The 115343-nt window shown below is 70.5% G+C and carries 98 protein-coding genes and 4 pseudogenes (1 of these 102 running past the window's edge); 44 read left to right on the forward strand and 58 right to left on the reverse strand.

All coding sequences use genetic code 11. The annotated features are described in order from the left end of the window. Positions 1-10: 10 nt before the first annotated feature. The 9 genes from AB0O15_RS16450 to iolC are packed head-to-tail and all read right to left on the reverse strand — an operon-like array spanning position 11 to position 9924. The gene (locus AB0O15_RS16450; protein WP_364319067.1) at positions 11-826 is read right to left on the reverse strand and encodes an ATP-binding cassette domain-containing protein; all 816 of its coding nucleotides are present in this window, start codon (positions 824-826) and stop codon (positions 11-13) included. A 3-nt stretch (positions 827-829) separates the two neighbouring features. Then, a complete protein-coding gene (locus tag AB0O15_RS16455) occupies positions 830-1894 on the reverse strand; it encodes an ABC transporter permease (RefSeq protein ID WP_364319069.1) in 1065 nt (354 codons plus the stop codon). A 58-nt stretch (positions 1895-1952) separates the two neighbouring features. Beyond that, positions 1953-2933, reverse strand: a complete 981-nt coding sequence (locus AB0O15_RS16460) for a sugar ABC transporter substrate-binding protein (protein ID WP_364319071.1) — start codon at positions 2931-2933, stop codon at positions 1953-1955. Between the two features lie 23 nt (positions 2934-2956). Continuing rightward, a complete protein-coding gene (locus AB0O15_RS16465; protein WP_364319072.1) occupies positions 2957-3871 on the reverse strand; it encodes a TIM barrel protein in 915 nt (304 codons plus the stop codon). Continuing rightward, a complete protein-coding gene (locus AB0O15_RS16470; RefSeq protein WP_364319073.1) occupies positions 3871-5355 on the reverse strand; it encodes a CoA-acylating methylmalonate-semialdehyde dehydrogenase in 1485 nt (494 codons plus the stop codon). The genes AB0O15_RS16465 and AB0O15_RS16470 overlap by 1 nt, the downstream gene beginning before the upstream one ends. A gap of 16 nt (positions 5356-5371) precedes the next feature. Next, the gene (gene iolD / locus AB0O15_RS16475; protein ID WP_364319074.1) at positions 5372-7222 is read right to left on the reverse strand and encodes a 3D-(3,5/4)-trihydroxycyclohexane-1,2-dione acylhydrolase (decyclizing); all 1851 of its coding nucleotides are present in this window, start codon (positions 7220-7222) and stop codon (positions 5372-5374) included. Then, entirely contained in the window at positions 7219-8097 is an 879-nt protein-coding gene (gene iolB, locus AB0O15_RS16480; RefSeq protein ID WP_364319076.1) for a 5-deoxy-glucuronate isomerase, read from the reverse strand. Before iolB ends, iolD begins: the two co-directional genes overlap by 4 nt. An 11-nt stretch (positions 8098-8108) precedes the next feature. Continuing rightward, positions 8109-8978, reverse strand: a complete 870-nt coding sequence (locus tag AB0O15_RS16485) for an aldolase (RefSeq protein ID WP_364319078.1) — start codon at positions 8976-8978, stop codon at positions 8109-8111. Then, the gene (gene iolC, locus AB0O15_RS16490; RefSeq protein ID WP_364319080.1) at positions 8971-9924 is read right to left on the reverse strand and encodes a 5-dehydro-2-deoxygluconokinase; all 954 of its coding nucleotides are present in this window, start codon (positions 9922-9924) and stop codon (positions 8971-8973) included. The genes AB0O15_RS16485 and iolC overlap by 8 nt, the downstream gene beginning before the upstream one ends. Positions 9925-10065: 141 nt before the next feature. On the opposite strand from iolC, the gene AB0O15_RS16495 reads away from it, so the two are divergent. From AB0O15_RS16495 to AB0O15_RS16515, 5 genes are all read left to right on the forward strand, one after another. Beyond that, positions 10066-10818 carry a GntR family transcriptional regulator gene (locus tag AB0O15_RS16495; protein WP_364319082.1) on the forward strand — a complete coding sequence of 251 codons (753 nt, stop codon included), beginning with the start codon at positions 10066-10068 and terminating at the stop codon, positions 10816-10818. A 79-nt stretch (positions 10819-10897) separates the two neighbouring features. Next, positions 10898-12136 (forward strand): DUF1800 domain-containing protein, encoded by a 1239-nt coding sequence (locus AB0O15_RS16500; RefSeq protein ID WP_364319084.1) that lies wholly within the window; start codon positions 10898-10900, stop codon positions 12134-12136. A gap of 20 nt (positions 12137-12156) precedes the next feature. After that, positions 12157-13347 (forward strand): DUF1501 domain-containing protein, encoded by a 1191-nt coding sequence (locus AB0O15_RS16505; protein ID WP_364319086.1) that lies wholly within the window; start codon positions 12157-12159, stop codon positions 13345-13347. 65 nt (positions 13348-13412) lie between these two features. Next, positions 13413-14183, forward strand: coding sequence for a class III extradiol ring-cleavage dioxygenase (locus tag AB0O15_RS16510; protein ID WP_364319088.1), 771 nt, complete (start codon positions 13413-13415; stop codon positions 14181-14183). 85 nt (positions 14184-14268) lie between these two features. Next, positions 14269-15267 (forward strand): TerC family protein, encoded by a 999-nt coding sequence (locus tag AB0O15_RS16515; protein ID WP_364319090.1) that lies wholly within the window; start codon positions 14269-14271, stop codon positions 15265-15267. A gap of 71 nt (positions 15268-15338) precedes the next feature. Here the strand turns inward: AB0O15_RS16515 and AB0O15_RS16520 are convergent, their stop codons facing one another. The 4 genes from AB0O15_RS16520 to AB0O15_RS16535 all read right to left on the reverse strand — a co-directional run bounded on the left by AB0O15_RS16520 (position 15339) and on the right by AB0O15_RS16535 (position 20979). Further along, entirely contained in the window at positions 15339-15578 is a 240-nt protein-coding gene (locus AB0O15_RS16520) for a hypothetical protein (RefSeq protein ID WP_364319092.1), read from the reverse strand. Positions 15579-15760: 182 nt separating this feature from the next. Further along, a complete protein-coding gene (locus tag AB0O15_RS16525; protein ID WP_364319094.1) occupies positions 15761-17692 on the reverse strand; it encodes a M4 family metallopeptidase in 1932 nt (643 codons plus the stop codon). A gap of 69 nt (positions 17693-17761) precedes the next feature. Then, positions 17762-20515: an AAA family ATPase gene (locus AB0O15_RS16530; RefSeq protein WP_364319095.1), complete on the reverse strand. Its 2754-nt coding sequence runs from the start codon at positions 20513-20515 to the stop codon at positions 17762-17764. A gap of 47 nt (positions 20516-20562) precedes the next feature. Then, positions 20563-20979, reverse strand: a complete 417-nt coding sequence (locus AB0O15_RS16535) for a hypothetical protein (RefSeq protein ID WP_364319097.1) — start codon at positions 20977-20979, stop codon at positions 20563-20565. A gap of 605 nt (positions 20980-21584) precedes the next feature. On the opposite strand from AB0O15_RS16535, the gene AB0O15_RS16540 reads away from it, so the two are divergent. After that, on the forward strand, positions 21585-22580 hold the full coding sequence (locus tag AB0O15_RS16540) for a hypothetical protein (RefSeq protein WP_364319099.1): 996 nt from the start codon (positions 21585-21587) through the stop codon (positions 22578-22580). A 228-nt stretch (positions 22581-22808) separates the two neighbouring features. Continuing rightward, entirely contained in the window at positions 22809-24395 is a 1587-nt protein-coding gene (locus tag AB0O15_RS16545; protein WP_364319101.1) for a GGDEF domain-containing protein, read from the forward strand. A 101-nt stretch (positions 24396-24496) separates the two neighbouring features. Here the strand turns inward: AB0O15_RS16545 and AB0O15_RS16550 are convergent, their stop codons facing one another. Then, positions 24497-25498, reverse strand: coding sequence for a LacI family DNA-binding transcriptional regulator (locus AB0O15_RS16550; RefSeq protein WP_364319103.1), 1002 nt, complete (start codon positions 25496-25498; stop codon positions 24497-24499). Positions 25499-25591: 93 nt separating this feature from the next. Between AB0O15_RS16550 and AB0O15_RS16555 the strand changes: the two genes are divergently transcribed. Continuing rightward, on the forward strand, positions 25592-28012 hold the full coding sequence (locus AB0O15_RS16555) for a glycoside hydrolase family 3 C-terminal domain-containing protein (protein WP_364319105.1): 2421 nt from the start codon (positions 25592-25594) through the stop codon (positions 28010-28012). Positions 28013-28019: 7 nt separating this feature from the next. Here the strand turns inward: AB0O15_RS16555 and AB0O15_RS16560 are convergent, their stop codons facing one another. After that, positions 28020-28592 (reverse strand): histidine phosphatase family protein, encoded by a 573-nt coding sequence (locus AB0O15_RS16560; RefSeq protein WP_364319107.1) that lies wholly within the window; start codon positions 28590-28592, stop codon positions 28020-28022. A gap of 254 nt (positions 28593-28846) precedes the next feature. Here AB0O15_RS16560 and AB0O15_RS16565 point away from each other — a divergent pair, with 254 nt between their 5' ends. Further along, on the forward strand, positions 28847-29485 hold the full coding sequence (locus AB0O15_RS16565) for a pyridoxamine 5'-phosphate oxidase family protein (protein WP_364319109.1): 639 nt from the start codon (positions 28847-28849) through the stop codon (positions 29483-29485). On the opposite strand, the gene AB0O15_RS16570 is transcribed toward AB0O15_RS16565, so the two are convergent. The 4 genes from AB0O15_RS16570 to AB0O15_RS16585 are packed head-to-tail and all read right to left on the reverse strand — an operon-like array spanning position 29482 to position 34095. Further along, positions 29482-30069, reverse strand: a complete 588-nt coding sequence (locus AB0O15_RS16570; RefSeq protein ID WP_364319111.1) for a CE1759 family FMN reductase — start codon at positions 30067-30069, stop codon at positions 29482-29484. The genes AB0O15_RS16565 and AB0O15_RS16570 overlap by 4 nt on opposite strands. Beyond that, positions 30066-31139, reverse strand: a complete 1074-nt coding sequence (locus tag AB0O15_RS16575) for an LLM class flavin-dependent oxidoreductase (RefSeq protein ID WP_364319112.1) — start codon at positions 31137-31139, stop codon at positions 30066-30068. Before AB0O15_RS16575 ends, AB0O15_RS16570 begins: the two co-directional genes overlap by 4 nt. Before the next feature lie 56 nt (positions 31140-31195). Continuing rightward, on the reverse strand, positions 31196-33019 hold the full coding sequence (locus AB0O15_RS16580; protein WP_364319114.1) for a glycoside hydrolase family 76 protein: 1824 nt from the start codon (positions 33017-33019) through the stop codon (positions 31196-31198). A 44-nt stretch (positions 33020-33063) separates the two neighbouring features. Beyond that, positions 33064-34095, reverse strand: a complete 1032-nt coding sequence (locus AB0O15_RS16585) for a DUF4157 domain-containing protein (protein WP_364319116.1) — start codon at positions 34093-34095, stop codon at positions 33064-33066. Positions 34096-34217: 122 nt separating this feature from the next. Here AB0O15_RS16585 and AB0O15_RS16590 point away from each other — a divergent pair, with 122 nt between their 5' ends. Continuing rightward, the gene (locus AB0O15_RS16590) at positions 34218-34568 is read left to right on the forward strand and encodes a YbaB/EbfC family nucleoid-associated protein (RefSeq protein ID WP_364319118.1); all 351 of its coding nucleotides are present in this window, start codon (positions 34218-34220) and stop codon (positions 34566-34568) included. After that, positions 34544-34900, forward strand: coding sequence for a hypothetical protein (locus AB0O15_RS16595; protein ID WP_364319120.1), 357 nt, complete (start codon positions 34544-34546; stop codon positions 34898-34900). Before AB0O15_RS16590 ends, AB0O15_RS16595 begins: the two co-directional genes overlap by 25 nt. A gap of 68 nt (positions 34901-34968) precedes the next feature. Here AB0O15_RS16595 and AB0O15_RS16600 read toward each other — a convergent pair whose 3' ends face one another. Then, entirely contained in the window at positions 34969-35349 is a 381-nt protein-coding gene (locus AB0O15_RS16600) for a hypothetical protein (protein ID WP_364319122.1), read from the reverse strand. A gap of 262 nt (positions 35350-35611) precedes the next feature. Between AB0O15_RS16600 and AB0O15_RS16605 the strand changes: the two are divergent. The 3 genes and pseudogenes from AB0O15_RS16605 to AB0O15_RS16615 form a co-directional block, all read left to right on the forward strand. Further along, positions 35612-36418: pseudogene (locus tag AB0O15_RS16605) on the forward strand (carbohydrate-binding protein); the annotation flags it as partial. Positions 36419-37296: 878 nt separating this feature from the next. Then, positions 37297-37629 carry a hypothetical protein gene (locus tag AB0O15_RS16610; RefSeq protein ID WP_364319124.1) on the forward strand — a complete coding sequence of 111 codons (333 nt, stop codon included), beginning with the start codon at positions 37297-37299 and terminating at the stop codon, positions 37627-37629. Positions 37630-37909: 280 nt separating this feature from the next. After that, the gene (locus AB0O15_RS16615; protein ID WP_364319126.1) at positions 37910-38197 is read left to right on the forward strand and encodes a hypothetical protein; all 288 of its coding nucleotides are present in this window, start codon (positions 37910-37912) and stop codon (positions 38195-38197) included. A gap of 45 nt (positions 38198-38242) precedes the next feature. Here AB0O15_RS16615 and AB0O15_RS16620 read toward each other — a convergent pair whose 3' ends face one another. From AB0O15_RS16620 to AB0O15_RS16640, 5 genes are all read right to left on the reverse strand, one after another. Further along, positions 38243-39232, reverse strand: a complete 990-nt coding sequence (locus tag AB0O15_RS16620) for a hypothetical protein (protein ID WP_364319128.1) — start codon at positions 39230-39232, stop codon at positions 38243-38245. 62 nt (positions 39233-39294) lie between these two features. Further along, on the reverse strand, positions 39295-39432 hold the full coding sequence (locus AB0O15_RS16625) for a hypothetical protein (protein ID WP_364319130.1): 138 nt from the start codon (positions 39430-39432) through the stop codon (positions 39295-39297). Between the two features lie 55 nt (positions 39433-39487). Next, positions 39488-39817, reverse strand: a complete 330-nt coding sequence (locus AB0O15_RS16630; protein ID WP_364319132.1) for a winged helix-turn-helix domain-containing protein — start codon at positions 39815-39817, stop codon at positions 39488-39490. A 345-nt stretch (positions 39818-40162) separates the two neighbouring features. Next, positions 40163-40897, reverse strand: coding sequence for a dienelactone hydrolase family protein (locus tag AB0O15_RS16635; RefSeq protein ID WP_364319134.1), 735 nt, complete (start codon positions 40895-40897; stop codon positions 40163-40165). Between the two features lie 250 nt (positions 40898-41147). Beyond that, on the reverse strand, positions 41148-41516 hold the full coding sequence (locus AB0O15_RS16640; protein WP_364319136.1) for a hypothetical protein: 369 nt from the start codon (positions 41514-41516) through the stop codon (positions 41148-41150). A gap of 220 nt (positions 41517-41736) precedes the next feature. Between AB0O15_RS16640 and AB0O15_RS16645 the strand changes: the two are divergent. Continuing rightward, a pseudogene (locus tag AB0O15_RS16645) lies at positions 41737-42503 on the forward strand (transposase); the annotation flags it as partial. Positions 42504-42712: 209 nt separating this feature from the next. Here the strand turns inward: AB0O15_RS16645 and AB0O15_RS16650 are convergent. After that, complete coding sequence (locus AB0O15_RS16650) at positions 42713-43168, reverse strand: hypothetical protein (protein ID WP_364319138.1); 456 nt, start codon at positions 43166-43168, stop codon at positions 42713-42715. 464 nt (positions 43169-43632) lie between these two features. Here AB0O15_RS16650 and AB0O15_RS16655 point away from each other — a divergent pair, with 464 nt between their 5' ends. Beyond that, a complete protein-coding gene (locus AB0O15_RS16655) occupies positions 43633-45702 on the forward strand; it encodes a GGDEF domain-containing protein (RefSeq protein ID WP_364319139.1) in 2070 nt (689 codons plus the stop codon). 899 nt (positions 45703-46601) lie between these two features. Here the strand turns inward: AB0O15_RS16655 and AB0O15_RS16660 are convergent. From AB0O15_RS16660 to AB0O15_RS16670, 3 genes are read right to left on the reverse strand one after another with little or no spacing between them, the layout of a single operon-like run. Continuing rightward, entirely contained in the window at positions 46602-47792 is a 1191-nt protein-coding gene (locus AB0O15_RS16660) for a pyridoxal-dependent decarboxylase (protein WP_364319141.1), read from the reverse strand. Then, entirely contained in the window at positions 47789-48586 is a 798-nt protein-coding gene (locus AB0O15_RS16665; protein ID WP_364319143.1) for a hypothetical protein, read from the reverse strand. The genes AB0O15_RS16660 and AB0O15_RS16665 overlap by 4 nt, the downstream gene beginning before the upstream one ends. Positions 48587-48591: 5 nt before the next feature. Next, the gene (locus tag AB0O15_RS16670) at positions 48592-50043 is read right to left on the reverse strand and encodes an APC family permease (protein WP_364319144.1); all 1452 of its coding nucleotides are present in this window, start codon (positions 50041-50043) and stop codon (positions 48592-48594) included. Between the two features lie 1686 nt (positions 50044-51729). Between AB0O15_RS16670 and AB0O15_RS16675 the strand changes: the two genes are divergently transcribed. After that, entirely contained in the window at positions 51730-52152 is a 423-nt protein-coding gene (locus AB0O15_RS16675; protein ID WP_364319146.1) for a transposase, read from the forward strand. A gap of 193 nt (positions 52153-52345) precedes the next feature. On the opposite strand, the gene AB0O15_RS16680 is transcribed toward AB0O15_RS16675, so the two are convergent. Continuing rightward, entirely contained in the window at positions 52346-52957 is a 612-nt protein-coding gene (locus tag AB0O15_RS16680) for a hypothetical protein (RefSeq protein WP_364319147.1), read from the reverse strand. Continuing rightward, positions 52957-55593: a TerD family protein gene (locus tag AB0O15_RS16685; RefSeq protein ID WP_364319149.1), complete on the reverse strand. Its 2637-nt coding sequence runs from the start codon at positions 55591-55593 to the stop codon at positions 52957-52959. The genes AB0O15_RS16680 and AB0O15_RS16685 overlap by 1 nt, the downstream gene beginning before the upstream one ends. A gap of 41 nt (positions 55594-55634) precedes the next feature. Here AB0O15_RS16685 and AB0O15_RS16690 point away from each other — a divergent pair, with 41 nt between their 5' ends. Beyond that, positions 55635-57041, forward strand: a complete 1407-nt coding sequence (locus AB0O15_RS16690) for a hypothetical protein (RefSeq protein ID WP_364319151.1) — start codon at positions 55635-55637, stop codon at positions 57039-57041. A 102-nt stretch (positions 57042-57143) separates the two neighbouring features. Here AB0O15_RS16690 and AB0O15_RS16695 read toward each other — a convergent pair whose 3' ends face one another. Next, positions 57144-57617: a hypothetical protein gene (locus AB0O15_RS16695; protein WP_364319152.1), complete on the reverse strand. Its 474-nt coding sequence runs from the start codon at positions 57615-57617 to the stop codon at positions 57144-57146. A 631-nt stretch (positions 57618-58248) separates the two neighbouring features. Here AB0O15_RS16695 and AB0O15_RS16700 point away from each other — a divergent pair. The 3 genes and pseudogenes from AB0O15_RS16700 to AB0O15_RS16710 all read left to right on the forward strand — a co-directional run. Beyond that, positions 58249-59544, forward strand: coding sequence for an SbcC/MukB-like Walker B domain-containing protein (locus AB0O15_RS16700; protein WP_364319154.1), 1296 nt, complete (start codon positions 58249-58251; stop codon positions 59542-59544). After that, positions 59537-61000: a TIGR02679 domain-containing protein gene (locus AB0O15_RS16705; RefSeq protein ID WP_364319156.1), complete on the forward strand. Its 1464-nt coding sequence runs from the start codon at positions 59537-59539 to the stop codon at positions 60998-61000. Before AB0O15_RS16700 ends, AB0O15_RS16705 begins: the two co-directional genes overlap by 8 nt. Before the next feature lie 761 nt (positions 61001-61761). Then, positions 61762-61914 (forward strand): annotated as a pseudogene (locus AB0O15_RS16710) (DNA-binding response regulator); the annotation flags it as partial. Between the two features lie 246 nt (positions 61915-62160). Here the strand turns inward: AB0O15_RS16710 and AB0O15_RS16715 are convergent. The 5 genes from AB0O15_RS16715 to AB0O15_RS16735 all read right to left on the reverse strand — a co-directional run bounded on the left by AB0O15_RS16715 (position 62161) and on the right by AB0O15_RS16735 (position 66799). After that, entirely contained in the window at positions 62161-63474 is a 1314-nt protein-coding gene (locus AB0O15_RS16715) for an L-fuconate dehydratase (RefSeq protein WP_364319158.1), read from the reverse strand. A gap of 44 nt (positions 63475-63518) precedes the next feature. After that, the gene (locus AB0O15_RS16720; protein WP_364319160.1) at positions 63519-63821 is read right to left on the reverse strand and encodes a hypothetical protein; all 303 of its coding nucleotides are present in this window, start codon (positions 63819-63821) and stop codon (positions 63519-63521) included. Between the two features lie 227 nt (positions 63822-64048). Beyond that, positions 64049-64996, reverse strand: a complete 948-nt coding sequence (locus AB0O15_RS16725; protein WP_364319162.1) for a sugar ABC transporter substrate-binding protein — start codon at positions 64994-64996, stop codon at positions 64049-64051. 37 nt (positions 64997-65033) lie between these two features. Beyond that, a complete protein-coding gene (locus AB0O15_RS16730; protein ID WP_364319164.1) occupies positions 65034-65795 on the reverse strand; it encodes an ATP-binding cassette domain-containing protein in 762 nt (253 codons plus the stop codon). Next, complete coding sequence (locus AB0O15_RS16735; RefSeq protein WP_364319166.1) at positions 65792-66799, reverse strand: ABC transporter permease; 1008 nt, start codon at positions 66797-66799, stop codon at positions 65792-65794. Before AB0O15_RS16735 ends, AB0O15_RS16730 begins: the two co-directional genes overlap by 4 nt. A 432-nt stretch (positions 66800-67231) precedes the next feature. Between AB0O15_RS16735 and AB0O15_RS16740 the strand changes: the two genes are divergently transcribed. The 8 genes from AB0O15_RS16740 to AB0O15_RS16775 all read left to right on the forward strand — a co-directional run bounded on the left by AB0O15_RS16740 (position 67232) and on the right by AB0O15_RS16775 (position 76261). Further along, positions 67232-67936 (forward strand): FadR/GntR family transcriptional regulator, encoded by a 705-nt coding sequence (locus tag AB0O15_RS16740; protein ID WP_364319168.1) that lies wholly within the window; start codon positions 67232-67234, stop codon positions 67934-67936. A 58-nt stretch (positions 67937-67994) separates the two neighbouring features. Further along, complete coding sequence (locus AB0O15_RS16745) at positions 67995-69446, forward strand: FGGY-family carbohydrate kinase (RefSeq protein ID WP_364319170.1); 1452 nt, start codon at positions 67995-67997, stop codon at positions 69444-69446. 45 nt (positions 69447-69491) lie between these two features. Further along, the gene (locus tag AB0O15_RS16750) at positions 69492-70310 is read left to right on the forward strand and encodes a DeoR/GlpR family DNA-binding transcription regulator (protein ID WP_364319172.1); all 819 of its coding nucleotides are present in this window, start codon (positions 69492-69494) and stop codon (positions 70308-70310) included. A gap of 196 nt (positions 70311-70506) precedes the next feature. Further along, positions 70507-71589, forward strand: coding sequence for an ABC transporter substrate-binding protein (locus AB0O15_RS16755; RefSeq protein WP_364319173.1), 1083 nt, complete (start codon positions 70507-70509; stop codon positions 71587-71589). 23 nt (positions 71590-71612) lie between these two features. Next, a complete protein-coding gene (locus AB0O15_RS16760; RefSeq protein ID WP_364319175.1) occupies positions 71613-73175 on the forward strand; it encodes a sugar ABC transporter ATP-binding protein in 1563 nt (520 codons plus the stop codon). After that, complete coding sequence (locus AB0O15_RS16765; protein WP_364319176.1) at positions 73175-74134, forward strand: ABC transporter permease; 960 nt, start codon at positions 73175-73177, stop codon at positions 74132-74134. The genes AB0O15_RS16760 and AB0O15_RS16765 overlap by 1 nt, the downstream gene beginning before the upstream one ends. Before the next feature lie 85 nt (positions 74135-74219). Continuing rightward, entirely contained in the window at positions 74220-75221 is a 1002-nt protein-coding gene (locus tag AB0O15_RS16770) for an ABC transporter permease (RefSeq protein WP_364319178.1), read from the forward strand. 41 nt (positions 75222-75262) lie between these two features. Beyond that, positions 75263-76261: a Gfo/Idh/MocA family oxidoreductase gene (locus AB0O15_RS16775; protein ID WP_364319180.1), complete on the forward strand. Its 999-nt coding sequence runs from the start codon at positions 75263-75265 to the stop codon at positions 76259-76261. A gap of 176 nt (positions 76262-76437) precedes the next feature. On the opposite strand, the gene AB0O15_RS16780 is transcribed toward AB0O15_RS16775, so the two are convergent. The 9 genes and pseudogenes from AB0O15_RS16780 to AB0O15_RS16820 form a co-directional block, all read right to left on the reverse strand. Further along, positions 76438-76671 (reverse strand): SDR family oxidoreductase, encoded by a 234-nt coding sequence (locus AB0O15_RS16780; protein ID WP_364319182.1) that lies wholly within the window; start codon positions 76669-76671, stop codon positions 76438-76440. Positions 76672-76815: 144 nt separating this feature from the next. Further along, complete coding sequence (locus AB0O15_RS16785) at positions 76816-77817, reverse strand: transposase (protein WP_364319184.1); 1002 nt, start codon at positions 77815-77817, stop codon at positions 76816-76818. A gap of 44 nt (positions 77818-77861) precedes the next feature. Beyond that, positions 77862-78503, reverse strand: coding sequence for a transposase (locus AB0O15_RS16790; RefSeq protein WP_364319185.1), 642 nt, complete (start codon positions 78501-78503; stop codon positions 77862-77864). 201 nt (positions 78504-78704) lie between these two features. Next, entirely contained in the window at positions 78705-80183 is a 1479-nt protein-coding gene (locus AB0O15_RS16795; RefSeq protein ID WP_364319187.1) for an MFS transporter, read from the reverse strand. Between the two features lie 381 nt (positions 80184-80564). Further along, positions 80565-81320, reverse strand: coding sequence for a protein phosphatase 2C domain-containing protein (locus tag AB0O15_RS16800; RefSeq protein WP_364319188.1), 756 nt, complete (start codon positions 81318-81320; stop codon positions 80565-80567). After that, positions 81304-82386 carry a winged helix DNA-binding domain-containing protein gene (locus AB0O15_RS16805; RefSeq protein WP_364319190.1) on the reverse strand — a complete coding sequence of 361 codons (1083 nt, stop codon included), beginning with the start codon at positions 82384-82386 and terminating at the stop codon, positions 81304-81306. Before AB0O15_RS16805 ends, AB0O15_RS16800 begins: the two co-directional genes overlap by 17 nt. After that, the gene (gene pgi, locus AB0O15_RS16810) at positions 82376-84007 is read right to left on the reverse strand and encodes a glucose-6-phosphate isomerase (protein WP_364319192.1); all 1632 of its coding nucleotides are present in this window, start codon (positions 84005-84007) and stop codon (positions 82376-82378) included. The genes AB0O15_RS16805 and pgi overlap by 11 nt, the downstream gene beginning before the upstream one ends. Before the next feature lie 72 nt (positions 84008-84079). Continuing rightward, entirely contained in the window at positions 84080-86785 is a 2706-nt protein-coding gene (locus tag AB0O15_RS16815) for an EAL domain-containing protein (protein ID WP_364319194.1), read from the reverse strand. Between the two features lie 69 nt (positions 86786-86854). Beyond that, a pseudogene (locus AB0O15_RS16820) lies at positions 86855-87178 on the reverse strand (oxidoreductase); the annotation flags it as partial. A gap of 136 nt (positions 87179-87314) precedes the next feature. On the opposite strand from AB0O15_RS16820, the gene AB0O15_RS16825 reads away from it, so the two are divergent. Further along, on the forward strand, positions 87315-87899 hold the full coding sequence (locus tag AB0O15_RS16825; RefSeq protein ID WP_364319196.1) for a TetR/AcrR family transcriptional regulator: 585 nt from the start codon (positions 87315-87317) through the stop codon (positions 87897-87899). Between the two features lie 12 nt (positions 87900-87911). Here AB0O15_RS16825 and AB0O15_RS16830 read toward each other — a convergent pair whose 3' ends face one another. Beyond that, positions 87912-89492, reverse strand: a complete 1581-nt coding sequence (locus AB0O15_RS16830) for a DNRLRE domain-containing protein (RefSeq protein ID WP_364319198.1) — start codon at positions 89490-89492, stop codon at positions 87912-87914. Between the two features lie 191 nt (positions 89493-89683). Between AB0O15_RS16830 and AB0O15_RS16835 the strand changes: the two genes are divergently transcribed. Continuing rightward, the gene (locus AB0O15_RS16835; protein ID WP_364319199.1) at positions 89684-90877 is read left to right on the forward strand and encodes a dipeptidase; all 1194 of its coding nucleotides are present in this window, start codon (positions 89684-89686) and stop codon (positions 90875-90877) included. On the opposite strand, the gene AB0O15_RS16840 is transcribed toward AB0O15_RS16835, so the two are convergent. Continuing rightward, the gene (locus AB0O15_RS16840; protein WP_364319201.1) at positions 90864-92801 is read right to left on the reverse strand and encodes a peptidase M6 immune inhibitor A; all 1938 of its coding nucleotides are present in this window, start codon (positions 92799-92801) and stop codon (positions 90864-90866) included. The genes AB0O15_RS16835 and AB0O15_RS16840 overlap by 14 nt on opposite strands. A gap of 113 nt (positions 92802-92914) precedes the next feature. On the opposite strand from AB0O15_RS16840, the gene AB0O15_RS16845 reads away from it, so the two are divergent. Then, positions 92915-93559 carry a M15 family metallopeptidase gene (locus AB0O15_RS16845; RefSeq protein ID WP_364319203.1) on the forward strand — a complete coding sequence of 215 codons (645 nt, stop codon included), beginning with the start codon at positions 92915-92917 and terminating at the stop codon, positions 93557-93559. A gap of 159 nt (positions 93560-93718) precedes the next feature. Here AB0O15_RS16845 and AB0O15_RS16850 read toward each other — a convergent pair whose 3' ends face one another. The 3 genes from AB0O15_RS16850 to AB0O15_RS16860 all read right to left on the reverse strand — a co-directional run bounded on the left by AB0O15_RS16850 (position 93719) and on the right by AB0O15_RS16860 (position 96057). Then, positions 93719-94513: an ABC transporter permease gene (locus AB0O15_RS16850; protein WP_364319205.1), complete on the reverse strand. Its 795-nt coding sequence runs from the start codon at positions 94511-94513 to the stop codon at positions 93719-93721. Then, positions 94510-95409 (reverse strand): ATP-binding cassette domain-containing protein, encoded by a 900-nt coding sequence (locus AB0O15_RS16855; protein WP_364319206.1) that lies wholly within the window; start codon positions 95407-95409, stop codon positions 94510-94512. The genes AB0O15_RS16850 and AB0O15_RS16855 overlap by 4 nt, the downstream gene beginning before the upstream one ends. Before the next feature lie 63 nt (positions 95410-95472). After that, the gene (locus AB0O15_RS16860) at positions 95473-96057 is read right to left on the reverse strand and encodes a TetR family transcriptional regulator (RefSeq protein ID WP_364319208.1); all 585 of its coding nucleotides are present in this window, start codon (positions 96055-96057) and stop codon (positions 95473-95475) included. 74 nt (positions 96058-96131) lie between these two features. On the opposite strand from AB0O15_RS16860, the gene AB0O15_RS16865 reads away from it, so the two are divergent. From AB0O15_RS16865 to AB0O15_RS16880, 4 genes are all read left to right on the forward strand, one after another. After that, positions 96132-96896, forward strand: a complete 765-nt coding sequence (locus AB0O15_RS16865; RefSeq protein WP_364319209.1) for an SDR family oxidoreductase — start codon at positions 96132-96134, stop codon at positions 96894-96896. Positions 96897-96951: 55 nt separating this feature from the next. Then, on the forward strand, positions 96952-98217 hold the full coding sequence (locus AB0O15_RS16870; protein WP_364319211.1) for a histidine kinase: 1266 nt from the start codon (positions 96952-96954) through the stop codon (positions 98215-98217). A gap of 37 nt (positions 98218-98254) precedes the next feature. Further along, a complete protein-coding gene (locus AB0O15_RS16875) occupies positions 98255-98917 on the forward strand; it encodes a response regulator transcription factor (RefSeq protein WP_364319212.1) in 663 nt (220 codons plus the stop codon). Between the two features lie 171 nt (positions 98918-99088). After that, entirely contained in the window at positions 99089-99394 is a 306-nt protein-coding gene (locus tag AB0O15_RS16880; protein ID WP_364319213.1) for a hypothetical protein, read from the forward strand. 7 nt (positions 99395-99401) lie between these two features. Here the strand turns inward: AB0O15_RS16880 and AB0O15_RS16885 are convergent, their stop codons facing one another. Beyond that, the gene (locus AB0O15_RS16885; RefSeq protein WP_364319215.1) at positions 99402-101597 is read right to left on the reverse strand and encodes a hypothetical protein; all 2196 of its coding nucleotides are present in this window, start codon (positions 101595-101597) and stop codon (positions 99402-99404) included. A 145-nt stretch (positions 101598-101742) separates the two neighbouring features. On the opposite strand from AB0O15_RS16885, the gene AB0O15_RS16890 reads away from it, so the two are divergent. Together AB0O15_RS16890 and AB0O15_RS16895 are read left to right on the forward strand one after the other, a co-directional pair. Then, positions 101743-102354: a MerR family transcriptional regulator gene (locus AB0O15_RS16890; protein WP_364319217.1), complete on the forward strand. Its 612-nt coding sequence runs from the start codon at positions 101743-101745 to the stop codon at positions 102352-102354. After that, positions 102351-104669, forward strand: coding sequence for a VIT domain-containing protein (locus AB0O15_RS16895; protein ID WP_364319218.1), 2319 nt, complete (start codon positions 102351-102353; stop codon positions 104667-104669). The genes AB0O15_RS16890 and AB0O15_RS16895 overlap by 4 nt, the downstream gene beginning before the upstream one ends. Here the strand turns inward: AB0O15_RS16895 and AB0O15_RS16900 are convergent, their stop codons facing one another. Continuing rightward, complete coding sequence (locus AB0O15_RS16900) at positions 104670-106346, reverse strand: alpha/beta hydrolase (protein WP_364319220.1); 1677 nt, start codon at positions 106344-106346, stop codon at positions 104670-104672. A 170-nt stretch (positions 106347-106516) separates the two neighbouring features. Here AB0O15_RS16900 and AB0O15_RS16905 point away from each other — a divergent pair, with 170 nt between their 5' ends. Continuing rightward, the gene (locus AB0O15_RS16905) at positions 106517-107023 is read left to right on the forward strand and encodes a toxin-antitoxin system HicB family antitoxin (protein ID WP_364319222.1); all 507 of its coding nucleotides are present in this window, start codon (positions 106517-106519) and stop codon (positions 107021-107023) included. 56 nt (positions 107024-107079) lie between these two features. Further along, positions 107080-107931 carry a DUF4097 family beta strand repeat-containing protein gene (locus AB0O15_RS16910; RefSeq protein WP_364319224.1) on the forward strand — a complete coding sequence of 284 codons (852 nt, stop codon included), beginning with the start codon at positions 107080-107082 and terminating at the stop codon, positions 107929-107931. 30 nt (positions 107932-107961) lie between these two features. Here AB0O15_RS16910 and AB0O15_RS16915 read toward each other — a convergent pair whose 3' ends face one another. Further along, positions 107962-108699 carry a TetR/AcrR family transcriptional regulator gene (locus tag AB0O15_RS16915; RefSeq protein WP_364319226.1) on the reverse strand — a complete coding sequence of 246 codons (738 nt, stop codon included), beginning with the start codon at positions 108697-108699 and terminating at the stop codon, positions 107962-107964. 141 nt (positions 108700-108840) lie between these two features. On the opposite strand from AB0O15_RS16915, the gene AB0O15_RS16920 reads away from it, so the two are divergent. Both AB0O15_RS16920 and AB0O15_RS16925 read left to right on the forward strand, forming a co-directional pair. Further along, positions 108841-109497: an NAD(P)H-binding protein gene (locus AB0O15_RS16920; RefSeq protein ID WP_364319228.1), complete on the forward strand. Its 657-nt coding sequence runs from the start codon at positions 108841-108843 to the stop codon at positions 109495-109497. Positions 109498-109722: 225 nt separating this feature from the next. Next, complete coding sequence (locus AB0O15_RS16925; RefSeq protein WP_364319739.1) at positions 109723-110304, forward strand: hypothetical protein; 582 nt, start codon at positions 109723-109725, stop codon at positions 110302-110304. A 14-nt stretch (positions 110305-110318) separates the two neighbouring features. Here the strand turns inward: AB0O15_RS16925 and AB0O15_RS16930 are convergent, their stop codons facing one another. Continuing rightward, positions 110319-110756 carry a CBS domain-containing protein gene (locus AB0O15_RS16930; protein WP_364319230.1) on the reverse strand — a complete coding sequence of 146 codons (438 nt, stop codon included), beginning with the start codon at positions 110754-110756 and terminating at the stop codon, positions 110319-110321. 273 nt (positions 110757-111029) lie between these two features. Between AB0O15_RS16930 and AB0O15_RS16935 the strand changes: the two genes are divergently transcribed. After that, positions 111030-112151: an alpha/beta fold hydrolase gene (locus AB0O15_RS16935; RefSeq protein WP_364319232.1), complete on the forward strand. Its 1122-nt coding sequence runs from the start codon at positions 111030-111032 to the stop codon at positions 112149-112151. A 134-nt stretch (positions 112152-112285) separates the two neighbouring features. After that, positions 112286-113299, forward strand: coding sequence for a ricin-type beta-trefoil lectin domain protein (locus AB0O15_RS16940; RefSeq protein WP_364319234.1), 1014 nt, complete (start codon positions 112286-112288; stop codon positions 113297-113299). A gap of 13 nt (positions 113300-113312) precedes the next feature. Here the strand turns inward: AB0O15_RS16940 and AB0O15_RS16945 are convergent, their stop codons facing one another. The 3 genes in view from AB0O15_RS16945 to AB0O15_RS16955 are tightly spaced (each overlapping or abutting the next) and all read right to left on the reverse strand, a layout consistent with a single transcriptional unit that may run on beyond the window. Continuing rightward, complete coding sequence (locus AB0O15_RS16945; RefSeq protein WP_364319236.1) at positions 113313-114578, reverse strand: ABC transporter permease; 1266 nt, start codon at positions 114576-114578, stop codon at positions 113313-113315. After that, positions 114575-115264 (reverse strand): ABC transporter ATP-binding protein, encoded by a 690-nt coding sequence (locus AB0O15_RS16950; RefSeq protein WP_364319238.1) that lies wholly within the window; start codon positions 115262-115264, stop codon positions 114575-114577. Before AB0O15_RS16950 ends, AB0O15_RS16945 begins: the two co-directional genes overlap by 4 nt. After that, on the reverse strand, positions 115261-115343 hold the end of the coding sequence (locus AB0O15_RS16955) for an efflux RND transporter periplasmic adaptor subunit (RefSeq protein ID WP_364319240.1). Its footprint extends 928 nt past the window's final position; the window shows 83 of its 1011 coding nt (coding positions 929-1011); the start codon falls outside the window, past its right edge; its stop codon occupies positions 115261-115263. The genes AB0O15_RS16950 and AB0O15_RS16955 overlap by 4 nt, the downstream gene beginning before the upstream one ends.

The following is a 115343-nucleotide window of genomic DNA, read 5'->3' on the forward strand; positions in this document are numbered from 1 at the left end:
CGGAGCATGGTCACCTCTTCAGCTCGTGGGACAGCTCGGCCAGCTCGTCGCCGCCGGCCATCTGCGCGGTCAGCTGGTCGAGGGAGACCTCGCCGCGGGTGCCGTCGAGCACCGCGCTACCCAGCTTCAGGATCACGAAGTGGTCACCCACGAGGTAGGCGTGGTGCGGGTTGTGGGTGATGAAGACGACGCCGAGGCCGGCGTCCCGGGCCGCCGCGACATACTTCAGCACCACGCCGGACTGCTTCACGCCGAGCGCGGCGGTCGGCTCGTCGAGGATCAGCACGCGCGCGCCGAAGTAGACGGCGCGGGCGATGGCGACACACTGGCGCTGGCCGCCGGAGAGGGTGCCGATCGGCTGGTTGATGTCCTTGACGACGATGCCCATCTTGCGCAGCTCGTCGTCGGCGATCTGCTTCATCTCCTTGACCTTGAGCTTGGCCAGCGGGTATTTGCCCACGGTCAGCTCGGAGCCGAGGAAGAAGTTGCGCCAGACCTCCATCAGCGGGACCACGGCGAGGTCCTGGTACACGGTGGCGATCCCGTGATCCAGGGCCTCGCGTGGGGACGAGAAGGAGGCCTCCTGACCGTCGACCAGCATCTTGCCCTCGTTGTGCGGGTGCAGGCCGGACATGATCTTGATCAGGGTGGACTTGCCGGCGCCGTTGTCGCCGAGGACGCAGGTGACCTCGCCGGCGTTGACGGTCATGTTGATGCCGCGCAGGGCCCGGATCGCGCCGTACGACTTGCCGACGCCGGACATCTCGATCAGGGTCTCGCCCTTGGTGAGGTGGCTGTCGGCGTGTTCGGCCAGGGTGTCGGTCATGGGTCAGCCCACCTTCCGGGTGGTCGAGAGCCGCTTGACGTAGAGGTTGACCAGCACGGCGAGCAGCAGCATCACGCCCAGGAAGGCCTTGAACCAGTTGGGGTCCCAGCCGGCGTAGACGATGCCGAGGCTGGTCATGCCGAAGATGAAGGCGCCGATGGCCACGCCCCACGCGTTGCCGAAGCCGCCGGTGAGCAGCGTGCCGCCGACGACCGCGGCGATGATGTAGAGGAACTCGTTGCCGACGCCGTTACCGGCCTGGAGCGTGTTGAACCGGTACAGGATGTGCATGCCGACGAACCAGCCCAGGAACGAGACCGACATGAACAGGCCGATCTTGGTCTTGAACAGCGGCACACCGACCGCGCGGGCGCTGTCCGGAGCGCCACCGACGGCGTAGATCCAGTTACCGGTGCGGGTCCGGGTGAGGATCCAGGCGGCCAGTGCGACGAAGAGGATCCAGTAGATGACCGTGCCCCAGATCGTCACGCCGCCGACCTTGATGTTGAAGGCGAAGACGTTGGCGAGCGAGTCGAACCCGTCGATCTGCGAGATGTCGGTGGACGACACCTGGTTGGTGACCAGCTTGGTGACGCCCAGGTTGGCGCCCTGGAGTACAAAGAACGTGCCCAGGGTGATCAGGAAGCTGGGAATGCCGGTCCGCATCACCAGGTAGCCGTTGAGGAACCCGATGGCCAGGCAGAAGACCAGCGAGAGGATCGCGCCGATCCACAGGTTCACGCCGAGGTACCAGCAGAACATCGAGTTCACCAGGCCCGCGGTGGTGACGATGACGCCGGCCGACAGGTCGAACTCGCCGCCGATCATCAGCAGGCCGACCGCGACCGCGACGATCCCGATCGTGGAGGCCTGGTAGAGCACGGTGAAGAACGACTCGGCCGACCGGAACGCGGGGGCGGCGGCCATGAAGAAGATGAAGATGATGATCGCCGCGACCAGCGCGCCCACTTCGGGACGGGCCAGGATCCGGTTCGACATGCCGAGTTTGACGCGGTTGGACGGCTCCGAGGGGACGGTCGCCGGAGCCGCCTGGACGGATTGGCTCATGGCTGAACTCCGATCCGCCCGGCCGGGCCCTGACAAGGCCGGCCGGGCGTCAAAGTGACTAGCGGGTGTTGTTCTTGGTGAAGGGCAGGATGGTGGCGATGTTGGCCGAGTCCACGAAGGACGGACCGGTGAGCACGGGCTTGCCGCCGCCGATGTCGTTGCCGTTCTTCAGGTTCAGGTAGAGCGAGGTGACCGCCATGTAGCCCTGCACGTAGGGCTGCTGGTCGATCGAGAACTCGATCTTCTTGTCGCTGATGTCCTGCGCGACCTCCTGGTTGAGGTCGAACGTGACCACCTTGGCCTGGCTGCCGGACTGCTCGATGGCCTTGAGCGCGTCCACCGCCTGCGGGGCGCCCAGCGTCACGATGTAGTCGATCGACTTGTCCTGCGCCAGCTTCGCCTGCAGCGTCGAGGTCACCGCGGCGTCGTCGGCCCCGTTCACCTGGACGTTCTCGGTGGCGGGGGCCGACTTCTTCACACCGGCGCAGCGGGCCTCCAGCGCGACCGAGCCGGCCTGCTGGATGACACAGAGCGGCTTCTTGCCACCGGCCTGGGTGATCCGCTGCCCGGCGGACTCACCGGCCAGGGACTCGTCCGAGCCGAAGTACATCAGCGCGCCGAGCTGCTTGTACTGGTCGATGCCGGAGTTGAAGCCGACCAGCGGGATCTTCGCGTCGGTGGCGGCCTTGACCGCGCCGGCCAGCGCGTCCGGGGTGACCAGGGTGGTGGCGATGCCGTTCACCTTGGAGTCCACCGCGCTCTGGATCAGCTGCGCCTGCTTGGTGGCGTCCGGGTCGTTCGAGTACTTCAGCGTGACACCGGTGTCCTTGGCCGCCTGCTGGGCGCCGTTCTTCACCTTGTCCCAGAACGTGTCGCCGGGCGTCTCGTGCGTGATGAAGGCGATGGTGAAACCGGAGCTGCCCGCGGCGTTGCCGCCGGAGGCGGTGGTGTCGTCGGTCTTCTCACGGCCGCCGCCACTGCAACCGGCGACCGCAAGGGCCACCACCGCAGCAACCGCGAGGGGACGGATGATTTTCATGGGGGCTTCCCTTTCGGTGGTGACTATCGCTCCCGCGCGGGCCGCGAACGCAGACCGGCGGAGTTCAGGTAGGTGCGGGTACGGGTGGCGATCGGCAGGGGTAGATCAAAGTCGACCGGGTACATGTCCTGCTCGACCACCACGAACAGTTCGGCGTCGAGCTCGCCCAGCGCCTCCAGCACACTCGACACGTCCGGCGACCCGGCCGGCGGCTCGACGCTGGCGCCCTGCGCGACGGCCTGCCCGAACGGCAGGTCGTCGGCCTTGGCGCGGGCCGCGATGGCCGGGTCCATCTGCTTGATGTGTACGTAGCCGATGCGCTCCGGGTACCTGCGGATGATCGCCGGGACGTCGGCCTGCCGGTAGGCGAGGTGGCCGGTGTCCAGGCACAGCGAGACGAACGCCGGATCGGTGTCGTCCAGGAAGCGCTCGGTCTGCGCCTGGGTCTCGACGTGGTAGTCGGCGTGCGGGTGGAAGCGCAGCGCCAGGCCGTACTCCTCGGCCAGCATCTTCCCGAGCGTGTCGCTGTTCGACGTCAGCGTCTTCCACGCGTCGGCGTCGAGTTCGGCCGCCTGGTGGTAGGCGCCGGTCACGTCGTCGCGGTAGCCGGGCACCGGCACGAAGATCAGGTTCTTCGCACCCAGCGCCGCCGTGAGCGCGGCCACCTTCCGGGTCTCGGCCATCACCGCGTCGAAGTCCTTGTGCGGGCCGCCGACCCCGGCCACGGTGCCTCCGGCGCAGGTCAGGTCGCGCTTGGCCAGCTCGTCGGTCAACAACGACGAGTCCGTGGGCAGGTATCCGTACGGGCCCAGCTCGAGCCAGTGGTAGCCGGCGCCGGACAGCTCGTCCAGGAACCGGTTCCACGGCGTCTGGCGCGGGTCGTCGGCGAACCAGACACCCCACGAGTCGGGACAGCTCCCCAGCTGAAGGTGCCTCATCACGACGCCGTCGGGAAATGAAGGCTGGCCTCGGCCTGCGGCCAGCGCGAGGTGACGACCTTGCCGCGGGTGTAGAACGAGACGCCCTCGGGACCGTGGATGTGCTTGTCGCCGAAGAGCGAGTCCTTCCAGCCGCCGAACGAGTAGTAGGCCATCGGCACCGGGATCGGGACGTTGATCCCGATCATCCCGACGTTCACGCCCCGCTGGAACCGGCGGGCCGCCTCGCCGCTGCTGGTGAAGATCGCCGTGCCGTTGCCGTACCGGTTGGCGTTGATCAGGTCGATCGCCGCGTCCACGGTGTCCGCCCGGACCACCGACAGCACCGGGCCGAAGATCTCCTCGGTGTACACGTCCATCTCGACGCCGACCTGGTCGATGACCGTCGGGCCGACGAAGAAGCCGTCCTCGTACCCGGGGACCTTGAGCCCGCGCCCGTCGACCGTCACCTTGGCGCCCTGCTGCTCGCCGGTGCCGATCAGGTGCTCGATGCGTTCCTTGGCGGCCGCGGTGACGACCGGGCCCATCTCCGACCTCGGATCGCGGCCGGAGCCGACCACGACCTCGCCGGCCTTCCGGTTGACCAGGTCGACCAGCGCGTCGCCGGCCGAACCGACGGCCACCGCGGCCGAGATCGCCATGCAGCGCTCACCGGCCGAGCCGAACGCGGCCGCGGACAGGTGGCCGGCGGCGTAGTCGAGGTCGGCGTCGGGCAGGATGATCGCGTGGTTCTTGGCGCCGCCGAGGGCCTGCACCCGCTTGCCGGTCGCGGTGGCCCGGGTGTGGATGTACCGGGCGATCGGCGTGGAGCCGACGAACGAGACCGCGGCGATGTCCGGGTGGTCGAGGATCGCGTCCACCGCCACCTTGTCGCCGTGCACCACGTTGAAGACGCCGTCCGGCAGGCCGGCCCGCTGCCACAGCTTCGCGACGAAGTTCGAGGCCGACGGGTCACGCTCGCTGGGCTTGAGCACGAACGTGTTGCCGCAGGCGATCGCCACCGGGTGCATCCACATCGGCACCATGGCCGGGAAGTTGAACGGGGTGATGCCGGCGACCACGCCGAGCGGCTCGCGGAAGCTGAACACGTCGACGCCGCTGGACGCCTGGTCGGTGTAGTCACCCTTGAGCATCTGCGGGATGCCGCAGGCGAACTCGATCACCTCGAGGCCGCGCTGCACCTCGCCGGCCGCGTCCGACAGCACCTTGCCGTGCTCGTCGGAGACGATCTCGGCCAGTTCCTTGACGTTCGCGTTGACCAGCTCGCGGAAGGCGAAGAGGACCTTCGTACGCTTGCTCAGCGACGAGTCGCCCCACTGCTCGAAGGCCGCCTTGGCGGTGGCCACCGCGGCGTCGACGTCGGCGGCCTCGGCCAGCACGACCTCGTGCTGCCCCTGGCCGGTCGCCGGGTTGTAGACGGTCGCGCGTCGGGAGCCCGTGCCGGGCGTCTCGCTGCCGCCGATCCAGTGCTCGATGGTTGCCACGGTTATTCCGGCCTCTCTACAGGTGGTCGCGCTGGTCGCGCTTGGCTTCGGTGTACGCGGCGTACGCCGCCCGGGTGCTGTCCAGCTCCGACACCTCGGAGACCGGCACGTCCCACCAGCTCTCGCTGGACGGGACCTGGCTCAGCGGGTCGGTCTCGATGTGCACGACGGTCAGCCGGTCGGCCTCGTGGGCCTGCTTGAGCCCTTCGGTGAGGTCGGCGATCGTGCGGCACCGGATCACCTGGGCGCCCAGGCTCTCGGCGTTGGCGGCCAGGTCGATCGGCAGCTTGCCGCCGTCGTAGTCGTCGTGCTCGCCCCGGTAGCGGTAGCTGGTGCCGAACCGCTGGGAGCCGAGCGACTCGGACAGCGCGCCGATCGACGCGAACCCGTGGTTCTGCACCAGCACGATGATCAGCTTGATGTTCTCCGCGACCGCGGTGACGATCTCCTGGGCCATCATCAGGTAGGAACCGTCGCCGACCAGCGCGAACACCTCGCGGCCGGGGTCGGCCAGTTTGATTCCCAGCGCGCCGGCCACCTCGAAGCCCATGCACGAGAAGCCGTACTCGACGTGGTACTGCTTCGGGTCCCGCGCGCGCCACAGCAGCTGGAGGTCGCCGGGCATGCTGCCGGCCGCCTGGACCACGACGTCCCGCTGCCCGGCCGCGTCGTTGACGGCCCCGATCACCTCGGCCTGGGAGGGCAGGTCACCCTGGGGTGTCCGGTACGCGTCCTCCACGGTCTGTTGCCAGGTCTCAACGTCGCCGGCGTACGTTCTCTCCCAGGTCTTGGAAAGCGCGCCGGTGAGCGCGGTCAGCGCTTCCCGCGCGTCCGCCACGACCGATTCAGCCGACTGCTTGGCGGCGTCGAAGGCCGCCACGTTGATGTTCACGAACTTCACGTCGGGGTTCCGGAACTGCGTGCGCGAGGCGGTGGTGAAGTCGCTGTAGCGGGTGCCGATGCCGATGATCACGTCGGCTTCCCGCGCGAGTCGGTTGGCCACCGGGGTACCCGTGGAACCCACGCCGCCCACCGAGTTGGGGTGGTCCCAGGAAACGGCGCCCTTGCCGGCGTGGGTGTCGGCAACCGGGATGCCGGTGGCGCGGGCGAAGGCGTCGAGCTCCGCACTTGCCTCGGAGTAGGTGACACCGCCGCCGGCAATGATGAGAGGTTTGTCGGCATTCTTAATGACATCAGCGGCACGGGCGAGGGCAGCTGGCTCGGGGACCGGGCGGGCCACGTGCCAGACCCGCTTGCGGAACAGCTCGTCCGGGAAGTCGTACGCCTCGGCCTGCACGTCCTGCGGCAGGCAGAGCGTCACCGCGCCGGTCTCGGCCGGATCGGTCAGCACCCGCATGGCGGCCAGCAGCGACGACGGTAGTTGCTCGGGCCGCCAGATCCGGTCGAAGAACCTCGACAAGGGCCGGAACGCGTCGTTCACGCTCACGTCGTACGACCGCGGGTCCTCCAGCTCCTGCAGCACCGGCGCGGCCACCCGGGTGGCGAAGACGTCGCTGGGCAGCAGCAGCACCGGCAGCCGGTTGACCGTGGCCAGGGCGGCGCCGGTGAGCATGTTGGTCGAGCCGGGCCCGATCGACGCGGTGCACGCCATCGTGGACAGCCGGTTCTTCATCCGGGCGTACCCGGCGGCCGAGTGCACCATGGCCTGCTCGTTCCGGGCCAGGTGATACGGCAGGTCATCGGCACCGGTCCGCTGCGCCTGCAGCAGCGCCTGGCCGAGACCGGCCACGTTGCCGTGGCCGAAGATGCCGAAGCAGCCGGCGATCGTGCGCTGCTCGACGCCGTCGCGTTCGGTCCACTGGTTGGCGAGGAACTTCACGACGGCCTGAGCGACGGTCAGCCTCACGAACGGCTCCTTTCCGTGATCGAGGTCATCGGCAGCCGGGGGTCCGTCTCCTGGTTGGTCCACAACCCGCGGACCCAGCCGTGTGCCGGGTCGTCGCGGATCAGCCACTCCCGCTCCCCCGGACCGGCCATGACATTGAGGTAGTAGAGGTCGTAGCCCGGCGCGGCCATTGAGGGCCCATGCCACCCGTACGGGATAAGAACCACGTCACCGGACCGCACCTCTTCGCACACGTCGATCGGCCGGTCGGGGTGGCCGTACACCCGCTGGTAGCCGGAGCCGGGCGTGCCGGCCGGGGACGACGCGACCTCGAAGTAGTAGATCTCCTCGAGCGCGGACTCCCCGGCGCCGGCCTGGTCGTGCTTGTGCGGCGGATAGGACGACCAGTTGCCGCCCGGAGTGAGCACCTCGCAGGCGATCAGCCGGTCACACTCGAACGTCTCCGGCGTGCAGAAGTTGTTCACCTGGCGGCTGGCCTGGCCGGCGCCGCGCATCTCGACCGGCACGTCCTGGGCGGCGCCGTAGCGGAACGGCAGCCGCCGGGTCGCCTTGGCCGAGGGCAGCGCGAACCGGCCGCCGCTGGGCGCGCGCACGGTCACGGTGGCGTCCCGCGGCACGTACGCGAAGTCGGTGACCCGGCTGAACACCGAGCGCCGACCGGTCAGCGTGACCCGCTCGTCGTCGCAGGTCACGTCGCAGCCGCCGGCCAGCGGCAGGACCAGCATCTCGTCCTCGCCGGTGGTGAACGACGCCCGGGTGCCGACCGGCAGGTCGAGGACGCGCAGCCCGCTGTAGCCCCACCCGGCCATCTCCGGGGTGATGACCAGCTCGAACGGCTTCTCGGCGGTGCTGCCCCGGGGTACCACCGGGTTCACGCGTGCCTCGCTCACAGCAGACTCACCGCCCGGTCGACCGCACCGGCCACGTCGCCGCCCTGCGGGTAGAGCAGGCTCCGGCCGATCACCAGGCCCTGCACGGTCGGCAGATCAAGAGCCTTCTTCCATTGCCCGTACGCCGCGTCGGCGTCCGCCGCGACCTCGCCGCCGAGGATCAGGGCGGGCAGCGTCGTCGCCGCCATCACCCGTTCCATGTCCCGCACGACCGGGACCTTCAACCAGGTGTACGCCGAGGTGCGGCCCAGCCCCGCGGCCACCGTCTGCGCCCGGATCATCGCCTCGGCGGTCAGCTCGTTGCGGACCCGGCCGTCGACCCGGTGCGAGATGAACGGTTCGACCATGGCCATCAGATGCCGCCCGGCCAGGTCGCTGACCGCGCGCCCGCAGGACTCCAGCGTGCCGACCGTGCCCGGGTCGTCCGGGTCGATCCGGAGCAGCATCTTGCCGCCCTCGAACCCGGACTCGGCGATGCTGTCCGCGTCGTACGCGGTGAACCGGTCGTCGATCTCGAACGACGTGCCGGCCAGCCCGCCGCGGTTCATCGAGCCGATCACCACCTTGTCGTCGAGCACGCCGAGCAGCAGCAGGTCCTCGAGGATGTCCGGGGTGCCGAGCACGCCGTTCACCCCCGGGCGGGCCAGCGCGGTGCAGATCCGGTCGAGCAGGTCGGCCCGGTTGGCCATGGCCAGCGCGTCGGCGCCGGCCCGCAGCGCGCCCCGCGCCGGGTGGTCGGCCGCGATGATCATCATCTTGCCGTGCTCGGCCAGGAACGACGACGGGCGGCGCCGGGCGGCCGCGGCCGCGGCGACCGATCTCGGCCGGTGGATCCGGGCCTCGACGAGGTCCGCGATGTCACGCACGGGTGGCTCCTTCTTCCAGCAGCTCACGAACCTCGGACTCGGTGGGCATGGCGTCGGCGCAGGACAGCCGGGAGGCGACGATGGCGCCGGCCGCGTTGCAGAAGCGCATCAGCGTCTCGAGGTCCCAGCCGCTGAGCAGCCCGTGGCACAGCGCTCCGCCGAACGCGTCCCCGGCGCCCAGGCCGTTGACCACGTCGACCAGGTTCGGCGGAACCTCGACCTGCTGATCTTTTGTCGATGCGAGGACACCCTCCGGACCCTGCTTGATGACGGCCAGCTCGACGCCGGCGTCGTGCAGGGCCCGGGCCGCGGCGCGGGGCTCGGTCGCCCCGACCGCGGTGTTCGCCTCGTCGAGGTTGCCGACCGCGACCGTCGCGTACGGAAGGGCCTGCTTGTACCAGCCGCGCGCCTCTTCGCGGCTGGTCCAGAACATCGGCCGGTAGTCGAGATCGAAGACCGTGATGCCGGCCTTGTCGCGGTGCTTGAGCCCGGCCAGGGTGGCCGAGCGGGACGGCTCCTGGCACAGCCCGGTGCCGGTGACCCAGAAGATGCCGGCGTCGCGGATCGCCTCGAGATCGAGCTCGTGCTCGTGGATCTCGAGGTCGGGGGCCTTCGGGAAGCGGTAGAAGTACAGCGGGAAGTCGTCCGGCGGGAAGATCTCGCAGAACGTGACCGGGGTCGGGTAGGCCGACACCGGGGTGACGAAGCGGTCGTCCACCCCGAAGCCACGCAGCGCGTCGTGCAGGAACTCACCGAACGGGTCGGCGCCGGTGCGTGAGATGAGCGTCGCCCGGCGGCCGTAGCGGGCGGCGGCGACCGACACGTTGGCCGCGCTGCCGCCGAGGAACTTGGCGAAGGTACGCACCTCGCGCAACGAGACGCCGATCTGTTCGGGATAGAGGTCGACGCCGAGGCGCCCCATGGTCAGTACCTCATCCGCAGGCATGCGGTCCCCTCCCGCCCGGCGGGGCTGGTGACGTCTTGGTGAATTCGTGGTGGCTCTGTTTCAGTTCGTTTCGATGTAATAACGTGAGGGCTTCCACGTCAATACTTTGTCATGACAAACTGTCGAACCGAAGGAGGTGCCATGACGGCCGAGGTCTCGCCCATCCGCCCTGCCGAGGTCGACCGCAGCAGCCCGGTTCCCCTCTACTTCCAGGTGGCCACGCGCCTTCAGGAGCTGATCGAGAAGGGTGAGATCGGCGTCGGCGCCCGCATCGAGAACGAGGTCGATCTGGCCGAACGGCTGGGCGTGTCCCGGCCGACCACCCGCCGGGCCATCCAGTACCTGGTCGAGCGGGGCATGCTGGTCCGTAAGCGCGGCGTCGGCACCCAGGTCGTGCACCCCAAGGTGCGCCGCCCGGTCGAGCTCTCCAGCTTGTACGACGACCTGCGCACGGCCGACCGCGCGCCCCGCACCGAGGTGCTGAAGCTCGAGGTCGTGCCGGCCGACGGCGAGGTGGCGGCGGCCCTGGAGATCGACCTGGGCACCCAGGTGACCTGGATCGAACGGCTGCGCTTCGCGGGCGGCGAGCCCCTCGCCCTGATGCACAACGCGATCCCGGTCGACCTGATCCGCCTGACCGGGCAAGACCTGGCCGAGCACGGTCTCTACGAATTGTTACGCCGAGCCGGCTTCGTGCCGCGAATTGCGACACAGGTGATCGGCGCCCGCTCGGCCGGCGCCACCGAGGCCCGCATCCTCGCCGAGAAGCGCGGCGCCTCGCTGCTCACCATGACCCGCACGGCCTGGGACGCGAGCGGCCGCGCCCTCGAGTACGGCAGCCACGTCTACCGCGCCTCCCGCTACTCGTTCGAGCTCAACCTCTCCGCGGGCTGACCCACGCCGCAGCGAGACCTTGCCGCGGCCTGATCGCGCGCTTACCGATCTCGAACCTTCGATCTCTAGCGTCACGGTCATGACGGACCGCCAAGCCGCCTCCCACCTGCTGCGCCGGCTGACCTTCGGGCCGACCGCGGCCGAGGTGGACGCGGCCACGAGGGAGACCACCGACGCCACCCTGGACCGGCTGCTCGAGCCGCCCGCCCTGCCCGCGACACCCGAGCTGGGCACCGATCCGTTCGCCGCGGACCTCACGCGGGAGCAACGGATGGCGGCCCGGCAGGACGTCCGGAAGCAGACCACCGAGGCGACGCTGTGGTGGCTGGGCCGGATGGCGGCCGGTGGCGCGACCTCGGTCGCCGAGAAGCTGACCTTCTTCTGGCACGGGCACTGGGCCACCAGCGTGCAGAAGGTGCGCTCGGCCCGGCTGATGGTGGCCCAGCAGCAGACCTTCCGCCGCTACGGGGCCGGGGACACGTCTCCCCTGGTGCGGGCCATGCTGCGCGACCCGGCGCTGATCCTCTGGCTGGACGGGCAGAAGAACACCCGCAAGGCGCCCAACGAGAACCTGGCCCGCGAGCTGATGGAGCTGTTCACGCTCGGGGTCGGCAACTACACCGAGGACGACGTGAAGGCCGGCGCCAAGCTGCTCACCGGTTGGAAGGTGGACCGGGCCACCGGCCGGGCCACGCTGGCCGGGCCGCGGCACGACGCCACGCCGGCCACGCTGCTCGGCACGAACGGCGTCACCGATGTGGACGCGTACGCTGATCTGCTGGTCCGGAATCCGGCGCACCTGCCCTTCATCACCGCGCGGCTGTGGCTGCGCTACGGCTCGACCGATCAGCCCGCCCCGAAGCCGGCCGGGACGCGGGACGTGACGGCGATGCTGCGAGCGCTCGTCGGGTCCGCGGAGTTCGCGGGTACGCGCGGGCGGCTGGTCAAGCAGCCGGTGGAGTGGCTGGTCGGCGCGATGCGGCAGCTCGGGATCAAGCCGGACGCCAAGGTGGGCGGCATCCTCCGGGCGCTCGGGCAGGTGCCGTTCCGGCCGCCGAGCGTGGGCGGCTGGCCGGCCGGGAACGCCTGGCTGACCACCTCGTCGGCGCAGGCGCGGCTCAAGGCGGGGCAGCAACTCGTGGCCCTCGCCCCCGCCGCGGCCGAGGGGCTCACCGGCGGAGAACGGCTGGACGCCCTGGCCCATCTGCTCGTGGTCGACGTCTGGACCGACCGCACCCGGGCCGCCCTGACCCAGGTCAAGGACCCCCGCAAGCTGCTCGCCCTGGCCCTGGCCACCCCCGAGTACACGGTCCACTGAAGAAGCTGAGGAGACACGCGATGGACACGATCACCCGGCGCCGGTTCCTGACCGCGAGCGGCGTGGTGGCCGGCGGCGCGATCGCGCTCGGCGGCACCGCCTACGGCCTGCGCGACATCCTCGGCTTCCGCGACGAGGAACGCCCGGCCGGCGCGAAGACCCTGGTCCTGGTCACGCTCTACGGTGGCAACGACGGCCTCAACACCGTCATCCCGTACGCCGACCCGGCCTACGCCGCGAACCGCCCGGGCCTGACCTACGACCCGGGCCAGGTGCTGCGGCTGGACGACGCCTTCGGCCTCAACCCGGGGCTGGCCGGACTGCACCGGCTCTACGGCGAGAAGCGGCTGGCGATCGTCCGGGGCGTCGGCTACCCGAAGCCGGACCGCAGCCACTTCCGCTCGATGGACATCTGGCAGACCGCCCAGCCCGACCGCCCGGGCAACACCGGATGGCTGGGCCGCTGGCTGGACGGCGTGGGCGGCGACCCGCGGCTGGCGGTCAGCTTCGAGCCGGTGCTGCCGCCGCTGCTGGCCGGGGCGACGAGCGCCGGCGCGACCGTGCCCGGCGGCGCGGTGAAGCTGCCCCGGATCGCCACGCCGGAGGTGCTGACGGCGCTGTCGGCGAGCGCGCCCGGCGAGTCACCGGCGCAGGCCCGGGCCGCGGCCTGCTTCGCCGACCTGGTCCGGGTGCGGGATCTGATGGCCGACGTGGACGCGTCCCCGGAGGACTCCGCCGACACCGCCGCTCCCCCGCTCGACACCCAGCTCGCCCTGGTCACCAGGTGCATCGAGGCGGGCGCGGCGACCCGGGTCTACTCGGTCTCGCTGGGCGGCTTCGACCTGCACGCCGACGAGAAGGAGGCGCAGGAGGCGCTGCTGGCCAAGCTGGACCGGCCGCTGGCGGCCTTCGCCGACCGGATGAGGAACCGGGACGTCGTCACGGTCGTCTACTCCGAGTTCGGCCGCCGGGTGAAGGCCAACGCCTCGGACGGGACCGACCACGGCACCGCGTCGTCGATGTTCCTGATGGGCGGGGGTGTGACCGGTGGGATGTACGGCGACCCGCCCAGCCTGACCGATCTCGACGACGGCGACCTGGTGCACACCGTCGACTTCCGGGACGTGTACGCCTCGGTGCTCAGCGACGTCCTCGGCGCGGACCCGGGCACGGTTCTCGGCGACTGGCCGGGCCGCCTGGACTTTAGTTGACGCGACAACTATCCCGGCGTACGCTGAAGGGAGTTTGTTGAAGTGTCAACCAGGAGGCCCTTGCCATGAGCGCGTTGCCCGCCCTCTTCCTCAGTCACGGCGCACCGCCGCTGGTGGACAACCCGGTCTGGGTGGCGCAGCTCCAGGAGCTGGCCGCGGGGCTGCCCCGGCCCAAGGCCATCCTGATGGCCTCGGCCCACTGGGAGTCGGCGCCGCTGATGCTCGGCGCGACCGAGACCGTGCCGCTGACCTACGACTTCGGCGGCTTCGCACAGCGCTACTACGAGGTTCAATATCGCGCTCCCGGCGCTCCCGAGCTGGCCGACCACATCGAGAAGCTGATGCCCGACGCGCAGACCGTGGCCCGCACCGACCGGGGCCTCGACCACGGCGCCTACGTGCCGCTGACCGTGATGTACCCGGACGCGGACATCCCGGTGCTGCAGATGTCGCTGCCCTCGCTCGAGCCGGACGCGCTGCTCGACCTGGGCCGGCGGCTGCGGCCGCTGCGCGACGAGGGTGTGCTGATCGTCGGCTCCGGGTTCACCACGCACGGGCTGCCGTTCCTGCGCGACTGGCGGGAGGACGCGGTGGCGCCGGGCTGGTCGCGGGAGTTCGACGCGTGGGCGGCCGAGACGCTCGCCCGCGGGGCGGTGGACGAGCTCGCCGACTTCCGGTCGCGGGCGCCCGGAATGCCGTACGCGCACCCGACGATCGAGCACTTTGCCCCGATGTTCCTCACCCTGGGCGCGGCCGGCGACCCCGAGCAGTCCCCGGACCAATCGATCGAGGGCTACTGGATGGGCCTGTCCAAGAGGTCGTTCCAAGTGGCCTGACCTTTGGATATTCAGGATTCTTTCAGCGTTTGCAGGGACCCTTGATGGGAATGTCGCAGCAATCCATCGGAAGGGTTCCCTGTTGATGCTAGAGGTCACCGCGCTCGGCTGGACGCTGACCATCGGGGTCATCGTCGCCCTGCTCGCCCTCGATCTCGCGGTCGGCGTGTTCCGCCCGCACGCCGTCGGTTTCCGTGAGGCCGCCGTCTGGTCCGTCTTCTACATCGGCGTCGCCGTCGCGTTCGGCATCGTCTTCGCCTCGGTCGCGGGGTGGGACTTCGGCGCCGAGTACTTCGCCGGCTACATCGTCGAGAAGAGCCTGTCGGTCGACAACCTCTTCGTCTTCGTGATCATCATGAGCACCTTCGCGGTGCCCGAGAAGTATCAGCAGGAGGTCCTGACCTTCGGCATCATCATCGCGCTGGTGCTGCGGGTGATCTTCATCGCGCTCGGGGCGACGCTGCTGTCGCTGTTCTCGTTCATGTTCCTGATCTTCGGGCTGGTGCTGATCTTCACCGCGGTGCAGCTCTTCCGGCATCGTGCGGAAGACCCCGACATCGAGGACAACGCTCTGGTACGCGCCAGCCGGCGCCTGTTGCCGGTGACCGACGACTACATCGGCGGCAAGATGATCACCCGCGTCGACGGCAGGCGCGTGGTCACCCCGATGTTCATCGTGCTGATCGCGATCGGCAGCTCCGACCTGCTGTTCGCGCTCGACTCGATCCCGGCGGTGTTCGGCGTGACCTCCGAGGCGTACATCGTCTTCGCGGCCAACGCCTTCGCCCTGCTTGGCCTGCGGGCGTTGTTCTTCCTGGTCAAGGGCCTGCTCGACCGGCTCGTCTACCTCAGCACGGGGCTGGCGCTGATCCTCGCCTTCATCGGCGTCAAGCTGGTGCTGCACTGGCTGCACGAGGACATCTGGCACGACGCGCCCGAGATCAGCACGCCGGTCTCGCTCGGCGTCATCCTGGTCGTCCTGACCGTGACCACGGTCGCCAGCCTGATCAAGTCGCGCAACGACCCGAGCGTGAAGGCCAAGGCCGGCAGCCTGCGAGCCCACAAGGCCCGCGAGGACGCGTGATCCCCCCAGGACAACGAGGGCCCGACAACGGCGTCGGGCCCTCGTTCCGCGCTTCGGTCGTGCCTCGTGGATCAGGCGGCGCGGTGCCCGCCGATGCCGGACGCGGTACGCGCGCGCTCGTAGTCCTGCTGGTCCAGGATGGCTCGGATGACCCGGGTCTCCTCGCTGCTGTGCCGGGCGATCAGCTCGTCGAGCTCGGCGCGCTCGGCGGGCGACTGGAACGCGGCAAGCTCGGCGCTGAGCTTCCGGATCTCACGCCGTTCGACGGCGCGTTGCACCAGGGCGGTGCGGATCCTCTTGGCGAACGCCATGGTCTTACTCTCCCCAACGAAGTTACTTTCAGTTACCTCCTCCACGATCCACGCGAGCCGTTGAATCAACAAATCCACCAGGTAAAACTCTGATGCGAAAAGTGACCCGCACCACCGGAAGGCAGTAGCGCGGGTCACTCTCTGTCGACAATGGGCAGGTCAGACGCCCGGTGTTCGCTCGATCACACGGTCAGGGTCCAGGTGTTGATGTAGCCGGTGTCCTGACTTGCCACGTCCTGCACCTTGAGCTTCCAGGCGCCGTCGGCCGTCTCGCTGCTCACGTTGACCGTGTAGGTGTCGATGACGTTGTCGGCGCTGTCCGAGCCGCTGCTGCTCTTCAGCCGGTACGACGACCCGTCCGGCGCGACCAGGTCGACGACCAGGTCACCCCGCCAGGTGTGCACGATGTTGACGTCGACCTTGGACGACGACGAGGCGCTCCGGCCACAGCCGCTGATCGTGATCGTGCTGGTCACCGCGGCGCCCGCGTCCGGGATGGAGACGTCGCCCGCGTTGGTGCCGGTGCAGCCGGTCGGGTCCGGCGGGGTGGTGCCGCCACAGGTCGGCTCGCCGCTCTGCGCCGGGACGCTGATCGCGTTCCAGGCCGCCTTGACCGTGTCGAAGTTGGCGCAGCTGTTCGGGTAGAGGTTCTTCGCCGCGTTCAGCGTGGCGGTGCGGATGTTGGCGTACTTCCAGGTCGAGGTCTTCGACTGGAGCGCGTTGTAGTAGATCTCGCCGGCGGTGCGGGTGCTGATGCCGGTGACCGTGCTGCTGTTGCAGGTCGGGCTGGCCGGGCCGCCGGACGGGCTGGAGCCCTGCGCGACCAGGTAGAACCAGTGGTTCAGGGGGCCGGCCGCGGCGTGCACCTCGGTGCTCGGGATCGACGACGACCAGCAGTTCGGGTCGCCGGCCAGGGACGGGTTGTACATGTAGCGGATCGGGCCGTCACCGACCAGGTCCACCTCCTCGCCGACCTGGAAGTCCGGCGGGTCCAGCGGGTTGTTGGTGTACGCCTCGGTGAGCGCGCCGAAGATGTCGCCGGTGGACTCGTTGATGCCACCGTTCTCGTTGCCGCTGCCCGCGCCGCCCGGGGTGGACTGGAAGATCGCGTGGCCCATCTCGTGCGCCACCACGTCGATCGGCGTGGCCTGGCGGGTGTTCGCCTGGTTGTGGCCGAAGTTCGTGTACGAGCCGTTCCAGTACGCGTTCACGTCGGCCAGCCCGACCCGGACCGGCGGGGTGTTGCCGTTGCCCAGGATGCCGCTGCGGTTGAACCAGGCGCTCACCATGTCGGCCTCACGCTGCACGCCGTACAGGGCGTCGACGCAGGCCGTCTCCAGGTTGGTGCCGGAGCCGTTGCCCCACGCGTCGTCGGTCCCGGTGTACGCCGACCCGTTCTGCCCGCCACACTTCAGTCCCGGGCGGGTGGTGTCGGTCAGCGAGTACGACGAGCCGGAGCCCGAGGTGTTGATGGAGACGTTGCCGTAGTAGTAGCCGTTGCCCGTGCCCTCACGAACCAGCTCGATCGAGTCGGCCACCGTGCCCGATGTGGCGTCCACGAAGATGTGCCGGTTGCTGGGCTTGCCGCCGGCCAGGGTGCCGGTGACATCCACCTCGTAGACCAGCGTCGGTGCGCCGAAGGCGAGCACCTTGAGCGTGGCCCCGGACGCGCTGTCGACCTTGGCCAGCTGGGCCTTCGCGGTGGCCACGGCCTGCGCGGCGGTGATCTTCGCGGTGGTCGCGACGCTGATGTCGGTGGACTGGGCGACCGCGGTGTCCTTCACGGCGCCGGTCGCGTCGGTGGTCACCACGACGTCGCCGCCGACCACGGCAAGCCCCTGGTGGGTGCGCTGGTAGGTGACGTACTGCAGGCCGCGGGTGCCCGCCACCACGCCGGTGCGCTGGAGCGCGTCGCCGGTGGCCAGGTGCAGTTTCGCGTCGGCGGCGGGGCTGCTGACGAGCCGGTCGGCCGCGGTGGCGGCCAGGGACGGAGCGGGGGTGGGGCTCGGCGCCTGGGCCGGGGCCGCGCCGGCGCTGGTCGGCGAGGCCGCCAGCGTCAGTGCCGCTCCGGCGGCCAGAGCCATCGAGGCTCGGAACAGGTGGGTTGGTCGCACGCTCGTACTCCGTTCTGCGCGGCCCGGGGGTGTGGGGCCAGTGAGCAGAACGCTAGGCATCGACGCGCGTCAACGAATCAGGGAAAACCCTTGCAGGCGGGAGGCGAGCTGAGTGCGCGAGCGTACACCGAGCTTGCGGTATACCCGGGTCAGGGTGGCCTCAATCGTCTTGACGCTGAGATAGAGCTGGACGGCGATCTCCCGGTTGCTCGCGCCGTCGCGCACCAGCCCGGCGATCCGCGCCTCGGTCGAGGTGAGCCCGAACTCGGCCGGGGTGCCCTCGGTCCGGGACAGGGCCCGCTCGGTCTGCTCGGTCCACGGGCGCGCCTCGGCCGACAGGAAGATCGCCAGCGCCGCGCCGATGGCGACCCGGGCGGCCGCGTACCGGCGCCGCCGCCGCTCGGCGCCGCCCTGCACCAGCAACGAATGAGCCTGCTCGATCGGCTGGCGGAGCTGCTCGAACCGCAGCGCGGCGGCGGCCGACAGGATCACCGCGGTGTCCGCCTGCCCGCTCTCCGACAGCACGACGGCCGACGCCCGGTCCAGATAACCGGTCATGCCCGGGGTGCTGCCCAGCCGGCGCGCCGCGGCCCGGGCCGCCCGCAGGGTCTCCGCCGCCTCCTCGTGCTCGCCCAGCGCGGCCAGGCCGCCGGCCAGGTCACCGTGCCAGCGGACGATCATCGGGTCCTCGATGCCGTCCTCCAGGTCGCGCAGCCGGCGCAGCGCCGCCACGCCGGCCCGGGTGTCGCCCGAGCGCAGCGCCGCCTGGCCCTGGGCGTGCAGGTTGCGGCGCAGGTAGATGCTGTCGCCCTCCTGCTCGGAGGCGCGCACGCCGCGACGGGCGTACCCGGCGGCACTGGTCAGGCTGCCGCCGGCCAGTTCCGCCACCGCGGCGGTGTACCAGGTGGGGCCGGGGCTGAGCCCCGCGCGCTGGGCCGCCTCGACGGCGCGGTGGGCGTACCGCAGAGCCTCCCGGCAGCGGGCCGCCCGGGTGGCCACCTCGGAGAGGCTGCGCAGCACCTCGACCAGCGCCTCGCCGCTGCGGTCCTGTTCGGCCACCGCGAGCAGCCGGAGCAGCTCGTCGCGGGCCTCGTCGAGCCGGTCGTCGATCATCGCGAACCGGGCCGCCATGTAGCGCGGGCCCATGTGCAGCCAGCCCGGCACCTGCCCGGCGGGCTTGGCCATCGCCTCGGCCAGCGTCGCGGTCCAGCCCTCCTCGCCGCGCATCCGCTGCACCTGGGCCAGGGCGCCGAGCGCCATCGCCTCGATCGTCGGGTCGCCGGCCCGGCGGGCGTCGCCGACGGTCCGTCCGGCCTCGGCCGCGGCCGCGTCCGGATCGCCGCCGATCATCGCGGCCCAGGTCCGCCGGAGCCGCACCGGCGCCAGCAGGGCCGGGTCGTCGCCCGCCTCGGCCAGCGCGGCCGCGACCATCTCGGCCATCTCGGCCATCGCCTGCCCGGCCAGGTCGATCAGCACCAGCCGGGCGCGGACCCGGTGGCCGGGCGGCGAGTCGGCCGCGAGCACCGCCTCGGCGGCCCGGCCGGCCAGCTCGGGAGCGCCGCAGGAGGCCGCGATGGTGGCGGCGGCGAGCAGCCAGTCGCGGCGTTCGGGGGCGATCGCGGCCGGGCCGCGGGCCGCGGCCAGCAGGTAGAGCTCGGCCGCGGTACGGCCACCGCCGGCCCCTTGGCCCTCGGCCGCACGGGCGGCGGCCGCGGCCAGGGAGCGGGCCACCGCTGTGTCGGGGCGGCCGCTGCGCAGGGCTTGGTGCCACAGGGTGCCGATCGGCTCGGTGGCGGCGGCGGCCAGGGCGTCGTGGACCCGCGCGCGGGCGGCCGCGTCCAGGTCGCCGCTGAGCGCCTCGGCCAGGATCGGTGGGGTGAAGCCGACCTTGTCGCCGGCCAGGGCGACCAGTCCCTCGGCCTCGGCCCGGCGCAGGTCGCGGGGTGCGTCCTCGCGACCGGCCCGGACGAGTAGGGAGATGGTGGGCTCGTGCGCCAGCGCGGCCACGGTGAGCGTGGCGGTGACGGCGGGCGGCAACGCGTCGAGCCGCTCGCGCAGCAGGGCGCGGGCCGGTTCGGGCAGCGGCGCGGGCCGCCACGCCGGGCCCGGCGGGATGGCCGCGCCCAGGGCCAGGGCGAGGAAGGGGTTGCCGCCGCTCGCCTCGTGCACCCGGCTGGCCGTCCGGCAGGGCAGGCCGCGGGACTCCAGGAGCTCGGTCAGGTCGTCCGCGTCCAGCGGAGGAACGGCCAGCTCGAGCACGGGCGACGGGCACAGCCTGGCGGCGCGGTGTCCCCCGGCCGGCCCGGTCACCGGGGCGGGGCGGCGCTCGGCGGCCAGCACGCGGACCCGGGGGCCGGGGCGGCGGCGCATGGCGAAGGCGATCAGGGCGGCCGACTGCTGGTCGAGCCAGTGGGCGTCGTCCAGGACGAGCAGCACGTCGGTGGTGCGGGCGCAGCCGGCCAGCAGGAGCGGCAGGACCAGGCGGCGGGCCAGGGCCGGGCTGCCGGCGCGGGGCGGCCGGGCCTGCCGGAGCGCGCTCAGGGCGGCTCGCTGGGCCGGCGGCAGGGTCGCGGCGGCGGCCGGCGGAAGCTGCGCGACCAGGTCGGCCACGGCCGAGTAGGGCACCTGACGGTCGGCGCGTTCGGGGCGGAGCCGGACGATCAGATCGCCCCGGGCGGCGGCGTCATCGGCGACGGCGTCGAGCAGGGCGCTGCGGCCGATGCCCGGTGGCCCGTGCAGAGCGACTCCCCCGCCGGCGGCGAGGCGTCCGGCGATCGCGGCACGCAGCGCGGCCCTCCCGAAGAGGGTGCCGCCGGACCGCATTCGGCCAGCTTAGGGAGGCTCCGCCGAGACATCAACAGATGTGCATGTTACGAGCCGACGACGTTGCGCAGGCTGGACCAGCGGTCGGCCAGCTGACGGCGGCGGCAGGCGACCAGATGGCCGGCCAGGATCGCCTGGGTGCCGCCGCGCACGCACACGTCGGCGCCCTCGGTCAGCACGCCCGCCACCACGTCGGCCGGAGCGTCGGCGTCGACCAGGGCGACCACCGCGGTCCGGCGCGGGAGCACGGATCGGGCGGCCCGCACGTCACGCTCGGTGGCCCCGGCCAGCAGCACGATCTCCTCGGCGTGGATGTCGTCGAGGGCGGCCGCGGCGCGCACCGACCAGCCGTTGGGCAGCTGTGCGGCCAGTCCGGCGACCCGGCTGCGGTGACCGAGCACCGCCACCACCGGCTTGAGCGACTTCGTGTAGGCCGGGTTGACCGGCAGGTCCGTGGCGAGCATCTCGAGTTCCCCCTCGTCGGCTCCATTGGCGTACGAGAACCACTGTGGGTGCCGTGACTGAGGCCCGGTTGTGCGCTCCCTGTGGATTGGTTGGCAGCCCGCCCGGCCGTGACCAGGAACACGGCCGGGCGAGGCAACGCTTCACGCGGCCACGGCGACGGGCGGCCCGATGCGGGTACGACGACCCCTCGCTCTGTATCGAGGGTAACGACGAGTTGCTTCCACTGATTTTGCGGTGTTATCGTGAAAATGATTCCACTGATAACGTAGGGACTGGACTTGATCGTCATTACCGGCGCGACCGGCGCTCTCGACGGAGCCACCACCGATCATCTTCTGCAGCGTGCCCCTCCATCCCGGCCCGCAACCACGCCGCGACCGAGCAGTTGCTTGTCGACCCGCTGCTGCCGACGCTGCTCAACCGTGAGCCGCGCACTGTCCAAGACGTCCTCACGCAGTCCCCGTCCTGGTGACCCCCTCTGCTGCGCCTTGGACCAGCAGCGCAGTCATGCGGCGTGGCGGCCCGGCGCTTGGTCAGGCCACCATGCCGCGCCTGCGGTACAGCCCCGTTGCCGACAGATCACCCTCGTGAACCAAGGATGCTCATGCCGATCGACCGTCCTCTGACCTTGAGCTGCAACTCGTACGACGTGACCGCCGCACTGCTCGACGGCACCGTGACCGCCGACGGGTACACCCTGCAGACGCAGACCGGCGCCGACATCTCGCGCCTGTTCGAGCAGGTCGTGCGGGACCGGGCCTTCGATGTCGCGGAATTGGGTTTCACGTTTCTTGCGCGCACCATGAGCGCCGACAACCCACCGTTCTACGCTCTACCGGTCTTCCTGGTTCGCAGGCTGCAGCATTCGACCACCTACATCAACGTGAACGCCGGCATCGAGACACCGGCTGATCTCGCCGGCAAGACCGTTGGCGAGTTCGCCACGTTCGGTCACGACATGGGCGTCTGGCCCAAAGGTATCTTCGCCGACGAGTACGGCCTGAGCGTGCACCAGAGCCGCTGGATCGTCGGTGGAGTCACCCATCCGATGGCCCCCTTGGACTTCCTGACTGTCCGGCACGCGCCCGGGGTGTCCGTGGAGGCGGTTCCCGAGGGACAGACGCTCGGCCCGATGCTCGAGTCCGGCGAGATCAGCGCGTTGATCTCAGCCCTGCCGCCCGCCGGTCTCGGCACCGACGCCACCAACGTGCGCCGGCTGTTCCCGGATTACGAGAAGCGCGAAGCGGACTACTACTCCCGGACCGGGATTTTCCCCATCATGCACCTCGTGGTGGTCAAGCGTGACCTCATCGATGCCGACCCCGGCTTGGCCCGTGCCCTGTTCACCGCGTTCGAGGCCGCCAAGAGCACTGCGATCGACACACATAATGCCGGGGGTACGGACGCTGAAGTCAACCCGTGGTTCGTGCAACTCATCGGCCCGAACGGCCAACTCGTCGATGACGGTCGATGGGACTATGGGGTTGCCAAGAACCGTCACGCCGTGGACACCTTCCTGCGCTATCACCACGATCAGGGTCTGTCCGATCGGTTGCTGACCGCGGAGGACATTTTCCCGGCCGAGCTCATGGACACCTGATTGATCGAACACATCTGCGGCGCGCGCGTTTGATCGTGGACCGGCAGTGGCCGATAGCCCGCTGCCGGACCCCATGACGTGTCCCGACGGACCGCGAAACGAAGGCGTTCGTGACGAACGCGTTCGTCGACGTCGGTGACGGCGACGGCGACGGCGACCTCAGATCACCGCGGAAGTGGCCGATCGGTAAGCCGTTAGGCTGCATCCGTCGTCAAGCCGGGGTGTCGCATGTCGAACGGCGCGGTTACGCCCGATGGACGGTCGGTCGCGTCGTCGCGACTGATTCGGCTCAGTCGCGCCCGGCTGGCCGTATTCGACCCGGAAGGCGCCCGGGAGATGGCGATGGCGGCGGCGGTCGAGCCGGCCTTACGCGCCGAGGCCCTGTCGATCACCGCGATGTGCCGGCGCCTGCGCGACGACTACGTGGCCGCGCTGGCCGAGGCGCAGGACGCCGCCGCCCTCGCCCGCGCCGACGGCAACTCAGCGATCGAGGGCCGCGCCCGCAGCGAAATCGCCCGGGTTCTGCTGGCGACCGGTGATACGTCGGCCGCGCTCGACGAGAGCCTGGCCGCGCTCACGCTCGCCGAAACGAGCGGCGACCTCGAAGCGGTCATTCCGGCGCTGGCGACGGCGGCGAACGTGTTTCTGGTGATGCAGCAGCTCGATCTGGTCCTGGAGTTGTGCGAACGCGGAGCCGAGACGGCTCGGCTGGTCGGCGACGACCTCGCCGAGGGGGTCATGCTGGACATCGGTGGGTGCGCGTTGTCCGCGCTGGCCTTCGCCGCCCGGGCCGCGGGTGACGAAAAAGCCGCCCTTTCGACCGCCGCCGACGCGGCCCAGCGTTTCCGGGCGGCGATGCTCAACGCCGGCCGGCTCGGACACCGACGGTACGAGGCGGCGGCCGTGGCCAATCTCGCCGAGGTGCTCGGTTTCGCCGGGCGCACCGACGAGGCGATGGAGCTGCTGAATTCGTGGGCCATCGACCTGCGACGAGATTCCACGTTCACGATCACGCATCATCTCGATACCCGCGGTCAGATTCTCCAGTCGTTGGAACAGTACGACCGGGCCATCGAGGTCTTCACCGAGGCGCTGGAGCGGGCGGAGAGCAAGTCGGCGATGATGACGGCAGCCTCGCACCTCGCCGAGGCATACGAGAAGAACGGTAACCCGACCGCTGCGCTCGCCGCGTTCAAGCGCTATCACGAGCTCTACTGCCAGGTGGCTTCGGAGACCGCACAGCGCAACGCCCGGGTGGCTGCGGTACGGATGGAGACGGCGCAGGCCAAAGCAACGGCTGAACAGGAACGACTGCGCGCCGACGGCCTGCTGCGGGCCAGCGAGGAAGACCCGCTGACCGGCTTGGCCAACCGCCGCCGGCTGGATGGCGAACTGGCCGCCGCGGCCAGCGGTCACCCGGTGGCGCTGATCGACGTGGACCACTTCAAGCTGGTCAACGATCAGTTCTCCCATCTGGTCGGCGACGAGGTGCTGCGTCGGCTGGCCGTCCTGCTCCGTGAGGGATGCCGGTCCGACGACGTCGCGGCCAGGTACGGCGGCGAGGAGTTCGCGATCCTTTTCCGGGACCTGCGGGAGCCCGAGGCCTTGATGGTGGCGGAACGGATTCGCCGCACGGTCGAGCAGTATCCATGGGACACCGTTGCGGCGGACCTGAAAGTCACCGTGAGCATCGGCGTGGCGTCCGGGCCGGACCGGCTCGCCGTCGCCGATCGCCGTCTCTATGCGGCCAAGAACAGCGGCCGCAACCGTGTGATCGGACGTAGACCCGAGGAGGCACCCGGTCGGGCCGCGTGATCCGTCCGTTCCTCCGACCGTACCAAGGGAAGGCCTGCTGGTGTTTCTCGGCCGACCCTCAACGTCGACTTGAGGTTCAGGGTGAGGGTCGTCGAGGGTTTCTACGCCGACTCGCGGCGGACCACCCGCACCATTTCGGCCGGCGCCGGGGCGGGACCGGGGCGGCCGGCGATCGCGGCCTCCACGGTGCCGGCCAGATGGGCGGCGACCGCCGACTGATCGGTGGTCACCGTGGTCAGCGGCGGCTCGGCCAGGCGGGCCACCGGGATGTCGTCGACCCCGATCACCGCCAGGTCGACCGGCGCCACCAGGCCCTGCCGGCGGACCCCGGCCAGCACGGCCATGGCGACCTCGTCGTTGTACGCGCACACCGCCGTCACCCCGGCCGCGCGCCACGCCTTGACCGCGTCGCCCGCGGTGGCCGGGTCGAGCGGCACGGTACGCACGTCCGGCGCCGGGAGGCCCTGCTCCAGGCAGCCCTCGCGGGTGCCGGCCAGGCGCGGGTCGGCGAAGTACCGGAGCCGATCGTCGTCCGGGTACGCGTACCCCAGCATGGTGTGGCCCAGCCCGGCCAGGTGCTCGGCCTGGAGCCGCCCCACCAGCTGTTGCGACACGTGGAGCTCGCGTGGCTCGGCCCGCGCCGGGCCGACCAGGGCGACCACCAGGGCGATCCCGGCCGCGCGCATGGCCGCGATCTCGGCCGGCGAGAAGTCCTCGAAGGCGAGCACCGCGGCCGGGGTGAGCGCCTTCCACAGCTCGCTGATCGGCCGGTCCTCGCGGCTGGCCGGGTGCACGGCGAGGGTCAGGCCGCGCCGGGCCAGCGCCCCGGACAGGTGGGTCAGCAGCGCGCCCACCTCGGAGCCGATCGGCCAGTCGGGCAGCAGGCAGAGCACCACGTCGGAGCGTCCGGTGCGCAGCGTGCGGGCGGCCGCGGAGGGCGCGTAGCCGAGGGCCGCGGCGGCGTCGAACACCCGGCCGCGGGTGCCGGCCGAGATGGTCTGGTGGGGCGTGTCGTTCAGGACGTAGGACACCGTCGCCCGCGACACGCCGGCCATCCTGGCCACATCCGCGCTGGTCACGCGCTTGGTATTGCGATCGACCACGCGCGCCACCTCCCTCGGCTTGCCGTCGTCGTGTACGAGCCCGTACGTTACGACAAGCGCAACTTACACGTTTAACTCGCAAGGGGGCCACCGGTGTCCGAGCACGACGAGTTGATCAAATCCCTGGATCTGCCGGCCAAGGTGGCGCTGCTGACCGGGGCAACCACGTTCACGCTCGCCCCCGAGCCCTCGATCGGCCTGCGCGAGCTGCGGCTCTCGGACGGGCCGACCGGCGTGCGCGGCCTCCGCTTCCACGGCGGCGCCACGGTGGCGCTCTTCCCCAACGCGACCCTGCTGGCCGCGGCCTGGAGCGAGGCGACGGCGTACGAGGTGGGCACGCTCCTGGCCGAGGAGGCCATGGCGCAGCATATCCACGTGGTGCTCGGACCCACGATCAACCTGCACCGCAGCCCGCTCGGCGGGCGCCTGTTCGAGCAGTACTCCGAGGACCCGCTGCTGACCGGGCAGATCGCCGCCGCGTACGTGCGGGGTATGCAGGACCGCGGCGTCGCCGCCTGCCTCAAGCACCTGGTGGCCAACGAGTCGGAGACCGACCGCAACACCGTGGACAGCGTGGTCGACGAGGCCACCCTCCGCGAGCTCTACCTGCTGCCCTTCGAGATCGCGGCCAGCGCCTGGTCGATCATGGCCGCCTACAACGACGTGAACGGGCAGGCCGCCACCGAGAACGTGCACGTCAACAACGAGGTGGTCAAGGACGAATGGGGCTGGGACGGCCTGCTCATGTCCGACTGGTTCGCCACCAAGACGGCCGGGCCGGCCGCCAACGGCGGGCTCGACCTGGTCATGCCCGGCCCCGGCGGTCCGTGGGGCGACGCGCTGGTCGCAGCCGTACGCGCGGGTGAGGTGGACGAGGCGACCGTCGACGACCACCTGGCCCGGCTGCTGCGGCTCGCCACGCGTACCGGAGCACTTGGTCCGGAGAAGGACTACGGCACCTACCCCGCGCCGGACAGCCCCGAGCGCCGCGAGCAGCTCACCCGGCTCGCCGCGCAGGGCATGACCGTGCTGACCAACGAGACCGGCGCGCTGCCGCTGGCCGAGGGGCAGACGGTCGCGCTGATCGGCCGGCACGCCGTGCAGACCGTGTGCATGGGCGGCGGCTCGGCCCAGGTCCGCCCGCCCCACCAGGTCAGCATCGCCGAGGGCCTGACCGCGCGGCTGGGCGGCGACCGGGTGACCGTGCTCGACGGCGTGCCGATGCGCTCCCGCCCGGTTCCCGCCCGCGACGGCTTCCTGGTCGACCCGGACACCGGGGCGGCGGGCATCGCCGTCACCGTCCTGGACGCGGACGGCGCCGTGGTCGAGACCCGGCACGAGGACGACGCCACGAGCATGGTCGGCTTGGACGACCAGCTCCCGCGCCCGGCCGCCGCCGTCCGCCTGCGCGGCCGGATCACCCGGGCCGGCCGGGTCCAGCTGGGCACCATCGGGGTCGGCTCCTGGTCGGTCACCGTCGGCGATCATTCGTTCGCGTACGACCTGAGCGTCTCGGGCGGGAACATGGGCGAGGAGATCCTGAGCCCGCCCAACCACACCGAGGTCGTCGAGGTGGCCGAGGGCGCCGTGATCGACGCGACGGCCACCCTGGCCGAGGGCCGCGGCCCGGCCGGTCAGCTGTTCACCGGCGTCGGCCTGTTCGGCCTGATCGCCCAGGCCGCCGACCGCGACGCCCGCGAGGTCATCGACGAGGCGGTCCGCGCCGCGGCCGCCGCCGACGTGGCCGTCGTGGTGGTCGGCCTGACCGAGGAGCAGGAGACCGAATCGGTCGACAAGAGCACCCTGCACCTGCCCGGCGCCCAGGACGCGCTGGTCGAGGCCGTAGCCGGCGCGGCCAGGAAGACGATCGTGGTGGTCAACGCGGCCACACCGGTGGTCATGCCCTGGCGGTTGCGGGTCGACGGCATCCTCTGGGCCGGCCTGCCCGGCCAGGAGGGCGGCCACGCCGTCGCCGCGGCGCTGCTCGGCGACATCGAACCGGCCGGCCGCCTGGTCACCACGTTCCCCGACGAGGACGGCAAGACGCCGGCCTGGAACGTCACCCCTTCGGACGGCAAGCTGGAGTACGCCGAGGGCACCTACATCGGCTACCGCGGCCACTTCGCCGGCCACGCGCCGGCGCCGGCCTTCTGGCTCGGCCACGGCCTCGGTTACGGCACCTGGGAGTACGCCGACGCCCGGGTGATCACCGGCGACTCACCCGGCGTCACGGTGACGATCACCAACACCGGCAAGCGCGCCAGCCGCGAGGTGGTCCAGGTCTACTTCCGCCCCGCCGAGCGCGACCAGCCCGTCCGCCTGGTCGGCTGGGAGGGCGCGACGGTCGGCGCGGGCGAGTCGGCCCGGGTCATCGTCGGCACCGACCGCCGCATGTGGCGCCGCTGGAACACCGCGGCGGGCCGATGGAACACCCTCGGCACCGGCGGCGACCTGCTGATCGCCCGGGGCCTGGGCGACATCCGCGCGACCCTGCCGCTCCGGCCGGAAGCCTAGGCTTCCATTAGCACTCGGCGTTCCACCGGTCGATGACCGGATCGTCGCCGTGCTCGAAGCCGAGCGCCGAGACGGTCGCGGTGTCGAGCTTGAGCAGCCCGCCCGCCGAGGTCGGCAGCCCCACCCAGCGCGCGCCGACCGCCCGCAGGCAGTGCCCGTGCGCCACGAACGCCACATCACCCTGCTCGAGCCGGGTGCGGGCGCGGGCCAGCACCCGGTCGATCCGCGCACCGACCTGGTCGGGCGACTCGCCGCCGGGCGACCCGTCGGTCCACAGCGACCAGCCCGGCCGGGTCCGGTGGATCTCCTTGGTGGTGATGCCCTCGTACTCGCCGTAGTTCCACTCGGCCAGATCCTCGGTCACCTCGGTGACATCGAGACCGGCCAGCTCGGCGGTCCGCAGGGCGCGCTTGCGCGGGCTGGAGATCACCGCGGCGAAGGACCGCCCGGCCAGCTTGGCCCCCGCGGCGCGAGCTTGCCGCTCCCCCTCGGCCGTGAGATCCAGATCCGTGTACGACGTGTGCTTCCCATTGGCCGACCACTCGGTCTGCCCATGCCGGACCAGCACGATCTCCGCCATCTGCCACCCCCTGCCGGTGAGCCTAACCAGTGCCCGGCGCCCCGGCTCGCCGACCGCCACCCAAGCCGCGGGCTGTGGATAACCGGCCGGAATTGTCAGACCCCCGCGCTACATTTCCGCCCACCCAGAGGGGTGGGGGCGGTGGCGGTGCGCGCGTGCGCCGAAAATGATCAAGAGTCGCGGTGGCGCCGGCCACATCGATCATGGGCGTCGCGCCGATAGGCTCGGACCCCCACGGGGAAGGGGAGTATGCGATGGATCTCAAGGACGCCACGGCCGGCATCGACTCGGCCGAAGAGCTGCGGGAACTGCTCGGCGAGCCGATGGAACGGGCCGCCAAGAAGGAACGCGTGGCGCTCCACGAGCGTGACAAGGAGTGGCTGGCCGCGTCGCCGTTCTGCGTCATCTCGACCGCGGCCGCCGACGGCACCTGTGACGCCTCGCCCAAGGGCGACCCGGCCGGCTTCACCCTGGTGCTCGACGACACCACGATCGCGATCCCGGAGCGACCGGGCAACCGCCGCGCCGACGGCTACCTCAACGTGCTCAGCAATCCGCACGTCGGGCTGCTCTTCCTCATCCCGGGCCGCACCGACACGCTGCGGATCAACGGCCGGGCCCGGCTGGTCCGCGAGGCGCCCTACTTCGACCGCATGGTCGTGAAGGGCCACCGCCCGGTCCTGGCGCTCGAGGTGGCGATCGAGCAGATCTTCTTCCACTGCTCCAAGGCGTTCCTCCGGTCGAAGCTGTGGCGGCCCGAGACGTGGCACCCCGACGAGCTGCCCGGCACGGCCAAGCTGGTCAAGGACGTGCAGCCGGACACGCCCGAGTCGCTGGAGCAGCTGGAGAACTACTACGGCGAGTCCTACCTGGAGAAGCTCTACAAGAGCTAGCCGCGGAGCAGGTCTTCGAAGGACGTCGTGAGCAGGAACGGGTCGGTGACCACGGCCGGCTCACGGCGTTCCATCGCGCCGGCCAGCTCGCGGGCCGCCCGGTCGATGCGGGAGCGCAGCGTGGCGTCGTTCCCCCAGTCCTCGGTGGCGGCGAAGACCGCGGTCGGGGTCGGGGCGGCTCGCAGGTGACTGAACAGCGGCCGCAGCGCGTGTTCGAGCGCCAGCGAGTGTCGCGCCGAGCCGCCGGTCGCGGCCAGCAGCACCGGCTTGCCGTCCAGCGTGCCCTTCTCGAGCAGGTCGGCGAACGACTTGAACAGCCCGTTGTACGACGCCTGGAAGATCGGCGTCACCACGATCAGGCCGTCGGCGGCGGCCACCGCGTCCAGCACGTCCTTGAGCGCCGCGGGCGGGAACCCGGTCAGCAGGTGGTCGGTGATCTGGTGGGCCAGGTCGCGCAGCTCCACCGTCGTCACGTCCACCGGCAGCTTCGCCGCGGTCGCCGCCGCGAGCCGGTCGGCGAGGAGCCGCGACGACGACGGGGTGCTGAGGCCCGAAGTGATCACGACGAGGTCGCGGGTCGTCATACCGAAACCGCCTTCCGGGACTCGTGGGTGGGCGCGTCCGGCACGTGGGCCGGCTTGAGCGCCGCGAACTCCTTGCGCAGCACCGGCACGACCTCTTCGCCGAGCAGGTCGAGCTGCTCCAGCACGGTCTTCAGCGGCAGGCCCGCGTGGTCGAGGAGGAACAGCTGCCGCTGGTAGTCGCCGACGTACTCGCGGAAGCCGAGCGTACGGTCGATGACCTGCTGCGGACTGCCGACCGTGAGCGGCGTCTCCCGGCTGAAGTCCTCCAGCGAGGGGCCGTTGCCGTAGACCGGGGCCTGGTCGAAGTACGGCCGGAACTCGCGCACCGCGTCCTGGCTGTTCCTCCGCATGAACACCTGGCCGCCGAGCCCGACGATGGCCTGGTCGGGGTCGCCGTGGCCGTAGTGCGCCCAGCGCTCGCGGTAGAGGCCCACCATGCGCTGGGTGTGCGAGGCCGGCCAGAAGATGTGGTTGGCGAAGAAGCCGTCGCCGTAGTAGGCGGCCTGCTCGGCGATCTCGGGGCTCCGGATCGAGCCGTGCCAGACGAACGGCGGGATCCCGTCCAGCGGGCGCGGGGTCGAGGTGAAGGACTGGAGCGGGGTACGGAACTTGCCCGACCAGTCGACCACCTGCTCGCGCCACAGCCGGTGCAGCAGCGCATAGTTCTCGATGGCCAGCGGGATGCCGGCGCGGATGTCCTTGCCGAACCACGGGTAGACCGGGCCGGTGTTGCCGCGGCCCATCATCAGGTCCACCCGGCCGCCGGACAGGTGCTGGAGCATCGCGTAGTCCTCGGCGATCTTCACCGGGTCGTTGGTGGTGATCAGCGTGGTGGCCGTGCTCAGCATCAGCTTCTCGGTCCGGGCGGCGATCCAGCCGAGCATGGTCGTGGGCGAGGACGGTACGAACGGCTCGTTGTGGTGCTCGCCGGTGGCGAACACGTCCAGGCCGACCTCCTCCGCCTTCAGGGCGATGGCGGTCATGGCCTGGATGCGCTCGTGCTCGGTCGGCGTCCGGCCGGTGGTGGGGTCGGGTGTCACGTCACCCACGGTGAAGATGCCGAACTGCATGACGCGTCTCCTTCGAAGTCTTTGACACGTCAAGCATCTCACAGCGCCCGATATTCCTACCCGGCGGCGATCAGGGCTCCGAGCCCGCTCGCCTGGGTCCGCCAGTCGCGCACGTTGTTCTCGCCGCCGTTCCAGCGCCCGCCGAGACGGTTGAGGCTGTCGCGGTCCGCGGTCCAGATGCGGTTGGCCTGCGTGGTCGCGTACGCGCGATAGGTCTGGTTGCCGGTGACCGTGGCCAGATCGCTCAGGTAGCGCATGAAGATGCCCTTGAACTGTTTCTGGTTGTCGTCACAGGTGAGGCCGGCGGCATCGCACGACTCGGTGAGGATCCCGCCCTTGGTGAGCAGGGTGCCGTTGATCGCGGCGTCGGCCAGCCGCCGGCCGGTGTCCAGCACCGCGGTGTTGCCGGTGGCCCGGTACAGCTCGACCGCGGCGCCGATGGCCAGGCCCTGGTTGTACGTCCACACGGTCTGGCCGTTGTTCGCACACGAGGTGGTCAGGCCGTCGTTGACCAGGCCGGACGAGTTGATCATGCCGCTGCCGGTGAACCAGTTCCAGCCGGTCGTCGCGCGGTTGAGCCAGGTCGTGTCGCCGGGCAGCCGGTTGTGCAGGGCGGCGGTCAGGCGCAGGTAGAGGCCGGTGGTGACGGCGTTCTTGTAGGTGTGCTCGCGGTCCCACCAGACCCCGCCGCCGCAGCGGGCGGTGTCGTAGTGCTGTTGCAGGTAGTTGCCGATGATCACGGCCTCGTCGAGGTACTTGCGGTTGCCGGTCAGGTCGTACGCCTGCACCCAGGCGATCCCCCACCAGCCCGCGTCGTCGATGGCCCGGCTGATGAAGTGGCCCTCGATCGCGTCCGACGACTTCACGCCGGCCGGGAAGACGCCCTTGTTGACCTCGAACGTCCGGTCGACGATCCAGCGGTGGTCGGTGCGGCCGGTCTTCTTCATCCAGTCCATCAGCGTGGTGACCGTCGCGGCCGAGTTCCACCAGCTCGACGGCCACCACGCGGTGTCCGGGCGGTAGGCGTACATCAGCGCGTCGGCCGCGGCGGCGGCCCGGTCACGGTCGGGGCGCGCCCACTGGGTGCAGCTGCCGTTGCTGCCCGACACGGCCCGGCCGCACGCGCGGATCGCCCCGCCGTAGAGGTACGACTTCGGGTCGCGCGCGGCGAACAACGCGGTGGCCGTACCCGTCGAACCCGCCGGCGTGCTCACCCGCCCCAGCGACGACCCGCCCGGCCAGCTCGCGCCCTCGTCCCAGGACCGGTCCAGCCAGATCTCGTCGCCCTGGGCGCCGCCCGCGATCGTGCCCCAGGCCATGCCGCGGTCGTCGATGTGCAGCGCCACCGTGCGTCCGGAGATCGAGGCGGCGGGTACGGGCTGACGGTCGCCGGCCGGGCCGGTGTCCCGGTCGCAGGCCGCGTCGCAGGCACGCGCCTTGACCCAGTCGGTGCACTGGATGCCGCCCGCGTCACCGCACGCCCGGACCAGGCCGCGACGGTGGTTCGCGGGGTCGGCCAGGTTGTACATCAGGGTTCGCGTGCCGGTCCAGCCACCCGGGATGCTCGCCTTGCCGAGCAGGCCGTCCCAGGTCGGGCCGCCGTCCCAGCTGCGGTCGAGCCAGACCGAGTCGCCGGCGGCCCCGTTGTCGATGCTGCCCCAGGCCATCGCGTCGGCCTCGGAGAGGTGCAGCGAGACGCGCCGGCCGTTCTGGATCTTGTCGGGTACGGGGAAGGTGTCCTGCCGCGCCTGCGACGGATCGCGGGTGTCGCAGAAGACCGAGCACACGACGGCCGCGGCGACAACGTTGTCAGCCGCTGGCGCTGAGGGCGTGGGTTGAAGGACGAGGGCCACGGCGGTGAGGACGGCTGCGAATCCCATGCGTGACATAGTGACGCTCGTCGATATTTAATAGCAAGGACCGTTCACTTCTTGGGGAACACCATGTCGATGTAGTGCTTGTACGGGGCCGGGTCGTACGGGCCGGGCAGTCCGCGCCAGTCCCGCCCGGTCTCCCGGCCGTAGTAGTACTGCGCGGCGATCTCGGCCTGCTGCTCGGTGCTGAACTCCCCGAAGGGTTTGCCGGCCGCGACCGCCGCGTTCAGGCCGGCCGAGCCGCCGTACGCGTAGTCCTCGTTCCAGGCGGCCGGGATCAGGTCGGCGATGCCTTTCCCGTTCTGGTACTGCCAGACGTGGGTCAGCTCGTGGACCAGCCAGGCGTGGAACTCCGGGGTGTCGGTGTTCCCGCTCAGCGTGCCGACCGGGAAGTAGATCGTGTTGTTGACGGTGACCGCGTTGTCCCCCCGCGCCGAGAGAACCCCGTCGTCGGTGAGCACGACGTCCCTGAGATTGATCGAGTCGCCGAACACCTTCTTCACCTCGATGTACTCCTGGGGACTCAGCCCGCGCGACTGCTTGGCCCCGGGCGCGATCGGATAGGGGCCGGGCTTCGGGCTCGGCGGATCGGGGTCGACCGGGTAGCCGGCGATCTCCCCGGCCTTCTGCGTGATCATGCCGTGCATGGAGCCCGCGACCAGAGCGGCGAAGCCGGTCTGCAGGGCCGGGCCGGCCACGCCGAGCAGCGGGTTGCCCAGGCGTGCGAAGAGCTCCTCGTTCCGGGCGACGGTGTCGACGATGGAGCTCTTGGCCGACGTCAGCTGGGCGCCGTAGTAGTCGGCGTGCGCGGCCCGGGCGTGCAGGTTCCGCTCGAGCTCGGCCCCGTGCGAGGCGACGGCCGCCACCTGGCCGCCGTAATCCACCCCGACCGGATCGGGCCACGCCGAGAGGGACGCGTCACCGGCCCGGCCGGTCTCCTTCGCGCCCTCCGCGAGCACCTTGCCGCCGCCACGCCAGGCCGTCGCGACCTCGGCCGCGACCCCCTCGTCGTCGAGCGGCCACGGGTTGTAGATCTTCGTGACCGCGCTCCACAGCGGGCTCACCGGTTGTTCGATCGCCATCGTCGTCTCCCCACTCAGGACGCTGCGCCGATGATAGGAAGGACGGCCCGCGGCCACGGCCGGCGTGACCGCATCCGGCCAGCGGCGGCCTCACCCGGGATCGGCCTCGCACACTCGGTGACGTGACCGAGGAGATCTATCAGGTGTGGGAGCGGCTGGCGAGCCACGAGGAGACCGCGTGGTCCCGGGACCGGCTGGTGTCGGCCACGGTCGGCGCGGGCGGCGAGGTGCGGGGGCTGTGGCTCGATCCCCGGATCTACCGGGTCGCCGACGCCGGCCGGCTTGCGGCGACCATCGCCGGCACCATCCGGGACGCCGCCGGGCAGGCGCAGCGGCGGGCCTTCGAGACGATGGCGCCGCTGCTCGGCCCGCACGCCTCGGCATCCGGGGCCGACCTGGCGTTCGACCCGGTCCTGCACCACCTCGACGCGACGAAGGGATCACCATCATGGACATGGACACCACCGCGATGACCGGCGCGATGGAGATGATGGACACGGCCGGCCGGGTCATGACCACCGGCTGGGGCGCGGTCAGCGGCCAGGTCACCTCGCTGGGCGGGCGGCTCGGCCAGGGCGAGCTCGGGGCGGCCTACATGGCCGGCTATCCGCGGACGACGGACGCGATCATGGCGACGGTCGAACGTCACTGCGGGCAGCCGGCCGCGATGGCCGCGATGGGCCACCAGTGCGCCGACCTCTACGGGTCGGCCGAGCAGAACGCCGTCACCAACCTCGGCGCGGTCACCCCGGCCGCCCCGCCCGCCGGTTCGGCCGCCGCGCCCGCTGACCCGCGACTTCCCTGACCACCGACGAGGCCGGCGCCGCCCTCCTCGGGGAGGAACCCTGGGAGCGACCCGGGCGGCCTGGTCCGTCAGTCCGGGGTGAACAGCCCCTGGATGCCGACGACGATCGCGATGAGGCCGAAGATGCTGAGCACCAGCCCGGCGCCGCGAAGCCCCGGCTCCGGCCGTGCGCGCTCCCGGCCCCGGATGCGGTCCCACAGCAGGGCCAGGCCGACCAGGATGCCGACCACCTCGAAGTGGAAGACGCGCGGGCCGTCGAAGATGTGCACGAGCAGATAGAAGCCGCCGGCCACCAGGGCGACCACGCCGACGACCCAGGCGAACGGGCCGGCCTTGGCCGAGAACCGGGACAGGCCGCCGCCCGCCGACGGGATCTGGGCCAGCAACGGGACGGCCAGCAGCAGGCCGCTGAGGATGTTCGCGAGGTCCAGCAGCAACGCCATGATCATGTGCGAGTCGCTCCTTTTCCATCGAGGTGCGCCGAACTTACCCGGACATGATCCACCCCGCATGGAAGCGCTCCCACGCCGGGGTGAGCGGGCAGCTCCGCCCGGCACGGGCGGCAAAGGCCGGGCCACTGATCAGGCCGCCGGCCGGGCGGGACTCCGCTGTGCCCGTACTCCGGCTTTCGGGGTTGGATCGAAGGCACTGTTAAGAGTCCTTGATATTTATTGTCATCAGCATGACGATGTCGTCATGCGACGTCGATGGATGGCTCTGCTGGCGGCCGCGGCACTGACCGTGGCCACGACCGCGGCGATGGCGTACACCCCCGCCTCCGCCGCCGTGACCTGCACCGCGCCCACCTGCGCCGAGGGCAACACCTACACCGCCGGCGCCCAGGTCACGTACCAGGCGCGTCAGTACCAGGCGCTGGTCACGCGCACCGCGCATCCCGGCGCGGGCTGGAACCCGGCCGCCACCCCGTCGTTGTGGCGCGACCTCGGCGCCTGCGCCCCCAGCACGCCGCCGCCGAGTGATCCGCCGCCCAGTGATCCCCCGCCGTCCACTGGCTGCGGACAAAAGGGACGCCCGGCCGGCAAGGTGCTGCAGGGCTAGTGGGAGAACTGGGTCTCGGACGGCACCGCGCTGTGGCAGGACGGCATGGACGCCGGCGTCAAGGTCGGCACCCCGGCCGAGATGTGCGCGGCCAAGGCCTCGGGCAAGACGCTGCTCCTCTCCATCGGCGGCGCCACCGCCGGCATCGACCTCAACTCGAGCACGGTGGCCGACCGCTTCGTCAACACGATCGTGCCGATCCTGACGACCTACCACTTCGACGGCATCGACATCGACATCGAGACCGGCCTCACCGGCAGCGGCACCATCAACAGCCTGTCCGCGTCACAGGCCAACCTGATCCGCATCATCGACGGCGTCCTGGCCCGCACGCCGGCCGGCTTCGGCCTGACGATGGCGCCCGAGACGGCCTACGTCACCGGCGGCAGCGTCACCTACGGCTCGATCTGGGGCGCCTACCTGCCGATCATCAAGAAGTACGCCGACAACGGCCGCCTCTGATGGCACAACATTCTCGCACCTGAGAAACGGACTACGTAAGAAGCCCCGGCCGGGTGGCGACCCGCCGGGGCCGGAGAGCCCCTCGGAGGCCATCCCATGAGCACCAGTCGTACGGCATTCGGGCAGGTAGCGCGATGAGCGCAGAAGCCCTGAGCCGGTCCCTGGCCCAGGCACCAAGCTTCCAGCCGCAGTGCGTCGCCGCCCTCGTCGGGCTGGCCAATCACGCCGGAGTCCTTGTCCGAGGCGTTGACGTCTTGGGCGTGGTCCATGTTCCTGCTGGTTGTCACCTGAGGTCGTGCCGTGGCGCCATGGAACTCGCAAAGGAAGTAGACCCGGCGCGAGACAAAGTCAGACTTAACCCGCCTAACCTCGCGGATGGCGGCTCGGGCCCCCGGCCTCGAGCTCTTCCGTTCGAGGAAGAGCCCTCGCGATGCGCCACCGCCCATAGCGACGATGTGCGTCAATGCGAGAGCCAGCGGAACGCAGTTCAAGTCATCGATCGGACTGGGGCGTCCATCGCGGGATGCGTGCTGCACGGCGCGGTGTTGCTGGCCTCGTTGGAGGGCGGGCCGGGTCGCTCCTTTGAACGGGCCGGACGGTGCCGCGATCGAGGCTTTTCGCTGGGCCCAGGTGGTGCCGCCGATCGATTTCCTGGGTGACCGAGCTGTTGCCGTTACGGCTACCACAGCGGTCGATCCCACCGATTCTCCGACCCTGGCCACCGATAACGGGGTCGCCATGGACGACTGTTCGTACTGGTCAGGGACCTGGTAACGCTCGATCGTCATGCTCGAAGGAGATCATGGAGTCCAGGTCGAGGGAGATCGCCTGATGGGCACCTGTCGCCTGGTCGGCCGCACCGATTGTCGGTCAGGTTGTTCGACGTCGAGCGACAGTTGGTCGGCCAAGCCGCGGACGCGGCACATCTGACGCCGGCCGGGTACGCGGGGAAGGCCGCCGTCGCGGCGGCCGGGCGCGAGGTTGCGCCGTCGGCCGGCCTGGCCGACGGGCTCAAGGAACTGCAGCGGGAGTTGTTCGCGGCGCTGCGAGCAGTGAACATGTTCGGGGCGAACGTCAACCAGGCCGCCGCGCAACGTAACTCGACCGGCGAATTGCCGGACTGGGCCGCCGACGCGGTGCGCCTGTGCCGGGCCGCCGTGGCACGACTGGACGAGGTGACCGGCCGTATCGATCGGCGGCTTCGGTGATCTGCCGGATCCACAAGCGGGGCCACGCGGGTCGGTGGTCTGCTGCGCTATCTGTTCGGGCCCGGCCGGTTCGAGGAGCATGACCGTCCGCGGCTGGTGGCCGCGTGGGACGGATCCGGTGATCTCGCGGATTTGCAGCCGTCGGTGACCGACAGTGGTGCCCGGGACTTCCGGCACCTGGTGGCCATGTTGGAGGGAGCCGGTACGCGCGGCTGACCGGGCACCACGCAAACCCGTCTGGCACGCCTCGATGCGGCTCGCGCCCGATGACCGTGGCCGGGTGTTCAGCGATCAGGCCTGGGGACACATGGCCCGGGAGATGCTTGCCGGCGCTGGACTCGCCCCTCACGGCGACACCGAAGGGATCCGCTGGGTAGTGGTTCGCCACAACGACGACCACGTGCACATCGTCGCGGCCCTGGTCCGGGAAGACGGACGCATCGAGTGGGCACGCAACGACTACCGGCGCTGTGTCGCCGCCACATTCGATGTGGCCCGCCGGTTTGGGCTGCCGATGACCAGTATGCGACCGTTCCGGACAGCCGCCGCCGTCGGTCCTACGGCTTGACCGCCGGCCTGAGCGACCTGGCCGGGTGCCCAGGCTCGCCACTTGTTACCGCGGGACGGCCGCAGTCAATGGGACGGCCTGCGCCACGGGTTGGAGGTACGGCGCCATCTGCCAAGCCGCCCTGCCACGCAAGTAGGCGAACAGCACAGCGTGGCACCAGGCGGACGGGCCGTGCAGTCGTAGCGGGTCGGTCGTCGCGAACGTGAGGATGCAGGACTGATCCGCCGTCATCTGATAGCCGGTGACCGCGTGGTGATCGAATCGCAGCCACTGCCCTCGGACCAGGCACCACGTCGCACTGGCGTCGACCACCACGCGGGCAAGGTCGTGCCCGCGCCAATGCCGCCTGGACAGGCCGGCCGCCCGCGCGTACCCGATGCTCGTGCCGATCAGCCGGCCGAAGGCCGCGCCCGCCACGAAGCTGGGTGACCCGACCGCGATCATCCCACCGGGCCGGTAGGTGACATCCGTGGCGAACAACCTTGAGAAGCGAAACGGCACATCCAGATACACGGTGCCGGCTGCCGGGAGGTCCGGCGCGTACACCGCGGGAGGCGGCTGCCCGCCGGCGAGCGCCTGGTAAAGCTGTACGGCCTGCTGCCAGCCGCCGTTGTTGGCGACGTGGTGTGCCGAACCGAGCGCGGAGGGACGCCGAGCGGGCAGCAGCTGGCCCAGCCCATAGCCCAGCGCGTACGTCAGCAGCGCCCACGGGGCGACAAGCCCGACCACGGTCATCCTGATCCACCGGCGCTGGGCGAAGCCTCGCCGCCGACGGCCCTCGCTGAGACCGACGAGCAGGCCGAGGACGGTCGAGGCGAGCGTCAACACCCAGAATCCAAGCGTTGCAAGGGGGAACCAGGAAGATGACGAACTGCACGGCATCTGACCGTCTCGCCGATCGACGCATTCACGCCATCCGTGGTTCTCGAAGACCGCGAAGCCAAGCAGCAGTAGAGGCAGCGGCAAGGCCGCGGCGGCGAAGGCCCAGTTTCGGCCGCGGCGTGCTCGCCCGCCCTCGGGCGATTGGTTCGTCATGGTCAACCATCCCTTACCTCGGGCCGGTTCGCGGTTGGCTGACCGGACTTCCATGACGGTGCTCACGCACCGGCGGCGTTGCGGATCAGTTCGACAGTGGTCGGGTTCAGGTTGGTCGAGCTGTAGGCTGGGCGACCGTCCACGGCGGGTACGTCCGCGCTCGGGTTGTGGAAGACGCTCAGCGCCATCTGCTCCAGCACGTAGGCTCTACTGTTGACATAGTGCTGCTCGGGGCTCGTGCAATGGCGGGACTCGTTACAGCCGAGGATCCTTCGTGGCGTGTCCGTTCGGGGCGGCCTCTCGTGCGTCGAGGGCGGCTTCGAGCTGGTTGAGTGCGGTACGGATGGTCGCGATGAGCTGTCGTTCGTTGCCAACGGGTAGGGCGACTACCTCGGCGCCGACACCTTGCGTAATCCGCAGAAGTCCCTCGTCCCGAAGGACAGCCTCGGCGGCCCGGACGGTGTTGACCGCGGCCCCGTACTCCGCCTCAAGCTCGGAGACCCCGGGAAGCATCGTACCGACCGCGAACTCACCAGCTCGAATACGTTCGCGGAGCGAGTTGGCAATGTCGACATGCTTGGGCACCCGCTAAGACTATCAGTAAATATGGTGTATCTGAAACAGCCTGGCAGCGCGGTGTGATGACCTCGTGAGAACCGGCACCACTCGCGGATCTCGACCACCGGTGGTGCTGACGGTCACCCGCCGAGCCCGCTTACGCTGCGTACGAAGGATCATGAAGCCGCTCGGAGCGCGAATGCGCGGATCTGCCGAAAGTAGTGCGTTCACGTCCGGGCGTGCGGAGCGGAGCCGATCGGTCGAGGCGTCGATTCGAGGTTGGTGGTGAGCGTCTTTGCATCAGCAGTGACGAAAACGTTGCGGGGGCCAGCCCGCCGCTCGGGCAGCCTGACCCCAGAACAACTCGAACGATCAGCTGGTGGTCAGGGTGTTGCCGAGTAGGGACAAGAGGCGGTCCCAGTGGCGTTGCAGCGCGGCCGGGTTGAATGCGTCGGTGTCGGACATGGTGAAGCCATGGATGGTGCCGGGATAGATCTCGGAGGTGTAGCTGACGCCCGCGGCATTCAGGGTCTCGTTGAGCTCCTTAAGAGCCCCAGGGGTTATGTCGCCCTCGGCGTGACCGAAGTGGAGCTGGGCGGTGAGCTTGGAGAGGACATCCGGCCCGTCGGCGCCTACGGGGGCGTGGAATCCGGCCACCGCAGCCACCTGGTCGGGGTAGGCCGCAGCGGTGCGTACCGCCATGAGACCGCCTATGCAGTACCCGGTCACCGCGACCGGTCCGGTACTGACCTCGGGTTGGGTGGTGAGGAACCTGAGATAGGCGTCGGCGTCGCTCAGGGCCCGTTCGGCGGTGTGCGCCTTGATCATGGGCATGAGTCGAGCGAAAATCGCGGGCCGGGCTTCGTCTCCGATGTGCTCGGGAAGCTCGATCACGGGTGTCGGGCCGTGCCGATAGAAGACGTTGGGGACGAGCACGTAGTATCCGTGCTCGGCCAGTTCACAGGCCATCTGCCGCAGCACGGTCCGGATGCCGAAGCCGTCCGGGTACATCAGCACTGCTGGGCATCGCCCGCTGGCGTCGGGGAGAGCGGCGAACGCGTCGGCCTGGCCGTCTGCAGTGGGGATGTGCAGCGTCTTGGTGGGCATGACTTCTCCTGTCGTCGTTGAGGTCTCGACCTTGATCAACACGACAGAGGTGGAGCCCGCGCAGAAGTGCAGGATTCTCGATCCATAAGCGGGCCGGTACCGGCCCGTACGGCGCTCAGAAGGGCACCGGGTCACCAATCTGTGCGTGGCGTGATGCCGTCCCGGTAGTCATGACTGCATAACTTAGCCGATCGGATGAGGACGGATCCGGCCGCCGGCCCGTGCGTCCGCATCTGCCGCGATCCGCGCGCTACGCAACGTCGCGGCGAGGCAGGCACGGACCTGGGATGTGACTGCGCGAGGCGCCCCGTCGTCGAGGAAGCATGACGACGGCCGCCTCCGCGAACCGTTTGCGGGCCGGCGCGTTGGCGCGGCATTCTTTGCCGGTGCCGATCCAGCCTCTGACATCCCCGCTTTCATGACCACGATGCGGCAGCAGGTGCTCGGCGGGTTGGCCGACCGGATCCTCGCCCTGCGGCTGGATCACCCGACACGCGTGGGGATCGACGGCCGCTCTGCGGCCGGGAAAACGACGCTGGCCGACGAACTGGCCGCCACCCTGCGCGGGAAGACGACACGTCCCGTGCTCCGGGTCACGATCGACCACTTCAAACGGCATGTCGACCTGCGTACTCAATATCCGCCCCGGCTCGCCGCAGAGCTACTACTTCGAGATGTTCGACATCGACGCCATCCGCGACGATCTACTGGCGCCGCTCGGTCCGGGCGGCAACCGCCGCTACCGCACCCAGATCATGGACTTCAGCGGTCATACACCCATCGACTCCGGCGTCCACCCGGCCCCGGACGACATGATTCTGTTGGCGGACGGCGGGTTCCTGCAGCAGATCCCCGAACCACATCGTGTTGGCTGCCCGATTCTCGTGCGGTCCGATTCGGCGGGCAGCAGTCACGAGTTCCTCGCCCATGTCCGCGGCCTGCATGAGCAGGGTGTGCTCACCGAGTTCTCCGTCGGTGTCGCGATCACCAAGCCGGTCCGGGCCGCGATCACCGCCGCCCAGGATCGGGTGGCGGCGCTCGACGGCGACGGCAGCCTGCGCGACGGCGCGGAGATCGTCGAACTTACCGACCTGGCCGACCCTGACCTGCTGGCTTCGTTCCCGGCCGGCACCCGGCTGATCTGCCGCCGGGAACGCCCGCACCCGGCGCGCAGCTCTCCCTGTTCGACACGATCAACGGCAAACGGCATCAAGTCTTCGCCACCGACACACCGATCGGCGGTGGATCCATTCAGTTCCTGGAAGTCCGGCACCGCTGCCATGCCCGCGTCGAGGACCGGATCCGCACCGGCAAGACCACCGGAATCGGCCGATTCCCGTCTCGCACCTTCGCGATCAACCAAGCGTGGCTGGAACTCGCCCTCACCGGCTTCGACCTGCTCTGATGGACCCAGCACCTGCTCCTGGACGGGCCACTCGCGGCCGCGGAGCCGAAGAAACTGCGCTACCGGCTGCTGCACGTCGCCGCGAAACTCACCCGCACCGCCAGGACCACCACCCTGCGCATCGCCGCCGACTGGCCCTGGACCGACCAGCTCGTCACCGCATTCCGGCGCCTCGCCGCGCTACCCGAGCCCGTTACCTGACAACGGAATCCGCCGCACCACCAACCAGGACAACGGAGCAACCCGGCCTCCGGCCGGGCGACATCGGCTGCCCACCACCAAAAACATCACACCAGATCACTCAGGGCCAGACCCGGCCAAAGCACCGAGGCTTAATGAAAGACGGAGGCTAACAGTTGTAGAGGCTGGCCATTCGGTGGGTGCGGAGGCCAGCGCCCGGCAAACTGGCGTCAGCTGGGTCCGATCCAGAGGGCGAGCCAGCCTGCAATCATGCTGCTGACGCTGATCGCCAGGGACAACATGTCAAAGCCCCTAAGGCGGCTAGGTTCTCCCGATGGACGCTTCCCGGGAATCCCGGTAGACGAAGCCGCCTGAACCGAGCGGTCGGGGTACCGGTACCGGGCTGCCGCCCGGTCGCGGTCGTGGCCGAAGATTCTGCCGATGCGGTCGAACCGGTGGTGATGGCAGCCGAGCAGCAAGCCGCTGCCGATGAGGCGGCAAGCCTGCCGCTGACGCGTGTAGCCGCCGCACTTGAACGGGGCGATCAGAGCGAGATAGGGCACGAACAGCGCCAGAGCAACGAAGGTCGCGAGACGACGCTGGTCTGCGAACCAAAGCAACACCGCCACGATGACCAGCACGATTCCGATGGTCGCACGCTCAGCGACCTTGGATGACTTGGCCATAGACGGACGTTAATCGCCTTCGGATTGTGGTGGAACATGTCGTCAAGGTAATCAATCCGACAGGGAATAGAGTGTGCGTAGAGCGCCAATACCGGCGAACCCTACTCCTTTCTTCCGGCATGCTCATCCGCCGCGCACCGTGCGCGGTTCCGGCTTCGGCAAGTAGCAAGATGGGCCGAGTTGCGCCAGCGGGCGATGCCGGACGAGGGCGCTCGAAGGCCCGTATACGTGCCGGTGCTGGCTGGATACGTGATTGGGTTGGCACATGCACCGGCAGAACGCGACCTACGCCGGCTGTGGCTGCTCTACGCCTCCAACGCACGTCCCCTCAAACTCTCCCTCGCCCCGCCCGGCGGCAACCTGGTGGCTGTTGCCCCTCGCTCGCGAGGCTGGACGGAGCGGGAAGCCGTTCTGGCCCGGAACCCTAAGGTTCGATGTCTCTTGACCGAAGGGGTTGGAGTCCGGTGCCCACTGACGCCGAGCATGCGAGGGATGAGGGGCCTGCCGAGATGGTGCTTCCCCAAGCCGATCGCGCACTGCGGTACGTCGCCGTCGCCGCGATGCTGGTCAACATGGGCACGGCGGGTTGGCACGCGCTCGACGTGGCGGGCTGGTCGACGCAGTTCGTGGTCTCTCTGTTCGGCGGCGGGCTCTCGATGGTGATCGGAGCCGCATTGGCGGCGCGGGTCGGGTGCCGCGCCGAGGCCGGCGGGGCGCGTTGGTTCTGGTGGCTGCTCGCCGGCGGGTACCTGGGCATGGGTGGGGCGTCCTGCAGCAGCCTGCTCGCGGAGCTGAACGGCGAGTCAGTCGGGTACGGGATCGGCACTCCGGTCTCCCGGGTGTTCGCCATCGCGACCATGGTTCTCGTCGTGGTTGCGATCCTGCGACTCCCCGTTCGACATGCTCGGGCAGGTGGCGGCCGGCGACGGCTCGCGCTGGACATGACCATCGTGATGCTCGCAACGGTGGTGTACGTCTCCTACTTCATGTTGGCGATCTGGCTGCGACAGCCGGGTGATGGCGTCGTGGCCATCTCCACGCTGTTGCGGGCCTGTGGGGTACTCGTTGTCGTCTTCGCTGTCACACGTGTGATGGTGGCCGGCTCGGCAGCGGTCAACCGGTTGACTCTTGGGCTGTTCGCGCTCGCGGGGCTGACGGAGGTCGTTCGCGCTGGGCTGGCCGTCGCACTCGCCGACACCGACAGGATGTCCATCGCCCTCGCCGTGTCGGCGATCTTCCGTGCGCTGCTCATCGCGGTGCCGTTGGTGGCGATGATGGCGATGATGGCAATGGGCTCACAACGGCCCGCCTCCGATCAACGCAGACGGCCGTTCAGTCTCCTGCCCTACGCGGCGGTCGCGGCGACCTACGCGCTGCTGGTGCCGGCCTTCCTGAACGGCCCCACCGCTCGCGGCGTGATCGTGCTCGTCGGAGCGATCGCGATGACCGCACTGGTCGTGATCCGGCAGGCTTCGGTACTGACAGACAACGCTCGCCTGCTGGGCCGCCTCGACACCACGCTCAGCCGAGAGCAGCGGCTGGCTGAAGCCGGTACCGAGCTGATCGGCGTGGGCGGTCCCGAGGACATCTACCGCATCGCCGCTGAGGCCGGACGCGCACTGCTCGCCGGCCTCTCGGCGGCCACGTGCTCGGTCGCCGTGGTGGCGGCTGACTACTCGACGGCACAGGTGGTCGCAGTGGCGGGTGACGACGCCCGGCCGCCGCTTGGTTCCACCATCGCGATCCCGTCCGCGCTCGCCGAACGGCTGGTCGGTGGCGAGCCGCTGGTGTGTGACGACGTTTTCCACACCGATGCGGCGGACGAAACAGGGCACTGTCTGCTGGCACTGGTCGTCGATCGGCGTCTCGTGGCCGTGCTGACCGCGACCGCCGACGGCCCGATCGGTGCCGACGCCGTGAAGGCACTGGACACGCTGCGCACTCAGCTGACCCTCGCGTTGGAAAATGCGGCCAGTACGGCCGAACTGCGCCACCTGGCCATGCACGATCCGCTGACCGGCTTGGCCAATCGTGCCTTCCTCCACGAGCGGCTTCGGCAGGCGCTGGCCCGCTCCCGCCGGCACACCGCCGATACGGCAGTGCTGCTGCTCGACCTCGATCGCTTCAAGCAGATCAACGACACGCTCGGCCACGAGGCCGGTGATGAGGTGCTGCGCGAGGTCGCCCGGCGGATCGATCAGGCCGTACGGACCGAGGACACCGCGGCCCGGCTCGGCGGCGACGAGTTCGCCGTCCTGGTCGAGGATCTCGCCGATGACGACGCTGCGGTAACCATCGCCGAGCGCATCACCGCATCGCTCGGCCGACCGGTTACCTTCGGAGGGCACCCGCTCTCGATCGGGGCGAGCATTGGCATCGCCTACTCCGAGGACGGCCCCGTTGACCCGGACGACATCATGCGCCGTGCCGACGCGGCGATGTACCACGCCAAGCGGGAGGGTCTCGCCCATTACTGCGCGATCGTCCCAGACGCCTCCTCCCTCCGGCGCACCCAGATAGCAACTCGACTCTGACGTGCAGGCGCCGAACCCGCCAAGACACTGCGGCTCAGATCCCGCTGCTGAAGAAGACCACCAAGCGTCGGCCGGGTCGGTCGGCTCCCAGCCCATGACCACATCCATCATCGGGTTCCAGACCTGCACCCAGCCACCCGACTCGGCGGCATAGAGGGCGTCGGGCTTGAGGGCGCTTGTAGCCTGGTCGGCTGCCTGCTGCTTGAAGGAAGTGAGAACCGAGCGGCGGTGTTCAGTACGTAAGGGCAATGCGGGTGCGCGAAGATTCTAAACCTCGTTCTGCAGGCTGGGCGGAGCCGATGCTCGATGGGCAACTTCTCGTCTACGCACAGCTCGTTGTGAGCAGAGGTTTCGTCACCAGTGCTCGTACCGAAGGCCCTTCCTTATGTCCCCGCGACACGCCCACCCGCAAGGCATTGATGATCAACGTCACTGTCCACTGCGGACCCAGTTATTTCACGGGCTCTGAGAAGCCCGTCGCGGGCCGTCCAGGGCGGGTTGGCTGTCAGCCTCGCTCACTTCGGAGCTGCCGCTCGACTTCGACGTCAGATTATCAAACCAGCCCTTGATGCGGGCCGCGGGCGTCCCCCGTCACGTTCGTTGCGGTGGCCGTGGCTCTCGCGCTGACCGGCTACCTGGGCGGGGCGACATCGCGGCGGGCGGTGGCGCGGCTGGTGATCGGCGGGGCCCTGGCCATGGCCGTCACGTTCGGCATCGGCCACCTGGTGGGCACGGCCGGCGGCTGGGATCGCCGACGGGTCGGGACCGTAGGCGCCGGATGTCTGGCTCTGGCATTGCCTCGTGGGTCAACGGCGTCGAAGCTGCCCCGCCGTCGACGCCGCGCAGAGCACGGGTGAACATGCTGACGTCGGTGCGGCGGACGGGGCGTGCGGAGGCGGTCAAGGTCGCGGTGCGGTCTGCACCGCCATCAGCCGTCGGCGGCGTTGGGCGGGGATCGGCCGCGACACCGAAAGGTCGTTGAGAAACTCGTCGATCTGATCTCGGGTGACACCCGGCATGCACACGATGTGGGCGGTCCTTCCGTTGGTGGCCAGCACCCACTTCGCCAGCACCGGCGGCGGCGGTTGATCGAGGGTGACGGTGAAGGCGTGTGGGTTGAGAGCGGTAGGCCAGCCGATCTTCTGCAGTCTGTGGTGGGTGTAGGTGGCCAGCTCGCGGGAGGCTTCGGCGCGTTGGCGCAGCCCGTGCGGGCCGAGGGTGTTCAGTGCCCACCACAGCAGCAGTGGGGTGTGTCCGGAGCGGGAGCCGGTGATGGTTGAGTCGGCGCTGCCGGTGTAGGCGACTCGGCCGCCGCCGGTGGCGGCCGGTGGTTCGGCGTAGATCAGGACCCCGCAGGGCATGAGTGTGCTCAGGAACTTGTGCCCGCTGATCACCATGCTGGTGGCGCCGGCCGTGAAGTCGAACGAGGGACGAACCCCGTCCGGGAGCGTCGCGTAGGGGATCCCGCCGAGGGCGGCGTCGACATGGATGCGGCGGCGGGTCACCGCCAACTCATCACAGACGTCCGTGATAGCGGCGACGTCGTCCACGGCTTCCGTCATGGTGGTGCCGGCGGTGGCGACGATCATTGCCGAGCGTTCCCGGCGTCGTGCCAGCTCTGCGCGCAAGTCGACGATGTCCATCCGGCCGAACGCGTCGGTGCGGACCGTGACCACGGGCAACTTCAGCAGCCGTGCACCCTTCACGATCGAGTAATGGCCGCTGGTCGAGGTGTAGACAACCAGGTCGCGGTAGCGCAGCCAGGCTGCGTCCAGGGCATGCAGCGTGCCCTCACTTGCGCCGGTGGTGACGTATCCCCACCGGCTTGGTGGGGCACGCAGCAGGTCGGCGACGGTGGCGATGACCTGTTGTTCGATCTCCTTGGTGTGGTTACGGCCGTGGCCGAGGTCCCAAGGGTCGCCGACGTTGTTGAGCAGTTGCCCGGTCAGGATCTGCGCGAGGGCGGGAAAACCCAGGTCGGTAGCGCCGGGAAAGCCGATGTCGTAGCGGCGCGCGGCGCGGGCGTCGGTGAGCAGCTTCACCAGGGCTAACTCCGGATCACCGCCGGTGTCGGTGCTCGGGAGGATCACGACTGCCTCCGGTGGGACCGGGATGTCTGCGCCTGCTGGCGGGCGACCAGCCGGGCGTTGTCGGCCCGCCACAGGCTGAGGTTGAGTTCATCCATCCAGCGCAGCACGGCGCCGTGGGCAGGATCCTCCTGAAGCTGCTTCACCATGACCGTTCCCCACCGGTACGGAGAGTCGAACGGTGACAGGCTCAACGGGTTCGTGGCCTGCACGGTCAGGGTATTGAAGTCGGACAGGCCCCGCCGGTCACAGACGATCGTCGTGGGGTCGGTCATGAGGATGCGGATCTGGCCGGGAACGTCCTCGTAGCTGTCCACCGTGGAGCACGCGTGTTCCCAGGTGCCGGTGCAGGTGTCGAGGCTGGAGACGCCGATCCCGACGTAGTAGGCGTCGGCCGCCATGTCCTCGTCCACCCGGTTCGCCAGGTCGCGGCGCAGGTCGAAGCTCGGATTCCCGGCCTGTTCGGCTATCGCCTTGTTGAGGTCGTACAGCAGCCGCGGCAGGTCGGCTGCCTCCGGACCGGCCAGCCACAGCTTCGTGGCCGCGCGCAGCGTCAGCCACTCTGGCCGGGAGCCGGGTTGCGCGAAGAGGAACGCCATCGCGTACGCGGCGATCGGGTCGCGGTACCGGTTTTCCCAAGCGTGCATCGCATGCTGGATGTTCATGTAACGCAGCCGCTGTACGGCCTGTTGGCGCAGGTTCACCTCGCGCTTGATGTCGCGGGGTGGTGCGGTCTGCTCGGGCGTTGCGGCGTTCGCCGGGGCACCGAACCGGGGGTCTCCGTTGGTGTCGGTCATCACCACTACACCGCCAGGCCGGACAGCCGTTGGTCCTGCACGGTGAGGGGATTCGGCGCGCCGTGCCCGAGCCGCCGGTAGACCTCCGGTCGGGTGCGACGCAGCCAATGGCCCCGGGCCAGACCGATCAACGCCGCGGCTACAGCCAGCGCGGGCACCAGCCACGGCAGTGCCGACCCGGCAGGAGTGCCGAGCAGCGAGGACAGGTTGCCGGCCATGAATACCAGCACGAGGACTCCCACCACGGCGCCGAGGCTCGGGAAGACCTGGCGCACCCACGCCGACTCGCGGGTACCGCCACCGGCGGTGAAGTACGCCCGCGCCGCCACCGAGGACAGTGTCAGCAGCAACAGGATGGAGAACGCGCCGATGGTGGACAGCCACACGAACATCGTCATCGGATCGGCACCCGTGCCGGCGAAGACGCCGACGACGATGGCGGCCACCGTCGACTGCACCAGCGAGCCGCCCAGCGGTGCACCGCCAGTCGTGCCGCCGCTGACCCGCGCCAACCCGGCCGGCAGTACGTCCTCGCGCGCCAACGCGAACACGTATCGGGCGTTCGTCGCGTGGAAGGACACCTTCGCGGCCAGCACACTGGTCACCAGCAACGCCGTCGCCATCGCGGTCACCGCCGGCCCGTACATCTGGCCGAGCACGACCAGCGGCGCACGGTCCGGATCGGCAGCGGCCTCGACCACCCGGGCCGGGCCGACGGCTTCCGCGTACGCCCAGGCCGACAGGGCGTAGAAGACTCCCAGGAACGTGACCCCGCCATACGCCGCCCGGAGAACGGCCTTGGACGAGCGGGCCTCCTCACCGAACGCCGGTGGACTCTCCGCGCCCGTGAACGCCGCCATCGCGAACGCCAGCGCCCCGGAGATCCCCGGTGTCAGCAGATTGCCTGCCATCAGCGGCGTCACGCTTACCGCACCGTCAGCGGGATTCGTGAATGCGGCGATGTCGAACAACACGATCGTGGCGATTTCCACCGCCAGCAAGCTGCCGAGGATCACCGCGTTCGTCGCTCCGCGAAAGCGGCCCAGCACCGCCACCGCCGCCCAGGCCCACGCCGCCGACACCCACCACGCACCACCGATAATCCCGGCGACGGTGGCTCCAATCAGCCCGTACAGCGAGATCTGGATCGCGTTGTAGCCCAGAAACGCCATCGCCGCCCCGGCCACCCCGACCGCCGGATTGAGCCCGCGCGCCAACTGGGCATAGAACGGGGCGCTGTGCGGGACGTGCCGGGACATCGCCACGTAGCCGACCAGGAGCAGACCCAGCACGACCATGATCACGAGGAAGGACAGCGGCACACCGACCACACCGGTCAATGTGTACGTCGCGACCACACCACCAACCAGCACCGTCAACGGCGAACTGGCACCAGCGGCGAACACGAACAGGGCGCCTCCGCCCAAGGACCGACGCGACAGAGTGGCCTGGCTCATGCCGCCTCCACCCCCGCCGCGGGCAACTGCGCGCGAGGACAGTCCAGAGCTTTGCAGTCCCGGCGCACCACCCACCGAACCGTCGAGCCACCGGCAAACCCGACATCGATGCCCCTGAATGGTTGGCGAGCGCGGCGTCGTACCCCGTGCCGAGCCATTCCTATCTTGAGACCGCCCACGGCGGAATCCCTCCCCAGAACTGTTTGGTCACCGCCGAGTCGCCGGCTTCCCAGCGACGGCAGGCGACGTTGTCATGGCGCCCGCGCCGGCTCGGCCAACGCGGCGCCGGTGGAGCAGGCTCGTTGCTGTTCAGGGAAACGTCCGCCCGCCGCCGCGCCCTGATCGCAGCGACGACAAGCGGGGCCTATGCGCGCGGAACAAACCGGATGTCCTCGACCGCGCCGCCCCTCTCAATCCGAACGAACAGACGCACCAACACCCTCGCCCGGACGGTTAGTCCGGCCGCCGGCGGTCAACCCCGGAACGGCCCGCTCGACCGCGCCGGACACACGACGTTCGATCGTGCTCGCATCGATCGGCCACAATCGGCTGTCACCGAGGCTCAGGTACTCCCGCGCGCCGTCGAGCCCGCCGCGGCGGCAGAACGCCGGACCGCAGGCGCACAACAGCGGCGCCGGACCGAGAGCATTGGCGTGCGCGATGGCTTCCGTCGTCTCCGAGCCGCGCAGCCGTGGTGTGACGACGTAGCCGCATTGTCGGTCGCGAGCATGTCGCCGCGACCGACAGCACGGGCGGCGGGTCCGGTCCCGACGCACGGGAGCAGCTCGTGACCGGAGGCGAAGGTGGCATTCACGCATCGATGTTGGTCTCCACGAGAACGCGCATGTGGTGCGTCGAACGTCGGTGATTCCGGACTCGATACCCGGCGGCCACACGCTCACGCCTCCCTAGATGTGCCGATGACGCACCTGATTCAGGTACCGGCGCCCGGCTGGCCGTGGTCAACCCCCGGGCAACCGCTCGGAGGTGGACGGGCCGATCTCACCGGCCGCGATCACCCGTGCCAGTCCGCTGTCACGCTGCGCCGTGACGGATGACAAGGCGTGTCTGCATCCCGAAATCGGCCGACACGATCAACCTCTCGTCTTCGCGCCAAGCGTACGGGCAAAGCCCGCTGATCAGGTCGAGGTTCACCCGTCTGAGGATGGCTGCGGCGGCGCGGAGGGAGAGGCTGCGCCGGGCACCAGAAGGGTGCCCGTGATGATGCATCGAACCGCGGTGGACCATACTTGGAAGAATAAGAACCGAATTATCGCAGCTCAAGGGCCTGATGTGGTCGTGAACGCTGTCCGTCGACGATCGTGACCCGCCCTCTAGCGGTTGGCGGTAGGCGTTGATGCGGTCGTGGTACCCGTCGCTAATAGCTGATCATGTCGGTTCGAGCTGGCAACACTGATCCCACCGAGTGAGCCAAAGGACGTATAGGGGCGTAACTGACGGATCATGGGGTGAGGTCGGGAACGGCGCGAAGCCAGTCGAAAGTTTTGCGCCCACCGCAGCCGCCTCTGTCAGAGCCCGTGAAATGACTGGGTCCGCGGTGGACAGTGACGTTGATCATCAATGCCTTGCGGGTGGGCGTGTCGCGGTGACATAAGGAAGGGCCTTCGGTACGAGCACTGGTGACGAAACCTCTGCTCACAACGAAGGCCCAACGATGGTGGGCTATTGCTGATGGTCCTGGTCACCGGCGCGGCGGTGCAGGACCGAGACGGCGGCCGGCTCCTGCTGTGGGTCCTGGCCACCTGTTTCCGCCGGGTCCGGATGGTCTGGGTCGACGGCGCCTACCGTGGCGCTTTGCTCACCTACGGTGCCGGGTTGGGGCTGTTGGTCGAGGTCGTCGCGAAACTCGCCGACCAGGTCGGGTTCAAGGTGTTACCTCGCAGATGGGTCGTTGAGCGCACGTTTTCGTGGATCAGTCGCTGCCGCCGGACCGTACGGGACTATGAACGACGACCCGAGCACCATGCGGCGATGGCGCAGCGGGCCATGGTCATCATCATGACCCGCCGATTGGCCCGCAAACCGACCTCGACCAACAAGCCCGTGATAGCCACGACCACGCCTACCGCGGCCACAAAGGCCGCCTGACCCGGTTATTTCACGGGCTCTAAGATGATGAAGTTCCTTGCGGGCTCTGCGCTGCGCGGCAGTGCCGCGCTCCAGCCGCCACGACCTGCTCATCCACCTGCAGACCCGCCACGCGGCCAGACCCCTACCGCCGCTCGGGCGGGTCGGTGGCATGTGATCGCCGCGGCCCGCAACAGGCGAGGTCTCAAATGCGTCACTCGTCCAGCTGCCAAGGGCGGATCAGTTCCTCGGGCCAGTACCGGCTCGGCAGGATCATGGTGGCGGCGGTCCTCGCCGGGTCCACCAGCAGCGGGAGCAGACGGCTCCGGACATGGTCGGCCGGCAGGTGGCGGCGCACGACGATGGTGCAGGTGAGGAACACGTGTCGGGCGCCCGCGAGCGCGGGCGGCACGGGCACCCGCACGGTCGGTTCGCGCCGCGTGCTCAACGTGTCGGCGATGGCTTGGTGTGCCCGGTCGGGCTGCGGCTCGCCCTTGAGCGGGAACACCGCGTCCGCGATTGTCCGCAGCCGCGTCGGTGTGCCGTCCATCGTGGGGTCGAGGCTGTAGACCAGGTGGGCGCGGTGATCCTCGTCCCCGGGCTTGAACAGCCGCTTGTTGGCCTGGACGATGTGTCCCCACACGATCCGGCCACCGCGACACAGCGCCGCCTGATCGGCCAGGATCTGGCGATAGAAGGCATGCGTCGGTTCGTCGCTCAACCAGCCCGGACGCGGGATCGACAGGTACGCGGCCGTCCCCCCGTCCGGGATCGAGCGCGACGGCGACCCGAACCGGTCCCGGCATCCCTGCAACCGGGCGTCCATCACGCCGTCCTCCCCACTTCTGTGCCGTCCGGCACGCGAATGGCGACGGTGCCGGCCGCGGTTACCACCGCCAGCCGCGGCGGTCCAGGCGGTGGGGCGCAGGCCACACCGTATGCGGGCGCGCCCAGGTCGATCCGGCGTGGCAGGTCGTACCCCGCGGCCCGTAGCGCGTCGTCTTCCGTGGTGTGCGCCGGCCCGCCGGTGTCCGGATCCCACAGCCGCACCGTGCCGTCGCTGCTGGCGCTGGCCAGGATCCACAGGAGGCCGTTCGGCGCCGGCAGCGCGCCGAACGACAACCCCCACACGGGTCCGAGGTGCCCGACCAGCGGCTCGCCGATCGGTTCTCCGCTCAGCACGTCCCACAACCGGATGGTGTTGTCGTCGCTGCCCGTGGCGATCGCGATCCGACCGCGTACCGGGCCGAGAGCCATCGCGCGGATCGGTGCGGTGTGTCCACGCAGCGGTCCGTGCAGCGCCGCCCGACGGTTCATGTCGAACACCGCGACTCCGAAGTCGGGCAGGCCGAAGGCGTACAGCTGCCGGCCGTCCGGCAGTTGGCAGTTGGTGCCGGTCGGCTGCCAGTTCGTGTCCGGATCGCCGGCCTCCCGCAGGCTGTCCGGGTCCCACGCGCGCTGACCGTCCGCGCCGCCCGTGAGCAGCGCCGGCACCCCGGACACCAGCTCGAACCGCACGTCGAGGACCGCGTCGTCGTGACCGGTCAGTGGCGGGGCGAGCGGGACGCCCGTGTCCGGGTCCAGCACCCGCACCGTCCTGTCCTGACCACCGGTGGCCAGGAACACGCGGCCGTGCCGCATGCCGTAGGCCACCGCGTACACCTCGCCGGTGTGCGTCGCGGACGCCGCCGGCTCGACCAGCGCTTCGAGGTCTATCCGGCGCACCGCATCGCGTCCGTGCACCACCACCGTGCGCTCCCCGACCCGGCCGACGGCGAGGCTGGTGACCGGGGCGGTGTGCCGGACCGGCTCGCGCAGCGCCGCGCCGGTGGTCGGATCCCACAGCCGCAGCGTCGCGTCGGCGCCGCCGGTGACGACGACCGGCCGGCCGCCGGCCTCGGTCAGGGCCAGGGCCAGCACTGCGTCCGTGTGCCCGGTCAGCGGCCGACCTGCCGGCTGACCCGTGTCCGCGTGGTGGATCCGGACCAACGGCCCGTCGGCGGACACGATCACCGGCCGGCCGGCGATCACTCCGAACGCGAGCGCGCACACCGGGCCGTCGTGGCGGGTCGGCTGGCCGACCGGCTGCCCGGTGGCCAGGTCCCACACCCGCACCATGCCGTCGTCACCGCCGGAAACGGCGACCGGGCGCCCGCCGAGCGCACCGGCGGCCAGCGCCCGAACCCGGCCGGCGTGACCGGTGATCGGGTCTCCGACCGGCCTCCAGGCGGCAACGTCCCATCGCCGGAGGGTGCCGTCCGCGGCGCCCGACACCACCACGGGGCGGCCGTCGATGTGGCCGACCGCCAGCGCCCGGACCGGCGCGCGGTGCCCGATGAGCGGGTCACCGACCGGGGCGCCGCCGCCGGCGTCCCACATCCGCAGCGTGCCAGTCAGATCCCCGGTGAGGATCACGGTACGGCCGGCGTGCTCGGCGAAGGCGATCGCGAGGACGTTGTCCGCGTCCGGGCCAAGGTGTCCGGCCTGGTCAAAACCGAGCGGCGCGCCGGTGGCCGCGTCCCAGACGTGGACCCCGGACACCGATACCCCGTGCGCGACTGCCGCCGCCACCATCCGGCCGTCGGCCTCGCCGCACGCGAGCGCCCCGACGTGCCCGACCGGGCCGTACAGCGTGGTGTCGGGCAGTGGGCTACGCCATGCCGCCCAGTCCGTCCGCCATGCCAGGCGCCGCCCGGTCGCGGCCACGGCGTCCGCCAGCGCGCCGGCGCCTGTGCAGCGGGCCGCGAGATGGAGGTACGCGGGGTGGTGTCCCTCCGGTACCTCCGCGAGCCGATCCTGGACGTGCCGGTACGCGGTAACGGTGGCGGCGTCGATCCGGTCACCGGCCGGTGCCGGCGCCCGGCCGAGGATCCGGGCCACCGCATGCCGAATGGCGGAGGCGTCGTCCGCCCGGTCCGGGTCCGGCAGCTCGTCGACATGGTGGGCGGCGGCGAGCCCGGCCAGCCCATCGGCATACCCGTCGGAACCGGTCCGCATGCGCCACCGGCCGTCGACGCGGTGCAGCTCGACCGCCACCACGGCGTACTCCGTGGTCAGCCATGTCATCGCGTATTCGGCGACGGGCACGCCGCGATGGTCGGCCAGCCGGACCACTGGCGCCGGCAGCTTGCCGAACGGCGGGCCGTCGGTCGGCAGGTCGGCGGCGATCACGACCCGGGCCACCTCGGTGGGCAACCAGTCCAGGTCCAGATCGAGCCGCCACGGCTGCCCGCCGGCCGGCCTGCGGCTCCGCGCGCCGGGCACCTGCGACGCCCGCACGATGCCCGCCGGCACCTCCGCGGTGGTGGTACGCCGGAACAGCAGTGCACTCAGCGCCACACCCGGCGGGCCGTGGACGGTCACCGCGAGCCGGCGGGCGGGCGGCTCGTGAGCAGAGCTCCATCGGACCAGTTCCAGGGTCGCCACGACGACAACTACGCGACCGAGCCGAAGTTCGTTCACCGCACTGCCGTATTCGCTGATCCTGACGTACCATCCCGCGAGTGTCTTCTCGCGTAGCGGCCACCGCGGCCCAGCTCCGGTCGGCCGAACCGGCGACCAGGATCGCCGGGGCGCGCGCCCTGGCCGACCTGGTCCGCTGCTATGGCCTCGACGCCCTGCCGGCGCTGCTGGCCTCCATCGACGCGGCCGCCATCGAATTCCCCGGGGAAGGGAAGTTCCGCCCCACGGAAGAGCCTCGCCCGTACGCGTTCTACGAGCCGCTGCACGAAGGGTGGCGGGCCGCCGCCAAGGGTGACGCCGAGGCCGCCCACGAGTGGTACACGGCGTTGCTGGACCGGATCGAGGCGGCCGACCCGAAGACCGGGGCACGGCTGCTGCACGTGCTCACTCAGGATCCGTGGGCCAGCCCGAAAGGCGCCGGGTCGCCGTACGGCCCGCTGTTGGCGGCCAACGCCACGCGGGTGCTCGGGCTGTTGGCCGGGTGGACCGAAGCCGAGCAACCCGCCGGGCGGCCCGGAAGGCTGCTGCTGGCGATCCGCCAGCAGGCGACCCGACAGGATCCGATCATGGCCGAGCTGGTGCAGCTCGGCCCGGTCCTGCTGCCCGCTGACGCCACGGGCGGCGCGGGCGACTGGATCGACCTCGTCCTCGAGCGACACCCGGACCCGCTCGAAGGGCTTGCCGCGCTGCTCAGCGCGGTGCCGTACGCCGGGCCCCGCCGCCGCGACTATGCCGAGACGCTGCGCGGGTTGCTGGTCACCACGGATCGGGTGGACCTGCCGGACCTCGCCGTACGGCTGCGCCCGTACGCCGAGCGCTGGACCGACGACCAGCTCGAGCTGGTCGTCCGCGAGGTACTGCTGGGGACCGGTAAGGCGCGCCCGTCGCTGCCGGTCGTGCTGCGCCGGGCGCCGGACACCCGGGCGGTCCCGGAGATGCTGCTCGATCTGGGCCGGTCCACCCCGGCCCTGGCCGAGCTCTCGGTGGTGCTGGCCGACGCGCTCGCCCCGCGACCCGCCGAGCCACGGGCCGGCACCGGGGTGGTGTTCGCCGACGAGAACTTCAAGCTCGTGGTCATCAACCAACTCATGTACGAGCAGTCGGTGCTCACCCCGAAGTTCGACCGGGACGCCTTCATCGACTCGTTCGACGACCACGAGATCGAAGACACGAACGGCCCGACCGAGGAGGTGCTGGACTATTTCCGGGCACTCCCGCTGACCCCCGAGGACCTGGCGCAAGTCGTCGAGTTGGACGTCGATCCGTGCGCGGATATCTGGTCACAGATTGACGAGGGGTGGGGCGGCGAGGAGGACTACTTCGCCCCGACCACCTACGTCGACGTGGCGCATCTGCCGAACCTGCGAAAAATAGCCATCGACATGGACGCCGAGGAAGCCGACCTGTCGGCGCTCTATGCGAGGGGCATCGAGGTGGAGGTCGACTAGTCCCACGCCACTCGGTCAAGGCTGTGCGTGGCTGTCCAGGGGCGTGTCGCTCGGGCGCAGGAAAGCGAGTTCCGGTCCGGTTGCCGCCTCCGGCCACTGACGTCATTCCTCGACGGTGACCTCAAGGTCGTCGCGTTCGTACAGGGCGGACAGGTCGGTGTCCTCGTTGACCATGAAGTCGATATTGACCTTGCGCAGGTTCGGCAGGTGCGCCACGTCGACATAGGTAGCGGGGTGGAAGTGCTCCTCCCCGCCGCCCCACCCGCGGTCGATCTGGGACCAGATCCTGGCGGACGGGTCGACGTCCAGCTCGGTGATGAGGGCCAGGTGTTCCGGGGTCAACGGCAGCCGCTCGAAGTACTCCAGCACCTCCGGGTAGGGCCCGTTGGGATCTTCGATCTCATGCTCGTCGAACGTACGGAGGAACGTGTCCAGGTCGAACCTCGGGGTGAGGACCGACCGCTCGTACATGAGTTGGTTGATGATTACGAGCTTGACGTTGAGGTCGGCGAACGTCACTGCTGCTGTGGCTCGCTGTTCGGATGCCGCGCCAGCCACTGCTGCCGGTTCAGTCATCGCCGGAAGGTACCGGCCGGGCAACCAATGCGCAAGCAGTACTGCCGGTAGTGCTGCACCAGGCCCGCGCCGATGCCAGAGCGACCGGGCTGCCTGGTCGGCGACCCGTTTCGTCGATCCCCAGCTGCGTACTCGAGGGCCGTTCCCCGTCATCCCCACATCGGACACCGCGCGGGTGTCGGGGGTGCTGCACAGCAGCCGCGCACGGCCGGCCCCACTGGGCGCACCCGCGGGTCGTTCGCCGGCCCCCGTTGAGCAGCCGTCTTCGATGGCCTGTGGCGCGCCAGTCGCTCGATCGGGTAGTTGACCGGACTTCGGCTGACGTCAATTCTGTGGCGGTTCCGAACCCACGTTCCCAGGTGCGACCAATTCTGCCGGGCCCGGGCGCGTCCGGATGGAGTCCGGGCGTGCACCGTGGCGCTCCCAGCGGCCGTGAACTCGTGACGGAACTGTGCACCGAGATGCGTCGGAGAGGACGGCAGGATGAAGCGCAGTACCGGTTCGGCGTCGGCCAGAGGCGGGCACACGATCCACCCGGATCGCCGACTGCGACCGCCGGATCGCCGCCCTCGATCGAGACATCAACGAGGTCGAAACCGCCCGTGAATCCCGGCGGGAGATGCTGGGGGCGTTGGACCGGGCGGGTGCGACACTGCCGCCGCGCACCGCGATCACGCAGGCCGAACGCGATCTGGACCGGGCCGCGACCCTTCTTCGGGTACGCCGTGAGTCGGCTCTCGACGCCGCGGGCCGGCTCGACGCGGCCGTGGCCGGCCAGGCCGCCGCCGCCACCGGGCTGCGCCGGGCCAGCGCGGACCGGTCGTTGCCGGTGGAACGGCTGGACCCGACCGCCACCGCGCTGGATCGGTTCGACCGGCTCGGGATGGAGTTGCGGCACGCCCATGACAGCGCGGACATCGCCGGCGTGCTGGCCGGGGAGGCCGCCGAACGGCAGGCCGAGGCGGAGGAGAAGTCGGAGGCGGCCGGGCAGGCGGCGCGGACGGCGCACGCCCGGCACGACGAGAAGGACGAGGAACTGCGCACTCTGTCGGCGTCGATCGGGGCCGAGGCGACCCGGGTGCTGGCCGAGGTGGCTGACACCGAAGAGGCGGTCACCGACGCGGAGCAGCGGGTTTTTGAGGACGCACTGCTGGGCCAGCTGGCCGGGCAGATCCACCGGCGTACGATCGAGGCCCGCGACCTGGTCGACGCAATGGATCAGCAGATGCGTGCCCGGCGGATGTCGTCCGGCCTGACCGTCGGTGTGGGCTGGCGGCTCTCCGACGACCTCGACCCGGAACAGCGTGAGGTGTGCAAGCTGCTCGAACGCGACCCGGCGCGACTCGGCCCAGGTCAGCTGACCACCCTGCGGCGGCACTTCGCGGCCCGGATCAAGTCGGTCCGGGCCCAGGCTCCGGAGAAGCCCTACCGGGAACTGCTGGCCGAGGTGCTGGACTACCGGCAGTGGCGGGTCTTCGCATTCACCCTGCACCGCCCCGGCGGGGTCAGTGAGCCACTCACCCGGGCCCGGCACAGCCAGCTCTCTGGTGGCGAGCAGTCGGTGTCGCTGCACCTGCCGCTGTTCGCGGCGGCCAACGCGCTGTTCGGGTCGGCCCGCCCGGACGCACCCCGGCTGCTCGGCCTCGACGAGGCGTTCGCCAGCGTCGACGACAACGGGCGCGGCGAGCTGATGTCCCTGGCCAAACAGTTCGATCTGGATCTGTTCATGACCGGGTACGACCTATGGGCCACCCATCCGGCGGTGACCGGCTGCGCCCACTACGACCTGTCGCACTCCACGGTTGAACACGCCGTGTCGACGGTCCTGCTGGTCTGGGACGGCACCGTGAACGTGGCCGACTTCGACGGAACACTCGCCGCCGCGCTCGGCTCGCCCTCCACCCGTACGGTTGCGTCGCATGCCTGATCTCACCGCGGATCCAGGCTGGCGGCGGCTGCTCGCCGCTGCCCGGCGAAGCCTCGAACGCACCGGCGGTGACCTCTCCGGATCGGTCTCCCTCGCGGCTCCTGATGAGACGGAGCGGCACATCGTCATCGGTGTGACCGGAGTGCACCGGCCCGCCGGCGTCAGCCGGGTCTCCGTCCGCCTGGCCGAACTCGACGTCTTCCTGCGCGACGCGTACGGCACCGATCTGGTGTCGGCGGTAGGTCCGTTCCGGAACCGCCCTGGCGAACGCGCCCTCGTGGCCGAGGCCCGGGACTCGGCGCTCGCCATGGCCGCGACGAGCCGCCACGCCGGTGCCCCGTGGTTCGACAACTGGCTCGGCGCGCTGCGTGGCGACGGGACCCTCACCCGGATCGCCCGCGGCGGCCTCCCGTTCTCGCAGGTGCTGGCGGTGCTGGACGCCATGCCGGTCACCGCCGAGCCGATGCCGGTGTTCGCGGAGCGAATCCTCGGAGACACCAAGGCTCTGACCGACGGCCCGGTACGCGGGCTGGTCCTGCGCGCCCTGGCGGCATGGCACGGGACCGGTGTACCGACCGGCGCCGAGCAGGAACGGGCGCTGTGGGAACTGGCCGGCGTGGTTCCCGACGACCTGGCCAGCCAGGTACTGGTCTTGAACCTCCCCGCCTCCGGTGGCCCGCTCGGCGACTGGCTGTCCTCCGCGGCGGCCGCCCACGTGCCGTTCCGCGTCACCCTTCACCAACTTCGGCTAGGGCCTCTGACCCTGCCCAGCAAGGAGATCTTCGTCTGCGAGAACCCGGCGGTGCTGCGAGCCGCCGCCGGGCGCGGCACAGCCCCGCTGATCTGCACCGAAGGGGTACCGTCAGCCGCGGTCCACATGCTACTGGGCTACCGCGCCTCCGACGCCGTGATCCGCTGGCGCAACGATTTCGACTGGACCGGCCTACGGCTCACCGGCGCCGCCCTGGCCCGCTACCCGGAGGCCGTACCGTGGCGCATGTCCAGCGCCGACTACCGCACCGCCGACGCGACGGGCCTTCCCCTCACCGGAGTAGCCACAGCCACCGCCTGGGATCCGTCACTGGCCGAGGCGATGAGCCATGCGGACCGATCGGTGATGGAGCGCGCCGGCCACGGACCTCGAAAACCGACGGCGCTACGGCGATTACCGCGGCGCCCCTGGACGCCCATCACTGGTGGCCCTGACCGGCGTGTCCAGGTTCCGACGGCAGAAGCCATGCGAAGCGGTGTTGTCGGGCCACCGGCGGCACGGAAAGCATGCCGGTCATGGCCAAAAGGACGCTCCGCGACGTCGTCGTGGTGCTTCCGGGAATTACCCGGGAGTGTGTTGCGTGCGGACGTGACGTGTGGACGGCGCCTCCGTCGGGCAGGGCGTCCTGGTTCGGGAACAGGCGGTCGTACGAGCCCAGGTCCATCGAGCCGCGCAGCACCATGACCTCGTGCAGCAGAACCGTTCCGGCCGACCGGGCGATGGAAGCAAGTATCGGGTCGGTGAAGAAGACGCAGGCGTGCGCTCCACGTCCCGACTGCAAGATCTCCAAAGCCGCCGGGACGACACTGGCGCGGGTCACCATGCAGTAGCCCGGCAACCGAGTCAGCCGAGCCGGGCGAGTGACGGTTCGCGCAACGCCTCATTCGACCCACACGGATTCGCAGGTCAACAGGTTGTGGAGCTGAGGTTACGGCGTACGAACTCTTCGATCATGGCTCAGGGCTGTGACCTGGAGCTTCCGTTCGTTGGCGATCCGTCCACTTCACCACGATGGGAAGCGAGCGCGAAGAAGGCCTGAGGTTGGTGGCCCCTTCCCCGCCGCGAGGCAGGCCTTCGAACTCCCCTCGCTGCTGCCGAGGCCCGTCAAGAGGCAACCGGTCAAGTAGCCCGGAGGGTGAAGCGGGTGCCAGCCGGCCGCCGATTAGTCGGCATCCAGAGCGACCGGCTCTACCCGCTCTTCCACGTGATCGCCCACCGGGGCACCGGCGGGGGTGAGACCTTCGGCGCGCGATGGGTCGACCTCAACGAGGTCAAGCCTCACTCAAGGTCAGCGAGCAACTCGTCCAACTCGGGGTGGATGGTCGAAATCAGGCAACCTAACAGCGACGCCGGTGACCGCGGATCAAGAGTCTGCGATCTTGAATATCGGGGGGTATCGCTGCGTGTCGCCCGATATTGTTTTCGCAGCTCAGGACGCTGGTGGCATGCCGCGGCTGATCAGCCCCTCCATCACCGTCCGGCTGCTGGAGCACCTCAGCCCGCCCGCCCCGTCGACCGACGACGGCGGCCTGTCCCCGCGCGCGCTGGACGTGGTCCGGCTGGACGCGAAGGGCCTGACCAACGCCGAGATCGCCACCGAGCTGTTCATCTCGATCGGCACGGTCAAGACCCACCTGGGCAGCGTCCAGGCCAAACTCGCGCCCGCGACCGCGTCGAGATCGCCGCCTGGGCCTGAGAACGCCGCCTCGTCGCCTGACCGCTCTCCCCCGCCGGCGCGGTGCGCCGGGCAGCAGCACCGGCGCCTCGGCGAACCTCGGCTGACGCACCGCGTCATGGGACGGGACACCGGGCGGCGGACCGCCCGTGGCCGCGGCGCAGATGGGTCAGACACGGGTGGCCCACACGGGTCCGTCGGGGTAGGCGTACTCCTTGAGGGAGGCCGGGTGCATCTGAGCGCTCAGCCCGGGCGCGGTGGGTGCGACGTACCGGCCGTTGACGACGCGTACCGGATCGAGGAAGTGTTCGTGCAGGTGGTCGACGTACTCGATGACCCTGTCCTGCATCGTCGCGGAGACCGCGACGAAGTCGAACATCGACAGGTGCTGGACCATCTCGCAGAGCCCGACGCCGCCGGCGTGCGGGCAGACCGGCACCCCGAACTTCGCGGCGAGCAGCAGGATCGCGATGTTCTCGTTGATCCCCGCAACCCTGGCCGAGTCGATCTGGACGATGTCCACCGAGCCGGCCTGCAACAGTTGCTTGAACACGACCCGGTTGGCGACGTGCTCGCCGGTGGCCACCTTGATCGGTCGCACCGCGCGGCGCACGGCCGCATGCCCCAGGATGTCGTCGGGCGAGGTGGGTTCCTCGATCCAGTACGGGTCGTACGGGGCCAGCCGCCGCATCCAGTCGATGGCCGGTTGCACATCCCAGCGCTGGTTGGCGTCCACTGCGATGCGTACGTCGTCGCCGACCGCCTCACGCGCCGTCCGCAGGCGCCGGATGTCGTCCTCGAGGTTGGCGCCGACCTTCAGCTTGATCTGGCCGAATCCGTCGGCGACGGCTTCGCGCGACAGCCGGGCGAGCTTGTCGTCGGAGTACCCGAGCCAGCCGGGCGTGGTCGTGTACGCGGAGTAGCCATGCTCCAGCAGCAGCGCGATGCGCTTGTCGCGACCGGATCGCGCCCGGCGCAGGATGTCGAGCGCGTCGCCGGGGGTCAGCGCGTCGGAAAGCCAGCGGAAGTCGACCTGCGACACGATCTGCTCGGGCGACATATCGCCGAGGAACCGCCAGACCGGCTTGCCCTCCCGCTTCGCGGCCAGGTCCCAGGCCGCGTTGACGACGGCGCCGGTGGCCATGTGGATGGTGCCCTTCTCCGGGCCGAGCCAGCGCAATTGGGGATCGTGGACGAGCAAGCGGGCGAAGCCGCCGAGATCGCCGCACACCTCGGCGACCGAGCGCCCCACCACGAACGGCGCGAGCGCGTCGATGGCGTTGGCCTGGACGTCGTTGCCGCGGCCGGTGGTGAACGCCAGCGCATGGCCTTCCAGCCCGTCGTCGGCGTCGGTGCGCAGCCGCACGTACGCGGCGGAGTAGTCCGGCTCGGGATTCATCGCGTCGGAGCCGTCGAGCTGCTCGGACGTCGGAAAGCGCACGTCCAGGACGTCCAGGGCGATGATGCGCGCGAAAGAGGGCATGGCGACGACTCCTGTGTTGCGGGCGAACGGCTTGCCGTCCGCCGTCAGCGGCGGTTGCGGCGGCTGCGGTATTCGGCGACCACGAGCTCGGTCAGTTCCTCGACAGACACCTCGGCGGTGCGCCGGTCGAAGGTGATGGTGCCGTGCTGGAGCAGATTGACCCGGTCGCAGACGTCGAGGACCTGGGCATAGTTGTGGGCGATGATGATGACCGAGACGTCACCGCGGGCCTTGAGGTCTCGGATCAGGTCGAGGATCAGGGCGCCTTCCTTGGCGCCCATCGCGGCGAGCGGCTCGTCGAGCAGCAGGACCCGGGCATCGGAGTAGACCGCCCGGGCCACCGCCACGGCCTGGCTGCCCGCCGGACAGCTTCGCGACCTCGGCGCCGACGTCGGGGATGTTCACGCCCATGTCGGCCAGGTGCTCCCTGGCAAGACGGCGCATGGCCCGGTTGTTGAGCAGTGGACCGAGGCGTAGTTCGCGGTTGAGGAACATGTTGTGGAACACGGTCAGTTCGTTGATCAGCGCGAGTCCGCAGAGCGGAGCGAAATGGCGTAATCCGGGGAGCGACAAATCAGGCGAACGAGTCGGCGTTGTCCTTCGTCACCATCTCGGTACCGGTGTCGACGCTGGGCTGGACCGCCTGTCCCCGGGCGGCCGACACCGCGGTCTCGATGCCGAGCGACCCCATCTTCGCGGGGAACTGTGCGACGGAACCGGTCTGTTCGCCCGCCTTGATCGATTTCAGCTCGTCGGGTGAGGCGTCGAAGCCGACCACCGTGATGTCGCCCGGCTTCTTGCCCGCGGCCTTGACGGCCTGCAGGGCGCCGATGATCGGCGGGCCGCACGCGCCGTAGATGGCGGTCAGGTCCGGGTGGGCGGTGAGCATGTCCTGCGCGGCGTTCAGGCCTTTGGTCTGGTCGCAGTCGGTGGCCGGCTCGGCGACGACGGTCGCCTTGCTGCCGAGGGTCTCCTTGAGGCCCTTGACCCGGTCGTCGAGTGAGGGGTTGCCGATCCGCCCCTGCAGGATTCCGATCTTGGCGCCGTCCGCCAGGTGCTCGGCGAGCCAGGTGCCGGCGAGCTTGCCGCCGGCCAGGTTGTCGGTGGCGACCACGGAGCTCTTGCCGGTCCAGCCGGGGATGTCGTTGTCAACCAGCACGACTTTGATCCCGGCCTTGACCGCCTTGTCCAGCGCGGTCTGCACCGCCGGGCTGGTGGGTGTGATCGCGATGGCCTTGACGCCCTTCGCGATCATGTTCTCGACGTGGTTGATCACGCCCTCGTCGTCCGTTCCGCTCTTGCCCTGGCCGAAGAGGACCTCGACATCGGCGTGCTCGGCGTCGTACTTCTTCACGGCGTCGACCATGATGTCGTAGAAGTCGACCGGGAATTTGGTGATGAAACCGACCTTCAAGGTCTCACCGGCACCCTGGTCGGACTTTCCGGCATCGTCGCCGGATGAGCAGGACGCGAGCATCAGGCTCGCCAGGGCCATCGTGAGAATGGTTTTCTTGCCTCGCATGTTGCCTACCTCCGTTAACACGGCTGAGGCTTGCGGATCAGCCGTTTCCACCGACGATCAGCGACACAATTTGTTCCTTGTTCTCCGGCCGGGGAATCAGCTCTCCGACCGCACGACCGCGGCGCATGACCACGGCCCGATCCGCAATCTCCATAACGTGATCCATCGCGTGCGACACGACGATGACCGCGAGCCCTTCGGTTCGCAGCCGCAGGATGAGGTCGAGGACATGACGAGACTCACGGACGCCCAGGGCCGCCGTGGGCTCGTCGAGGATCACCACTTTGGTGGCGAACGCCGCGGCCCGCGCGACCGCGACCGCCTGCCGCTGGCCGCCGGACATGAGTCCCACCGGCGTACTCAGGTCGGCGACGCCCACCTCGAGCCGGCGCAGTACCACCACAGTGGCCTCCACCATCGCGCGCCGCCGGACCAGCCGGAGCCCTCGGGGCAGCCATCGTGGCGTGGTCATCTCGCGTCCGGCGTAGAAATTCGCCGCCGCGTCGAGATTGTCGAACAACGCCAGGTCCTGGTAGACGGTCTCGATACCGAGAGCCCGGGCGGCCGCCGGTGAACCCGGGTCGACCGGAATGCCGTCCATCGCGACCGTCCCCGAGTCCAGTCGGTGCACCCCGGTGACGCACTTGATGAGCGTCGACTTACCGGCGCCGTTGTCGCCGAGCAGGGCCAGCACCTCGCCTCGCCGTACCTCGACGTCTACACCGTCCAGCGCGACCACCGCGCCGAAACGCTTCGTCGCCGCCCGCACGCTGAGCGCTGGCGGGTTCGGCTCGGTCATGACCGGACCGCCTGGAGAACGCGGAGCCGCTCCTCCAAACGCCCGCGGAGGACGTCGAGCTCGACGGCGAGCAGGATCACCACGCCGATCACGATCGGTTGCAAGAACGCGTTGACGTCGAGCAGATTCATGGCGTTGCGAATGACGCCGATCATGAGTGCCCCCACGAGTGCGTTGCCGACATTCCCACGGCCGCCGTGGAAGCTCGCCCCACCGATCACCACGGCGGCGATCGCGTCCAGCTCGGCCAGTTCTCCGAAGGTGGGCGATCCACCGTTGAGCCGGCCGGCGTTGACGACCGCGGCGGTCCCGGCCGCCAGCCCACTGATCACGTAAACCGAGACGACCACGGGGTTGACCGGGATGGCGGCCCGCCGGGCGCCATCCGGATTGCCGCCGACCGCGAAGATCCAGCGGCCCCAGACCATCGCCCGGGTGAGCAGCAACGTCGCCAGTGCCAGCCCCACGACCAGAAATGCCGAGTACGGAAGCCACCCGATCGATCCGCCGCCGAGCTGCTGGACCAGGTCCGGCATGCCACTGATCGGCTGCCCTCCGGACAGCCACAGCGCCAGGCCCCGGGCGATGCTCAGCATGGCCAGGGTCATGATGAACGGATGAGGTAGCCGGCCCCACACCAGCACTGCCCCGTTGACCGCACCGACCGCCGTGCCGGTGGCGAGCATGGCCAGGATGACCAGGGGTCCGGACCCCATCGACCCGAACATCAGGGCGCCGACCACCGAGGACAGTGCCAGCGTCGACCCGACGGACAGGTCGATGCCCCGGGTCACGATCACCAGCAGCTGGGCCAGCGCGAGGATCGCGATCACCGCTGTCTGGCTGAGTACGTTGCCGAGGTTGCGCGTCGTGAAGAAGACCGGCGACAGCGCGCCCGCGGCCAGCACGACGACCAGCAACATCAGTGCCGGGCCGACGCGCAGGGCGGCGAGGCCCAGGCCGGCCGGATCGCGACGCGGACCGGCGCCGGGCGAACCGGACATCGGGGGTCCGCTGTCTTCCGGTCCGGCGCCTTCCGGTCGGTGCCCCGCCGGCCATGCAAGGTTCGATACACCGCGCGGGATCTCTGCTCCGTGGCGCGGGGATGCCGCGCCTGGGTAGCCGTCACGCTCAGTGGCGTCAGATGCCATAGGGGCCTCCACCATGGCCGGGACGAGGGCTGTGAGCGGGGGGAACGTGCTGGGTAGCCGGAATCTATCCCTCGGATTCACCCAATGTCTATAGACGCTAGTGCCAGAAGTTGAAACGATCTGCAAATAGTGGTGGACATATATGCCCCGTTTATTGGCTTATATCCCACACTTTTCTCAACTTGAGCCAAGTTGCCACTCGCCCGCCATGGTTATTCATGGGATCAATCAGGGCGAGCGCATGTCACGCTCGGGAAGAACCCTGCCGGCGTGCAAGGCTGAGCCATGGGTGCGATCGACTCGGCGATCGGCCGGATCAAACAGATGCTCGTCGACGGCGAACTCCGGCCCGGCGACAAGCTGCCGGTCGAGAAGGACCTGGCCGCCAGCCTCGGCGTCTCCCGGAACACGTTGCGCGAGGCGGTCCGGGCGCTCACCACGCTGAAGGTTCTGCAGACCCGGCAAGGTGACGGCACGTACGTCACCAGCCTCCGGCCCGACCTGCTGCTGGACGGCATGGGATTCGTCGCCGACCTGCACGGCGAAGCGGGCGAGCGGCAGTTCCTGCACGTCCGCCGGCTCCTCGAACCGGAGGCCACGGCCCTGGCCGTCGAGCGGCTTACCGACGACGACCTGGCCGAACTCCGCAACCTGATGAGGCAAGCCCACGCTCTGCTCCAGTCGCCGGCCATCGACCACGAACAACTGATGGCCAACGACCGGGCGTTCCACAACCTGATCACCACGCGGTGCGGGAATCCGGTGCTCGCCGCGCTGATCGAGCACGCCTCCGGGCGCACGGTGCGCGCCAGGTTGTGGCGCGGCCGCGCCGACGCCGGAGCCGACTCCCGCACGGCCGTGGAGCACCAGATGATCTACCAGGCGATTGCCGACCGGGACAGCGAGCGCGCCCGCATGCTGGCGGCCGCGCACATCCTCGGCGTCGAAGGGGCCGTCCGCGCCATGACCGCACCCGACGCCGGACCCTGAATGACCGCCAAGGCTCACCGTCGTCACCTGATCCGCGAGTCGCGGCTAGGCTCTTGCGATGCCTGTGTTCCTGGCGGTCGACCTCGGTGCCGAGACCGGCCGTGTGCTGCGCGGCGTGCTCGATGGTGACCGGCTCGAGGTGCGCGAGGTGCACCGGTTCGTCAACCGCCCCGTGGCATTGCCCGAGGGACTGCATTGGGACGTGTTGGCCCTGTTCGCGGACCTGTCGGCCGGGCTGACCGCAGCGCTGGCCGAGCGGGGCCGGGACAGGGTCGGCGGGATCGGCATCGATGCGTGGGGCAACGATTTCGCGCTGCTGGACCGCGACGGCCGGCTGATCGGCAATCCATGGCATTACCGTGACCGGCGGACGGAGTCCGGCGCCAGGCTGGTCGCCGAGCGCGTCGATCCCGCCGAGCTGTACCGCACTACCGGCACCGCGACCCTGCCGATCAACACCACCAGCCAGCTCGTGGCGATGGAGGACTCACCGCAACTGGCCGTCGCCGAACGGCTTGCCATGCTGCCTGACCTTTTCGGGTATTGGCTGAGCGGCCGGCAGGTCACCGAGCAGACGATCGCGAGCACCGGCCAGCTGCTCGACGTCGTCACCCGTCGCTGGGCGACCGGCGTCATCCAGGCGCTCGGCATACCCGGCCGGCTCTTCGACGCCGACGTCGTGGCGCCCGGCACCCAGGTCGGTTCGTTACTGGCTGACCGGCGGGTGCCGCTGTGGGCGGTCGCCGGACACGACACCGCTTCCGCCGTCGCCGCGGTTCCGGCCGGGGCGGGCAGCTTCGCGTACATCTCCTCGGGGACCTGGTCGCTGGTCGGCCTGGAGTTGCCGGCGCCGGTGCTGACCGACGCCGCCCGGCTGGCCGGCTTCTCCAACGAGGCCGGAATCGACGGAACCATCCGGTTCCTGCGCAACGGGACGGGTCTGTGGTTGCTCCAGCGGTGCCGGGCGGCGTGGGGCTCGCCACCGTACGACGATCTCGTAGCCGCCGCGGGCACCGCACCGGCGTTCCGGTCCCTGATCGACCCGGACGCACCCGGTCTCGTCGCGCCGGATGACATGCCGGCGCGGCTGGCCGAGCTTTGCCGGGCGAGCGGGGAGCCGGTTCCCGTGGACCGGGCCGCACTGGTGCGTTGCGTGCTGGACAGCCTCGCCTGTAAGCATCGATGGACCCTGGAGCGCGCCGAGGCGCTGGCAGACAGCCGCGCCGACGTGGTGCACATCGTCGGAGGCGGGGCGGCGAACCCGTTGTTGTGCCAGCTGACTGCCGATGTGACCGGCCGGCTGGTGCTGGCCGGCCCGGTGGAGGCCACCGCCATCGGCAACCTGCTGGTCCAGGCCTGGGCAGCCGGCGAGCTGTCCTCGCCGGCCGAGATGAGGGACGTCGTGCGTGCCTCGCTGCCGCCGCGGCGGTTCGAGCCGCGGTCGTCGGACGTGATCGACGCCGCGTACGCTCGCTTCCTCACACTTCTCGACAGCGGTGACAGGATCTGACATATTCTGCATCGACCAGGTACGGACAGGGAGGGAGGTGTCTCGGTGCTGATCGCCGAGCGGCGTCGACGGCTACTGGAGCGGGTTCGCGACCAGGGCTACGTCTCGTTCCGCGAACTCGCCGAGGTGCTCGGGATCTCCGAGTCCACGGTGCGCCGGGATCTGCGCTCCATGGTGGCCGACGGGCTGCTCGCGGCGACGCGAGGCGGCGTCGGCCCCCTGCCCGCCATGGCACCAGCGGCGCCGCGAGCGCCATCGAGCACGCCCGCCGAGCCGGTCGAGAGCCCCCCACCGGCCTCCGCCGACGGTGCGACGATCGACGCGGTGCGCGCCGAACGCGAGGCCATCGCGGCGCACGCCGCCGGGCTCGTCGTACCGGGTAGCGCCGTGCTGCTCGGTCCGGGCCGCACCACCACCGCACTGGCCCGGCGGCTCACCACGATCGGGCATCTGACCGTGGTGACCAACTCGATTCCGGTGACTCAGGAGCTCATCGGCACACCGCAGATCGACGTCGTGCTCGTCGGCGGTGCGCTGCGCCGTTCGATCGGCGCGATGGTCGGTCCGATCACCGAGCAGGTCCTCCAGGGCCTGCGGGGCGCGCAGGTGTTCCTCTCCGGTGACGGCGTCACGACCGAGCGCGGCCTGACCACGCCCAACGTCTTCGCGGCCGCGACCGACCAGGCGATGATGGCCGCCGGGAAGCAGGTCGTCGTGCTCGCCGACCACACGAAGATCGGTCACGACACGATGTGCCAGACCGTGCCGAGCGACCGCATCGACGTGCTGGTCACCGACGACGCGGCGGATCCCGACATGGTCCGCCGGTTGCGCGCGGAAGGCATCGACGTACAGATCGCGTGACGGCGGCAGACCGGCGCACCCCGGTCACCTCCATCATCCCTGGTCATTTCGTTTCGGCTATTGACAGCAGCTGCCACAACGTGGCTACGATCTGCCCCAGTTCCAGTCAAACTCTTTCAACTTCTGGCACCTGCGCAGCTCTCCTTGCCGCGCAGGGCCCTGGTCCGTCATGCCCCCATGTGAAGGGACGCCAGCGATGCCCAGCCCTAGACAGCTCATCCGTGGCGCCGCGGCCGGTGCCACACTGGCCGTGCTCGTGCTCACCGCCGGCTGCACCAAGGCCGCCGGCGACGGCGACGACGCTCCCAGCGCGAACGGTTCGGCAGCACAGCAGGTCCAGACCACCACGGGAACCGACAATTGCATACCGGAGAAGTACAACGGCGGTGTCCCGAAGCTCGACCTGAAGACCATCACCGTGGGTTTCGCTCAGTCGGAGAAGGAAGCGAATCCGTTCCGGATCACGGAGACGCAGTCCATCAAGGAGGAGGCGGCCAAGCGGGGCATCAAGCTCATCACCACCAACGCGCAGTCCGACCTCAACAAGGAGATCGCCGACATTCAGGGCATGATCGCCCAGGGTGCCCAGGCGCTGATCATCTCACCGCTCAACTCGGAGGGCCTCGACCCCGCGCTCAAGGCGGCCCAGGACGCCAAGGTGCCGGTGATGACCATCGACCGGCTGCTCACCACGAAGACGCCCTGCAAGGACTACCTGGGCTGGATCGGCTCCGACTTCGTCGTCCAGGGTCAGCGTGCCGCGGACGCCCTGATCAAGGCGACCGGTGACAAGGGCGAGGTCGCGATCCTGCTCGGCGCGTCCGGCGTCAACGTGACGGTCGACCGCACCAAGGGCTTCAAGGACCAGCTGGCTGCCAAGAACTCCGCGCTGAAGGTCGTCGCCGAGCAGACCGGCGACTTCACCCGGGAGAAGGGGCAGAAGGTCACCGAGCAGCTCATTTCGGCCAATCCCCGGATCGGCGCCATCTACGCGGAGAACGACGAGATGGCGCTGGGGGCGGTCGCGGCACTCAAGGGCGCCAACAAGAAGCCGGGCGACATCAAGATCATCACGATCGACGGTACGAAGGGCGCCGTCCAGGGAATCCTCGACGGCTGGATCGCCGGCGTCATCGAGTCCAACCCCCGTTTCGGTCCGCTCGCCTTCCAGGCACTCGAGGACTTCTACAGCGGCACGGGCGTCGTCGAGAAGACCATCATCTCCGACAAGGAGTACACGAAGGACAACGCCAAGACCGAACTCGCCAACGCGTACTGACGACCCTGAGAGTGAGCGGCCCGATGACCACTCCCGCCGTCGACGTGCGCTCGGTCGGCAAGCACTTCGCCGGCGTTCGTGCCCTGGCCGGTGTCTCCGTCGAACTGCACCCCGGCCAGGTGCACGCGCTGGTCGGCGAGAACGGTGCGGGTAAGTCCACGCTGATCAAGCTCATCACCGGGGTGTACCGGCCGGACGACGGCGAGGTGCGCTATCTCGGCGAGCCGGCGGCCTTCCCGCACCCCCGTGACGCGCAGGCCGCCGGCATCAGCACCATCTACCAGGAGGTCAACCTGGTGCCGATGCGCAGCGTCGCCGGCAACCTGTACCTGGGCCGCGAACCCACCAACCGGTTCGGCCTCATCGACTTCCGGCGCATGCACCGCGACGCCAGGAAAGTCCTGGCGGGTTACGGGATCACCGTCGACGTGCGACGCAGGCTCGGCGAACTCGGCCTCGGCGTGCAGCAGATGATCGCCGTCGCCCGCGCGGTGTCCGGCGACGCGCGGGTGGTCATCATGGACGAGCCGACCTCGTCGCTGGAGCCCCGCGAGGTCGATCTGCTGCTCGACGTCGTCGCGCTGCTGCGCCGCCGGCACGTCGCGGTGCTCTACGTGACGCACAAGCTCGACGAGGTCTTCCGGATCTGTGACCAGGTGACGGTCCTGCGCGACGGACGCCTGGTGCACACCGGGCCGGTCGCCGGAACCACCAGGCTACGGCTGGTCGCCACGATGCTCGGCCGGGACGTCGACCAGATCCGCCGGCACGGCGCGACGACCTTCGACGACCGGCAGCTCGAGGCCACCGGCACACCGGTGTTGCGTGCCGAAGGGCTCACCCGCCGTCCGCTGCTCGACGACGTCAGCGTCGAGGTGCACGCCGGTGAGGTCGTGGGCCTGGCCGGGTTGCTCGGCTCCGGCCGCACCGAGACCGCCAAGGCCATCTTCGGCGTCGATGGACTCGACGCCGGAACCGTCAGCGTCGACGGCGGTTCCGCCCGGCGCTGGAGCCCGGCCGCCGCCATCCGCAGCGGAATCGGGATGGTGCCCGAGGACCGCAAGTCCGAGGGGATCGTGGGTGAACTCAGCGTTCGCGACAACATCGTGCTGGCCGCGCTGCCGAGGCTCACCACGGCGGGGTTCGTCTCCCGACGCCGGCAGGACGAGATCGTGAACACGTTCGTCAAACGGCTCCGGATCAAGGCGTCGAGCCTCGATCAGAAGGTAGGCGAGCTGTCCGGCGGCAACCAGCAGAAGGTCCTGCTCGCCCGGATGCTGTGCCTGTACCCCAAAGTGCTCATTCTCGATGAGCCGACCCGCGGCATCGACGTCGGCGCCAAGGCCGAGATCCAGTCGTTGATCAGCGAACTCGCCACGCTCGGCCTGGGCGTGCTTCTCATCTCCTCGGAACTCGAGGAGGTCGTGGAGGGCGCCGGGCGGGTACTCGTGCTGCGCGACGGCGCCGTCGTCGCCCTGCTGCGCGGCGACGATGTCAGCGAGGACCACATCATGCACGCGATCGCCCAGGCCTCCGAGGACGATCAGGCGGTGCGGGCACCCGCCGCACCGGAGGGGGGCCTCTGATGACGGACGCCCTCACCGCCCGGCGTGGCCGCCTGGACACCTTGGGCCTGCTCCAGTCGGGCGGCGTTTATCTCGCGATCGCCCTGCTTCTGGTCTTCAACCTCGCCTTCACGCCGAACTTCGCCACCGTGGCCAACCTGCGTCTCCAGCTGGTGCAGGTCGCACCGGTCGCGATCGTCGCGGTCGGCATGGCCCTGGTCATCGCCAGCGAGGGCATCGATCTCTCGGTCGGCTCCACCATGGCGATCAGCGCCGCGCTGCTGCCGTTGTACCTCGGCTACGGCGCCTGGCCGGCCATCGCGATCGCGGTGCTGGCCGGCGCCGCCGTCGGAGCCGTCAACGGATCGCTGGTCGCGTTCGCCCGCATGCAACCCATCATCGCCACCCTCGGCATGCTGGTCGCCTGCCGCGGGCTGGCCCTGGTGCTCGCCGAGGGCCGGCTGACCGAGATCTTCGACCCCGTCCTCGGCGCGCTCGGCAACGACGCGGTCCTCGGCATCCCGGTCAGCGTCCTTCTGGTGCTCGTGGTGACCGGGGCGGCGGCAGTCGCGGTCCACCGAGCCGCGTTCGGACGGCGGCTGCTGGCGGTCGGCGGCAACCGGGCCGCGGCCACCCTGGCCGGCCTGCCGGTCAAGCGCACCCTGGTCACCGTCTACATCATCAGCGGGCTGCTGGCCGCAACCGCCGGGGTGATCAGCACCGCTCGGCAGGGGGCCAGCGATCCCTCGTTCGTCGGTCTGCTCATCGAGCTCAGCGCGATCACCGCCGTCGTCGTCGGCGGCACCCCCTTGTCCGGCGGCCGTGTCCGCATCGTGGGCACGCTGATGGGAGCCCTGTTGATGCAGTTGATCACCGCCACCGTGATCCAGCAGGATCTGCCGGACTCCACGGCCCGCATGCTCCAGGCCGGCATCATCGTCGCCGCCGTGTACGTCCAACGCGGACGGAGCAGGGCATGACCGCCTGCACCGAGCGGCACCCGGCCGCACCCGCCCACAGCCTCGCAGGCGAGGGCCAGAAGGGCATGCCGAAAGGAGGCACAGCATGACCGCCGTCGAGAACACCGCGGCTCCGAGAGCCGAACCGAGGACCGTCGCCCGTCTGCTGTGGTGGCGTCCCGACCGGGCCGGCACGCCGATCGTGCTCGTCCTGGTGCTCGTCGCCGGTTCGCTCATCTTCGGCGAAAGCTTCGCGAGTGGCCGCAATCTCGGCAACATCGCTCTGGACAGCTCCTACCTGCTGCTCATCGCGACCGGCATGACGTTCGTCATCCTCAGCGGCGGCATCGACCTCTCGGTCGGGTCGCTCCTTGCGGTCAGTGGTGTGCTGACCGCGTACGGCTCCCGCTGGGGCACCGTCACCGCTGTGCTGCTGCCGCTCGCCGTCTGCGGCGTCATCGGACTGGTCAACGGGCTGCTGATCGGCCGGGCCCGGATCGCACCGTTCATCGTCACGCTGGCCGCCCTGCTCTTCGCCCGTGGCCTGGCGTTCGCCGTCGCCGACGAGGGCAACACGGTGTACATCATCCCGGCCGAGCTGACCCTCACCAAGCTCGGCCAGGCACGCCTGCTCGGGCTCAGCGCGCCGGTCTGGCTCGCGCTGGTGGTCTTCGCCGCCGGTGTCGTGGTGCTCAACCGAACCAGGTTCGGCCAGGCCACGTTCGCCATCGGCGACAGCCAGGAGGCGGCCGAGCTGATGGGTCTGCCGGTCGCCAGGGTCCGGGTGCTGGTGTACGTCCTGAGCGCGCTGCTCACCGGCATCGCCGGAGTGCTGGTGGCCGCGCAGACGCAGTCCGGCCTGCCGACCATCGGCGAGGGCCGCGAGCTGGAGGCGATCGCCGCCGTGGTGATCGGTGGCACTCTGCTCACCGGTGGCGCCGGCTCGCTCAGCGGGACCCTCGCCGGGGTGCTGCTGCTCAAGGTCATTCAGAACCTCATCAACCAGGTCGGCACCCTCACCGCGTACTACCAACAGGTCGTCAGCGGCACGTTCCTCGTGGTCGTGGTGCTGATCCAGTCCCGTCTCACCCGCCGGAGGATGCGATGAACGCCGCGGCACGATACGCACCAGGGGTCGTCCGGCCCCCCATGTCCCCGAACACCGTGCCGGTGCGGGTCGCCGTCGTCGGCACCGGCGACTGGTGGGGGCGGCACCACGCGGAGCTGTTCGCCGGCCGAACCGACACCTCCCTGGTCGCCATCGTCGGCAGGGATCCGGGCCGGACCGCGGCCAGAGCCGCCGAGTTCGGCACGGCCGCCTACGTCGACCTCGACGAGATGCTGGACCGGACCCGGCCCGATCTCGTCGCGGTCTGCCTGCCGAACGAGCGGCACTACGAGCCGACGCTGCGGCTCATCCGGGCGGGGGTGCCGCTGCTGCTGGAGAAGCCGCTCGTGTTCGCGCTGCCCGAGGCCGACACCCTGGTTGCCGAGGCGGCCCGGCGAGACCTGTTCGTCGGCATCAACTTCAACCACCGGTACGCCAAGCCCGTCCGCCTGGCCGTCGCCGCCATCGGCCGGGGAGACCTCGGCCGGCTCGCCTTCGCGACCTGGCGCTTCGGTGGCGAGCCCGGGACCAGCCGGCACCCGCACGCGAACCTCATCGAGACCCAATGCCACGGCTTGGACCTTCTGGAACACCTCTTCGGCCCGATCGAGTCGGTCGTGGCGCAACTGGCGGACCCGAGCGGGCACGGCTGGTCGACGCTCGTCGTGGCGGCGCGGTTTGGCAACGGCGCGGTCGGCAGCCTGGTCGGCTCGTACGACTCGTCCTATGCCTACCGGGACGCCCACCGGGTCGAGCTCAACGGCACCGCCGGACGGATCCTCATCGACGACACCGTTCGCCGCTACAGCTTCCAGCGTGCCGAGGACGAGACCGCTCACGTCTGGCAGGCGGGATACTTCAACGACACCGACCGCAGTTTCCACGCCACCTTCGACCGGCACGTCGATGAGTTGCTCGCCGCGCTGCGGGCCGGCGGCCCACCTCCCGTACCCATCAGCGCCGGCCGGCGGGCGCTGATGCTCGCCGAGGCGATCATCAGCTCGTACGAGAGTGGATCCCGGGTCTCGACGGTGGAATGACCGGCGGGCGATGTGCGCCCGGCGCGTGCGGGTCGGTGAGGCGGGGGTGGTGGGGAGCGGGCGCGTCGGCGAGGCGGGGGTGATGGACGCGGGGTGACGGGCGCGCGTGCCGGCGTCAGACCGCGGTGTAGCCACGGTCGGCCACGAGCACGGAGCCGGTGATGAAGGAGGCGGCGTCACTGGCGAGGAAGACGACGCTGGGGCGATCTCCTCCGGCGATGCGAAGCGTTGCTGGGGGCAGTCCTCGATCCAGTGGCGCCGGAACTCGGGCCGGTCGACCGGCGCCATCTCGGTCTTGAGTATCCGGGCGCGACCGCGTTGACACGGATGCCGTAGGGTGCCCACTCCACCGCCATCGACTTGGTCAGGTGGTGGACCGCGGCCTTCGACGCGTTGTACGCGAGCTCCATTGGGGGCGGTTGACCATGATGCCCGACATGCTGCCGAGACCTATTCCGGCAACCGCCCTTCTACCCGGCGATGATCGACCTCGGGTACCCGTCCTTACTTCGCGACGATCCTGGGCACAGCGAAGCTCCTCGCGGCGTGACTGTTCAGGTCACGCGATCGTCGGGGGCATCCATGGGTTGCCGAGGAGTGCGTGACGTAGTTCGGGAGCCGTTCTTGCGGATGGTCGAGATGTAGCCGCGGATGGCGAGGAACGTTTGGGCGCCGGTGAGGGTGCGGAAGCCGCCGCTGACCCGGGTCTTGGATTTGATCATCCGGACGGCCCGTTCGGCGACGTTGTTCGAGAACGCGACGGTGGCGAACCGTAGGAACTCGGGTTTCCGGTCTCGTAGTCGTAAGGCCGGGTTCCTGGCCGGTGTTGCTTGCCAGGGCGGTGTTGATGAATGCTCAGAGGCTGTTCGACGAGACGGTCGTAGCGGGTGGACAGGTCGTCGAGCTTGGACGGCGGCAGCGCCGTGTGGTCTTGAGTGCGCCGGTGGGCGACCCAGCGGTGGGCGTCGACGAGCAGGTTCACGAGGTCCTCGGCCCAGCCGTCCGCGCGGGCTTGTGGGTCGAACTCGCCGATCCCGGTTGCCGCTGAAGAGGATGCGCGCATTGCACAAGGCGTGCGTGGCAGCGGCGAAACCGTCGTAGCCGCTGTAGGCGTCATGGACCGCGACGCCGGTGAAACGGGGCAGGATCCCGAACGCCGTCATCGACGCGACCGATCGGCCGTGCTCGTCGATATGGTAGCCGGTCGGCCGGTCGCGGCGGACGGGAAGCCGTCGCCTCATCTGGTCTGGCGATTCCGGCGTGGATGACGGAGACCGGATCTGTTCTCCTACCCTCCGTCTTTCATTAAGCCGTGCGGGTGGGTGTGGTCCGCGAAGCTGGTGGAGCATACCGGCGAAGTCGCTGACCAGCCGGTCGACGATGTGCAGGCTGTCACAGCGCTGCAGGATGCGGTTCAGGTCGGCTTGTTCCTGGCCGGTGCGTTCGGCGGCTGGCCGGATGCTCCATCCGGTCACCTCGCGCGGCTTGGGGGCGACAGCGATCACCGCGGTCGGATTGACGGTGCCGTCGCGCCAGGTCTGCAGCAGCCGGCGCACGGTGCGAGCGCTGCCGCGGTAGCCGCGCTCGCGTAATTCGTTGGTCAGCGTGACGGCGTTGGTGCAGCCCTGCTCCCAGCGTTCGCGAGGTAGCCGACATGTTCGTCGAGTTCCTTTTCCCGGGGCATGGCCTCGGCGAGCAGCTCGTCGGGGGTTTCTGCCCGCAGGTAGCGACGCACCGTCTTGGCGTCGAGGTTCAGCGCCCTGCTGATCGCAGTGGTCCCGACGCCGGTCAGGTTCAAGGCGCGGACCTCGGCGTGCCGCTGGCGGGTCACGCTGGCGCGACGGCCCTGCTCATCGGGGTTGTCGGCGGGCGGTCGAGGTTGTGCCACGGCTTCGGCCTCGGGCCGGTCTTTCAGGCAGGCGCGGTGGGCGCGGACGACTCGGTCGACCGCCTGAGTGAGGTTCTGCAGCAAGTGGAACCGGTCAGCGACCTGGATCGCGTCCGGCGCGCCGAGCCGGCCGCCTTCGGCGTAGCCGCTGGCCCGGTCTCGGCAGATCACCTGCGCGCCCGGGTGAGCGCGTAACCAGTCGGCGAAGGTGTCCGAGCGGCGGTCGGGGAGCAGGTCAACCGGCCGGCCCGTGTCCATGTTGATGATGCCGTAGTCACGGCCCTTGCGGAACGCGAAGTCGTCGACGCCGACCACCGACACCGTCCCCGCCTCGGGCACCGGCAGGCCCCGCACGCCCCTCGGCACGCACCTGCCTGATCCGCAAGGAGCCGAGATGAGGCAGCAACAGCTCAATACCATGATCATCGCACGGCGAACATGATCATCCACATCGGACGGCCATCGTCGACCGGGGTCGAGACCGATTCACCAACTTTGTGCCAGAGCCCCCGATCGCCCGACCACCCCTGACGCCGCAGCCACCCGATCGCCCGATCACCGTTGACCCCGCGACCCACCCGGTCGTCGGACACCCCGGCCCGCTCCGGCCCTGATGTCCGCCAGCGCGCACGCCACGGCCGCGAGGACCGCGGTAGCGGTGGCCAGCAGGAAGGCGGTTGCCCAGTCGGTTGTCGCCGCCAGCAGGAGGGCGATGCCGATGGCCGTGCCGATCTGGGCCGCGGCGGTGAGCAGGCCACCGATCAGGCCGCTGGTGTCGTCGGTGGCCTCGGCGGTCCCGTGCGCGGTGGACGCGACCGAGGCCAGACCGAGACCGAGGCCGGAGCCGGCCAGGCCGATCATGAAGCCGGCCAGGGACGTGCGGCCGACGCTCAGCGCCTCCGTGGCCAGCGACGCCGCGATCGCCACGAAGCCGGTCACCATCGCACGACGCGGGCCGATCCGGCGCAGGGCGGCCGGCGCCAGCGCCGACGAGACCACGACACCGCCGCTGAGCAGCACGAAGCACGCGCCGCTGGCCGCGCCGGACAGCCCCAGCCCGTCCTGGAGGAAGAGGGTGCCGACCACGGAGGCGCCACTGGTGGTGGCGGTCAGGACGACCGCCGCGCCCGCCCCGAGCCGGAACGACGACACCCGCCAGACCCACGGCGGAACCATGGGTACGGATACGCGCCGCTCCAGCACCCCGAAGGCGATCCCGGCCGCCGCCGCCACCAGCAGTCCGGCCCACGACGGCGAGCCGAGTCCGTGGTTGAGCGACCACACCAGCGCGACCACAGCCACAACCGCCAGCCCCGCCCCGCCGAGGTCAAGCCGTCCGGCATCCCCAGCCCCGACAGCCCTCGACCCGGCGGCACCGCGCAAGATGCCGGCACCGCGAGAGCTGCCGGCACCGCGCGACATGGCCGGACCACCCGAAATGGCCGCAGTGCGGGAAGCGGCGGCGCGGCGGTCGGGCGGGCCGACCAGCAGCGGCGTGATCGCCACCGCGATGACCTCCAGCACGGCGACGGCCGCGAACAACCACCGCCAGCCCACGTATTCGGTGACCACCCCGCCGAGCACGAAGCCCGACGCGCCACCCACCGCGCCCGCGACCGTCCACAGCCCGAGCGCCCGGCGGCGACGTGCCCCTTCCGGCGCCGTGGCCAGGACCAGGGCGAGAGCGGCCGGCACCGCGACCGCCGCGCCGGCGCCCTGGATCGCCCGCCCGGCCAGCAGTGCGCCGCCACCGCCGGCGACCGTGCACACCGCCGAACCGGCGGCGACGACCGCACTGCCGGCCAGGAACGCGGCCCGCCGGCCGACCAGATCGACCACCCAGCCGCCGGGCACCAGCAGACCGCCGAAGACCAGCGCATACCCACCGGCCACCCAGGACAGCATCGCCGCCGACAGCCGCAGATCGTGCTGCACGGTCGGCAGTGCCACCACGAGCACCGTCACGCCGATGACGTCGACGAACTGCACGGTGCAGGCCAGGCCGACGACCGCACCGTCACGCCGGGAAGTCACACCCGACGATACGACGGGCGCGGCGACCCGGCCCGTCTCGTACCCGATGATCACCAGGTGGACGCGGTCGCGGGCGGCGCAGCCGGCCGTCAACCGCGGCGGTGCCGTACACCGGCGACGACCCGGCGGCCGCGGCACTGCGCGAGGGCAGGGCGGCCGCGGCACTGCGCGAGGGCAGGGCGAGGTCGCAGGCCAGGGCGCTGGTTTCCTAGGCCGGCAGCTGGCGGCGATGGAGAAGCCGCAACCGACGAGCGTGAGCAGTACCGATCAGGCGGACCCGGACCGGGGGCGGGCGGCCGGGCGGCCGGCCTGGATCGTCTACGCGCCCTGGCCGCTCACCGCGCTGGTCCTCGCCGTCGTCGGACTGCGCGAAGCGCGGGGTCATCCGCCGACGGGACGGGTGAACGCGCCGACGTCGATGAGGACCGCGGTGGCGTTGTCGTCGCCGGTCTGCAGGGTGTCGGCCAGCAGGCGGGACACCGTGGAGGGGGGCGGGCGGTCGGCGGCCAGCGCGGACTGGAGGTGGTCGTAGGAGAGCTGCCCGTGGACGCCGTCGGTGCACAGCAGGAGGCGGTCGCGCGGGCGCAGGGACACGGCCAGGATGTCGGGTTCGGGGGCGTCGGGGTGCCCGGCGTAGCGGGTCAGGTGGTACCCGGCGCGATGGCCGGCCTCGGAGTCCAGGGTCAGCCAGCCGTGGGTGACGCCGAGCCAGGCCATCGTGTGGTCGGAGGTGAGCAGTTCGAGCAGCCCGTTGCGCAACCGGTAGACCCGGGAGTCGCCGAGCTGGACCAGCCAGGCCCGGTCGCCGTCGCCCACGAACGCGGTCAGCGTGCAGCCGGTCAGGCCGCCGATCCCCTGGCCCGCGGCGCGCACCTCGCGCTGGACGTCGGCCACGGCGGACAGCAGGGCGGCCGGTCCGGGGGCGGCCGCCGCGACGAAGGTGGAGACCGCGGTACGCCCGGCCGCGGCGCTGCCCGGACCGCTGCCCATGCCGTCGGCCACCACCGCGAGCGCGCGGTCGGCGGCCACGTGGACGACGTCGTAGTTGGCGTCGTAGCGGTAGCCGACCACGCTGCCCGACGCGGCGGTCAGCGAGACCGGGCCGGCGCTCCAGGTCACCTCAGGGCCAGCGGACATCGAGATCCAGCTCCTGAAAGGACGCGTACGGCTGGAGCGCGGCCGCCACGTGCTTGCGGTCGCCGGCCTTCAACGGGACCAGCGGCTGCACGGTCACGACGACCGACCTGGAACCGAGCACCCGCTTCCACGTCGCCACGACCACGCCGGACCGGACGATCGTGGCCTGGAAGATGCCGTTGCCGCCGGGCACCACCGCGTCGAAGTGGGCGGGGTCGGCGAACATCAGCGCGCGATCCTTGTAGCCGAGCAGGTACTCGTCGAACCCGGGCAGGGCCAGCCAGTCGTCCAGCGGCGGCGGCTCGAAGCCGGACAGAGCGGCGTCGAACACCAGGTCATCGATGGAAGCGAGCGCATCCCCGGCGACCGACACCCCGAGCCGGCAGTCGCGAACGGTGAGACCCGTCCAGCGGGCCAGATCGGCGACCGTGGCCGGCCCGTGCGAGCGGAAGTAGCGCAACGCCACGATGCCCAGCGCCTCCTCCCGCGAGGGCGAGTCAGAAGCAGAAGCCCAGTCGGAGAGGAGCACGAACGTCTGCTCCTTGCCCACGTGCGGCGCGATCGCTGTCACGCCCTGCTGGCTGGCGTACCAGAGAAGGTGGTAGCCCTGCTGACCGCCCACGTCGATGCCCGCCTCGGTGAGCGTGCGCAGGCACTCGGCCCGCGTCAGCCGTTTGCCCCCGGCCAGCGCCGAGGCGAGCACCGAGACCCCGCGCTCGGCCGCTTCCAGCGACAACCCGATGACCTCGCGCCGTTTGGCCGCGCCGGCCAGCGCCCGGACGCCCATCAGCTCGAGCATCCAGCGCGCGTCGGCCGAGGGGATCAGGTGGACGGTGCCGCGCATCGGCCACGTCCGCAGGACCGAGCGGTCCTCGAGCGCGGCGGAGATCGCGGCGGCCGTGACGCCGGGCAGCCGGGCGCCGAGCGACCACAGCACCGACGCCATGTCCTGCGCCTGCATCGCCCCGAACCAGCGAACCACCCCGGCGACATCGGACGGACGTCCGCCGGGGTGGTCTCGCAGCAGCAGGCTGTGCAGGCGTATCGCTAGGGAATCAACGGCCACGCGCCGCACGGTACCGCGCGATCAGCGTGTTCGTGGAGCTGTCCCGGTCGGACGCCGGCGTGGCGGTGTCGGTGAGCTTCGGGGCGAGCTGGTTGGCCATCACCTTGCCGAGCTCGACGCCCCACTGGTCGAACGAGTTGATCTGCCAGACCGTGCCCTGGGTGAACGTGATGTGCTCGTACAGGGCGATGAGCTGGCCGAGCACGCTCGGGGTCAGCTTGTCGGCGACGATCGTGGTGGTCGGGTGGTTGCCCGGCATCACCCGGTGGGGGGCGACGGCCGCGTCCGTACCCTCGGCCTGCACCTGCTCCAGGGTGCGGCCGAAGGCGAGCGCCGCGGTCTGGGCGAAGAAGTTCGACATGAACAGGTCGTGCATGCCGCCGATGTCGTGGTTGGGCTGGCTGAACCCGATGAAGTCGGCCGGGATCATCTTGGTGCCCTGGTGGATCAGCTGGTAGAAGGCGTGCTGGCCGTTGGTGCCGGGCTCGCCCCAGTAGACCTCGCCGGTCTGGAAGGCGACCGGGGTGCCGTCCAGGCGTACCCCCTTGCCGTTGCTCTCCATGGTGAGCTGCTGGAGGTAGGCGGCGAAGCGGTGCAGATATTGCGAGTACGGCAGGATCGCGTGCGACTGGGCGCCGAGGAACGTGTCGTACCAGACGTTGAGCAGGCCCAGCAGCGCCGGGATGTTGCGCTCGATCGGCTCGTTGCGGAAGTGCTCGTCGACGGTGTGGTAACCGGCCAGCAGCTCGGCGAACTGCTCGCGGCCGATGGAGATCATCACCGACAGGCCGACCGCGGAGGGCAGCGAGTAGCGGCCGCCGACCCAGTCCCAGAAGCCGAACATGTTCGCCGTGTCGATGCCGAACGCGGACACCTTGTCGGCGTTGGTGCTGACCGCGACGAAGTGCTTGGCCACCGCGGAGTCGTCGCCGCCCAGTTTCGCCAGCAGCCAGTTGCGGGCCTCGGTGGCGTTGGTCAGCGTCTCCTGGGTGCCGAACGTCTTGGACACGATCACGAACAGCGTGGTCGCCGGGTCGAGGTCGTGGGTCTTGGCGTAGAGGTCGGTGGGGTCGATGTTGGAGATGAACCGGCATTCGATCTCCGGGGTCGCGTACGCCCGCAGCGCCTCGTAGGCCATCACCGGCCCCAGGTCGGACCCGCCGATGCCGATGTTGACCACGGTGCGGATGCGCTCGCCGGTGGCGCCACGCCACTCGCCCGACCGCACCTTGTCGCTGAAGTCGCCCATCCGGCCGAGCACCTCGTGCACGTCGGCGACCACGTCCTGCCCGTCGACCACCAGCGTGGCGTCGCGCGGCAGGCGCAGCGCCGTGTGCAGCACGGCCCGGTTCTCGGTGACGTTGATGTGTTCGCCGGCGAACATCGCGGCGGTCCGCTCGCGCAGCCGGGCCTTCTCCCCCAGCGCGACCAGGGCGGTGATCACCTCGTCGGTGACCAGGTTCTTGCTGTAGTCCACGTACAGATCGCCGACCTGGCCGGTGAGCTTCTCACCGCGCCCCGGATCGCTGTCGAACAGGTCTCGCAGGTGCACCGCGGAGAACTTCTCCGCGAGACCCTGGACGGCCTGCCACTCGGCGCTGTCGGAAACGTGATCGCTCATTGTGCTTCGACACTCCCGCGTTGGAACCCGGACTCTCGCGCCCATCGTGGCACGAATCCATTCCGGCTGCCTTCAGGCCTGGTTTAAAACCAGGCTTGAGGCGTCCCAGGCGGCGATGGGTGTCCGGATTCCGGTGGCGAGGATGGCGCCGGCCTCGGGAGCGGGCAGCGGCTTCGACAAGTAGTACCCCTGTGCGAAGTCGCACTCCATCTCCCGGAGCGCCGACAGCTGGACGACGTTCTCGATGCCCTCGGCCACGGTCTGCATGCCGAGGCTCTGGCCCAGCCGCACGATGGTCCGCACCAGCGCCGCGTCCTCGTCGTCCCCGCCCAGCCGGTCGACGAACGAGCGGTCGATCTTGAGTACGTCCATCGGGAAGCGCCGCAGGTAGGCCAGCGACGAGTACCCGGTGCCGAAGTCGTCCATGGCCAGCGTGACCCCGAGCGCCTTGACCCGCTGGAGCTGGGCCAGGTTCTCGTCGGTCTCGGTGAGCAGCACGCTCTCGGTCATCTCCAGGCACAGCTGGTCGGCCGGCATCCCGGTCTCGGCCAGCACCTCGGCCACGAGTTCGGCCAGGTCGCAGTGGTCGAACTGGCGTACCGAGACGTTCACCGCCATCTTCAGCCGGCGGGTGGTTCCCGCGCCCCAGGCAACCGCCTGGCGGCAGGCCTCGGCCAGCACCCAGCGGCCGAGCGGCCCGATCAGCCCGGTCGCCTCGGCGATCCCGATGAACTCCAGCGGCGAGACGATCCCGCGGACCGGGTGACGCCAGCGGACCAGCGCCTCGAAGCCGGTGATCTGGCCCGTGGCCATCTCGACGGTCGGCTGGTAGTGCAGGGTCATCTCGTCGCGCTCCAGGGCGCGGCGCAGGTCGGCCTCCAGTTCCAGGCGCTCGACGAGCTTGTCGTGCATGGCCGGGTCGTACACCGCGAAGCCGCTCCCGCCGGCCGCCTTGGCCTTGTACATGGCCAGGTCGGCGTTCCGCTGGAGCTGCTGGATGTCGCCGGCGTCGGCGGCCGAGGCGATGCCGATGCTGGCGCCGACGTGCAGCTCACGGCCGCCGACCGGGAAGGGCTGGGCCATCGCCGCGATGATCCGCCCGGCCACCGTCGTGGCGTCGGCCATCGCGGTCACCGAGTCGACCAGCACCGCGAACTCGTCGCCGCCGAACCGGGCCACCGTGTCGCCGTCGCGCACCGAGGCGCGCAGCCGGTCGGCCACCTGGGTCAGCAGGGTGTCGCCGGCGGCGTGCCCGAGGCTGTCGTTGACCTCCTTGAACCCGTCCAGGTCGAGGAACAGGATGGCCACCTCGTCGACGGCGGAGTCCAGCTCCTCGCGGAACAGCGCCCGGCTGGCCAGCCCGGTCAGCGTGTCGTGGTACGCCTCGTGGACCAGCTGGTCCTGAAGCACCTTGGCCTCGTGGATGTTGCGGGTGTTGAGCACCAGCCCGTTGACCGTGGGGTCGTGCAGCAGGTTGGTGATGGTCACCTCGGCGTGCCGGCGACCGCCCGCTTTGTGCGGCAGCATGGTCTCGACCACGACGGTGGCCAGCGGCCGCTGCAGGACCGCGTCGATCGCGGCTTCGAGCTGCGCTTTCGTACGCCTGCCGACCGCGTCCTTGAGCCGGACGCCGACCAGCTCGTCGGCGGTGAACCCGAAGATCCGCTCGACCGACTCGCTCTGGTACCGGATCGTGGTGTCGCGGTCGATCACCGCCACCGAGTCGGAGCTCTGCTGCACCAGCGCGCGGAAGCGGTTCTCCCGGGCCTGGAGTTCGGCGGTACGCCCGGCGACCCGGTCCTCGAGCCGCTTCCGCAGCGCCCGGTTCTCGAGCAGGGTCAGGATCTGCCGGCACACGATGAGCAGGATCAGCGCCGAGCGGGTCCAGGTGACGAAGGCGTCCGGGCCGGTCACGGCGTACTCGACGACGCTGATCAGCAGGGCCACCACGACCGCGGCGTACGGGACGACCATCGCGAACGGCTGCTGGTCGGCCTGGTCGTCGCCGTGCTCGACGATGGCCGGCGGCTCCGGGCGGCGGGCGGCCAGCAGAACCAGCATGAAGCCGGCCAGCCAGCCCAGGTCGATCACCCCGCCCGAGCGGTAGCCGCCGGCCAGGCCGGCGAAGGTGAACGCGCTGTCGGAGACGCCGAGGAGCGTGGCCGCGGCCCCGACCAGCGTGAACGGCACCCAGTCCTGGCCGCCGCGGCGAAGCAGGGCGAGCATGTGGAGCACGACCGTGATCAGGACGACATCGCTGACCGGGTAGGCGAGCAGGACGTAGCGGCCGGCCTGGTCGTCGGCGCCGGTCCGCAGCAGCGGGTTCAGCACGAAGATCCAGCTGATCAGCAGCAGCGACGCGGCGATCATCAGGCCGTCGACGATGCTGCGGAACCGGTTGGCCATGGTCGGCCGGGCCACCGGGACGAGCAGCAGGCCGGCCGCGGTGAGCGGGACCGTGCCCAGGTAGAACAGGTCGGCCAGGGACGGGACGGGCATCTCGAGGTGGCGGAAGGTCTCGCCGTAGGTCCAGACGCCCTCGCCCAGCGCGTACGACAGGGAGCCGAGGCCGATCCCGATCCAGGCCCACCGCATCCGCCCGGGCCGGGTGATCGCGTTGCCGAGGCAGGCGATCCCGGCCACGGCGGCGGCCAGGGTGATGGCGATGTTGGACAGGTCGCGGGTGAAGATCTCCCCGCCGAGTCCCGTGGTCAGACAGATCGCGGCCGCCGAGAACAGGGCCAGGATCAGAACGGTTTCGGTACGCCGGACCGCCATCCCACCCCTCCCAGCCGCCGGTCTGCTCGACATCATTCGAAATCGGGCGTGGCCGGGATCACTTGAGGATTACCGGGCCAGCAGCCGCAGGCTCTCCCGCCAGAGCCGGCCGGCGGCCTCCGGGCCGAGCGCGTACGCCGCGACCCCACGCCGCACACCCGGCACAACCGGCTCGGCCTGGTTGCAATCCTCGAAGTACCGGCCGCCCACGCCGTCCAGCCGGGGCGACGCCGCCAGCAGCACGGAGGTGGCCGCGCCCTGCTCGGCCGTCTTGACCACGGCCGCGGTGAGGCCGGCCGCCCGCCGGCGCTCGGCGAGCTCCTCGGGCGTGATGTGCCGCTGGAGGTTCGTCCGGATCGAGCCCGGGTGCAGGGCGTTGACCCGGATACCGTCCTCGGCCCAGCGCCGGTCGGCCTCGACCGCGAAGCATCTCCGTCTACGATGGGAACCGGAGGATCCTCCGGTACGCCTCCGAGATTAACCGGAGGTCCCTCCGGTTGCCACCCCGCTGTGTCGGAAGGAACACCAGATGACCGAGGCGCGCCCGCTGCGGGCCGATGCGCAGCGCAACCGCGACAAGCTGCTCGCCGTGGCCGTGCAGGCGTTCGCCGTCGACGGCGCGGACGTGTCGCTGGAGGCGATCGCCAAGGCCGCCGGGGTCGGCATCGGCACCCTGTACCGGCACTTCCCCACCCGCGACGCGCTGATCGCGGCCGCGTACCAGAACGAGCTGGACCGGATCGTCGGCGCCGTGCCCGAACTGCTCGCGGCCGGCCCGCCGGACGCGGCGCTGCGCGCCTGGATGGACCGGTACGTGAGCTACATGAGGACCAAACGCGACCTGGGCGACGCCCTGCGGGCGCTGATCGCCTCCGGCGGGAACCCGTTCGCGCACAGCCGGGAACGGCTGGTCGGGGCGATCGGCGACCTGCTGGCCGCGGGCGTGGCGGCCGGCGCGATCCGGCCCGACGTGCTCGCCCTCGACGTGCTGGTCGGCCTCGGCGGCATCACCGGCTCGGCCGACCCGGCCCAGGCGTCCCGGCTGCTCGACCTGCTGATGGACGGGCTCAGACACGGCACGAGCCGCCCGGCAGGCCCGCCGGGCGGCTCGTGAGTCCCTGTTCGACTACTTCAGGTTGAGCTTCACGTTGAAGATCGGGTCGGTGGCCAGCTTCTTGAAGGCGGCCAGGCCGGTCTTGGTGCTGGTGATGCTGATGTCGCGGTCACCCTCGTCGTCGTGCTCGGTGTCGAAGTGCACGATCGCCTTGATCGCCGGGCGCTTGCTCAGCTCGGGGCGGACGCTGTTGTACTGCGGGGCCTTGTCGGCCGGCTTGCCGATCCGGTGGTAGGCGCCCCACTCGGCGATCATCAGCGGCTTCGAGGCGTGCTTGGTGGTCGCCCACTCGTAGAAGTCCGGTCCGGTCTTGCCCTGGCGGTCGAGCAGGTCGGCGAACATGCCGTAGTGGTAGTAGCCCTTCTCGGCGCTGACGTAGGAGTCCAGGCCCATCCAGTCCACCACGTCGTCGCCCGGGTACAGGTCCTTCCACCAGGACTGCGACATCCACTTCTCGTTACCCATGTAGGCCATGACGTTGATCGCGTTGGTGAGGCCCTTGCTGCGCAGGCGCAGGATGGTGTGCCGGTACATCGCCGCGAAGTCCTTGGCCTCCCAGCCGGAGCCGGCCGTGGCCACCACGTCGTTCTCCGGCTCGTGGTTCAGGACCAGGAAGAACTTCTCCGGGTACGTCGCCTTCACGCGCGCCACGAACGCGTCGATGCGCTTGTCCTGCTCGCCCTTGGCAACCTTGGCCCAGGTCGAGCCGTACGCGATCTTCCAGTTCAGCAGCAGGACGCGCGGCTTGGCGGCGTCCCGGGTCATCGCGATCTCCATCTTGGTGGGGAACGGCTCGTCACCCTTGTGGTACTGGTGGAAGATGGTGGCCGTGCGACCGGTGGTCTGCTCCCACTCCTTCAGGGCCTCGTCGCGCGGGGTGTCGGTGAAACCGCCGGCCGCGCCGCCCCACATCACGCCGCAGGACGGCACGAGCATGGCGTCGGTCTCGCAGTCCTTCGACGGCTTGGTCGGCTTGGTGGGCTCCGGGGTGGGCTCCGGGGTGGGCTCGACGACCGGCGGCGGTGTCGGCTCCTGGGTGGGCACCTCGACCGGCGCGTCGGCCTTCTTGGTCGTGACGACCAGCTGCGGGGCGCCGACCGACGTCTCCGACGAGCGGAACCGCGTGACGACCGACTTCGAGGCCGACTTCACGGCCAGCGAGTAGGTGCCCGGGCCGGTGATCTCGGCGCCCAGGTCGAAGGTCATGTCCGAGCCGGTGGCCGAGGCCACGCCCAGGCCCAGCGCCGGGGCGGTGGCCGAGGTCAGCTTCTTCTCGGTCCAGGCGTTGCTCAGCACGCGGCTGACCGTGACCTTGCCGGTGACCGGGCCGATCGTGGTCAGCTTCAGGCGGGCGCCGGTGACGCTCGTGCCGGCCGGCACGACGAACTTCAGGTAGGAAACCTTCACGTCCTTGTCGAGCGTGCCGATCACCAGCTTGTCCTGGTCGCCGAACGCCGCGGCCTTGCGGATGCTCGAGGTGTAGGTGTCGTCGCTCGCCGCGATCTTCAGCTCAGCGCCAGTGGCGGCCCCCGCCACCGACGGCGCGCCGAACGCGACTCCGGCGCCGGTCACCGCGGCAGCCAGGACGGACATCGACTTGCGAAGCTGAGAACGCAATTTCTTAACTCCCCCGCGTTGTCCGGCCGGGTGTTCGGCCGGGCATGCAGAGAAGATTCCGGTGCGGGCGGTGCACCCCCAGTGCCCGTCCCGGTGCCAGCCGGTTGCAACCTCAACGGGTCCTCGTGCGAAGCTGCGATCACCCTCTCGCCGCTGAAGGAGTGCGAATGAATCCCCTGGTCTCTGACGTGTTACGGGCCGCGCCGGTGATCGACGGGCACAACGATCTGCCGATGCAGCTCCGGGCCCAGCGCTCCTACTCGGTCGAGGGCCTCGACCAGCCGCTCCCCGGGGTGCAGACCGATCTGCCGCGGCTGCGGGCCGGCGGGGTCGGCGCCCAGTTCTGGTCCGTGTACGTGCCGTCCGACCTGCCCGAGCCCGAGGCCGTGGTGGCGACCATGGAGCAGGTCGACGCCGTCCACCGGATGGTCGCGGCGTACCCGGCCGCCCTGACGATCGCGTGCACCGCGGGGGATGTGCGGCGCGCCTGGGCCGACGGCCGGATCGCCTCGCTGATCGGCATCGAGGGCGGGCACAGCCTGGCCACCTCGCTGGGGGTGCTGCGCTCGTTCGCCCGGCTCGGCGTCCGCTACGTCACGCTGACCCACAACAACAACACGTCCTGGGCCGACTCGGCCGCCGAGAAGCCGGCCGTCGGCGGGCTCACCGACGCCGGGCGGGCCATCGTGCGCGAGATGCAGCGGATCGGCGTACTCGCCGACCTCTCACACGTCGCGCCGGTGACCATGCACGCCGCCCTGGACGTGGCCGTCGCCCCGGTGATCTTCAGCCACTCGTCGGCCAAGGCGGTCACCGACCACCGCCGCAACGTGCCCGACGACGTGCTGACCCGGCTCCGCGACAACGGCGGCGTGGTCCAGCTGACCTTCGTGCCGATCTTCGTGTCGGCCGAGATCGTGGCCTGGACGGCGGCGATGCGGGAGGAGTCCGAGCGGCTCGGCCTGGCCGAGGAGGAGGACTGGTGGCCGGCCGCGCCCGCGCCCGGCACGACGCCCGAGTTCGCCGGTCCGTCCCCGCGCAAGCAGCACCCCGAGCTGGCCGGCTGGCTGGCCGCCAACCCCCGCCCGGAGGCGACGATCGGGCAGGTCGCCGACCACATCGAGCACGCCCGTGACGTCGCCGGCGTCGACCACATCGGGCTGGGCGGCGACTACGACGGCACCGACTCGCTGCCGGTCGGGCTGGAGGACGTGACCGGCTACCCCCGGCTGCTGTCCGAGCTCGCCGACCGCGGCTGGAGCGGCGCCGACCTGCAGAAGCTGACCGGCCTCAACATGCTGCGGGTGCTGCAGGTCAGCGAGGACGTGGCCGAGGAGCCGCTCTGGGCTAGGACACGGTGAGCGTGTACGGCGCGTACTGCGTCACGGTCTCGGTGGGCTCGTCGTACGCCACCACCGCGACGATCTTGTCGTAGTCCCGCACCTGGGCGACCTCGGTGACCGGGACCTGGATGAACCGGGTCCCGGAGATCCCGATCAGCCTGACCTCCCAGTGGTGCACCGGGGCCGGCCGGATCTGGGTGTACGAGCGGAACAGCCTCGGCTCGGCCGCGATCTTCCGGCCGCCGACGTCGATGCCGGTGATGTACCAGCCTCCCTCGTTCACGGCGCCGTCGCTGACATAGCGGAAACCCAGCAGAACCTTCATCCCCGCGTACGCCGACAGATCGTACGAGTGGGCCACGAACTCGCCGCCGGTGTCCCCCGAGACGCCCGGGCCCAGCGGCCCGGCGATGGTGAAGTCGCCCTGGACGGCCTGATAGGTCCGGCCGCCGTCGGTGGAGACGGTCACGTACCCGAAGTCGTACTCCCGCTCGGCGCCGTACTTGGCCTTCAGCCGCAGGTGCGGATCGTCCTTGGGCACGGTCACCGCGACGACCGCGGTGGCGTCGGTATCCGTGGCGTCGCCCGAGAAGAGCGCGCCGTCCTTCACGGTCCAGGCCAGCTTCCGCGGCGGCAGGGTCTTCGCCCCCCGGAAGGTGACGGCGTTGACCGGCTTCTTCAGCTGGATGTAGTCGGCGCCGTTCGGGGCGGCGCCCGGCCGGGCGTACGCGGCCGGATTCTTGAGGTTGACCGTCGAGCGCAGGGAACGGGACGTGAACCGCGGATCCTGGACGCCGCCCTCGACCAGCTTGTCGACCAGGGTCATCGTCTGGAAGTCGTGCAGCACGTCGTGGAACGGGACCGGCAGGGCCGCGGCGACCCCGGCGATCCCCTGCTTCGTGCCGTCGCGGTGGATCGCGGAGAGCACGTCCTCGCCGAAGCGGTCGCGCAGGTAGAGCATGAACTGGAAGGCGATGCCGTAGTCGGCGAGCACCTCGGCCGGTTCGCCCTCCTTCCACAGGTTCAGCGAGTTCTGCGGGCCGCCGCACTCCCGGGGCGTGGTGTTGTAGCCGGTCCGGACGTTGCCGAAGCCCTGGAAGCAGGTGAGGTGCGAGTCGGCGCCGCGGCGGTGGATGCCCTTGGTCGTGTCGACGTAGCCGACCAGGCTCTGCGCGTAGTCGGACAGGCCCTCGTTGACCCAGAGCGCCTCGTCCGGGTCGGTGTAGCTCTGCAGCAGGTGCTGCCACTCGTGGGCGAACGTGCCCTCGTACATGTGCGGGCGGGCCGGCCGGCTCGTGCACAGGTCGTCGGTGGCGTCGTCGGGCGGGTTGGCGCCGGTGCGGTGCGCCCAGTCGTAGGCGTCGATCGTCATCACGTTGCGGTCGACCAGCCCGTTCAGCTGGATGGAGAAGAAGCCCGCGATGTACGTCGAGTTCGTCGGGAAGTCCGAGTAGTTGTCGTCCCGGATGTTGTCGACCAGCGTCACCGTCCGGCCGCCGTCGCCGGTGAAGTCCCCGTCGAGCAGCGGATGGGAGCCGTCCCGGTCCTTCGGCGTGCTGAAGGCCGCCGTCTCCCGCGGGTAGATCACCGTGTCGAACTCGTGCACCAGCCCCTTGACCTGGGCATCCGTGACGACGACGGGATCCTTGCGGCAGTCACCGGCCGGGAACGCCAGGTCGTCGGCCACCCAGACCTCGATGTGCTCGCCGACCGCGCGCAGCGTGAAGTTCTTGCGGTAGAACTTGCCCTTGACGTCGTCGAGGCCGAGCCATTCCCGGGTGTTGCCCGCCGGTTTCCGCTCCGTCGCCTTCTCCGTCGGCACCGCATAGGTCTTGCGCGACAACTCCCGCGTGTCATCGACCACCGTGACGACTTCCGGCCCGATCGGCACAGCAAGCAGTGGAACAACCAACGACAGCACAAGCCCCGCACCAACCGGCATGGCGTCACGCTACCTTCCGTATGTTATCAAAACCGTCATATCACCGCCCTTCTCACTCAACGCCGGAAGTCCTCTAACAGGCGTGGCAGGATCCGAACGTGTACCTCGCTTCCATGGCATCAGCCGTGATCGGCACGGTGCTGGCCGTCTCCGGAGCCGTCGCACCCGCCTCCGCCGCCGGCGACGGTTACCGGGCCTCGATCCGGACCATCGAGGCTGCCACCGCGAGAACCATGATCGGCGTCTCCTGGCGGCGGGGCTGCCCCGTGCCGCTCGCCGACCTGCGCCGGGTGCAGCTGACCCACTGGGGCTTCGACCGGGTCCGCCACGCGGGCGAGCTGATCGTCCACAAGGACGTGGCCGGCAAGGTGGTGGCCGCTTTCCACACCCTGTATGCGGCCCGCTTCCCGATCAGGCGGATGAACCGCGTCGACCGCTACCGGGCCGACGACAACGCGTCGATGACCGCCGACAACACCTCGGCCTTCAACTGCCGCCCGATCACGGGTTCGACCAGCGGCTTCTCGGTCCATTCCTACGGCCGGGCCATCGACCTCAACCCGCTGGAGAACCCCTACGTCAAGGGCCGAACCGTCCTTCCGCCCGCCGGCCAGGCCTTCACCGACCGATCAGCCCCGCGCCCGGGCATGATCCGCCACGGCGACCGGGCCTGGAGCGCCTTCACCACCCGCGGCTTCACCTGGGGCGGCAGCTGGCGAACCCTGAAGGACTACCAGCACTTCGAAGCCCCGGCCTAGCGTCCAACCTTCGGGGGACGCCCGTCGTTTCAGTGGTAGGTCGTGACGGCTTTCGGGGCCGTAATGCCGTGCTGGCCTACCACTGCCTGCGACGGAGACCGCGCAGTGGTGCAGTCTGCCTCGACAGGCAGACTGCACAACGTACCCGCGGGCCGGGGTCTAGGAGACCTCGCGCCGCAGCATGCGGAACGCGCCCGCGACCAGCGGGACCAGCACCCACACCGCGGCCGACACCCCGAGCCTCGACCACTCGCCGCCGGTCAGGGCGTGCTCGGTCAGCGGCCCGGTCGTCGTGTTGATGTCGAGCCACGCCGACGCCTTCTGGAGCGAGGTGATCACCGAGCCGAGGATCGTCCAGACCATCGGCAGCGCGAAGAAGCCCACGATGGCCACCGGCGTGTTCATCAGCAGGGCGCCGAACGCCGAACCCATCAGGACGTAGAGCACCTGCATGAGCACGCACTGGGCGACGACCTGCCAGCCGATGCTCCAGGAGCCGTCACCGCCCAGGCCCGAGCCGATCAGGTTGAACACCGCGGCGAAGGCGACCGTGCACGCCGCCGCCACCACGGCGATCGCGGCGGCCGCCAGCAGTTTCGCGGCCAGCACCCGGCCCCGCTGGGGAACCAGGGTGAACGTGGTGAGCGCCGTGCGCTGCGACCACTCGCTGGTCATCGACAGGATGCCCAGCACCGGCAGCAGGATCCCGGCCGGCAGTTGCGCGAAGCCGAAGTAGGCGGCGAAGGTCTGCGAGTCGTCCGGCGTGGCGAACAGCTGGATCAGTCCGGTGGCCACCGAGGCCAGCCCGATGATGATCAGCAGCCACATGCCGGCCCGGGTGTCGGCCAGCTTGCGCAGCTCGACGCCGATCAGGCGGCCGATCGGGATCGGAGCGACGCGGTGCGCGGGGGCCGTCGGCGAGATCGACTCGGTACGGGTGTCAACGGCGGTCATCGAACAGCCTCCTGGACGGAATCGCCGGCGGTCAGGGTGAGGAACATCTGCTCGAGGCCACCGCCGCCGGCGGGGCGCAGCTCCAGCAGGATCAGGCCGGCGTCGGCGGCGGCCCGGCCGATCGTCTCGGCGTCCGACTGCACGATCATCGAGCCGTCGGAGGTCGGGGTGCCGTCCAGTCCGGCCCGGCGGATCACCATGTCGAGGGCGGCGCGGTCGAGGGCACGGACCACCATGCCGGAGGCCGACAGCAGCTCGGCCTTGTCGCCCTGCGCGACGATCTTGCCGCCGCCGATCACCACGAGCTGGTCGGCCACCGCCTCGACCTCACGCAGGAGGTGCGACGAGAGCAGCACGGTGCCGCCGGCGTCGGCGAAGTCCCGCAGCAGCCCGCGCATCCAGAAGATGCCCTCGGGGTCGAGGCCGTTGGCCGGCTCGTCGAGAATCAGGACCCTGGGGTCGCCGAGCAGCGCGTACGCCAGACCGAGCCGTTGCCGCATGCCGAGCGAGTACGCCCGCACCCGCCGCTTCGCCGCGACCTTGTTCAGCCCGACCCGCTCCAGGCTGTCGTCGACCCGCTTCTTGTCGATGCCCATGGTCATCGCGGCCAGTGAGAGCACCTCGCGACCGGTGCGCCCGGCGTGCTGGGCCGAGGCGTCGAGCAGCACGCCGACCCGGGTCCCGGGGTTGCCGAGCTTGCCGAACGGCACGCCGTCGACCGTCGCGTGCCCGGCCGTGGGCGGGGTGAGCCCGGTGATCATCCGCATCGTGGTGGACTTGCCGGCGCCGTTCGGGCCGAGGAAGCCGGTGACCGTGCCGGGTGCGCAGCTGAACGACACGTCGGAGACGGCGGAATGCGTCCCGTACCGCTTGCTGAGATGTTCGACCGTAATCATGGAGATCACGGTGCCCGGGCCACCTGGCCACCCGCGACAGCCTGAGGTCGAGAGCGTCGCGACTTAAGTCGCAAGCCGCTGAGCGGCGCGGATCACACTTTCCCGGCGCTTGGCGCGCTCGGCCGGGTCGTCCGGGTCGGCGCCGGTGATCAGGTACGCCAGCTGAGGCACCGCCTGCCACCACGCGGCCAGCGCGATCATGAGGAACAGCAGGTGGCCCGGGTCGAGATGGGCGGCGAGCACGCCGTCGCGCTGGGCCGCGGCGACCGTCTCCACCTTTCGTCGGTAGTGCTCGGCCCGGGTGGCCTCGTCGGCGGGCGGTCCCCCGGCCAGCGCCTCCCACTGCAGCAGCCGGGCCAGCTCGGGATGGGCCGCGTGGTAGTCGAAGGTGGCCCCGATGAACTCGCCGACGTCGTCGAGGGTCGGCCCGGCCAGCGCCACCGAACCGGACAGCTTCTCGAGCTCGGCGGTGAGCACGGTGGTGAACAGCGCCCGCTTGTCACCGAAGTAGTTGTAGAGCCGCTCCTTGTTGACCCCGGCGCGCTCGGCGACGCGGGCCATCGTGGTGCCGTCCGGTCCGCGCTCGGCGAACTCCGCCGTCGCCGCGTCCTGAAGTTTCTTCCTGGTGCCTTCGGTGTCCCACGCCACGGGACCCAGCATATCCAACGTCGGCGTTGGAGTTGTACAGTCAGAATCCAACCGAAACGTTGGAGTTGGTTTCTGTGAACATCGACATCGCAGGCAAGCGCATCGTCGTGACGGGCGCGGCGCAGGGCATCGGGCGTACCCTCGCGCTCGGTCTGGCCGCCGAAGGCGCGCGGGTCGGGGTGCTGGCGCGCGACCGGGACCGGGCCCAGGCCGTGGTCAACGAGATCGAGAAGGACGGCGGCGCCGGGCTCGCGCTCGAGGCCGACGTGAGCGACGAGGAAGCGGTGCGGCGGGCCGCGGCCGAGGTCGACGCCGCGTGGGGCGGGCTGGACGGGCTGATCAACAACGCCGGCTGGATGCCCGGCTCGAACCCGGTGCTCGACCTCGAGCTCGACACGCTCCAGCGGGTGCTGAACTCGAACGTGGTCGGCGCGTTCCTGAGCACCAAGCACTTCGCGCCACTGATGATCAAGAGCAACGGCGGCCGGATCGTGTACGTCAGCAGCATCGCCGCCGTGCAGCACGTGGCGGGCGGCGCGGCCTACAGCGGCTCCAAGGCGGCCCTGAACGCGTTGTCCGCCTGCGTCCACCAGGAACTCGCCGGCCAGGGCATCCGCACGGTGGCGCTGGCGCCCGGCCTGACCGTCACGCCCGGGATGCGCGCGATCGTCAGCGAGGAACACGTGGCGCGGGTGGCGGCGGCCTATCCGGGCGGGCGGATCGGCCAGCCCGAGGACCTGGTCGCGCTGACCGCCTTCCTGTGCAGTGACGCCGCGTCACACCTGTCCGGCACGACGATCACGGTCCGGCCGCCGGTCGCCGGGATGAACCGCATCTGAAAGGTGCGACTTTGGTCGGTGTCCGGTGGCCCGGGCGCCCGCCTAGGCTGGGCGCATGCCGGCCGTGCGTACCGAGAACCGATGGTTGTTGCCGTCGGCGCTGGTCGCCGAGCTCGAACCGAGCCGGCCGGCCCGCCGGTCGACCCGCGACTGGATCATCGACACGCTCTGCTTCCTGATCGGGTTCGGCTTCACCGTGCTGGTCACGGCCGACCTGCTCAGCGACAACGTGTCGATCGCGCCGGAGTGGGCGAACACCCCACCGTGGCTGGCCTGGCTCGACTTCGTGGTGGCCACGATCGCCTCGATCGGGCTGTGGTGGCGGCGGCGGTGGCCGGTCCAGCTGTTCCTCGCGATGCTGGTGCTCGGCCTCTTCACCGTGGCCGGGGGCATCACCGGGGCGATCATGCTGTTCACGGTCGCGGTGCACCGCAAGTTCAGCACCACCGCCCTGCTCGCGACCGGGTTCATGCTGGTCACCCTGGTGTTCGTGAAGCTGCGTCCGGAGGCCGGCCGGCCCTACTGGGAGACCGTGGCCTGGAGCGCCGTGTTCACCCTGATCATCGTGCTGTGGGGCGCGGTGGTGCGGTCACGACGACAGCTGCTGATCTCGCTGCGTGACCGGGCCGAGCGTGCCGAGAGTGAGCAGCAGCTGCGGGTGGCGCAGGCCCGGGCCCTGGAACGCACCCGGATCGCCCGCGAGATGCACGACGTCCTCGCCCACCGGATCTCCCTGGTCAGCCTGCACGCGGGCGCCCTGGAGATCCGGGGCGACGCCTCCCCCGACGAGGTCGCGACGGCCGCCGGGGTGATCCGGGCCAGCGCCCACCAGGCGTTGCAGGACCTTCGCGAGGTGATCGGGGTGTTGCGGGCCGACGGTGACGTCTCGTCGCCGCCCGAGCCTCCGCAGCCCACCATCGCCGAGCTGACCGCCCTGGCCGACGAGTCAAGAGCAGCCGGGGCCCGGGTACGCCTGGAGCTCGACGTGGCGGCCGAGGCGGTCCCGGAGGGCGCCGGGCGGACGGCGTACCGGATCGTGCAGGAGGGTCTCACCAACGCCCGCAAGCACGCGCCCGGCGCCACGGTCACGGTGGCGATCGCGGGCGGCCCAGGCAACGGACTGACCGTGACGGTGCGTAACCCGTGGCCGGCCGGCCACTCGCCGACGGTCATCCCCGGGGCCGGCACCGGGCTGGTCGGGCTGGCCGAGCGCGCCACGCTGGCCGGCGGCCGGCTCACCCACGGCCGCGAGCCCGGCGGCGACTTCGTCCTGACCGCGTGGCTGCCCTGGCCCCGCCCCGCCACCGAGGTGGCCGCATGACCCCTGCTTTGTCGGCACCATCTATCTCGGAGGTCTGGTGAGCGACGCGGTTCGCGTGCTGATCGTGGACGACGATGCCCTGGTACGCGCCGGGCTGACGATGATCCTCAACGGCGCCGCCGGGGTCACCGTCGTCGGCGAGGCGGCCGACGGCGCCGACGTGCCCTCGGCCGTCGCCGCACACCAGCCCGACGTGGTGCTGATGGACATCCGGATGCCCCGGGTCGACGGCCTGGCCGCGACCGAGACGCTGCGCCGGCGGCCCGGCGCGCCCGAGGTGATCGTGCTGACCACCTTCGACGCCGACGAGTACGTGTTGCGCGCGCTCCGGGCCGGGGCCAGCGGCTTCCTGCTCAAGGACACCCCGCCGGCCGAGATCCACCAGGCGGTGCGGCGGGTGGCGGCGGGCGAGGCCACGCTGTCACCGGCGGTGACCCGGCGGCTGATCGCGCATGTCGCCGGCCCGGTCAACGGCGCCGGCCGCGAGGAGACCGCCCGGCGGCGCCTCGACGACCTGTCCGAACGCGAACGAGAGGTGGCCCTGGCCGTCGGCCGCGGCCAGTCCAACGCCGAGATCTCGGCCGAGCTGTTCATGAGCGTCGCCACCGTGAAGGCGCACGTGTCGCGTCTGCTCACCAAGCTCGACATGAACAACCGCGTGCAGGTCGCTCTGCTCGTACACGACGCGGGCCTGGTCTGAGGCCTGGCCGTCTCCCCCAGCACCGTCTTTCGCACGCCCTGGCCGTCTGCCGCCGGGCAGCCGCGGCCGCACGTCGGCCGGCAGCACGCGCCGGAAAGCATCACCTGGCCCTGCGCGCCACCGCCGCCCCCGAGATCGCGCCCGTGCTGGTTAGTTACCAACTAGTCGGTAGTGAACAACGCCCGCACCCGGCTTCCGACGCTGGCCCGGACCCTCGATGCCCTGTACGACGCCGTCCCGGCCGGCAGCCGCCTGCTGTTCGACTTCGACGCCATGGAGCTGGCCGCCCATCCTCAGGCCCTGGCGATGATGGGCCCGGCGTTCCACATGCGCGAGCCGGCCGGTTTCGCGCCCCTGCTCGGCCGGTGGACCCCCACCGCCGAGGGCATCGTCCCGGTCGCCCGCTGGCGTCCCGACGGCCCACCGGAGGACGTGCCGGACGCCTTCTGGGGCGGCGTGGCGGTGAAACAGCCCTGACCGAGCCTCACCGGCCCGCGGCGCCGCCGAGGAACCAGTCCTCGATCAGCTTGGCGTCGGCGGCCGGGTCGAGGTCGCCGATGGTGGCGTCGGCCGCCTCGGCGCTGATCTCCGGTCCGTACGTGGGATGGGATTTGAGGTAGGCGACCAGCTCGGCGTCGGTCTTGGTGACCAGCTCCCGGGACGGGCTGGAGGCGAGCACGTCCTCGGGCAGGCTCAGCAGCACCTCGCGCTGGATGTGGTGGGCCTGGTACTCGCTGCGCAGGGTGCCCAGGGACTGCAGGCGGCCCTGGACGTGCTGGGCCCGGTGGGACAATTCGTGGGCCAGCATGCTGGCCATGTCGTCGCCCTCGCGGAGGATGACGAAGTCGCCCTTGCCCGAGTAGAAGCCGTGGTAGCCGCGGGCCTGGAAGTCCCTCATCAGGGCGGCGGCCTCGGACTGCAGCTGGGCCTCGGCGACACCGGCTTCGCGCAGCACCCGCTTGAACTCGCCCAGCGTGCCACCGGCGTTGCCCGGCATGAAGAAGCAGATCTTCTTCTTGGCCGCCAGGTCCAGCGCGGCTTTGTCGATCGCCTCCATCAGCGTGGCCTTCCCGCTGCCCTTGCCGGCCACGGCGAGTTGTTCCAGCAACTGCTCCAAGACCTGGGAGGCGCTCTTGCCGCCGCCCATCCGCTGGATCGTCTCGGCGATCAGCCGACTGCGCGACGGCGGCGGCAGGCCGGCCCGGCCCGATTCGCCGTGCAGAGACACGAGTCCGCGTACGCCGCCCTTCTCGGCCGCGGCCATCGCGCCGCGCAACCCGCCGAACACCTTGACCGCCGCGACCATGTTCAGGCCGAGATCGAGCAGGTCGAGGGCCAGCCAGAGCAGGCCGGGCTCCTCCGAGGAGATCGCCTGGGCCTGGTCGAGGCTGGTCAGGTTCTCGGCCTTGGCCAGGCTGTACTCACGGTAGTGCTCGTACAGCGTGTTGAGGCTGTAGGCGGCGCCGACCGCGGCCGAGGCGGCGGCCAGCCCGACCAGCAGGGTGCTGCCACCACTCGGGATCGCGCCGAGCAGACCGAGGCCGATGGCGACCACCGCGGCGACCTTCGCGGCCATCGAGTCCTCGGCGCCGCGGGCCGCCTTCGCCGCCTTCTCGTCGACGACCTTCGTCTCCCAGGGCTTGAGGTCGAGCTGGGTCTTGGTCAGGCCGACGATCCGCGAGTGCTTCCACGGGTTGTAGTCACCGCCGATCGCCTCCCGGACCTCCTTGATGCTCTTGAGCCGGTCGTCGATGGTCGTGTACAGGGTCGCGGCCAGGCTCTGGGCGCTCTTGCCGACGAGCTCCTCCAGGCGGGTGGCGGCGTCGTCCTGCTTGGAGTACACCGCGAGGACCGGATGGTCGATCTGTTCCTTGGTGCAGGCGGCGTGATACTCGTCCTCGGCGGCGACCCACGTCTTGCGGGCATCCTCCTGGGCCGCGAGCAGGGGCGGCGCCGCCGGGAAGAACACGCCGAGTTTGCGGGCGTCGTCCTCGGCGGCCTGCTGCGCGGCGAAGAAGGCCTTGGACAGTTTGTTCGTCTCACGCCGGCGGGCGGCGAGCCGGCGCGCGGCGTCGCGGAGACCCTGCTGGACGGGGCCGTCGTTCATCTCGTAGCCGGTGGTGATGCCGAGGAACGTGTTCTCCTTCAGCCCGTAGTGGGCCATCTCGGCGGTGAGCTGTTTCTGGCTGCGGTCGAGCAGCTCGGTGGTGACCTTGTTGGCCGTCGTGATGAAGCGCCCGCCGGCGAACACGACGTCGCCGAGGTCGGCGCCGGCCGGGCCGGTGAGGTCGTCGGCGATGGCCTGGCGCTGCTTGATCTCGGTACGCAGGCGCTGGCGGCACCGGCCGACCAGGTCGAGGTCGCCGCCGTACTTGAGGTCGCCGAGCGGGTCGGCGTTGATGAAGCGGTACGCCCAGGCGCTGGTCGCCTCCCAGCCCTGCTCGGGGATCAGCCGGTCGAGCAGCTGGTTGGTCTGGTCGAGCTCCGGGGTCAGCTGCTGATGTTCGTGCACGATGGCGGTGCCCGCGACCGGCTGCCGCTGGAGGTACGCGACGGTCGCCCGGTTGCCCGCCGTGCGCTGGATGTCGAGCAGGTGGTGCCCGGCGGCGTTGTCGAACCGGGGCCGCTGGTCCACCTCGGGTGCCGATCGCTCCGCCGGCTCGTTCTGCTGATGTCTCATCCCCCACCGCCCGGCATCCAGTGTTCCCGAGCGCGTCGGCCCCGGCCCACGGCCGTTGCGGCAGTCCTCTGTGACCGGACGCCCCATCACCGAAGGATGATGACGAATCTTGACAGTGTTATTTGACAGTGTCATTGTGGTGGGCATGTGGACGCTGGATGAGCTGGTGGATCGGGTGGGCCGGGCGTTGGCCGCCGAATATGCCGGCGCGCCCAACGGGCGGGTCCGGGATGTGCCGGACCGGCGGGCCATCCGGTGGTACCAGACGATCGGCTTGATCGATCGGCCGCTGGGGATGAGCGGGCGGACCGCGCTCTACGGGCCTCGTCATCTGCTTCAGCTCGTGGCGGTCAAACGGCGGCAGGCCGCGGGGCGGTCGATCGCGCAGATCCAGGCCGAGCTGACCGGGGCCGGCGACGAGGTGCTGGCCGACGTGGCCCGGGTGCCCGACGACCTGCTGGTCCCGGACGGGCCGGCGCCCGACGCGGCGGCCGCGGAACGGCCGCGCTTCTGGGGCGCCCGAGCAGCTGCGGCGCCGGCCGGCTTGATCGTCCCGGCGGAAGCAGAACCGGCGGAACAAGAACACCGTGACAGTGTTATCGGCGGAGTCCGGCTCGGGGGCGGGGCGATTCTCGTGCTCCCCGGCGTACCCACCGCAGCGGATCGGGACGCGATCAGCGTCGCCGCCGCACCTTTGCTCGCGTTGCTGGCCGATCGCGGCCTGCTGGATTCAGCCGACGATGGGAGAGTGCCATGACCCTTTCCGTTACCCCCATGGAACCCGGCGAGGTGGGCCGCATCCGGATCCTGCCCGAGGCCGGGTTCGGGGCCCTGGAGACCGAGCGCGGCAATCTGCCGCTCGACCGGCTCGCGGTGCGGACCAGCGTCTCGGGACTCAGCGCGCGCACCGTGGTGGCCGCCGAGTTCGTGAACGTGCATGACGTCCCGCTGGAGGCGACGTACATCTTCCCGCTGCCCGACCGGGCCGCGGTCACCGGCATGACGATGACGGCCGACGGGCACACCGTCCAGGCCGAGCTGCAGGAGCGCGGGGCGGCCCGGGAGACCTACGACCGGGCCATCGCCGAGGGCAAGCGCGCCTCGATCGCCGAGGAGGAGCGGCCCGACGTCTTCACCATGCGGGTCGGCAACCTGGTGCCGGGCGAGCGGGTCACGGTCGAGCTGCGCCTGGTCGGGCCGCTGCCGTACGAGGACGGCGCCGCGACGTTCCGGTTCCCGCTGGTGGTGGCGCCGCGCTACATGCCGGGGACGGCGCTGCCGGGACGGCAGGTGGGCGCCGGGCACGAGCCGGACACCGACGCGGTGCCGGACGCGTCGCGGATCTCCCCGCCCGTCCTGCTGCCCGGTTTCCCGAATCCGCTGCGGCTGAGCATCGAGGTCGACGTCGACCCGGCCGGGCTCGAGCTGGGCGCGGTCACGTCGAGCCTGCACGCGGTCGTGGAGGACGAGCGGCGGATCAGCATCCGGCCGGGCGAGCGGGCCGACCGCGACTTCATCCTGAGGCTGGCCTACGCGCCGGGCGGGCAGACCGCGATCGCGGTGCCCGACCAGGACGCCGACGCCGAGGACGCGGAGCAGGGGACGTACGCGGTGACGGTGGTCCCGCCGGCCCTGGAGGCGACCGCGCGGCCCAAGGACGTGGTGCTGCTGCTGGACCGGTCGGGCAGCATGGGCGGCTGGAAGATGGTGGCCGCCCGCCGCGCCGCCGCCCGGGTGGTCGACACGCTGACCTCCGGCGACCGGTTCGCGGTGCTGACCTTCGACCACGCCGTGGAGGGCGCGGGCGACGGCCTGGCCGAGGCGACCGACCGGAATCGTTTCCGCGCGGTCGAACACCTGGCCCGCGCGAACGCCCGAGGGGGCACGGAACTGCTGGCCCCCCTCAAGCAAGGGCTCGAACTGCTGGCCGGCGACAAGGCGGAGAGCGCCGGCGACCGCGTCCTGGTGCTGGTCACCGACGGGCAGGTCGGCAACGAGGACCAGATCCTCGAGGAGATCATGCCGCTGATCGGGGACATCCGGGTGCACACGATCGGCATCGACCGGGCGGTGAACGCCGGCTTCCTGGGCCGGCTGGCGTCGCTGGGCGGTGGGCGTACCGAGCTGGTCGAGAGCGAGGACCGGCTGGACGAGGCGATGGAGCACATCCACCGCCGGATCGGCGCGCCGCTGGTCACCGACCTGGCGCTGCGTGCCGAGGGGCTGACGCTGGTGGCGGCCACGCAGAGCCCGCAGCGGCTGCCCGCGCTCTACCCGGGCGTGCCGCTGGTGATCTCGGGCCGGTACGCCGGCTCGCCGAGCGGCACCATCACGGTGACCGGCCGGCGGCGGGACGGCGGCGACTTCGAGACCACCGTCCCGGTCACCGCCAAGGAGGAGCCGGTGGTGGCGGCGCAGTGGGCCCGGGCCCGGCTGCGCGACCTGGAGGACCGGTACGCGGCCGGCGACCACTCGCTGGAGCCGGCGATCACCGCCACGTCGCTGCGGTTCGGGGTGCTGTGCCGGTTCACCGCGTTCGTGGCCGTGGACAGCCGGGTGGTGAACGAGAACGGCGAGAACCGCCGCGTGGTGCAGCCGGTCGAGACGCCGTCGGGCTGGGAGACGCCGGCCGGGGCGCTGGGTGACGTCGCGACGCCGTTCATCGCGATGGCCTCCGCGTCGATGCCGCTGGCCTCTCCCCTGCCGCCCGCGCCGGGCGGCCGGCCGCGGTTCGCGCCACGGTTGATGGCGACCGGGGCCGGCGCGCCGCCGCCGCGCCCGATGGCCTCGTTCGCGAGGGCCCGCAAGCCGGGCGCCGGGTCCACGGTCGACCTGGCGGCGATCCTGAAGACCGAGCTGGCCCGGTTGCGCGAGGCGGAGGGCCGGCCCGACCACGAGCGGGCCGAGTTCCTCGACGATCTGGCCAGCCGGCTGGAGGTCCTGGCGCCGTCGCTCAAGGACTTCGTCGCCTTCCTCCGAGGTGACCGGAGCCTCGCGGAGAAGTGGGCCGAAGCGATCCGGGTCCTCGGGGGAACCACCCCCGAGGACCGGAAAGCCTTCTGGAAGCGGTGATCAGCGGCCGACCTTGGCCACCGGGGGCAGCTGCTTGGAGCCCTGGGCCGACAGGGTGCCGACCGGCTGGGTGAAGGGCTGCGGCGCCTTGCAGACCGTGCCCTTGGCCGGGAGCCGCCTGGTCAGCAGGTAGCCGTCGATCGCGCCGGTCGCGCAGGCCGACGTCCCGTACGCGGTGTGTCCCCAGTTGGTGCTGGACAGCAGCCGGCTGTTCGGCAGCTTCCGGGACACCTGCACGGCGTCCTGGTAGTTGGTGGCCGGGTCCCAGAAGCTGCCCACCACCAGCACCGGGTTCTGGGTGCGCCGGTTGAACGGCCCGGTGTAGGCGTCCTCGTCGCGCACGGTCCAGGTCTTCCGCGCGCACGGCACGCTGGCCCAGACCCAGGCCCGGCCGAAGTACGGCGCCCGGCGGTCGGCGGCGGCCGCGGCGGCCGGCCACGACGACGCCTTGGCCGGGTGCCGGCCGTCGGTGCACATGATCGAGGCGTACGCGTCGATGCTGTTGTCGTACGGGAACGCTCGTCGCAGCCGCTGCTTGACCCGGTTGGCGTACCGCGTCCCGGCCGCCGTGACCGTCGCCCGGCCGAGACCCTCGGACTGCATGAGCTGCACGTCGGCGGCGAACGCGGCGACGTCCTCCCCGGCCGTCGGCGAGTAGAGCGAGCTGAGCACGTCGCCGACGAAGTCCGCGTAGGTGAGCTTCAGGGTGATGCCGAGCAGCGGGATCGGCACCACGATCGGCTTGCGCTTGAGGTGCTCGGCGATGTTGTGGAACCGCACCAGGGTGTTGCCGCCGGCGAACTCGCACTTCGCCGGGCCGGCCTTGGCGCAGCGGTTCATCAGCTCGGCGAACGCCCGGTAGGCACCGCCGGCGGAGTCGAGCCGCACGTCCTGCACGGTGTTCTGGGTCTCCTTGGTGCCGGCCCAGGCCCGCGGGTTGATCACGCCGTCGATGGCGATCGCGCGGAACCGGTCCGGGAACATGTTGGCGTAGTAGTTGCCCAGCGCCGACCCGTAGCTGAAGCCGAGGTAGGTCAGCTTCTTGTCGCCGACCGCCCGCCGCATGACGTCCATGTCCCGCGCGACCTCCGCCGTGGACATCGAGCCGGTCAGCGGCCGCCCGGTCGTCGAGCACGCCCGGCCCAGCTTCTCGGCCGAGGCGATGAAGGCCTTCTCTTCCTTCTTCCCGTACGGAAAGACCGGCGTCATGCCCTTCAGCGCGACGGTCTGCGCCCGGGTCGAGGTGAAGCACTCGGCGTGGTCGCTGAAGCCGACCCCACGCGGGTCCATCCCGACGATGTCGAACCGGCTGAGCACCGCCTCGCTGAGGAACAACGGTGACAGCATGGCCATCTCGGTGGCCGATCCGCCGGGGCCGCCGGGGTTGACGAAGAGGCTGCCGATGCGGTGCTTGCGGTCGGTCGCGCGTACCCGGACCAGGGCGATCTCGGTCTTCTGCCCCCTCGGCCGGTCGTAGTCGAGTGGCACCTGGGCGGTGGCGCACTCGGCGTAGGAGTAGCACTTGTACCACTTGAGCTTCGGCGTCTTGACCGCGTCGACCCGGCGCTTCTCCTGGGCGCTGGTGTGCGCGGTGGCGGCGTCCGCGGGGGCGGCGAACGGGCCGGCCATGAGGGTGGCGGCAAGCCCGGCGATGGCCAGGCGGCGGAGGAGGGACATGTCGGGGGGTGACCTCTCGCGATCCGGCGCACGGTAAGCCCGGGATGCAAGGAAGATACGTATTCGCGTATAGCGCCGGTATTGTCCCTGGAGCCGGTATGACCTGGCCGAACAGGTGATGGCATCATGCCCGGCTTGCGATGACGCCATAGTGGTGCCATAGTGGTGCCATGGACATCACGCCCTACGTCGAGCAGCTCCGCGACGAGCTGGCCAACGCCGCCGAGCTGGGCGGCGCCGACGCCCGCGCCCTCGCCGAACGGCTCACCGCGCCGATGGAGTCGGCGTTCCGGCTGGCCCTGCTGGACGCGCTCAGCCGCGCCGCCGACGAGATCACCACCGAGATGGCGCCGGGCTCCGTCCAGGTCCGCCTGCGCGACCGCTCGCCGGCCTTCGTCGTCACCCTGCCCCCGGCCGAGGAGCCGGTGGCCGAGGCGCCGGCCGCTCCCCCACCGCCGGTCGCCGAGAGCGACGACGCGGTCTCCCGCATCAACCTCCGCCTGCCCGACCAGCTCAAGGCCCGCATCGAGGAGGCGGCGAGCAACGAGGGCCTCTCGGTCAACGCCTGGCTGGTCCGCGCCGCCTCGGCCGCCGTCCAGCGCCCGGGCGGCGCCACCCCTCCGCCGGTCCGCCGCACGATGACCGGCTCCGACCGGTTCACCGGCTGGGCGCGCTGAGGCCTTCCCGACCTTCCGACCACCACCCATCCCTCCTGAAGGGGGCTCGCGCAGCCATGCCCGATTTCGACACCACCGGTCCCATCGAGGCCACCATCAACGTGGTCGCCGGCAACGTCCGCGTCACCGCCGGCGACACCCCGGGCACCACCGTCGAGGTCCGTCCGGCCAACCCCGGCAGCGACCGCGACCAGACCTTCGCCGAGCAGACCGTCGTCGAGTACGCCAACGGCCGCCTGCTGGTGAAGGGACCCAAGCAGAAGAACTTCGGCATCTTCGGCGGCAAGGCCGGCGTCGTCGACGTGGAGATCACCCTGGCCACCGGGTCCGGCATCGACGCCGACGGCGGGATCCTCAACCTGACCGGCCGCGGCGCCCTCGGTGACTGCCGGGTCAAGGCCGGCGTCGGCGACGTCCGGCTGGAGCGGGTCGCCTCGGTCGACGCCCGGACCGGGGCCGGCGCGCTGACCGTGCTGACCGTGGACGGCGACGCCACCGCGGTCAGCGGCTCCGGCGAGGTGCGTGTCGGCGAGGTCGGCAAGAACGCTCAGCTCAAGACCGGCAACGGCGAGACCCGGCTGGAGAGTGTCGGCGGCGACCTGCGGGCCCGGTCGTCGAACGGCAGCGTCATGGTCGGCCGGGCCGGCGGCAACGTCGACGCGGCCACCGCCAACGGCAGCATCCGGATCGACGAGATCGCCGGTGGGACGGTGTCGCTGAAGACCGCGCTGGGCGAGCTCGAGGTCGGCGTGCCGGAGGGTCTGCCGGCCTACCTCGACCTGCACACCTCCTTCGGGACCGTGCACAACCGGCTGACCGCGTCCGACGCGCCGGGCGGCGGCCAGCGGCACGCCGAGGTGCGCGCACACACCTCGTACGGCGACGTCATCGTCCGTCGTAAACGTTGAGATCCTGCACGGCGCCCTGAATACCGATCGTCACAGTGCATCGGGACGCGGCACCTGTGGGTCGGAATCCGCGACGCGGTCCAACCAGTCGCCGAACAGTGCAGCCTCGTGGGCCGTGAGCGCGGTGAGGCCGGGCAGGGCCGCACGGAGGGTGACGGCCGCAACGGCCGGGGCGAAAGGCTCGGCCTCGGGCGGGTCGATCAGGATGGTGGTGCGCACGGCTTCCCACGCCAGATCGGCGAGGGTTTCGTCCCGTTCGTCGTCGGGTTGGTCGATGAGGGTGAACACGACGCCCGTGCCCGCCGCGTGGATGAGCGCCACGGCGCGATCTTCGGGCAGGCGCAGGCGTCCCGCCCGGGCGACCCGCCGCACTCGCTGTCGCAGTATCTCCGTGCCGGACTCGACGATGGCCTGCCCGTCAGGGGTTCGCTTCGCCGCGTGCATGAGCCGGAACAGGGCGGCGTTCGCGAGGCCGAAGCCGACGTGCAGGTTCCATCCGGCGCGCAGACCTTCGACCGGATCGTCGTCGGTGTCGACGGGGGGCTTCTGCGCCACGTAGCTCGCGAAGCCGTGTTCCGCCACGGCATCGAGCAACCCGTCCTTGTCCCCGAACAGGCGGTAGATCGAAGGCGCCTGAACACCGGCGGCGAGCGCGACCGAGCGCGTGGTCACCGCGTCAGGCCCCTCAGCGGCGAGCAGGCGTGCGGCGACTTCGATCAGCCGGGCGCGTACAACGTCGCGGGTCGGCTGCGGGGTGACTGCCTTCACGTTCCAACGATATCCCTTAGTTGCTATCGTTGCAATCACAGCGTAGGCGACCTGCTCACCATGTCCGGCCCAAGTGCCTTTTCCCGTGGGAGACCTGGTCCCGCACGGTAACCGCAGAGCCCCTCGAGAGAAAGGCACCCCATGTCCCGCATCGTTGTGATCGGCGGCACCGGCTACGCCGGATCGGCCGTCGTCGCGGAGGCGGCCGCGCGCGGTCACGAGGTCACCGCGTTCAGCCGCTCGGCTCCGGCCGCGCCGGTCCCGGGCGTGCACTACGTGCGGGGCGACGCCACGGACGAGGCGGCGCTGTCATCGGTGGTCACCGGTACTGACGTCGTGGTGGCCGCGCTCTCCCCGCCCGGTTCGTTCCGCGACGTCTACCGTACGGTCGCCCGGCTCGCCGACGCCGGGGGCGCGCGGCTGTACGTCGTCGGCGGGTTCTCGTCGCTTCGCCCGGCGGCCGGGGCACCGCGCTTCGTGGAGGGCCTCAGCCACGCACCCGCCGAGCGTGCCGCGCGAAGCGCCGAGTTCCACGAGGACATCCGCGCAGGAGCGGCGGTCGTCATCGAGGACCTGCCCGCCACCCCGGAGACGCTCGACTGGGTGTACGTGAGCCCGGCCGGCACGTTCGGCTCGTTCGCGCCGGGCGAGCGGCTGGGCCGATACCGGGCCGGCGGCGAGGTCGCCGTCGCGCCGGAGGACGGCGGAACGATCTCCGGCGCGGACTACGCGCTCGGGCTCGTGGACCTGATCGAGAAGGGGGACCAGCACCGGGCTCACGTCAACCTGGCGTACTGACGGGTGGCGGCGCCGCCGGAAGAGGTCCAGCCGCCGGGAGCGGGATCGGCCGTCATCGGCACTGCCCCGGCACCCTGAGGACCGGTGATTTCACCGATGTCCCGACACCGGCACCCGGCCAAGACTGACAGCCGTCGATCCGTTCACCCAGAAGGAGAAGACGGCGTGCAGTCCTCCACGAATCTCCGCCGCTGGCTGGCGACCGCGGCGACCACCCTGGCCCTGATGGCCGGCTCGGCGGTCGCCGCGTCCCCCGCCCAGGCCGACAGCCCGTACGAACGCGGGCCCGACCCGACCAACTCGATCCTGGAAGCGTCCCGCGGGCGGCAGCTGCTCGCCGCGCTGGACTACCTGACCACGCGTAGCTCCGTGCGTGCCCGCATCGACACGTCGCGGCTGGCCGTCGCCGGGCACTCGATGGGTGGCGGCGGAAGCCTCGAGGCGGCCCGAAGCCGGCCGTCGCTGCAGGCCGCGGTGCCGCTCGCGCCGTGGAACGGCACCAAGTCGTGGAGCACGCTGCGGGTGCCGACGGCGATCATCGGCGGCGAGTCGGACACGGTGGCCCCGGTGGCCAGCCACGCGATCCCGTTCTACAACTCCATCCCGGCGTCGGCCGAGAAGTCGTACGTGGAGCTGAACAACGCCAGCCACTTCTTCCCGCAGTCGGTGAACACGCCGACGGCCAAGCACGCGGTGGCCTGGCTCAAGCGGTTCGTCGACGACGACACCCGGTACGACCAGTTCATCTGCCCGGGCCCGAGCGGGACGGCGATCTCCGACTACCGGAGCACCTGCCCGCTCTCGTAACCAGGAACCGCAGCTCAGGGACGCTCGCCGGTGATGTAGCCGGCGAGCTCGCTGCGTTCGCTCTCCAGCTCGTCCATCCGGTTCTTCACCACGTCGCCGATGCTCACCACGCCGCCCAGCCGGCCGTCGACCAGCACCGGCACGTGCCGGAAGCGGCCGTCGGTCATCAGCCGTTCGACGTCCTCGAGAGAGACCTCGGGCGTCACGGTACGCACGCTCGAGGTGGCGATCCGGGTGACCGGCTCGGTCAGCACGCCGGCGCCCCGCTCGGCGATGGCCCGCACCACGTCGCGCTCACTGACGATCCCGGCGATGGCCACGCCGTCCGGCGAGACCACCACGGCGCCGATCCCGTGCTCGGCCAGCACCCTCAACAGCCCGGCCACGTTGGTGTCCGGCGTGACCGTGATGACCCGATCACCTTTGATACGCAGAACGTCGGAGATGCGCATGATTCCTCCCGGACCCAGACGGCGTTGTCGTGGTGCCTAGGTCGCGTTTCAAAATCCGGCCAAGTGCGAGGCGTGGTCGGTTTTTGGAACGCGGCCTACCCCTTCAGCATCGTCAATGCGTAGCCGGTTCGCCACTAAAGGATCATCCGAATGGCGCGGGAACACGTCCCCGCGGCCCTTGATCGGACGGTCCGTCGCGTGATGTCTGGAACATGCCTCACACAGGCTGTTTGTCCAAGATCATGCCGGGGGCTCACTTTCAAGGGAGCAAGTGTGCGCAAATTCCTCATCACCGTCCTCATCGCCGCGGGTCTGATCGCAGGGGGAACCCCTGCTGTCGCGGCGGCGCCGGTCCCCGGCACCATCGTCAGCACGACGGTCGTGACCCTGCCGGCCGACCTCGCGGCCAAGGGGACCGCGGTCCGCGTCGAGTACCGGACCACCGACATCCGCGGCGCCTCCATCACCGCCACCGGCCTGATCCTGACCCCCAGGACCACCCTGAAGAGGAACCGGGTCGTCGTCTGGGCCCACGGCACCACCGGGCTGGCCGACCACTGCACCCCGTCGACCAACTTCCAGGTCTTCTGGCCGGAAGCACGCAAGGCCGTCCTCGAACTGCTGCGCCGGGGTTACACCGTGGTCGCGCCGGACTACCCGGGGCTCGGCACCCCGCAGCAGCACCCGTACCTGGTCGGCGACAGCGAGGCGCGGTCGATCATCGACATCGTCAAGTCGGCCCGCATCCTCTATCCCGGGCTGTCCACCAACTACGTGATCGACGGCCACTCCCAGGGCGGCCAGGGCGGCCTCTTCGCCGGTGAGATCGCGCCCGGCTACGACGGCAACCTGGTGCTCAAGGGTGTCGCCGCCATCGCGCCGGCGTCGAATCTGGACCTGATCGCGCCGGCCATCCCGGGCACCGAGGGCCAGGGCTACCTGGTGATGGCCGTGGCCGGGCTGGCCGCCGTCGACTCGAGCGTCAAGCCCGCCCAGGTCTTCGCGCAGCCGGCCAAGACGGCGGCCGCCTCGCTGGGCGACCAGGACTGCCTCTACCAGATCCTGGAGGCGTTCGACGACCTGGAGGCGGACGAACTCGTGCCCGGCGGCGTCGTGCCGCAGAGCATCGTCGACAAGCTCGGCCAGTACGGCAATCCCGCGCAGCGGGCGCCGACGGCGCCGATCCTGATCGTCCACGGCACCCTGGACGAGGCCGTGCCCTACGAGATCACCCGCGATGCCCTCGTGCCTCAGCTCCAGTCCTGGGGAACGCAGCCGGTCCAGCTGATCACCCTGACCGGCCGGAACCACGACGGTGCCGTCTTCGACTCCACGGTGACCGTTGCTGATCAGGTCGACCGCTGGCTCGGTTTCACGCCTCCGGGCTACCGGTAGCACCGGAACGGAGGGATGCGGTTCCGGCCGCATCCCTCCGGCCGCCCATTCCGGGTGGTGATCTCGACCGAACGGACGGTTGATCACCAGTGGGCCCCGATGGGTAGGTTGGGCGGCGGCTATGAAAGACCGCGATGAGTGACCATGGGCAGGGCGACCTCGGCGAACCGCTGCTGGTGCGCCGATACCTGCATTCCCCTGTGCGCGGCGGCGCCGCGACGCAGACCGACGTGCGCTGGCCCGTGGGCACCGACCACCCGACGGTGGTGTCGCCCGAGGAGCTTCCGGCCGTCCTGCCGGCCGCCGAGCCGGTCCTCTACGGCACGCCGCTCGCCCCGCCCCGACGCCGGCGCGCGGTGATGCTGGCCGCGGCCGGTGCGGTCGCCGCGGCCGGGCTTGCCACCGCGGGTTACGCGCTGTTCGCCCCCGACGACTCGACCGGCCGTGCGCCGCTGATCGCCGGCGCCCGGCCACCGGCCCGGCCGTCCCCGTCCGAGGGCGCGGTGGCCGCGCCGGAGAAGCCGTTCGAGGACGGGACGCCCACCGCCGACCCGGCCACCGAGAACGGCGGCCGCTCGGACACCGAGAACGGCGGCGGCTCGGACACCGAGAACGGCGGCGGCTCGGACACCGAGGGCACCCCGGAGCAGACCCGCGCCGCAACGCCTCAGGGCGAGACCGTGCGGGAGAAGCCGGCCGAGCAACCCGCGCGCACGCCCAGCACGCCGGCCACCACCACCCCCGCGACCGAGGGCGCGAAGAACCCGCTGCTGCTCGCGCCCGCCGCGCGGACCGGCCGGATCACCGCCGACGACGGCCGCTGCCTCGACCTCTTCGCCAACAACCCGGCCGACGGCAACCGCATCCAGCTCTTCACCTGCAACGGGACCAGCGCACAGACCTTCACCCTGGCCACCGACGGCACGCTGCGGGTCCGCGACATGTGCGCCGACGTCAGCCGCTGGGCCATGGTCCGGATCACCGGCTGCGGCGACCGCGACGTCACCCACTGGCGGGTCGGCGGCAACGGCACGCTGACCAGCGCGTCGTCCGGCCGCTGCCTGACCCGCCCGGCGGCCGGCCGCGAGTCGGTCGCGATGACCCGCTGCTCCGGCAGCGCCGCGCAGAAGTGGGCGCTGCCCTCCTGATCCGGGCCCGGACCTAGGCGCGCATCACGGTGGCGATCGGGATGCCCGCCGCCCGCAGCGCCGGGACGGCGCCACCGAGAATGCCCGCGATCAGGCCGGCGATGATGCCGGCCACGCCCGCGTCCCACGGGAAGACCACGTCGGCCAGGAACGGCTCGCGGTCGCCCAAGAACATGCTGACCAGGCGCAGGGCGCCGGCGCCGGCCCCGATCGCCGCAGCCGCGGTGAACATGCCGGTCAGCAGCGTCTCGGTCAGCACGATGCCGGCCAGCAGCAGCCGGGGCGTGCCGACCGCCCGGCGCAGCGCGAACTCCTCGACCCGCTCGCCGACGCTGGCCAGGCCGACGTTGAGGATGCCGGCCACGCCGATGAGCAGGACCAGGCCGGCCATCGCCAGGAAGATCAGCCGGATCAGCCGGAGTTCCTTGGCCATCTCCTCGCGGGACTGGACGGTGTCCACGTACGCGTCGGCGCCCACCGCCTTGAGCCGGGTCTGGAGGACCTGGGTGACCGGGGTCGAGGCGGTCAGCAGCACCTGGAGATCGCCGGAGGGGCCACCGTTCGGCGCCGCGGCCTGCTCCCCCGCGTTCCAGCGGTTCACCTCGTCCAGCCGCGCGTAGGCGGTCGGGCTGGGGTTGGCGTCGTCGACCACGCCGACGAACCGGGGCGTGACCGTCTGCTGCTGGCCGTTCATCCGCATCTGGGCGGGCACGTGATATTGCTGGAACGCCTTGGCCGCGGCCTCGTTGAGGACCAGCCGGGGCGCCACCGACGGCACCGTGGCGAAGTCGAGCCACTGGCCGTCGCGCTGGCGGTACGGGCGGAACACGCGTACGTCTCCGGTCAGCGCGCTGAGCCGGACCTCGACCGCCTGGCCGGCGGGGGCACCGCCCGCTTCCGGCCCGGGACCGCCGCCCCAGTTCTCGCCGATCGGCGAGCCACCCTCGTTGACCGGCCGCACCCCGGGCTCGCCGATGATCGCTTGCATGCCGACCATGGCGATCACGTCGTGCCGGCCCTTGGTGACGTCCAGCACGATCTTGGTGGTCTTCGGCTCGGCGCCCAGGTACATCGTCTTGCTGCCCTCGACGCCCTGCTGGAGCTCGATGTCGGCGAACATGGCCTTCTCGGCGATGCTGGCGCCGGCCTGCACGACGACCACCGCGAGCACGCCGAGGAACAGGCTGACCATGGAGAGCAGCGTGCGCAGCTTGCGGGCGCGGATGCCCTGGATCCCGATGACGAGCGCGGAGCGGCCGCGGCCGGAGAGCCGCCTCACGCGAGCACCCGCTCGTTCAGGACCCCGTTTTGGAGGTCGAGGGTACGGCCCATCCGCGCCGCGTGATCCCGGTCGTGGGTGACCAGGATCAGGCCACAGCCACGCTCGGTGGCGGCGTGCAGCGCGTCGATCACCAGCGTGCCGGTCTCCAGGTCGAGGGCGCCGGTCGGCTCGTCGGCCAGCAGCACCCTGGGGTCACGGACCAGGGCCCGGGCGATCGCCACCCGCTGCTGCTCGCCACCGGAGAGCTTGGCCGGCTTGTTCTTGGCCAGGTGCACGATGCCGACCTGTTCGAGCGCGGCCAGTACCCGTCGCCTGCGCTCCCGCCGGGGCAGCCAGCCCTGGCCGTTGACCAGCGCCATGGCCACGTTCTGGGCCGCGGTCAGGTGCTTGAGCAGGAAGAACCGCTGGAACACGAAGCCGAACTCGGCGCTGCGGAGCCGGGCCGCCTTGCGCTCGGGCAACCGGCTGATCTCCTGCCCGTGCAGCAGGTAGCTGCCCTCGTCCGGCCGGTCGAACAGGCCCAGCACGCTGAGCAGGGTGCTCTTGCCGGACCCGGACCGGCCGACGATCGCGACGCTCTCGCCCGGGTCCACCCGCAGGTCGACGCCGTCCAGGATGACCCGGGGCTGCTTCTGGCCCTTGAGCGTCTTGCGGATCCCGCCGAGCTCGATCAGCGCGGTCATCCGTTCGGCCCGGAGGGGTTGGCGTTCGGGTCGCCGGCGGCCGGCGGCGCGTCCGGCAGGTCCGGTCCGGGCACGGCGA

The organism is Actinoplanes sp. NPDC089786, from assembly GCF_040684855.1.
GTDB lineage: Bacteria > Actinomycetota > Actinomycetes > Mycobacteriales > Micromonosporaceae > Actinoplanes.

Bases quoted from the DNA above. Each gene is read 5' to 3' on its own strand.
- AB0O15_RS16580 (WP_364319114.1), bottom strand. From the start codon at position 33,019: ATGGGATTCGCAGCCGTCCTCACCGCCGTGGCCCTCGTCCTTCAACCC.
- AB0O15_RS16920 (WP_364319228.1), top strand. From the start codon at position 108,841: ATGTCCCGCATCGTTGTGATCGGCGGCACCGGCTACGCCGGATCGGCC.
- AB0O15_RS16755 (WP_364319173.1), top strand. From the start codon at position 70,507: ATGCCCAGCCCTAGACAGCTCATCCGTGGCGCCGCGGCCGGTGCCACA.
- AB0O15_RS16950 (WP_364319238.1), bottom strand. From the start codon at position 115,264: ATGACCGCGCTGATCGAGCTCGGCGGGATCCGCAAGACGCTCAAGGGC.
- AB0O15_RS16515 (WP_364319090.1), top strand. From the start codon at position 14,269: ATGCTAGAGGTCACCGCGCTCGGCTGGACGCTGACCATCGGGGTCATC.
- AB0O15_RS16780 (WP_364319182.1), bottom strand. From the start codon at position 76,671: ATGGAGCTCGCGTACAACGCGTCGAAGGCCGCGGTCCACCACCTGACC.
- AB0O15_RS16695 (WP_364319152.1), bottom strand. From the start codon at position 57,617: ATGACTGAACCGGCAGCAGTGGCTGGCGCGGCATCCGAACAGCGAGCC.
- AB0O15_RS16575 (WP_364319112.1), bottom strand. From the start codon at position 31,139: ATGCAGTTCGGCATCTTCACCGTGGGTGACGTGACACCCGACCCCACC.
- AB0O15_RS16640 (WP_364319136.1), bottom strand. From the start codon at position 41,516: ATGCCGTTTGAAGTGGTCGATCGTGACCCGGAGCACGGGACGTGTCGT.
- AB0O15_RS16740 (WP_364319168.1), top strand. From the start codon at position 67,232: ATGGGTGCGATCGACTCGGCGATCGGCCGGATCAAACAGATGCTCGTC.
- AB0O15_RS16465 (WP_364319072.1), bottom strand. From the start codon at position 3,871: ATGAGGCACCTTCAGCTGGGGAGCTGTCCCGACTCGTGGGGTGTCTGG.
- AB0O15_RS16650 (WP_364319138.1), bottom strand. From the start codon at position 43,168: ATGGCCAAGTCATCCAAGGTCGCTGAGCGTGCGACCATCGGAATCGTG.
- AB0O15_RS16930 (WP_364319230.1), bottom strand. From the start codon at position 110,756: ATGCGCATCTCCGACGTTCTGCGTATCAAAGGTGATCGGGTCATCACG.
- AB0O15_RS16595 (WP_364319120.1), top strand. From the start codon at position 34,544: ATGGACATGGACACCACCGCGATGACCGGCGCGATGGAGATGATGGAC.
- AB0O15_RS16600 (WP_364319122.1), bottom strand. From the start codon at position 35,349: ATGATCATGGCGTTGCTGCTGGACCTCGCGAACATCCTCAGCGGCCTG.
- AB0O15_RS16510 (WP_364319088.1), top strand. From the start codon at position 13,413: ATGAGCGCGTTGCCCGCCCTCTTCCTCAGTCACGGCGCACCGCCGCTG.
- AB0O15_RS16770 (WP_364319178.1), top strand. From the start codon at position 74,220: ATGACCGCCGTCGAGAACACCGCGGCTCCGAGAGCCGAACCGAGGACC.
- AB0O15_RS16890 (WP_364319217.1), top strand. From the start codon at position 101,743: ATGTGGACGCTGGATGAGCTGGTGGATCGGGTGGGCCGGGCGTTGGCC.
- AB0O15_RS16725 (WP_364319162.1), bottom strand. From the start codon at position 64,996: ATGCGAGGCAAGAAAACCATTCTCACGATGGCCCTGGCGAGCCTGATG.
- AB0O15_RS16900 (WP_364319220.1), bottom strand. From the start codon at position 106,346: ATGTCCCTCCTCCGCCGCCTGGCCATCGCCGGGCTTGCCGCCACCCTC.
- AB0O15_RS16940 (WP_364319234.1), top strand. From the start codon at position 112,286: ATGAGTGACCATGGGCAGGGCGACCTCGGCGAACCGCTGCTGGTGCGC.
- AB0O15_RS16560 (WP_364319107.1), bottom strand. From the start codon at position 28,592: ATGGCGGAGATCGTGCTGGTCCGGCATGGGCAGACCGAGTGGTCGGCC.
- AB0O15_RS16565 (WP_364319109.1), top strand. From the start codon at position 28,847: ATGGATCTCAAGGACGCCACGGCCGGCATCGACTCGGCCGAAGAGCTG.
- AB0O15_RS16535 (WP_364319097.1), bottom strand. From the start codon at position 20,979: ATGCTCGCCACGGACCTGCCGGTCAACCCGGCCTACACGAAGTCGCTC.
- AB0O15_RS16730 (WP_364319164.1), bottom strand. From the start codon at position 65,795: ATGACCGAGCCGAACCCGCCAGCGCTCAGCGTGCGGGCGGCGACGAAG.
- AB0O15_RS16500 (WP_364319084.1), top strand. From the start codon at position 10,898: ATGACGGACCGCCAAGCCGCCTCCCACCTGCTGCGCCGGCTGACCTTC.
- AB0O15_RS16840 (WP_364319201.1), bottom strand. From the start codon at position 92,801: ATGCCGGTTGGTGCGGGGCTTGTGCTGTCGTTGGTTGTTCCACTGCTT.
- AB0O15_RS16635 (WP_364319134.1), bottom strand. From the start codon at position 40,897: ATGCCCACCAAGACGCTGCACATCCCCACTGCAGACGGCCAGGCCGAC.
- AB0O15_RS16460 (WP_364319071.1), bottom strand. From the start codon at position 2,933: ATGAAAATCATCCGTCCCCTCGCGGTTGCTGCGGTGGTGGCCCTTGCG.
- AB0O15_RS16850 (WP_364319205.1), bottom strand. From the start codon at position 94,513: ATGACCGCCGTTGACACCCGTACCGAGTCGATCTCGCCGACGGCCCCC.
- AB0O15_RS16895 (WP_364319218.1), top strand. From the start codon at position 102,351: ATGACCCTTTCCGTTACCCCCATGGAACCCGGCGAGGTGGGCCGCATC.
- AB0O15_RS16905 (WP_364319222.1), top strand. From the start codon at position 106,517: ATGGACATCACGCCCTACGTCGAGCAGCTCCGCGACGAGCTGGCCAAC.
- AB0O15_RS16570 (WP_364319111.1), bottom strand. From the start codon at position 30,069: ATGACGACCCGCGACCTCGTCGTGATCACTTCGGGCCTCAGCACCCCG.
- pgi (WP_364319192.1), bottom strand. From the start codon at position 84,007: ATGAGCGATCACGTTTCCGACAGCGCCGAGTGGCAGGCCGTCCAGGGT.
- AB0O15_RS16845 (WP_364319203.1), top strand. From the start codon at position 92,915: ATGGCATCAGCCGTGATCGGCACGGTGCTGGCCGTCTCCGGAGCCGTC.
- AB0O15_RS16855 (WP_364319206.1), bottom strand. From the start codon at position 95,409: ATGATTACGGTCGAACATCTCAGCAAGCGGTACGGGACGCATTCCGCC.
- AB0O15_RS16830 (WP_364319198.1), bottom strand. From the start codon at position 89,492: ATGTCCGTCCTGGCTGCCGCGGTGACCGGCGCCGGAGTCGCGTTCGGC.
- AB0O15_RS16715 (WP_364319158.1), bottom strand. From the start codon at position 63,474: ATGCCCTCTTTCGCGCGCATCATCGCCCTGGACGTCCTGGACGTGCGC.
- AB0O15_RS16495 (WP_364319082.1), top strand. From the start codon at position 10,066: ATGACGGCCGAGGTCTCGCCCATCCGCCCTGCCGAGGTCGACCGCAGC.
- AB0O15_RS16745 (WP_364319170.1), top strand. From the start codon at position 67,995: ATGCCTGTGTTCCTGGCGGTCGACCTCGGTGCCGAGACCGGCCGTGTG.
- AB0O15_RS16765 (WP_364319176.1), top strand. From the start codon at position 73,175: ATGACGGACGCCCTCACCGCCCGGCGTGGCCGCCTGGACACCTTGGGC.
- AB0O15_RS16680 (WP_364319147.1), bottom strand. From the start codon at position 52,957: ATGGACGCCCGGTTGCAGGGATGCCGGGACCGGTTCGGGTCGCCGTCG.
- AB0O15_RS16540 (WP_364319099.1), top strand. From the start codon at position 21,585: ATGCCGATCGACCGTCCTCTGACCTTGAGCTGCAACTCGTACGACGTG.
- AB0O15_RS16585 (WP_364319116.1), bottom strand. From the start codon at position 34,095: ATGGCGATCGAACAACCGGTGAGCCCGCTGTGGAGCGCGGTCACGAAG.
- AB0O15_RS16825 (WP_364319196.1), top strand. From the start codon at position 87,315: ATGACCGAGGCGCGCCCGCTGCGGGCCGATGCGCAGCGCAACCGCGAC.
- AB0O15_RS16455 (WP_364319069.1), bottom strand. From the start codon at position 1,894: ATGAGCCAATCCGTCCAGGCGGCTCCGGCGACCGTCCCCTCGGAGCCG.
- AB0O15_RS16670 (WP_364319144.1), bottom strand. From the start codon at position 50,043: ATGAGCCAGGCCACTCTGTCGCGTCGGTCCTTGGGCGGAGGCGCCCTG.
- AB0O15_RS16545 (WP_364319101.1), top strand. From the start codon at position 22,809: ATGTCGAACGGCGCGGTTACGCCCGATGGACGGTCGGTCGCGTCGTCG.
- AB0O15_RS16800 (WP_364319188.1), bottom strand. From the start codon at position 81,320: ATGTCCGCTGGCCCTGAGGTGACCTGGAGCGCCGGCCCGGTCTCGCTG.
- AB0O15_RS16775 (WP_364319180.1), top strand. From the start codon at position 75,263: ATGTCCCCGAACACCGTGCCGGTGCGGGTCGCCGTCGTCGGCACCGGC.
- AB0O15_RS16705 (WP_364319156.1), top strand. From the start codon at position 59,537: ATGCCTGATCTCACCGCGGATCCAGGCTGGCGGCGGCTGCTCGCCGCT.
- AB0O15_RS16735 (WP_364319166.1), bottom strand. From the start codon at position 66,799: ATGTCCGGTTCGCCCGGCGCCGGTCCGCGTCGCGATCCGGCCGGCCTG.
- AB0O15_RS16835 (WP_364319199.1), top strand. From the start codon at position 89,684: ATGAATCCCCTGGTCTCTGACGTGTTACGGGCCGCGCCGGTGATCGAC.
- AB0O15_RS16450 (WP_364319067.1), bottom strand. From the start codon at position 826: ATGACCGACACCCTGGCCGAACACGCCGACAGCCACCTCACCAAGGGC.
- iolC (WP_364319080.1), bottom strand. From the start codon at position 9,924: ATGCCTGCGGATGAGGTACTGACCATGGGGCGCCTCGGCGTCGACCTC.
- AB0O15_RS16885 (WP_364319215.1), bottom strand. From the start codon at position 101,597: ATGAGACATCAGCAGAACGAGCCGGCGGAGCGATCGGCACCCGAGGTG.
- AB0O15_RS16870 (WP_364319211.1), top strand. From the start codon at position 96,952: ATGCCGGCCGTGCGTACCGAGAACCGATGGTTGTTGCCGTCGGCGCTG.
- AB0O15_RS16505 (WP_364319086.1), top strand. From the start codon at position 12,157: ATGGACACGATCACCCGGCGCCGGTTCCTGACCGCGAGCGGCGTGGTG.
- AB0O15_RS16520 (WP_364319092.1), bottom strand. From the start codon at position 15,578: ATGGCGTTCGCCAAGAGGATCCGCACCGCCCTGGTGCAACGCGCCGTC.
- AB0O15_RS16815 (WP_364319194.1), bottom strand. From the start codon at position 86,785: ATGGCGGTCCGGCGTACCGAAACCGTTCTGATCCTGGCCCTGTTCTCG.
- AB0O15_RS16760 (WP_364319175.1), top strand. From the start codon at position 71,613: ATGACCACTCCCGCCGTCGACGTGCGCTCGGTCGGCAAGCACTTCGCC.
- AB0O15_RS16665 (WP_364319143.1), bottom strand. From the start codon at position 48,586: ATGACCGACACCAACGGAGACCCCCGGTTCGGTGCCCCGGCGAACGCC.
- AB0O15_RS16910 (WP_364319224.1), top strand. From the start codon at position 107,080: ATGCCCGATTTCGACACCACCGGTCCCATCGAGGCCACCATCAACGTG.
- AB0O15_RS16925 (WP_364319739.1), top strand. From the start codon at position 109,723: ATGGCCGGCTCGGCGGTCGCCGCGTCCCCCGCCCAGGCCGACAGCCCG.
- AB0O15_RS16620 (WP_364319128.1), bottom strand. From the start codon at position 39,232: ATGACGAACCAATCGCCCGAGGGCGGGCGAGCACGCCGCGGCCGAAAC.
- AB0O15_RS16530 (WP_364319095.1), bottom strand. From the start codon at position 20,515: ATGCGGTCCGGCGGCACCCTCTTCGGGAGGGCCGCGCTGCGTGCCGCG.